This is a genomic window from Colwellia sp. BRX10-1 (genome assembly GCF_014077545.1).
GTDB lineage: Bacteria > Pseudomonadota > Gammaproteobacteria > Enterobacterales > Alteromonadaceae > Colwellia_A.
This window is the reverse complement of the sequence record NZ_JACGWC010000002.1, coordinates 57,672-173,014: the sequence shown is the minus strand read 5'-3', so window position 1 is coordinate 173,014 and position 115,343 is coordinate 57,672. Positions and strand designations below refer to the sequence as shown.

Annotated in this window: 96 protein-coding genes and 1 riboswitch (2 of these 97 cut by a window edge); of the genes, 56 read left to right on the top strand and 40 right to left on the bottom strand. The window is 37.4% G+C overall.

Going from position 1 to position 115,343, the window contains the following annotated elements; genetic code table 11:
* Positions 1 to 923 carry the 3' end of a hypothetical protein gene (locus H4J75_RS03225; RefSeq protein ID WP_182221328.1) on the top strand. It extends 1,330 nt beyond the left edge of the window, so the window shows 923 of its 2,253 coding nt (coding positions 1,331-2,253); the start codon falls outside the window, past its left edge; it ends in the stop codon at positions 921 to 923.
* Positions 924 to 1,096: 173 nt separating this feature from the next.
* Here H4J75_RS03225 and H4J75_RS03220 read toward each other — a convergent pair whose 3' ends face one another.
* The 4 genes from H4J75_RS03220 to H4J75_RS03205 all read right to left on the bottom strand — a co-directional run bounded on the left by H4J75_RS03220 (position 1,097) and on the right by H4J75_RS03205 (position 3,879).
* Positions 1,097 to 1,981 carry an MYG1 family protein gene (locus tag H4J75_RS03220; protein ID WP_182221327.1) on the bottom strand — a complete coding sequence of 295 codons (885 nt, stop codon included), beginning with the start codon at positions 1,979 to 1,981 and terminating at the stop codon, positions 1,097 to 1,099.
* 266 nt (positions 1,982 to 2,247) lie between these two features.
* Complete coding sequence (locus H4J75_RS03215) at positions 2,248 to 2,445, bottom strand: CPXCG motif-containing cysteine-rich protein (RefSeq protein ID WP_182221326.1); 198 nt, start codon at positions 2,443 to 2,445, stop codon at positions 2,248 to 2,250.
* Between the two features lie 133 nt (positions 2,446 to 2,578).
* Positions 2,579 to 2,950, bottom strand: a complete 372-nt coding sequence (locus H4J75_RS03210) for a VOC family protein (RefSeq protein WP_070375467.1) — start codon at positions 2,948 to 2,950, stop codon at positions 2,579 to 2,581.
* A gap of 170 nt (positions 2,951 to 3,120) precedes the next feature.
* Positions 3,121 to 3,879, bottom strand: coding sequence for an ABC transporter substrate-binding protein (locus tag H4J75_RS03205; protein WP_182221325.1), 759 nt, complete (start codon positions 3,877 to 3,879; stop codon positions 3,121 to 3,123).
* A 338-nt stretch (positions 3,880 to 4,217) separates the two neighbouring features.
* Here H4J75_RS03205 and H4J75_RS03200 point away from each other — a divergent pair, with 338 nt between their 5' ends.
* Positions 4,218 to 4,481, top strand: coding sequence for a hypothetical protein (locus H4J75_RS03200; RefSeq protein ID WP_070375469.1), 264 nt, complete (start codon positions 4,218 to 4,220; stop codon positions 4,479 to 4,481).
* Positions 4,482 to 4,735: 254 nt separating this feature from the next.
* On the opposite strand, the gene H4J75_RS03195 is transcribed toward H4J75_RS03200, so the two are convergent.
* Positions 4,736 to 4,924 (bottom strand): DUF2892 domain-containing protein, encoded by a 189-nt coding sequence (locus H4J75_RS03195; RefSeq protein WP_070375470.1) that lies wholly within the window; start codon positions 4,922 to 4,924, stop codon positions 4,736 to 4,738.
* Positions 4,925 to 5,002: 78 nt separating this feature from the next.
* Here H4J75_RS03195 and H4J75_RS03190 point away from each other — a divergent pair, with 78 nt between their 5' ends.
* The 3 genes from H4J75_RS03190 to H4J75_RS03180 are packed head-to-tail and all read left to right on the top strand — an operon-like array spanning position 5,003 to position 6,286.
* Positions 5,003 to 5,191 (top strand): prolyl oligopeptidase family serine peptidase, encoded by a 189-nt coding sequence (locus tag H4J75_RS03190; RefSeq protein WP_182221324.1) that lies wholly within the window; start codon positions 5,003 to 5,005, stop codon positions 5,189 to 5,191.
* On the top strand, positions 5,191 to 5,442 hold the full coding sequence (locus H4J75_RS03185) for a prolyl oligopeptidase family serine peptidase (RefSeq protein ID WP_310733760.1): 252 nt from the start codon (positions 5,191 to 5,193) through the stop codon (positions 5,440 to 5,442). Before H4J75_RS03190 ends, H4J75_RS03185 begins: the two co-directional genes overlap by 1 nt.
* A gap of 40 nt (positions 5,443 to 5,482) precedes the next feature.
* A complete protein-coding gene (locus H4J75_RS03180; protein WP_182221322.1) occupies positions 5,483 to 6,286 on the top strand; it encodes a formyl transferase in 804 nt (267 codons plus the stop codon).
* 110 nt (positions 6,287 to 6,396) lie between these two features.
* Here the strand turns inward: H4J75_RS03180 and H4J75_RS03175 are convergent, their stop codons facing one another.
* Positions 6,397 to 8,772: a S8 family serine peptidase gene (locus H4J75_RS03175; protein WP_182221321.1), complete on the bottom strand. Its 2,376-nt coding sequence runs from the start codon at positions 8,770 to 8,772 to the stop codon at positions 6,397 to 6,399.
* 440 nt (positions 8,773 to 9,212) lie between these two features.
* On the opposite strand from H4J75_RS03175, the gene H4J75_RS03170 reads away from it, so the two are divergent.
* The 3 genes from H4J75_RS03170 (at position 9,213) to H4J75_RS03160 (ending at position 16,303) form a co-directional block, all read left to right on the top strand.
* On the top strand, positions 9,213 to 11,051 hold the full coding sequence (locus tag H4J75_RS03170; protein ID WP_182221320.1) for a S8 family serine peptidase: 1,839 nt from the start codon (positions 9,213 to 9,215) through the stop codon (positions 11,049 to 11,051).
* A 294-nt stretch (positions 11,052 to 11,345) separates the two neighbouring features.
* Entirely contained in the window at positions 11,346 to 13,040 is a 1,695-nt protein-coding gene (locus H4J75_RS03165) for a S8 family peptidase (protein WP_220465217.1), read from the top strand.
* 98 nt (positions 13,041 to 13,138) lie between these two features.
* A complete protein-coding gene (locus H4J75_RS03160; protein ID WP_310733588.1) occupies positions 13,139 to 16,303 on the top strand; it encodes a two-component regulator propeller domain-containing protein in 3,165 nt (1,054 codons plus the stop codon).
* A gap of 17 nt (positions 16,304 to 16,320) precedes the next feature.
* Here H4J75_RS03160 and H4J75_RS03155 read toward each other — a convergent pair whose 3' ends face one another.
* On the bottom strand, positions 16,321 to 19,320 hold the full coding sequence (locus tag H4J75_RS03155) for an ATP-binding protein (protein WP_259366370.1): 3,000 nt from the start codon (positions 19,318 to 19,320) through the stop codon (positions 16,321 to 16,323).
* 120 nt (positions 19,321 to 19,440) lie between these two features.
* Positions 19,441 to 19,971: a DUF6942 family protein gene (locus H4J75_RS03150; RefSeq protein ID WP_182214469.1), complete on the bottom strand. Its 531-nt coding sequence runs from the start codon at positions 19,969 to 19,971 to the stop codon at positions 19,441 to 19,443.
* A gap of 375 nt (positions 19,972 to 20,346) precedes the next feature.
* Here H4J75_RS03150 and H4J75_RS03145 point away from each other — a divergent pair, with 375 nt between their 5' ends.
* The 6 genes from H4J75_RS03145 to H4J75_RS03120 all read left to right on the top strand — a co-directional run bounded on the left by H4J75_RS03145 (position 20,347) and on the right by H4J75_RS03120 (position 27,133).
* Positions 20,347 to 21,165, top strand: coding sequence for an alpha/beta fold hydrolase (locus H4J75_RS03145; protein WP_310733553.1), 819 nt, complete (start codon positions 20,347 to 20,349; stop codon positions 21,163 to 21,165).
* A 76-nt stretch (positions 21,166 to 21,241) separates the two neighbouring features.
* Positions 21,242 to 21,877, top strand: a complete 636-nt coding sequence (lexA, locus tag H4J75_RS03140; protein ID WP_182175283.1) for a transcriptional repressor LexA — start codon at positions 21,242 to 21,244, stop codon at positions 21,875 to 21,877.
* Between the two features lie 565 nt (positions 21,878 to 22,442).
* The gene (gene coxB, locus H4J75_RS03135) at positions 22,443 to 23,999 is read left to right on the top strand and encodes a cytochrome c oxidase subunit II (RefSeq protein ID WP_404842493.1); all 1,557 of its coding nucleotides are present in this window, start codon (positions 22,443 to 22,445) and stop codon (positions 23,997 to 23,999) included.
* 11 nt (positions 24,000 to 24,010) lie between these two features.
* The gene (gene ctaD, locus H4J75_RS03130) at positions 24,011 to 25,603 is read left to right on the top strand and encodes a cytochrome c oxidase subunit I (protein WP_182214468.1); all 1,593 of its coding nucleotides are present in this window, start codon (positions 24,011 to 24,013) and stop codon (positions 25,601 to 25,603) included.
* 11 nt (positions 25,604 to 25,614) lie between these two features.
* Positions 25,615 to 26,196: a cytochrome c oxidase assembly protein gene (locus tag H4J75_RS03125; RefSeq protein WP_182214466.1), complete on the top strand. Its 582-nt coding sequence runs from the start codon at positions 25,615 to 25,617 to the stop codon at positions 26,194 to 26,196.
* A gap of 52 nt (positions 26,197 to 26,248) precedes the next feature.
* On the top strand, positions 26,249 to 27,133 hold the full coding sequence (locus tag H4J75_RS03120) for a cytochrome c oxidase subunit 3 (RefSeq protein WP_182214464.1): 885 nt from the start codon (positions 26,249 to 26,251) through the stop codon (positions 27,131 to 27,133).
* Between the two features lie 78 nt (positions 27,134 to 27,211).
* Here H4J75_RS03120 and H4J75_RS03115 read toward each other — a convergent pair whose 3' ends face one another.
* A complete protein-coding gene (locus tag H4J75_RS03115) occupies positions 27,212 to 27,427 on the bottom strand; it encodes a DUF2909 domain-containing protein (protein ID WP_070375487.1) in 216 nt (71 codons plus the stop codon).
* A 56-nt stretch (positions 27,428 to 27,483) separates the two neighbouring features.
* Between H4J75_RS03115 and H4J75_RS03110 the strand changes: the two genes are divergently transcribed.
* The 5 genes from H4J75_RS03110 to H4J75_RS03090 all read left to right on the top strand — a co-directional run bounded on the left by H4J75_RS03110 (position 27,484) and on the right by H4J75_RS03090 (position 31,582).
* A complete protein-coding gene (locus H4J75_RS03110) occupies positions 27,484 to 28,215 on the top strand; it encodes an SURF1 family protein (protein WP_182221319.1) in 732 nt (243 codons plus the stop codon).
* 26 nt (positions 28,216 to 28,241) lie between these two features.
* A complete protein-coding gene (locus H4J75_RS03105; RefSeq protein WP_182214460.1) occupies positions 28,242 to 28,802 on the top strand; it encodes a hypothetical protein in 561 nt (186 codons plus the stop codon).
* A gap of 1 nt (position 28,803) precedes the next feature.
* Positions 28,804 to 29,811 carry a heme A synthase gene (locus H4J75_RS03100; protein WP_182221318.1) on the top strand — a complete coding sequence of 336 codons (1,008 nt, stop codon included), beginning with the start codon at positions 28,804 to 28,806 and terminating at the stop codon, positions 29,809 to 29,811.
* A 9-nt stretch (positions 29,812 to 29,820) separates the two neighbouring features.
* Positions 29,821 to 30,765, top strand: a complete 945-nt coding sequence (gene cyoE, locus H4J75_RS03095; RefSeq protein ID WP_182214456.1) for a heme o synthase — start codon at positions 29,821 to 29,823, stop codon at positions 30,763 to 30,765.
* A 175-nt stretch (positions 30,766 to 30,940) separates the two neighbouring features.
* Positions 30,941 to 31,582: an SCO family protein gene (locus tag H4J75_RS03090; RefSeq protein ID WP_182214454.1), complete on the top strand. Its 642-nt coding sequence runs from the start codon at positions 30,941 to 30,943 to the stop codon at positions 31,580 to 31,582.
* A gap of 58 nt (positions 31,583 to 31,640) precedes the next feature.
* On the opposite strand, the gene H4J75_RS03085 is transcribed toward H4J75_RS03090, so the two are convergent.
* A complete protein-coding gene (locus tag H4J75_RS03085) occupies positions 31,641 to 32,690 on the bottom strand; it encodes a polysaccharide deacetylase family protein (RefSeq protein WP_182221317.1) in 1,050 nt (349 codons plus the stop codon).
* Between the two features lie 93 nt (positions 32,691 to 32,783).
* Between H4J75_RS03085 and H4J75_RS03080 the strand changes: the two genes are divergently transcribed.
* Complete coding sequence (locus H4J75_RS03080; protein WP_310733589.1) at positions 32,784 to 34,151, top strand: MATE family efflux transporter; 1,368 nt, start codon at positions 32,784 to 32,786, stop codon at positions 34,149 to 34,151.
* Here the strand turns inward: H4J75_RS03080 and H4J75_RS03075 are convergent.
* Positions 34,141 to 34,395 (bottom strand): hypothetical protein, encoded by a 255-nt coding sequence (locus tag H4J75_RS03075; RefSeq protein ID WP_182221316.1) that lies wholly within the window; start codon positions 34,393 to 34,395, stop codon positions 34,141 to 34,143. The genes H4J75_RS03080 and H4J75_RS03075 overlap by 11 nt on opposite strands.
* 58 nt (positions 34,396 to 34,453) lie before the next feature.
* The gene (nfuA, locus tag H4J75_RS03070; RefSeq protein WP_070375496.1) at positions 34,454 to 35,032 is read right to left on the bottom strand and encodes a Fe-S biogenesis protein NfuA; all 579 of its coding nucleotides are present in this window, start codon (positions 35,030 to 35,032) and stop codon (positions 34,454 to 34,456) included.
* Positions 35,033 to 35,276: 244 nt separating this feature from the next.
* Between nfuA and H4J75_RS03065 the strand changes: the two genes are divergently transcribed.
* Complete coding sequence (locus tag H4J75_RS03065) at positions 35,277 to 37,853, top strand: M14 family zinc carboxypeptidase (RefSeq protein ID WP_182221315.1); 2,577 nt, start codon at positions 35,277 to 35,279, stop codon at positions 37,851 to 37,853.
* 61 nt (positions 37,854 to 37,914) lie between these two features.
* Here H4J75_RS03065 and H4J75_RS03060 read toward each other — a convergent pair whose 3' ends face one another.
* On the bottom strand, positions 37,915 to 38,721 hold the full coding sequence (locus H4J75_RS03060) for a ComF family protein (protein WP_182221314.1): 807 nt from the start codon (positions 38,719 to 38,721) through the stop codon (positions 37,915 to 37,917).
* Positions 38,722 to 38,789: 68 nt separating this feature from the next.
* Between H4J75_RS03060 and bioH the strand changes: the two genes are divergently transcribed.
* The 3 genes from bioH (at position 38,790) to H4J75_RS03045 (ending at position 41,086) form a co-directional block, all read left to right on the top strand.
* Positions 38,790 to 39,590: a pimeloyl-ACP methyl ester esterase BioH gene (gene bioH, locus H4J75_RS03055; protein ID WP_220465216.1), complete on the top strand. Its 801-nt coding sequence runs from the start codon at positions 38,790 to 38,792 to the stop codon at positions 39,588 to 39,590.
* A gap of 194 nt (positions 39,591 to 39,784) precedes the next feature.
* Positions 39,785 to 40,099, top strand: a complete 315-nt coding sequence (locus H4J75_RS03050) for a hypothetical protein (protein ID WP_182221313.1) — start codon at positions 39,785 to 39,787, stop codon at positions 40,097 to 40,099.
* 3 nt (positions 40,100 to 40,102) lie between these two features.
* Entirely contained in the window at positions 40,103 to 41,086 is a 984-nt protein-coding gene (locus H4J75_RS03045) for a putative metalloprotease CJM1_0395 family protein (RefSeq protein ID WP_182221312.1), read from the top strand.
* Between the two features lie 139 nt (positions 41,087 to 41,225).
* On the opposite strand, the gene pyrE is transcribed toward H4J75_RS03045, so the two are convergent.
* Entirely contained in the window at positions 41,226 to 41,879 is a 654-nt protein-coding gene (gene pyrE / locus H4J75_RS03040; RefSeq protein WP_182214442.1) for an orotate phosphoribosyltransferase, read from the bottom strand.
* A gap of 26 nt (positions 41,880 to 41,905) precedes the next feature.
* Positions 41,906 to 42,619 carry a ribonuclease PH gene (rph, locus tag H4J75_RS03035; protein WP_070375502.1) on the bottom strand — a complete coding sequence of 238 codons (714 nt, stop codon included), beginning with the start codon at positions 42,617 to 42,619 and terminating at the stop codon, positions 41,906 to 41,908.
* 154 nt (positions 42,620 to 42,773) lie between these two features.
* Here rph and H4J75_RS03030 point away from each other — a divergent pair, with 154 nt between their 5' ends.
* From H4J75_RS03030 to H4J75_RS03015, 4 genes are all read left to right on the top strand, one after another.
* The gene (locus H4J75_RS03030; RefSeq protein ID WP_083277985.1) at positions 42,774 to 43,271 is read left to right on the top strand and encodes a thioredoxin family protein; all 498 of its coding nucleotides are present in this window, start codon (positions 42,774 to 42,776) and stop codon (positions 43,269 to 43,271) included.
* A gap of 4 nt (positions 43,272 to 43,275) precedes the next feature.
* Positions 43,276 to 43,995 (top strand): gluconate 2-dehydrogenase subunit 3 family protein, encoded by a 720-nt coding sequence (locus tag H4J75_RS03025; RefSeq protein WP_182214440.1) that lies wholly within the window; start codon positions 43,276 to 43,278, stop codon positions 43,993 to 43,995.
* A complete protein-coding gene (locus tag H4J75_RS03020) occupies positions 43,992 to 45,701 on the top strand; it encodes a GMC family oxidoreductase (protein ID WP_182221311.1) in 1,710 nt (569 codons plus the stop codon). The genes H4J75_RS03025 and H4J75_RS03020 overlap by 4 nt, the downstream gene beginning before the upstream one ends.
* Positions 45,702 to 45,939: 238 nt before the next feature.
* A complete protein-coding gene (locus tag H4J75_RS03015) occupies positions 45,940 to 46,545 on the top strand; it encodes an HAD family hydrolase (RefSeq protein WP_182221310.1) in 606 nt (201 codons plus the stop codon).
* Positions 46,546 to 46,604: 59 nt separating this feature from the next.
* On the opposite strand, the gene H4J75_RS03010 is transcribed toward H4J75_RS03015, so the two are convergent.
* The 6 genes from H4J75_RS03010 to folE2 all read right to left on the bottom strand — a co-directional run bounded on the left by H4J75_RS03010 (position 46,605) and on the right by folE2 (position 56,635).
* Positions 46,605 to 47,270 carry a YceH family protein gene (locus H4J75_RS03010; protein WP_182221309.1) on the bottom strand — a complete coding sequence of 222 codons (666 nt, stop codon included), beginning with the start codon at positions 47,268 to 47,270 and terminating at the stop codon, positions 46,605 to 46,607.
* A gap of 138 nt (positions 47,271 to 47,408) precedes the next feature.
* A complete protein-coding gene (locus H4J75_RS03005) occupies positions 47,409 to 48,272 on the bottom strand; it encodes a YicC/YloC family endoribonuclease (RefSeq protein WP_182221308.1) in 864 nt (287 codons plus the stop codon).
* 110 nt (positions 48,273 to 48,382) lie between these two features.
* A complete protein-coding gene (locus tag H4J75_RS03000) occupies positions 48,383 to 49,141 on the bottom strand; it encodes an ABC transporter substrate-binding protein (protein ID WP_182221307.1) in 759 nt (252 codons plus the stop codon).
* A 173-nt stretch (positions 49,142 to 49,314) separates the two neighbouring features.
* Positions 49,315 to 50,730 (bottom strand): FAD-dependent oxidoreductase, encoded by a 1,416-nt coding sequence (locus tag H4J75_RS02995; protein WP_182214432.1) that lies wholly within the window; start codon positions 50,728 to 50,730, stop codon positions 49,315 to 49,317.
* A gap of 33 nt (positions 50,731 to 50,763) precedes the next feature.
* The gene (gene gltB, locus H4J75_RS02990) at positions 50,764 to 55,224 is read right to left on the bottom strand and encodes a glutamate synthase large subunit (protein WP_182214605.1); all 4,461 of its coding nucleotides are present in this window, start codon (positions 55,222 to 55,224) and stop codon (positions 50,764 to 50,766) included.
* Between the two features lie 487 nt (positions 55,225 to 55,711).
* Complete coding sequence (gene folE2, locus H4J75_RS02985; RefSeq protein ID WP_182221306.1) at positions 55,712 to 56,635, bottom strand: GTP cyclohydrolase FolE2; 924 nt, start codon at positions 56,633 to 56,635, stop codon at positions 55,712 to 55,714.
* A 295-nt stretch (positions 56,636 to 56,930) separates the two neighbouring features.
* On the opposite strand from folE2, the gene H4J75_RS02980 reads away from it, so the two are divergent.
* Positions 56,931 to 57,278, top strand: a complete 348-nt coding sequence (locus tag H4J75_RS02980) for an Hpt domain-containing protein (RefSeq protein ID WP_070375513.1) — start codon at positions 56,931 to 56,933, stop codon at positions 57,276 to 57,278.
* Positions 57,279 to 57,354: 76 nt separating this feature from the next.
* Here H4J75_RS02980 and arcA read toward each other — a convergent pair whose 3' ends face one another.
* From arcA to H4J75_RS02965, 3 genes are all read right to left on the bottom strand, one after another.
* A complete protein-coding gene (gene arcA, locus H4J75_RS02975) occupies positions 57,355 to 58,056 on the bottom strand; it encodes a two-component system response regulator ArcA (protein WP_070375514.1) in 702 nt (233 codons plus the stop codon).
* A gap of 201 nt (positions 58,057 to 58,257) precedes the next feature.
* Positions 58,258 to 59,874, bottom strand: a complete 1,617-nt coding sequence (locus H4J75_RS02970; protein ID WP_182221305.1) for a sensor histidine kinase — start codon at positions 59,872 to 59,874, stop codon at positions 58,258 to 58,260.
* 43 nt (positions 59,875 to 59,917) lie between these two features.
* Positions 59,918 to 60,952, bottom strand: a complete 1,035-nt coding sequence (locus tag H4J75_RS02965) for a methyltransferase (RefSeq protein WP_259366371.1) — start codon at positions 60,950 to 60,952, stop codon at positions 59,918 to 59,920.
* Between the two features lie 93 nt (positions 60,953 to 61,045).
* Here H4J75_RS02965 and H4J75_RS02960 point away from each other — a divergent pair, with 93 nt between their 5' ends.
* The 5 genes from H4J75_RS02960 to H4J75_RS02940 all read left to right on the top strand — a co-directional run bounded on the left by H4J75_RS02960 (position 61,046) and on the right by H4J75_RS02940 (position 66,976).
* Positions 61,046 to 62,434, top strand: coding sequence for a DsbA family protein (locus tag H4J75_RS02960; protein ID WP_182221303.1), 1,389 nt, complete (start codon positions 61,046 to 61,048; stop codon positions 62,432 to 62,434).
* 126 nt (positions 62,435 to 62,560) lie between these two features.
* Positions 62,561 to 62,732, top strand: a riboswitch (Lysine riboswitch).
* Positions 62,733 to 62,822: 90 nt separating this feature from the next.
* On the top strand, positions 62,823 to 63,755 hold the full coding sequence (gene dapA / locus H4J75_RS02955) for a 4-hydroxy-tetrahydrodipicolinate synthase (protein ID WP_182221302.1): 933 nt from the start codon (positions 62,823 to 62,825) through the stop codon (positions 63,753 to 63,755).
* Between the two features lie 30 nt (positions 63,756 to 63,785).
* Positions 63,786 to 64,535, top strand: a complete 750-nt coding sequence (locus H4J75_RS02950; protein ID WP_182215618.1) for a 2,3,4,5-tetrahydropyridine-2,6-dicarboxylate N-succinyltransferase — start codon at positions 63,786 to 63,788, stop codon at positions 64,533 to 64,535.
* Positions 64,536 to 64,561: 26 nt separating this feature from the next.
* The gene (locus H4J75_RS02945) at positions 64,562 to 65,806 is read left to right on the top strand and encodes a PLP-dependent decarboxylase (RefSeq protein WP_182221301.1); all 1,245 of its coding nucleotides are present in this window, start codon (positions 64,562 to 64,564) and stop codon (positions 65,804 to 65,806) included.
* 33 nt (positions 65,807 to 65,839) lie between these two features.
* Complete coding sequence (locus H4J75_RS02940) at positions 65,840 to 66,976, top strand: succinylglutamate desuccinylase/aspartoacylase family protein (protein WP_404842710.1); 1,137 nt, start codon at positions 65,840 to 65,842, stop codon at positions 66,974 to 66,976.
* 68 nt (positions 66,977 to 67,044) lie between these two features.
* Here H4J75_RS02940 and H4J75_RS02935 read toward each other — a convergent pair whose 3' ends face one another.
* Positions 67,045 to 67,554 (bottom strand): DUF2059 domain-containing protein, encoded by a 510-nt coding sequence (locus tag H4J75_RS02935; RefSeq protein ID WP_182215612.1) that lies wholly within the window; start codon positions 67,552 to 67,554, stop codon positions 67,045 to 67,047.
* A 313-nt stretch (positions 67,555 to 67,867) separates the two neighbouring features.
* On the opposite strand from H4J75_RS02935, the gene H4J75_RS02930 reads away from it, so the two are divergent.
* Together H4J75_RS02930 and H4J75_RS02925 are read left to right on the top strand one after the other, a co-directional pair.
* Positions 67,868 to 69,490 carry a FecR domain-containing protein gene (locus tag H4J75_RS02930; RefSeq protein WP_182221299.1) on the top strand — a complete coding sequence of 541 codons (1,623 nt, stop codon included), beginning with the start codon at positions 67,868 to 67,870 and terminating at the stop codon, positions 69,488 to 69,490.
* A gap of 51 nt (positions 69,491 to 69,541) precedes the next feature.
* Entirely contained in the window at positions 69,542 to 71,923 is a 2,382-nt protein-coding gene (locus H4J75_RS02925) for an EAL domain-containing protein (RefSeq protein WP_182221298.1), read from the top strand.
* Positions 71,924 to 72,080: 157 nt separating this feature from the next.
* Here the strand turns inward: H4J75_RS02925 and H4J75_RS02920 are convergent, their stop codons facing one another.
* Complete coding sequence (locus tag H4J75_RS02920; RefSeq protein ID WP_182221297.1) at positions 72,081 to 74,408, bottom strand: S9 family peptidase; 2,328 nt, start codon at positions 74,406 to 74,408, stop codon at positions 72,081 to 72,083.
* Between the two features lie 167 nt (positions 74,409 to 74,575).
* On the opposite strand from H4J75_RS02920, the gene H4J75_RS02915 reads away from it, so the two are divergent.
* From H4J75_RS02915 to H4J75_RS02895, 5 genes are all read left to right on the top strand, one after another.
* A complete protein-coding gene (locus H4J75_RS02915; protein ID WP_182215606.1) occupies positions 74,576 to 75,511 on the top strand; it encodes an ABC transporter ATP-binding protein in 936 nt (311 codons plus the stop codon).
* 1 nt (position 75,512) lies between these two features.
* Positions 75,513 to 76,286 (top strand): ABC transporter permease, encoded by a 774-nt coding sequence (locus tag H4J75_RS02910; RefSeq protein ID WP_070375522.1) that lies wholly within the window; start codon positions 75,513 to 75,515, stop codon positions 76,284 to 76,286.
* Positions 76,286 to 77,008, top strand: a complete 723-nt coding sequence (locus H4J75_RS02905; protein ID WP_182221296.1) for a tRNA (guanosine(46)-N(7))-methyltransferase TrmB — start codon at positions 76,286 to 76,288, stop codon at positions 77,006 to 77,008. Before H4J75_RS02910 ends, H4J75_RS02905 begins: the two co-directional genes overlap by 1 nt.
* 407 nt (positions 77,009 to 77,415) lie before the next feature.
* A complete protein-coding gene (gene panP / locus H4J75_RS02900; RefSeq protein WP_182221295.1) occupies positions 77,416 to 79,044 on the top strand; it encodes a pyridoxal-dependent aspartate 1-decarboxylase PanP in 1,629 nt (542 codons plus the stop codon).
* A gap of 254 nt (positions 79,045 to 79,298) precedes the next feature.
* The gene (locus H4J75_RS02895; protein ID WP_157470960.1) at positions 79,299 to 79,436 is read left to right on the top strand and encodes a hypothetical protein; all 138 of its coding nucleotides are present in this window, start codon (positions 79,299 to 79,301) and stop codon (positions 79,434 to 79,436) included.
* Between the two features lie 105 nt (positions 79,437 to 79,541).
* On the opposite strand, the gene panC is transcribed toward H4J75_RS02895, so the two are convergent.
* The 7 genes from panC to sfsA form a co-directional block, all read right to left on the bottom strand.
* Positions 79,542 to 80,387, bottom strand: a complete 846-nt coding sequence (gene panC / locus H4J75_RS02890) for a pantoate--beta-alanine ligase (protein WP_182221294.1) — start codon at positions 80,385 to 80,387, stop codon at positions 79,542 to 79,544.
* A 17-nt stretch (positions 80,388 to 80,404) separates the two neighbouring features.
* The gene (gene panB, locus H4J75_RS02885; RefSeq protein ID WP_182215597.1) at positions 80,405 to 81,202 is read right to left on the bottom strand and encodes a 3-methyl-2-oxobutanoate hydroxymethyltransferase; all 798 of its coding nucleotides are present in this window, start codon (positions 81,200 to 81,202) and stop codon (positions 80,405 to 80,407) included.
* Between the two features lie 80 nt (positions 81,203 to 81,282).
* A complete protein-coding gene (gene folK, locus H4J75_RS02880; RefSeq protein ID WP_182221293.1) occupies positions 81,283 to 81,774 on the bottom strand; it encodes a 2-amino-4-hydroxy-6-hydroxymethyldihydropteridine diphosphokinase in 492 nt (163 codons plus the stop codon).
* Positions 81,774 to 83,156: a polynucleotide adenylyltransferase PcnB gene (pcnB, locus tag H4J75_RS02875; protein WP_182215628.1), complete on the bottom strand. Its 1,383-nt coding sequence runs from the start codon at positions 83,154 to 83,156 to the stop codon at positions 81,774 to 81,776. Before pcnB ends, folK begins: the two co-directional genes overlap by 1 nt.
* Before the next feature lie 204 nt (positions 83,157 to 83,360).
* A complete protein-coding gene (gene gluQRS, locus H4J75_RS02870; protein WP_182215593.1) occupies positions 83,361 to 84,287 on the bottom strand; it encodes a tRNA glutamyl-Q(34) synthetase GluQRS in 927 nt (308 codons plus the stop codon).
* A gap of 39 nt (positions 84,288 to 84,326) precedes the next feature.
* Positions 84,327 to 84,767, bottom strand: coding sequence for an RNA polymerase-binding protein DksA (gene dksA / locus H4J75_RS02865; protein WP_182175389.1), 441 nt, complete (start codon positions 84,765 to 84,767; stop codon positions 84,327 to 84,329).
* A gap of 319 nt (positions 84,768 to 85,086) precedes the next feature.
* A complete protein-coding gene (gene sfsA, locus H4J75_RS02860; protein WP_182221292.1) occupies positions 85,087 to 85,827 on the bottom strand; it encodes a DNA/RNA nuclease SfsA in 741 nt (246 codons plus the stop codon).
* Between the two features lie 348 nt (positions 85,828 to 86,175).
* Here sfsA and pepB point away from each other — a divergent pair, with 348 nt between their 5' ends.
* The 10 genes from pepB (at position 86,176) to H4J75_RS02810 (ending at position 100,433) form a co-directional block, all read left to right on the top strand.
* Positions 86,176 to 87,465, top strand: coding sequence for an aminopeptidase PepB (gene pepB / locus H4J75_RS02855; RefSeq protein WP_182175393.1), 1,290 nt, complete (start codon positions 86,176 to 86,178; stop codon positions 87,463 to 87,465).
* Between the two features lie 198 nt (positions 87,466 to 87,663).
* Positions 87,664 to 90,288: an ATP-dependent helicase HrpB gene (hrpB, locus tag H4J75_RS02850; RefSeq protein WP_182221291.1), complete on the top strand. Its 2,625-nt coding sequence runs from the start codon at positions 87,664 to 87,666 to the stop codon at positions 90,286 to 90,288.
* Positions 90,251 to 91,753 carry a site-specific integrase gene (locus H4J75_RS02845; protein WP_182221290.1) on the top strand — a complete coding sequence of 501 codons (1,503 nt, stop codon included), beginning with the start codon at positions 90,251 to 90,253 and terminating at the stop codon, positions 91,751 to 91,753. Before hrpB ends, H4J75_RS02845 begins: the two co-directional genes overlap by 38 nt.
* Positions 91,753 to 92,013 carry a hypothetical protein gene (locus H4J75_RS02840; RefSeq protein WP_182221289.1) on the top strand — a complete coding sequence of 87 codons (261 nt, stop codon included), beginning with the start codon at positions 91,753 to 91,755 and terminating at the stop codon, positions 92,011 to 92,013. The genes H4J75_RS02845 and H4J75_RS02840 overlap by 1 nt, the downstream gene beginning before the upstream one ends.
* A 42-nt stretch (positions 92,014 to 92,055) precedes the next feature.
* The gene (locus tag H4J75_RS02835) at positions 92,056 to 93,708 is read left to right on the top strand and encodes a hypothetical protein (RefSeq protein WP_182221288.1); all 1,653 of its coding nucleotides are present in this window, start codon (positions 92,056 to 92,058) and stop codon (positions 93,706 to 93,708) included.
* 2 nt (positions 93,709 to 93,710) lie between these two features.
* On the top strand, positions 93,711 to 95,765 hold the full coding sequence (locus tag H4J75_RS02830) for an integrase (RefSeq protein ID WP_182221287.1): 2,055 nt from the start codon (positions 93,711 to 93,713) through the stop codon (positions 95,763 to 95,765).
* Positions 95,758 to 96,171 carry a hypothetical protein gene (locus H4J75_RS02825; protein ID WP_182221286.1) on the top strand — a complete coding sequence of 138 codons (414 nt, stop codon included), beginning with the start codon at positions 95,758 to 95,760 and terminating at the stop codon, positions 96,169 to 96,171. Before H4J75_RS02830 ends, H4J75_RS02825 begins: the two co-directional genes overlap by 8 nt.
* 278 nt (positions 96,172 to 96,449) lie before the next feature.
* On the top strand, positions 96,450 to 97,055 hold the full coding sequence (locus H4J75_RS20070) for a PEP-CTERM sorting domain-containing protein (protein WP_259366372.1): 606 nt from the start codon (positions 96,450 to 96,452) through the stop codon (positions 97,053 to 97,055).
* A 514-nt stretch (positions 97,056 to 97,569) separates the two neighbouring features.
* Positions 97,570 to 99,879 (top strand): penicillin-binding protein 1B, encoded by a 2,310-nt coding sequence (mrcB, locus tag H4J75_RS02815; RefSeq protein ID WP_310733766.1) that lies wholly within the window; start codon positions 97,570 to 97,572, stop codon positions 99,877 to 99,879.
* A gap of 158 nt (positions 99,880 to 100,037) precedes the next feature.
* Entirely contained in the window at positions 100,038 to 100,433 is a 396-nt protein-coding gene (locus H4J75_RS02810) for a hypothetical protein (RefSeq protein WP_182215586.1), read from the top strand.
* 129 nt (positions 100,434 to 100,562) lie between these two features.
* Here the strand turns inward: H4J75_RS02810 and hemL are convergent, their stop codons facing one another.
* The 4 genes from hemL to H4J75_RS02790 form a co-directional block, all read right to left on the bottom strand.
* Positions 100,563 to 101,846: a glutamate-1-semialdehyde 2,1-aminomutase gene (hemL, locus tag H4J75_RS02805; RefSeq protein WP_182215584.1), complete on the bottom strand. Its 1,284-nt coding sequence runs from the start codon at positions 101,844 to 101,846 to the stop codon at positions 100,563 to 100,565.
* Positions 101,847 to 101,920: 74 nt separating this feature from the next.
* Positions 101,921 to 102,928: an aspartate carbamoyltransferase gene (locus tag H4J75_RS02800; protein ID WP_197517584.1), complete on the bottom strand. Its 1,008-nt coding sequence runs from the start codon at positions 102,926 to 102,928 to the stop codon at positions 101,921 to 101,923.
* Positions 102,929 to 103,111: 183 nt separating this feature from the next.
* Positions 103,112 to 103,543, bottom strand: a complete 432-nt coding sequence (locus tag H4J75_RS02795) for a CopD family protein (RefSeq protein ID WP_182215583.1) — start codon at positions 103,541 to 103,543, stop codon at positions 103,112 to 103,114.
* On the bottom strand, positions 103,540 to 105,180 hold the full coding sequence (locus tag H4J75_RS02790) for a chloride channel protein (RefSeq protein WP_259366373.1): 1,641 nt from the start codon (positions 105,178 to 105,180) through the stop codon (positions 103,540 to 103,542). The genes H4J75_RS02795 and H4J75_RS02790 overlap by 4 nt, the downstream gene beginning before the upstream one ends.
* Before the next feature lie 141 nt (positions 105,181 to 105,321).
* Here H4J75_RS02790 and H4J75_RS02785 point away from each other — a divergent pair, with 141 nt between their 5' ends.
* Positions 105,322 to 106,053, top strand: a complete 732-nt coding sequence (locus H4J75_RS02785; protein WP_182221285.1) for a DUF6776 family protein — start codon at positions 105,322 to 105,324, stop codon at positions 106,051 to 106,053.
* A 26-nt stretch (positions 106,054 to 106,079) separates the two neighbouring features.
* Here the strand turns inward: H4J75_RS02785 and prsT are convergent, their stop codons facing one another.
* Positions 106,080 to 108,893 (bottom strand): XrtA/PEP-CTERM system TPR-repeat protein PrsT, encoded by a 2,814-nt coding sequence (gene prsT / locus H4J75_RS02780; protein WP_182221284.1) that lies wholly within the window; start codon positions 108,891 to 108,893, stop codon positions 106,080 to 106,082.
* 298 nt (positions 108,894 to 109,191) lie between these two features.
* On the opposite strand from prsT, the gene H4J75_RS02775 reads away from it, so the two are divergent.
* Both H4J75_RS02775 and erpA read left to right on the top strand, forming a co-directional pair.
* A complete protein-coding gene (locus H4J75_RS02775) occupies positions 109,192 to 110,064 on the top strand; it encodes a PEP-CTERM sorting domain-containing protein (protein WP_182221283.1) in 873 nt (290 codons plus the stop codon).
* Positions 110,065 to 110,265: 201 nt separating this feature from the next.
* On the top strand, positions 110,266 to 110,607 hold the full coding sequence (erpA, locus tag H4J75_RS02770) for an iron-sulfur cluster insertion protein ErpA (RefSeq protein WP_070375537.1): 342 nt from the start codon (positions 110,266 to 110,268) through the stop codon (positions 110,605 to 110,607).
* 43 nt (positions 110,608 to 110,650) lie between these two features.
* Here the strand turns inward: erpA and H4J75_RS02765 are convergent, their stop codons facing one another.
* On the bottom strand, positions 110,651 to 111,316 hold the full coding sequence (locus H4J75_RS02765; RefSeq protein ID WP_182221282.1) for a hypothetical protein: 666 nt from the start codon (positions 111,314 to 111,316) through the stop codon (positions 110,651 to 110,653).
* Positions 111,317 to 111,523: 207 nt separating this feature from the next.
* On the opposite strand from H4J75_RS02765, the gene H4J75_RS02760 reads away from it, so the two are divergent.
* Together H4J75_RS02760 and H4J75_RS02755 are read left to right on the top strand one after the other, a co-directional pair.
* Positions 111,524 to 112,933: a M20/M25/M40 family metallo-hydrolase gene (locus tag H4J75_RS02760; protein ID WP_220465214.1), complete on the top strand. Its 1,410-nt coding sequence runs from the start codon at positions 111,524 to 111,526 to the stop codon at positions 112,931 to 112,933.
* Between the two features lie 643 nt (positions 112,934 to 113,576).
* A complete protein-coding gene (locus tag H4J75_RS02755; protein WP_070375539.1) occupies positions 113,577 to 115,199 on the top strand; it encodes a methyl-accepting chemotaxis protein in 1,623 nt (540 codons plus the stop codon).
* A gap of 5 nt (positions 115,200 to 115,204) precedes the next feature.
* Here the strand turns inward: H4J75_RS02755 and H4J75_RS02750 are convergent, their stop codons facing one another.
* On the bottom strand, positions 115,205 to 115,343 hold the 3' end of the coding sequence (locus tag H4J75_RS02750; RefSeq protein ID WP_182221281.1) for an HD-GYP domain-containing protein. Its footprint extends 1,052 nt past the window's final position; the window shows 139 of its 1,191 coding nt (coding positions 1,053-1,191); its start codon lies beyond the right edge, outside the window; it ends in the stop codon at positions 115,205 to 115,207.

Here is a 115,343-nt window from a genome sequence, read left to right as displayed (position 1 = left end):
ATTTTTTTGCAGTATATTTAGTACAAACATTACAAAAATATTCAGAAGCGGAACAAACGCTTAAACAAGCTATTAAGGTTAACCCGAAGAATACTTTTTATCCTTTTTATTTAGGACAAATATATGCACAGCATATGGGGCAAATTGTTGATGCTATTAAGCTCGCTGAAAATGGTGCAAGGTTAGACCCTAACGACCCTTATTTTCCTCAAGCACTTTCGATCTACTATTTATCTTTGGGATCTGGTCTTAAGTCTCTTGAATATGCAGAAAAGGCAATGTCGATTAATGCCAATAACGCTGAAATTATCAATCAAAAAGTGAACAGTCTTATTTATCTTGGGCAAACCGCTAAAGCGTTAATACTCATTAACGATACCATAGCCGATGCTAATACGGTATATCCCAGTAAACAACTCAAAGAGCGCTTCATTACTGGTGCCATATACTTATTACTCAAGCAGCAAAAATTTGCCGATGCAGAGGCATTGATTAATCTACATATCCCGGGGATAAATGAATGGGTTAATCAACCACCCCCCGCAACATTGAATGCTATAGAAAATGTAAATGGTATTTTGCTACTTGCCTGTGTTTATAAAGCACAAGGTCAGTTAGCCAAAGTTGAAAAGCTTATTGAGGGAGTAAAGGGACGAGATGAGTCTTTTTATCTTACAGGTCAAGCACGCTTGTTGGGTATTGAATACATGAACCTTGCTATCAGTAGCTCACTCGAAAATAACGATGAGCAGACGATTAAGTACCTCGAAGCTGCCATTGATAATGGTTATTTATATAATTGGCGTGCTAACTTATTACAATCACCTTATTTTATCGATCTAGCGCAACAGCCAAGGTTTACGGCATTAATAGGACGATTAGAAACTGAAATGCTAAAACAAATAACGGTACTTAAGCAATAGTTAAGATTTTGATATAACGATATTTATACTCTTGTCTGTATAGCGTGAAGTATTTCTATAGTTAAATCAGAAATTTTTGTGGCAGAACGTTTGGTTTATGGCTGATATCACTAAGGCGAAATCAGCCATATAATCGCAATGTGATTGGTACAGTGCGAATAATGCGATTATTTTTATTCATCTTGCAATGCAATAGCAGCCATTTTCATAGTACTTTCAAAAGTTTCTGCTCCGGCTATGAAAAGGCCATTATGACAGAACATTGCATCGTCAATACCGGTTACGGCTTTTAGCGCATCATCAGATAAGCCAGCCCATGCTTGAGGTAGTGATTTTCTATCTTCGAATGAACCCGGTTCAACAGGCACTGTTTGAATTCTCCAAGGACCAGAGCCAGAAGGATAAACCATATATAAAGCTTGTGCAGACAGAGCATGAACGGTTCTTTTCCATGGCGTATATTTATCTAAAACAATCACTCTTGGATCTTCTGCATTCTCAATCGCTTTAGCGACAATTTCTTTTGCACTAATTCCGCCATTTTCAGAGGCAATAAACCGTGTCAAAATACGTGTCGCAAACTCAACCGCCTCATCAAAACAGCTATCAAAGTGACTATCTTCTTGCCAAGTAGGGTTGAACATTGAAATCGTTTGGCTAAGGCTAATACCTTGGTTTATACCTTTAGAAGAGCCTTCGGTATAGCCACAATCAATAGCGTCAATTGTTGAAACTAGCCCTGCATCAACAGCGTTAGCTACGTCTTGGTTACCCTGACATATTTCTAAGCCATATTTCAACCAAACCAAGCCAAATGAAGAATAAGGAATTCCATTTTCGCGCTCACCGGCACCACCACGCTGATGGTGATCGAATCGACCTGCATCTGCGTTATATTCACCACCAACATCAATAACAAGATCTGCTTTACCCATAACCTCTAAATTGCGTGTGCGTATGAGGTTAAAGTTAGGAAAAATGTGTTTAAGAGCAGCGATACTAAACACGTCATCTGCATGAAAATTACCGTTGTGAGTTGCTATAGTTATATCATTCATTTTTTATATCATTTTAGAAAGGAATAAGAAGATGTTGCTAGTTAACTTCACTATTTTGACTGGCCGATTTGGGACAACGTCAAGGTGTAGAAATTATAAGGCAGATTCTATACGAAGACAGCTCACAAAAATAGTGGGCTTTTAATAACACTAGTTTTCAATAGCGGTGCAAAAATCAATAAAGAACAATAATATCCTTGTTAATAATGTTGATTGAATCTGCGTTTAGCTAAGGGGAATGATAGGGGGTATTTTCTAAATTGGGCTTAAAACGCATCATCTTCGCTGTAAATATTAACATCAAGATCACCGTCCATGCTTTCTGAAACTAAAAAAATTATTGGTTTACAGCAAACTTGGCAATCTTCAATATACTGCTGGTCTACGTCGGCTGAATCAATGAGTACTTTAATTGTTTCGCCACAATAAGGACATCCTATGCGCTTTTTAGTCAATTGATTCAATTGTTACGGTTTCCTATAATTGTCAGTAATATAATCATTTATTATCGAGAGTTATTTTAAATGATAGGTGGGAAAGGTGTCATGATAAAGCCATATTCAAGCATAACTCAACGCTATGCCTGAATACTGGTAATTAACCAAAATGATTAAAAACGATTTTGTTACCATCTAAATCACGAAAGTAAGCACCATAAAATACGTCAGGTATACGCTGCCCTGGTTCTCCATCACAAGTCGCACCTAAGGCAATGGCTTTATGATACATTTCATCGCACTGCTCTTTTGAGCCCGGCGCAATAGCAAGCATATTGCCGTTACCACAGTTTTGAGGCGCTTCATTATAAGGTACACAAATAGCGAGCATGGGCTCTTTCATACTTTTACCAATAAATATAATGCGTTCCATTTTTATTAACGTTTTAGCGCCTATAGGTGCCAAGAGTTCATTATAAAAGGCTTCTGATTTTTCTAAATCGGTTACACCGATGGTGGCATAGCTAAGCATATCTATTCCTTTTTAATTATGATTAAGGTGATTCATTTTAAGTAGAATGTTAACTACAACAGGTTAACCAAATCATGTCAATAACGCTTGTTTATTCAGATATTATGGGATGAATTTATAACTCGTACAATATGATGAATATTAACTATTTTAACAACGTGGCTAACTATTTATTGGTATTTAGCAATGATTTTCTCAATGCTTTTATTATCAATCATTTGTTGTAATGCTTTATTTAATTTTGGTAAAAGTTCAAGTTTTGTTGGGTGTACACGCATCATAACTTCTACCGAGCTCACCACGTCTCCAACGACAATATCACTTAAAGTTGGAAGATGTCTTTTCATATATTGTATTGAGGATTTACTGATAAAAATTTGGTCAACGCGTTCAGCCAACAATTGCTTAATGAGCAAACTTTCTGATTTATTTAATACCTTGTTGATGTCATTATTGGTAAAGGATGCCTCAAACCTAGGATAAGTAAAGCCTCTAACTATGCCTACTTTGTGTCCAAATAAATCTCTTGGTCCTTTTACTTCAAATTCATCACCAGAGCGAAAAACAATCACTTCTTCAACACGTTCATAGGCAATGGAATACAAACCTATTTCTTTTGAATTACTGCGCCAAATAGGGTTGATTCCGGGTTCAATATCAACACGGCCAAGGTCAAATTCAAGCATAGCTCTAGCGGCTGGCATTTTAACCATTATAAAAGTATCGCCGGTAATTTCTCCTATTTGGTGAAACATGTCGGCAAATATGCCTGATATTGTAGCCTTGCCTTGTTGATCTATTGTAGAGATATTGTGTGGAGGATTGGCAGGATCGTAAGAAATCACCTTATAGGTATCAGCGATGAGTGGCCATGATGTGATAAGAAGGATATTAATAAAGCATAACTTTATTTTACAACTTAGAGTCATTTTACTTTCTTTTCAATCGGTGATCTTACAATAAACATAGCAGAATATGGGTAGTTAAGGGAATAAATCTCATGGTGAAATTATAAATATTTAATGGGTTTTAATCCTGCTAAGTTTGTGGTGCTATGGCAGACAGCTTAATCGTTATAAGGTGAACTGATTGAACTGTATCGCCAAAGTGATACTGCGAAATAATAGTAATCTTCGCTAAAGCTTAGCTAATATAGCCATATTTTCAAGTTGTCGTTTTTTAAGTGATTGAAATAATGATAAAATATATAAGGAATAAACTTTGCAAGATAGCATTTTTATTTAATGAATAATGAGACAACCTAACCATGAATATAAACCTTTGGGTATTTTTAAGTATCGCTGTGATTTTTTTAGTGAGTTTTTTAATTATTTTGGTATTAAGTACCAATAAAAAGAAAATAAAAGAATTAGAAGTAGAAGCGTTGAAATTAGAAAAAGCTAATTTAGAGACAGAAGTCGCGGCAGCGGTTAATAAAACACTGGGTGACCAATTAAGTCGAATAGAGGTATTGGAAGCTATCGTTACCGATAAAAACTACAACCTAAACGAAAAAATAACTCGATTATAAAGAGTAATCCTATTAATTTTTTCTAATACATTAATAGTATGAAATATTGATGTATTAGCGGTTAAGACAGACTACCAGCAGGTAAAAATATGCGATCAGCTAATCGCCATAGAAGGATGCAAAATTTCTGGCTGTCGGCACACTAAACTAAAGCATTAATGAATAAGTCCAAAGGGCAGTGATTACACTTTATACTCCTTAATACCGATGGTTCAGAATATTCGACGAGTTTGTTGCTAGAATAAGGTGTTTGGTTAATCTTTTAGGCCTATTTTTTTTAATAAGACCATCATTGGGCACCATTTAGTAAATGATGACTGTATTAAGTTGACCGCAATAAAAGCAGTAAACCATAACCAGTTTATTGATAATGTTACGGTTAAAATAAGTGAAATAAGTATCATTGTGCCTGCTATTAGTCTTAATGCATCGTTCTTAGTCATGGTAACTCCGTGATATTGGTATGGTTAAATTAGTATTACAGTAGATTATATTAGGTTTTATTAAATTAGCAAATACTAATGTATGTTGTTGGCGCAATTTATGGTGGTTATGCGGCGGCCATGGCGGCGTTAAAAACACCTGACTTATTTTGGTACGCAGTCAGTTTTGCCGGAGTGAGCGACCTTCGAAATATTTTTTTTAAGAGTCGTTACTACACTAATAAGAAATTTGTAGAACACCAAATGGGTAAAGATGTTGACACTTAATCGCCCGTTCACCGTTTTATCAGGCAAAGCGAATTAATATACCTATGTTATTATTCTATGGTGCCAGCGATACCTTGGTTAATGTTCGTCAAAGCCAAAGATTTTACCAGAAGCTATTAGACTTAAATAAGCCAGTTGAATATATTGAATTGGCAGACGGCGACCACTATTTGTCTATTCAGCGTAATCGACACAAAGCTTTTACAGCCATTGCCGAATTTTTTAAACAACATTTAGTCAGCCTAAAGTGATGATGTATTCTTAATATAAAATAGGCAAAAGAGCTTAATTATGAAAATTTTATTTTTGGCTAATAAAGATTTAGCGAGTAATTTTGCACTGAATAAACTGCTACCAGAGGTCTGTAAACACCATGAGGTTCATCTGTGGTTATCAGCAAAAGTAGGCAAAAGCAGTGTGATACCAACGCCATTAAAGACGCTAAAGTTTTTCGAGCAAGACTTGTTTAACCAACTGCTAAGTCCGCTAATTCCTAAGACTAAAAGTAATAACGATAGCTATAAAACTTTTGATGGCTTTAGCGTCTTTTTAAATTCAGCGATTCGAGACGTCAAGCAAATTAATTCGCCTGAGATGATTAATGATTTGAAAGAGTTGGCGCCCGAACTTATTGTTTCAATACGCTTTGGTGGCATCCTAAAAGAAAAGGTTATTAATATTCCTACCAAAGGCATTATTAATCTGCATTCTGGCATATTACCTAAGTATAAAGGTGTGATGGCGACGTTTTGGGCAATGAAAAATAACGACGATAAAATAGGTACGACACTGCACACCATTGACGATGGTTCGATAGATACAGGAAAAATAATCAAGACTTCTACCACACTAGTTAATAGAGAGAAATCTTATTTATGGCATGTGCTTGAGCTTTATAAGCAAGGTGCAACCGATATATTAGCGGCTATTGAAACACTTGAAAATGACGAGTTACTTTGTTCTCAGCCACAAGAAAAGAGTGCTAGCTATTTTACCTTTCCAAATAAAAATGAATGTCTAGACTTTGAACAAAGTGGTTTTAAAATCACCGATGAGCAAGAGTACATTGAATTTATACAACAACATTACCTGTAAGTATAAATTTTAGTTTAACTAATATGTTGTTGCAAATAAAAGGGGGGAGCATTAATAATGCTCCCCCCCTTTAGTCTTTACCATTAATATAATCGCTAATTTATGACGTTCTAAGGATTATAAACAACATCCAAGCTTACACCACTAGCAGCTGAATAGCCGTAAATACCGATATGCCAAGTGTCTGCTACAGGGCTGGTAAATGAACAAACTTCATTATTGCCACCTTTGTATGGGCGACAATCATAAGTTGATGATGTTGGCTGTGCGCCACGTCGAATATATAAATCAGCATCACCAGTACCACCACTCATCGTGAAGTCTAATGTTGCCATGCCGGCTGGTACGTTAATGGTGTAATAAGTCCATGCTTGACGAGCGACACTAATATCCGTTAAAGATGCACTGCCACCGGTTGCTCCGCCACCTGTTGTAGGTTCAGTAAAGCTACCTGTTAAGTTAACACCAGAGAAAGCTGAGTAGGCAACAACTTTCACATAATAAGTGCCCGCTTGTGCCGTACTAATAGGACAACTTTCACTATTACCACCAGCATAAGGACGACAGTCATAGCTAGTACTTGTAGGTGCTGAACCAAATTTAACATATAAATCAGCATCACCTGTTCCACCAGCCATATCAAAGGTTAGGTCTGTTGCACCCGCTGGAACTTCCATTGTAAAGCTAAGTTCAGTACTTGAAGCTAAACCAGTTTTGGTTGTGCCATTACTTAATACATCATCACCAGTTGGTGGCGGTGGTGGTGTTACGCTACCACCACAAGTTGCAGCTAATGCATCAGACGCTGCTTTTGCTTGTACTAAGCCAAAACCTGTCTTGTCATCGCGGCCAGCAACATCAAGATCAATAGCCGTTGATTTTAATGCACTTCGAACTTCGTCAGCGCTACAATCAATGTTATTACTCCAAACAATCGCTGCAACACCTGTAACATGAGGCGTAGCCATTGAAGTACCGTTGTAATAAGCATAGTTTTGCGAGCCGTTAACCGTTAACGTTGCCGCACTGCCTAACTGCGTCAATAATTGCTGACCCAACGCACGACTAACCGAAACACTGGGCACTGAAACAGCGTTAGTAGAATCAACTAAGAATGGATTTTGTAAACCAGGACGAGTACTGTCACTATAAACAATAACACCAGAGGCACCTGCATCAGCACAAGCTTTAGCTGGGTTTATTTCGGGGTAATTACTGCCTTTTTGGTTATCATTACGTTCTGCTAAACAAATATTACCAGCAACATTACTACAGCTGTAGTTACTTCCTGAAAGTGTACAACTTGCTAAAACACCGTTTGCACTGCTATCTACATTGCTTACGATGAAGCTACCACCACTTTCAATGTAATGAGTTTGTGGCACAATATCATTAGCATAAGTTGTTGAACCTAAGTTAATAAAACCTAAGCGACCATCGCCAGCAACGGTTGATAAAACAGCTTCACCAGGCGCAGAAATTTCAACTTGTGGTGTGTATTGAGAAAACTCAGCATGTTGATTGTTGCTATCAAGTGCGCCAACAGCCATAACAGCGTCATAAGAAGCAGGGTAAGATAATGTGGTATTGCCATCATTACCTGAAGCGGCAACTAATAATACGCCAGAATCAGCAGCGGCTTGTAATGCGTTTTTCTCAGTAACACTTGAACCTGCACCACCTAAACTCATGTTAATAACTTTTGCGCCATTATTTACACAAGTATCAACTGCATCACTTAACTCGCCAACATAACCCCAACCCGCTTCATTAAATACTTTAACAATATGCAGATTTACATTGGTGTTTGGCATAATACCAACAACACCTTCACTGTTATTAACACCAGCAATAGTACCGGCTACGTGAGTACCGTGAGACCCCCCGTTTTGATACCAATTTCCAGTACCTGAGTTATTGGTACCTGAAGCATTGTTAGCATTTAAATCAGGATTTGCCTGTTCATAACCAGAATCAATAATACACACGGTCATATTTGCGCCGTCGTTATCAGTTAATTGGTCTGATTGTGTTTGTGCGATACCCCAAGGTTGATTTTGCGCCATTAAAAAGCGTTTGTAATCAGGCTCAATGAACTCAATTGATGAGTCCTTTTTCATGCGGTTGATCATGGTTTTCACATCTTTAATGTTCTTTTCTTTACCAAAAGAAATAATGTGATGACCATTTTTCAAAATCTTTTCGTGTTTTAACGATAAGCCTGCTTTTTTCGCTAATCCTGGAGGGATTGCTTTTCCGTTTTTCTTGTTTTTATATTTAACAATTAAACGATCAGTAAAATCCTGCTTTTCGAGCATTTGTTGTGCACGCCAATCAGCAAAACTTAATGTTGTTGATTGGGCAGATTCCATTCCGCTTTTATTTACTTTATTAATTTTAGCTTGGCTCGCATAACTTGCCGCGCTAGTTACGGTTAGAATAGATAAGGCTACTGCACTGAGTGCAAGGCGTTTGTTATTTCTCATCTGATATAAACTCCATCGTTTATTTTTACGTTTAATTTGAACGTTTGCCTAGGCTACCTTCAACGTATTTTATTATGTATTGCTTTAGTGGGTGAAAACCCATTGCAAAAATAATGGCTTGTTTGCGATATTTTAACTAGCAAACCACAGACTGTTTTTCATAGTAAAGCGACAAGGTGGTTTTTGTTTTTGTAGTTATCTATATGAAACAATAGATTTTATTTTTATTTTGTCGTTTTTTTTCGAAAAGCTGTCGCTATTTTGCTAGGGAATATTTTCTGACTTGATATTATCGAATTATGCAAGATGCACGATACTGATTTAACCAAGATAAATAAGTCATCATCAAGATAGTAAGGACTGCTCAATAAAATAAAACATAACGTTGATCATAAAAATAATATAAACAACGTCCCTATATATAAGAGAGAGTAGAACATATGAAAGCTTCTAAATTTACGACATCAATTATTGCTTTAGCCGTTACCGCAGCATTTTCAGCACAAGCTGCCGATGATCGATACATTATTAAAGTAGACGAAAGTAAAAAAGGCCTTGTTAAAGCTCTCGCTAAAAAATTAGGCGGCGAATTAAAAGTTGACGGCAAAGGTTTTATCGCTGCTTCATTCGCTGGTAAAGACTTAAGCCAAGTTAAAGGTTTATTAAATAACCCACATATTCAAATGATCGAAGAAGATCAACGCCGTGTACCACTTTCTGTATATAGTGATACTGCAGGCAACCCTGCTACAACTGAACTTACTCCTTATGCGGTTGTTCAATCTCAAGCTGACCAAGTTAACTTTAACGCTGGCGCAGGTATGAAGGTATGTGTTATCGATTCAGGTTTAGATCGCTCTAACCAAGATTTTATTTGGAACAATATCACTGGTACTAATGATTCAGGCACAGGTAACTGGGATGAAAACGGTGGCCCACACGGTACTCACGTAGCCGGTACCATTGGTGCTGCAGATAATGGTTTTGGTGTTGTTGGTATGGCACCGGGCGTTGATATGCATATTGTTAAAGTATTTAACGAAGCAGGTTGGGGATACTCTTCTGATTTAGCTTATGCAGCAAATATTTGTTCTGGCGCTGGCGCGAACATTATCAGCATGAGTTTGGGTGGTGGTGGTGCAAACAGCACTGAAGAGAACGCATTTAAAGCATTTACAGATGCGGGCGGTTTAGTTGTAGCAGCAGCAGGTAACGATGGTAACAATGTTCGTTCATTCCCAGCGGGTTACTCTTCAGTAATGATGATTGGTGCAAACGACAATAACAACGCTATTGCAGACTTCTCACAATTTCCAAGCTGTACAGCTACTTCAGGTAAAGGCAAAAATGCAACGACTGTCACAGACGAAACTATTTGTGTTGAAGTAACAGCTGGTGGTGTCGATACATTATCTACTTACCCGGCGGGTATGGCAACTAGCGCTTCAATGAGTGCTGATGGCGTTGCTTTTGCTTCCTCTGCAATGGAAAACTCAGGGTCAGTTTCAGGTAATACTTACAACATGGGTACTGCAGAGTCTACTGATTCAGGTGCAAACGGTATGGTTTGTGTTATAGAGCGTGGCGTTATTTCTTTCCATGATAAAGTGAATAACTGTGAACTTTCAGGCGGTATCGGTGCGGTTCTATATAATAACGAACCTGGTATGCTATATGGTACTTTGGGAGACACTAACGCAACTAGCATTCCTGCAGTAGGGGCTTCTCAAGAAGATGGAGCAGCGTTATTAGCAGCAAATACAGTTGATATTAACATTGGAGCTAGCGATTACGGTTTCATGAGCGGTACTTCAATGGCAACACCAGCAGTATCTGGTATTGCTGCGCTAGTTTGGTCTAATCATAACGGTTGTACGGGTACAGAAATTCGTGATGCACTAAAATCAACAGCGGAAGATAACGGCGCTACAGGTCACGATGACTACTTTGGTCACGGTATCGTTAAAGCAAAAGCGGCTAGCGATTACTTAACCGCTAATGGTTGTGGTGGTGGCGTTGTTACTCCTCCTCCAGTAGAAGGTGGCGATATTACTGCTGACGCATCAGGATACAAGGCTAAAGGTAAAAACAAAGTTGACGTAACTTGGTCAGGTGCAGCTACTGCAAGTGTCGATATTATCCGTAATGGTTCTTTAAGAACAACAACGGCAAACGATGGTGCTTATACCGACAGCTTTAGAACTTCTGGTTCGTTTACATATAAAGTCTGTGACCAAGGAACTAGTAATTGTTCTACGGAAACGACAGTTAATTTCTAGATTTATACGTTATTAGTACAAGGAAGTAGTCTTATTAACTAGTTGATATCCAGTTCATTATTTGAGCTGGATATTTTTATTTTAGTAATATGTAATGATTTTTAGTTATATGTATATACTCATAAGTTATTACAGGTTGGGTCCGGTTTAGTTTATGTTCACAATCAATGTGTATTTTGTAACTAATTATTAAAAATTGTTTAAATGTACAATTGTTTAAATTTAAATTACAAACATTAAGTTAAATTACCCTGACGTTTTTAAAAGATGTAACGGGAAAAGGGGATAAAAATTTTGAATATTTCTGTAAAAAACATTATAAAACCACTCTCACTTTTAGGTCTTATCAGCGTAACTGTTTGGCTGATCCATACAACACTTAATAAAAATGTAGATGCACAAAAGCAATCGTACATTATTTCTTCAAATAACTATCAATTATTGCAAACAGAATTAGCAACGCTAAACGTTCAACCAACGCATAAATTAGCTATTATCAATGCTGTTGCCGTTTCTCTTAATATTGAACAGTTGGCTCAGTTACATGCACAGTTAGATATTCAAGTTACGCAAAATCATAATGTAGAAATGTCTGGTGGTAATGCTTGGGGCAAGCGCAAATGGCAGCCAAAGTCTGTCGTTAATGACTTAATTGAGGCCTCTGCTGCTCATTCGGCCTACAATTTTGGCGATGGTGTAACTATTGGTTTTTTAGATACAGGCCTTGATCAATTAGAAGGAACATCTTCAGGTTTATCTACTGATTTATATGGTCGGGATAAGTTCTGGGGAACTTATGATGCGGTTAATAACAATATCAGTAATTATAGTAATGAAGAAAGTGGCCACGGTACACATGTCGCCAGTATTGCTGGCAATGCAGATTACGACGCTTACGGTAAAGTGTATGGTGTTGCGCCGAATGCTGCATTAGTTGGGATTAAAGCCTTTGATGCCGAAGGCAAGGCGACCTATGCAGACGTTATTCGTGGCATAGATTGGGCGCTACAAGTTAAAGATCAAATCAATTTAAAAGTATTGAACATGTCGTTCAGTGGGCCAGCTCGTTCATACTATTGGGAAGACCCACTTAACCAAGCAGTAATGAAAGCATGGCAAGCTGGTATTGTTGTCGTTGCTTCTGCTGGTAACAGTGGTCCTGGCCCTATGACAATCGGCGTTCCAGGTAATGTACCTTATATAATTACCGTTGGTGCGATGACTGATAACTATACGCCTTCTTATTTAAGTGATGACATAGTCGCTAGTTTTAGTTCGGCCGGCCCGACAGTCGAAGGATTTGTTAAACCAGAAATTGTCGCACCAGGCGGCCATTTATCAGGATTAATGGCTTTTGATACTCAAATCGTTCAGGAACATCCAGAATTTCACGACGGCGGACGATATTTTGAAATGTCAGGTACATCGCAAGCTGCTGGCGTTGTTTCTGGTGTAGTGGCATTGATGTTGACCCAAGATCCAACGTTAACTCCTGACGAAGTTAAGTGTAGACTAATGGACAGTGCTCATACCGCATTCGATAATAACGGTGAACTTGCTTATAGCGTATTTCAACAAGGTTCAGGCGTGGTTAATGTGGCGGATGCATTAGCTAGTAACGCTTCAGCATGTGCGAATCAAGCATTAGATATTGCACAAGACATTGCTGGTAATGAACACTATTTTGGACCTGCCAATATTAATGATGATGGTAATTTTTATGTTGAAGGTTTAGGCGATGAATATGTGTGGAAATTGGATGAAAGCAACGTTGATGGTGATAGTGTCATTTGGCGAATGAATTTCATCGAAAATGCTATCGATTGGAGAAACACTGCCTCAACAGATAGTGTTATCTGGCGAATGAACATCGAAACGGACAGTGTCATTTGGAGAATGAATGTCGAATCTGACTCGGTGATTTGGAGAATGAGTGTTGCTGATAGTACAACCGGAATTGATGTTAATAATTGGGTAGCACCACAATAGTGTAACTCACTCTAAGCCACTGTTATTAAAGTGGCTTTTTATTTTTTTATTTCATAATAGAAGATTCTATATACCCTCATCTTAGTAAGAGCTATCTTGTGAAAAATATACTCCCCTTTTTCTTATCAATTATCCTTAGTTGCAATATATTTGCACAAGATGTTAAGCAATTTAAAAACTTTGGGATTGATAACCCAATGTCTTATAGCTTTGTTAGAACCATGGCTCAAGATGAAGATGGTTTTATGTGGTTCGGCTCATCGGAAGGCTTAGACCGTTTTGATGGGCATCAAACACTAAATTTTCAACATGATAGTACCCAGCCTAACTCACTAAGCTCTAGTGTGATCAGTAGTATTCTTTTTGATAAACAGCAAAGGCTTTGGGTCGGTACTTTTGGTGGAGGCTTAAATTTATATAGACCAGAAAGCCAAGATTTTATCCATTTTACTAGAAAAACAAAAAATGCCACACTGACCAATGATACCGTAAATGCTTTATTTGAAGACAGTGAAGGTAAAATTTGGATAGCTACCGAAAATGGTGTGAATGTTCTCAGTACAGATGAAGAAAAATGGTCAACTCAGCATATATTTCAAGAATCAGGTAACCCAAATAGCCTGACCCATAATACTGTACTTTCAATAATTGAAACTCGTAACCAAGAAATTTGGATTGGTACTAATGGCGGTGGGGTTTCGATATTTGATCTACAGGGAAATTTTATTAAATCGATTAAGTATGGCGATCAAAAAAGTGCGACTTATGTTAATAAATTTGTCAGTAGTTTATATCTAGCTATTAATGGTGATATTTGGATAGGCACAGTTGATAGTGGTTTATTAAAATATACACCAAGTACAGAGCAGTTTATTCACTATCAAGATAATGTGAATGTTCAGTCAACAATTAGCAGTAATGCAATTAGTAATATTTATCAGGATTCAGAACAAAATATTTGGATTGGCACCGATAGTGGCTTATCTATTTATAATAATGAAACCAAAGACTTCAGTCGCTATAACAACTCCCCAAATAACCCTTACAGTATAAGTAATGATTTTGTTATTACTTTTTTTGAAGACAACCATAAGATGATGTGGGTAGGGACTTTTTCAGGTGTGAATCGTTGGGATCCGAATATGGCAACCTTTCGACAATATAGTACGCAAACAAATCCTATTTTAAAAAATAACAATATCACTAGTTTTGCGCAATTTGAACAAGGAAAATTTTTTTTTAGTACCTATGGTGGTGGTATCTATCAGTTGTCAGAAGCTGATAATTCCATTACCACCGTCGATTTTAATGCTTCTTTTTCAGAATATAGAATTATGAATCTATTTGCCGATGGCAACACTTTATGGGTGGGAACGAGAGGCTCAGGCTTATATTCAGTCAATTTAACAACCAATAAAGTGACTGGATATATCCATGATGCTAAAGATGAACATTCTATTTCAGCTAATAGTATTACCGATATTATTAAAGATATTAATGGCAACCTTTGGATATCTACTTTTCAACAAGGACTAAATTTATATAATGAAAACGGTACTTTTACTCGTTTTATTAAAAATGAATTAAACACTAAAAATGGTCCTAGCACTAATAGCATATTACAATTGCTGGCTGATGAACAAGGAATCGTATGGTTGGCCACATTTGGTGCAGGGTTAAATCGTTTTGATCCGGCCCTTGGGACGTTTACTCATTTTAGACATGATGAAAATACCCCTAATAGTATTTCGGATGACTTTACCTGGATAATGCTATTAGATCATGACAAGAACCTATGGTTTGGCACTCAAAATGCTGGCTTAAGTATATTAAGCCAAGAAGATCGTTACAGTAATAACTTTTCATTTTCCCATCTTAATACTAAAGATGGCATGAAAAGTTTGACCGTATATGGCATCACCCAAGATGCTAATGAAGATATTTGGTTTAGTACCAGTAAAGGTATTTCTCGGTTTTCAATCAGTGATAAAAATTTTAAACACTTTAATCTGACTCATGGCTTAGTTGATTTAGAATACACTCATTCTTCAGTATTTCGCTCAAAAGGTAACACCTTATATTTTGGTGCAGGCAAAGGCATGAGCACTATTAATCCAGAAAAAATTAATACCAGCTTGTCCGTTCCAGAAGTACGATTAACGAGTATATTAAAGCTGAATGAACCTATGCCTCTTGGCAGTAAATTATCTAACTTAAGCCAATTGGAATTTGATTACAGTGATCAGCTGATTTCCTTTGAATATGTTGGTTTAAACTATGCCAATCCGGAGTCAACTCTTTATAAGTATCGCTTGTTAGGCTTTGATGAGGAGTGGATAGCTGCAGGTAAATCACGACGAGCCACTTATACAAATTTACCTGCAGGTAGTTATACACTGCAAATTATTGCTGGAAATAACGACAATGTTTGGAGTGAACCGGGTTATTCATTAGCTATTACGGTTAAACCAGCACCTTGGAATACTTGGTGGGCTTATTTATTGTATGCCATGGCAGTAGCTTTAACTTTATTAGTCTATTCACGCTTTTTGAATCGAAAACTATTGGTTGAACAACTACAAAAATCTTACCTTAAAGAGCAGGTCAAAGAGAAAACGCAAAAGTTACAATCGCAAAATAGCGAACTTGAACATGCCAATATTCTACTTGAAAAGTCGGCAACGGTAGATAAAGTAACTGGGGTACGAAGTCGCCGCTATCTTGATATTTATATTGAGCAAACTAGCCAGCTGATGAATCAAATTCATCAGAATATTTTACCAGTACAGCGGAGCACTTTACCCCGTCTTTACGTCTTAATGGTTCAGGTTAATGAGTTGACCAATATCAGTAATAGCCAGTTGATTAACATTACTGATTTATTACTGTTTAGCAGAAATACCGATGACCTAGTTGTTCGTTGGTCCGATGATACCTTTGCTGTTATTGGTTATGAAAAAGACAACAATGCTGGTGAGTTAGCAGCGCGGTTAGCAAGTAAATTTGAAAAACAATTCGACGATAAAATTTCGATGAATATTGCTTATTCTTTTTATCCGTTTAATAGAGAGCAACCTATGGAAATATCGTGGGATCAAGTCAGTGTGATGATTGAACTTGGCTTAACATTAACAAGCGAAGAGCCAGCGATTGCTTGGCTTGGCTTATGTGAACCTAAGATACAACCCTTTAGCTACTTAGCGGTGATTCAAGGCGCTGATCTAGCGACACTTAAGCATAACATCCAAGTTAAGCAAGGTTAGCCTGAGTAGCTTTGTGGTTAGCTTTTAATGAATTGTTGTTGATATTGTTTTGGGGTGCAGTTAAACGACTCTTTAAAGCATCGACCAAAATATGTTTGTGAAGAAAAACCAACATCTAAGGCTATTCTGCCAATTTTAGAACCATTTTGTAGCAATATCTGTGCTTTTGCTAGACGGAACTCTTTAATGAAGTTATTAGGTGTTGTGCCCAGTGTTACTTTCATTTTTCGCTGCAGTTGGCGTTCACTCATCGCCATATTACTGGCTAGATCTTGAATACCTAAATCAGTTTCCAAGTACATCTTAGCAACAATGGTTTCTAGCTTTTCTATAAACTTTTCATCAACGGATAAGATAGCACTTTCGCTTGGAGTTAACTGCGACACTTTTTTTACGCTACTTTCTTTTTGTTGTTCTTTTTGATGGTCACGAAATTTATGTAAATAGTTCTGCTGGAGTAATTTACGATTTTCAATCAAATTTTCAATACGTATTAATAATTCCTGTTGATTGAAAGGTTTACTTAAATACTCATCTGCTTGTAAATTTAGGCCGTGAAGTCGACTATCTAAGTCTGAACGGGCGGTAAGCAAAATAACGGGAATATGAGAAGTAAGTTCATTTTCTTTTAATTGTTTAAGTACTTCGAAGCCATCAATGCCCGTTAGCATTATATCGCATACGATAAGGTCTGGTATATATTCCTCGGCGATGAGCAGTCCTTGTTCGCCGCTCATTGCTAATAAACAATGATGTTGCTGTTCAACCACACGTTTTATGTGATTTTGCATATCGAGATTATCTTCAATAACTAACACGACATTATGTAAATGATTTTTTGCTTTAGTTTTATTATTATTTTGTTCTAACAGCAATGATGATACTTCGCTTTGAGATACACTCATTGGCACTTGAGTTTCTATTTCGACAGCGGTAGCTAAAGGGATTGATAGAGAAAACTTACTGCCTTTATTGTATTCACTGACTAAATTGATACGCCAGTTATGCGCTTTTACCAATTCATTAACTAAAGATAAACCAATACCCACACCAAAAACAGCATGATTTTTTTCATCATCAGCTCTTTGAAAGCGTTCAAAGATTTTACTTTGTGATGCTTGATTAATACCTATGCCGGTATCTGTAATCTCTAAAATAACATTATCTTGATCAACATAAGCACTGACCTTGATACTACCGCCAGCAGGTGTATATTTAATCGCATTAGCAAGTAAGTTGAAGATGATTTTCTCAAAACCTTGAGCGTCACATTCTAGCCAAAGGTCATCAGATATTTCAGCATCAAAACTTAAATCATTTTGTTTAGCTAAGCGTGAAAATGAATCAATTGGCATAGCCATTAACTGACTTAATCGATAAGTAGACAATGAAAGCTTAGGGTTGTCAGTAAGGCGAGAGAGTTCTAATAGTTGTTCAACCATACGAACTAAACGCAAACCATTACGCTTAGCGGTAGTAAGTTCCAACCCTTCTTCTTTACTGTGAGCTTTGAGTAGATATTGGTCTAAAATGCCATTAATAATTGTCAATGGCGTCCTAAACTCATGGGAAATGTTCGCAATAAACTTATCTTTTAAATCTAACATCTGCTTTTCAGCTAACTTTCGTGAAGTTAAATTAATAAAGGTAATAACAATAAGGGGTTGTTCTTCGCGATCTGCCCACTGCAATTCAACCTGAACTGGGAATTCAGTACCATCGGCACGTCGAGCAGCACACTCTACTGAAATACCGATATCTTTACGTTGTAAGGCGTATACATTACTTTTGAAGCCAAAAAAGTAATGCATAGTGTCTTCTGCAGAAAAAAGTGCGCTGACATTCGTGCCTTTCAATTCATGTTCTAAACTTTGGAACAATTGAACTGCGGCAGGGTTTGACGATAATATTTCGCCGCCCGTTGATGTCGTCAAAATAGCATTATTAGATGCTCGGACAATGGCTTTGTCTTCACTATTAAGAATTGAGCTGAGTAATTTATGGTTGGTCTGTATTAACTCTTTTTGTTCTTGTTGCTGAGTGAAAGCGTTTTCCTTGAATTCGAGCGTGTTTTTTCTTTTATTGTAAGCAATAAGAATGACTAAAATAAAAGCAATAACGCCCCAAATACCAATAACAAAAGACTGCCAGAAAGAATTTGTAATGTAGTGTGCCCCAACTTCTAAACCAACGATATGAATGCTAAAAATAATACTCACCAGCAATAAAATGTAAAATTCGGGAAAGGTATCTTTTGAAATAGGTTTGGTCGGTCTTTGAATGTTTAATGATGCACTTGCGGCAAAAATAAGACCACAGTATGGGATTAACGCTATTAAGCTGTTCGTATAATTGTCTTTATAAAGGGCTTGCTCTTGAAGAAGAAAATAACTATTAGTGTTATCAACTAACAAAGCTAATGAGGCAATGGCTAATGGCCAATAAATAGCGCGCCAAAATTTTTCATGACAAAAAATAACACAGCTGATTAGTCTAATAAAAATGAGGCCAGAAATGGTGATATGAAATAATAATGACGGTAATAACCTGTGATCTAACGCTTTTGAAAACTCTTCTGGCAGCAGTACGAAATAACAAAAACAGGTGACTGTAAAAAATAGTGCTGGCACTCGACCCGCAATGTATTTATTGAGTGGCGTTTCGCTGAGATGCGGGTTGGTTTCTATGGCCAGTAAGATAAAAAAGTAACTGAACAAAGAGAAAAAATCTTGCAGGATCGGGGGGGTGTTTATGTAGTTACCTGCGAAGATAACACCCGAAATAAGATCAATGATAATAGCGAGAGAGAAAAACTGCCAGAACAATTTTAATGAACGTGATCTGGTCTGTAAATAGCTATGAACAACAAAGAATACTGCGGTAGCCTGTAATAATATAGTAGGAAGTGATAGCAAAAGAGCAGAGGAAATATCAAGAGTGCTGGTGATCGTTGCATAGGGTAATAAGGTTAAAATTATTGTAATAAATAAAAGTGTTTTTTTATTAAAATATAGCAATGATGTGATCCAATATTAAAGTGACGTTTAGTATGTTGCCTAATCATGAGGCTAATTATTTTCTCCTTTAATAAATATAGTATACATTAATTTAACACTATATAAATGAATGAAAAGCTTTCACTGGCTATTTATATCGTTGAGTAAAAAGGCTAATTTTTCAATATTAGCATTCGACAATTGCCGATAATCAAAATAGGGACACACAATTAAATTTTTAGCTTTATCAATAGCAAATTGTTCATCTAGCCAAGTGAAATTAGCGTTTAGTTGATTTGTCGCTAACAAATTTTTGGCGTAGGTTTTTCCACAAATAATATGCAGAGTTTGCTTAGTGGTTGATAACTGAGGCGGAGAAAATAATAAAGCCGTTTGAGAGCCTTGCTGCAGCAAAAATCGCTCTCGATATTTTTGCCAAGTTGGCGCAAGTGTTGAGTAAGCGAATTTTTCTTTATCGAGTGCGTAAAGCAGCTTCGCATAAACATTGAAAACTTTCCGCCAACCATTGCCACAAGCTTGATTAACCATCTCTATTTCGCCCAAGGTTAGCGGCGATAGACAAGATAATTGCTGATATTCAAGCATACTCGGTTTATTGCCAATATAAACGGCGACGCTAAAGTTTGAGCAACCTAAACCAATAACATTCAATGGTACTTAACTCATTTTACGTGGGGGGTATGTTGAATTGTAAATTTATAATCGAGACAAGTAAAACGTCCTTAAAATTTTTTTGCTTGAATGTATGTAGTTACTGGTAAAGTTAGATCGATTGAAGATTATCAATGTCTAACAGATAACTAATATAAAATGTTAATATCGTATAGCTTTCTATGGCTATTTAAAGGTCCACGCGAGAAGTTTATCGAAAAAAATGACATTACAAGGGTAATGGCTTCAAATTTTGTTGGAGAAAACTGTTTTATATTTTATATTTGTGGCAGCTAAAAATATATTGCTTAGCTGCTGTTTAACATGACTACAGTATCAATAATGAATTCTAAAAAAAAATGATGGAGCGCAGCTATGAATGAAAAAATTGCAGCACTTAAGTCAGACCTAGCGCTACTTAAAGAACAATTTAGTAAAAAAATTACTGATGCAGAAACTCGTTTAAAAAATATGATTGAACAAGAAAGCTTAGATACTTCGGTTGAACGTGGCTATAAAATTCAAGCTTCTTTTGAAGAGCCAGCAGATTCTTTAGCTAATGGTGAATGTGTAATTTTACTGCATGGGCTTGCACGTTCGGCTAACTCCATGAAAGCTATTGAAAAACGATTGTTAGCAGAAGGATATTTTGTGATAAATATCAACTACCCTTCTAGAGATTATTCGATAGAAGAGTTGGCTGAAAAAGTGATTTCTAAAGCGCTATTAATTTGTGAAAATCGCCAAGTTAACTTTGTTACCCATTCAATGGGCGGTATATTAGTTCGCCAATATTTAAGTATGCATAAAATACCTAATTTACATAAAGTCGTGATGCTAGGTCCACCAAACAAAGGCAGTGAAGTTGTTGATAAACTAAAAAATACACCTGGTTTTAGTTTCATCAATGGTGATGCGGGTATGCAATTAGGTACCGGCGAATTCAGTGTCCCTAGTAACCTTGGCAATGCTAATTTTGATTTGGGTGTTATTGCCGGTAATCAAAGTATTAATTGGATATTATCAACACTTATTCCTGATAAAGATGATGGTAAAGTTTCGGTTGCTAGTACCAAACTTGATGGTATGAATGATCACATTGAAATGGAAACGACCCATCCATTTATGATGAAAAACGAAAAAGTTATCGAACAAGTTATCCATTATTTAAAATCAGGGAGTTTTCAAAAATAATTCGGCTAGAAAACTTGCCTTTACTAACGACCTGTATATACTCACAGTAACAACTGTGTAAATTTACAGGCTCCCTATGCTAAATGAAATCAGCGAATTACGCCCTCTAACGAACCGACAACAACAAGTTTTTGATCTGATCAAAGACAAAATAAGCGATACGGGCATGCCACCAACGCGTGCTGAAATAGCCAAGTTTTTTGGCTTTAAATCAGCAAATGCAGCAGAGGAACATTTAAAAGCTTTGGCTAAAAAAGGCTATATAGAAATGTTGCCAGGTACTTCTCGCGGCATTCGTTTGACTGAGAAGTTAATGGAAGAAGCCGGTTTACCTTTAATCGGCAGAGTGGCTGCAGGTGAACCTATTTTAGCTGCAGAGCATGTTGAAGATCATTACAAAGTTGATGGTAATTTGTTCCACCCAGCTGCTGATTACTTATTGAGAGTTAATGGCGAAAGCATGAAAAATATCGGCATACTTGATGGTGACTTGTTAGCGGTTCATCAAACGACCGATGTACAGAATGGCCAAGTAATTGTTGCTCGTGTCGAAGAAAATGTTACGGTTAAACGTTATAAACGAGAAGGTAACATCGTTTACTTACATGCAGAAAATGATGACTTCTCTCCTATAAAAGTCGATTTGTCTGATCAAGAGTTTAATATTGAAGGGTTGGCTGTTGGCGTTATTCGCTCGGCAGACTGGATGTAGTTAAGTTAACCTATCCAATAAACTTGGTGGTAACTAAATCAATTTATCTAACAAATATAGTATTAATTACGTCAAACTGCTCCGCAAACTTTAGTGTATAAAATAGGCTAAAGTTTGCTTTTCTAACCTTTCGTATTCTTTTCATGCAAACCTTTCTCTTTACTAAGAATAATTTTCATTCTAAAGCCCATTCAAACAACTTTATCTTTCTCTGATTAAAAAACAACCAAGATCAATTTTTGCAATACGCGTATTTATACTCAGCTGTTTATTTTTAATACTACGGCTACAGCCCTTTGTTATTAGGCCTTTGCTTGTATTAGAGTTGATACTCTATTGTTTTTATTGGTTTTTATTTTAAAATAGCTCGATTTTTAAATTGACCCAGATCAACTTTTAAGTAATTCTAGTTTGGAATGTGTACAAATATAAATATAAGGCGATGTTGTCGACGCTAACTGGTTGATAACAAAATCGCTAAGAAAATAATAAAAATCCGTACTAAAGGATGTGTTTTGTCCTAGGTATCAAGTTTTAAACTTTTATAGGGTGAAGGAGATGTCGTGTGAAAAGACGTAACCTAGGTTGGCTGTTGTTGGGGAGTGTTCTTTCCAGTTCAGCTTGGGCAGATATGCAATTAAATCTGACCAAGGGTGTAACAGAAGTAAGTAGAGATGTTTACGATCTACATATGCTCGCAATGTATATATGTGTAGCAATTGGTGTGGTCGTTTTTGGTGCTATGTTTTGGTCAATGGTTTTCCATCGAAAATCCAAAGGGGCTAAATCAGCAGATTTTCATGAAAGTACAAAAGTAGAAATCCTCTGGACAGCAATTCCCATTGTCATTCTTATCGCTATGGCTGTACCAGCAACAAAAACACTGATTGAAATGGAAAATAACGACGATTCTGACGTTACCATTCAAGTTACCGCCTCTCAGTGGAAATGGCATTACAAATATTTTGATCAAGATATTGAGTTCTACTCCGTTTTATCGACGCCAAGATCACAGTATGAAACACAAGAAGGTAAACACCTTAATGTTGATGCTGGCGATAAAGTCAAAGGTGAAAATTACCTACTCGAAGTTGATAAACACCTTGTCATTCCAGTTAATAAAAAAGTACGATTTTTAATCACTTCTGACGACGTTATTCATGCTTGGTGGGTACCTGCTTTTGCTGTAAAGCAAGATGCTAACCCAGGATTTATTAATGAAGCATGGACAAAAGTTGACAAGCCTGGGATATACCGAGGTCAGTGTGCTGAGCTTTGTGGCAAAGACCATGGTTTTATGCCAATTGTTGTCGAAGTAAAGTCTGAAGCAGACTATGCAAAATGGCTTGATGAACAACACCAACTCAACGCTCAAGCCGCTGCTGCTGAGAAAGCATCTCTTAACGCTTCCGCATCAATGGATGAATTGATGACCTTGGGTGAAACTACCTATATTGCCCACTGTGCTGCCTGTCATCAAGTTTCTGGTGCTGGTCTACCTCCTGCATTTCCTGCACTTAAAGGAAGTCCAGTTGCTACGGGTAGTATTGCCGCGCATATTGATATTGTACTCAATGGTAAAGCGGGTACAGGTATGCAAGCTTATGGTAAGCAGTTAAGTATGAAGCAAATTGCTGCAGTTGTGACCTACGAGCGTAATGCTTGGGGTAACAATACCGGTGATGCCGTACAAGCCGCTGATGTTAAAGGTGCTGCTAAGGGATCAGGCAATGACACAGAAACACCGGTAGCAGTTGCTGAAATGGTTGCTGAAGAAGCCCCAGTAGAAGATCTAACTAAAGTGTACAGCGAAGATGAACTGATGGTTATGGGTGAGCAAGTTTACATGAAAGCTTGTGCTGCTTGTCATCAAGTTTCTGGTGCGGGTTTACCTCCGGCATTTCCAGCACTAAAAGGTAGTGCAATTGCACTGGGTGATATTGCTGTGCATATAGATATGGTTATTAATGGCAGTAAGAAAAACCCTGCTATGGCTGCTTTTGGTAGCCAGTTAACTAAAACCGAAATAGCGGCAGTTGTTACTTATGAGCGTAATGCTTGGGGCAATAACACCGGTGATTTAGTACAACCTGCAGCTGTTGATGCTGCTAGTGCGAAGTAGGAGGATATAAAATGACTACAGACGTTATAGAACAAGAATCGCACGACGATCATCATGATGACCATAAAATGAAAGGCATCAAACGTTGGTTGTACACGACAAACCATAAAGATATAGGTACGTTATATCTATGGTTTGCTTTTATTATGCTATTAACCGGCGGCGCTTTAGCCATGGTTATTCGAGCCGAGTTATTCCAACCCGGTTTACAAATAGTGGAGCCTGATTTTTTCAATCAGCTAACAACCGTACATGGTTTGATCATGGTATTTGGTGCAATTATGCCGGCCTTTACCGGGTTTGCTAACTGGATGATACCTATGATGATTGGTGCTCCAGATATGGCCTTACCACGTATGAATAACTGGAGCTTCTGGATTCTACCTTTTGCTTTTGGGATTCTTTTGTCTACATTCTTTATGGAGTCAGGTGCGCCTAACTTTGGTTGGACATTCTACGCACCACTTTCTACAACCTATTCAAATGGTAGTACGGCATTTTTTGTTTTTGCTGTTCATATTATGGGTATCTCATCAATAATGGGCGCAATTAATATTGTTGTTACTATTATGAATATGCGTGCGCCTGGTATGACTTACATGAAAATGCCATTGTTTGTTTGGACATTTTTTATTACCGCGTACTTATTGATTGCGGTGATGCCCGTGCTCGCAGGTGTGGTAACTATGTTGTTAACCGACACTTATTTTGGTACTAGTTTCTTTGATGCCGCTGGTGGCGGTGATCCGGTATTGTTCCAGCATCTTTTCTGGTTCTTCGGGCATCCTGAAGTTTACATCATGATTTTACCTGCTTTTGGTATTGTTTCGACAATTATCCCAGCGTTTGCTCGTAAGAAGTTATTTGGCTACAGCTCAATGGTTTATGCAACGGCATCGATTGCTGTGTTGTCATTTATTGTTTGGGCGCATCACATGTTCACGACAGGTATGCCGTTATTTGGTGAACTGTTCTTCATGTATTGCACCATGTTAATTGCCGTACCTACGGGTGTTAAAGTGTTCAACTGGGTCGCAACTATGTGGCGTGGTTCAATGAGCTTTGAAACGCCGATGTTATTTTCTATCGCGTTTGTCATCTTATTTACTATAGGCGGATTCTCTGGTTTGATGTTGGCATTAACACCTGTTGATTTCCAATACCATGATACCTACTTTGTTGTTGCTCATTTTCATTATGTATTAGTTACCGGTTCATTATTCTCGATTTATGCTGGTGCATACTTCTGGTTGCCAAAATGGACAGGTCATATGTATAACGAGTCGTTAGCTAAATGGCATTTTTGGTGTTCACTGATTTCAGTTAATTTACTATTCTTCCCTATGCACTTTTTAGGATTAGCGGGCATGCCTCGTCGTATTCCAGATTATGCGTTGCAGTTTGCTGATTTCAACAAGTGGGTCAGTATTGGTGGTTTTGCCTTTGGTCTTTCGCAACTAATATTCTTAGCGGTAGTCATTAAGTGTATTAGAGGTGGAGAGAAAGCATCGGCTAAACCTTGGGATGGCGCTGAAGGTTTAGAGTGGACTGTTGCAAGTCCTGCTCCGTACCATACATTTTCAACACCACCAAAAATTGATTAAGTTAATAAAATATGAATAAAGGTGACGAATTGCAAAATTCAAATAACAAAGATAGCACTGCTATAACGAAAAACAATCAAGTGATAAAAAAGCTGGTTATGATTGTTTTTGGTATGTTTGGTTTTGGTTTTGCACTTGTCCCTTTATATGATGTGTTTTGTGATATTACTGGTTTGAATGGAAAAACGTCAACCACTGCCGCCGCTGTCTATAATGTTGAGCAGATTGACACAAAAAGAATTGTTACGGTGCAGTTTATTAGTCGAACCGCCCAAGGTATACCTTGGCAGTTTGAACCTATGGTCCGTGAAATAAAAGTTCATCCCGGTGAAATGAAACTTGTTAAATTTTATGCAAAAAATGAATCCACCCGCGATATTATTGGCCAAGCAGTTCCGTCAGTATCGCCCGGTTTAGCGGCAGCGTATTTTCAAAAAATTGAATGTTTTTGTTTTACGCAGCAACCGCTAAAAGCGAATGAAGAGGTAGAAATGGCGTTACAGTTTTATGTTGACCCAGAATTACCTGAAGATATTTCAACGCTAACTTTGTCTTACACTTTGTATGACGTGACCGGAAAAGTGGAATCGTAGCAATTTATACTGAGCACTTAGCGTGTAACAGTATTTGTTTAGGGGAATAATAATGACAACAAAAGAATATGAAAGTTATTACGTACCATCACAAAGTCATTGGCCAATTGTTGGCGCAGTGGCACTGTTTTTAATTGCTGTTGGCGCCGGGAACTATGTTTCTACGTTAAATAGTAGCGAAGGTGGCATTGGCGGTTACATATTGCTTGCCGGCATTTGTTTAGTTATATACATGCTCTATGGTTGGTTCAGTAACGTTATAAACGAATCGATGGCAGGTAAGTATAGCCATCAAATGGATAACTCATTTCGTCAAGGAATGAGCTGGTTTATCTTTTCTGAAGTGATGTTTTTTGCAGCATTCTTTGGTGCCTTATTTTATGCCCGCACGTTATCAGTACCTTGGTTGGGCGGCGCAGATAATAATGCCATGACTGGTGCTGTTTTATGGCCTGAGTTTGTCGCAAGTTGGCCGTTATTAGTCACACCAGATGGAACCGAAACAACTCAAATGGGCTGGTATGGCCTACCGTTAATTAATACTATTTTGTTATTAACGTCTTCAATTACTGCACATTTAGCACATTCAGCCTTAGAAAAAGATAATCGTAAAATGCTGAAAATATGGTTAGGTTTTACCATATTATTAGGTGTTGTCTTTTTATTCTTGCAAGTTGTCGAGTATATGCACGGCTATTCAGAAGAAATGAAATTGTACTTAACTAGTGGTATCTATGGTTCAACTTTCTACTTACTGACCGGTTTTCATGGTATGCACGTTACCTTAGGTACCGTCATGCTTATTGTGGTATTTTTAAGGGTGTTAAAAGGCCACTTTACCCCAACAAATGCTTTTGCTTTTGAAGCGGCAAGTTGGTATTGGCATTTTGTTGATGTGGTTTGGGTGATACTGTTTGTTTTTGTTTATATCGTATAAAAAATTACTGATATAAACGTTTAAGAAATATTGTAGGTGAAGCTAGCTTCACCTACTTTTTATTTTTAAGCGAGTTGATTAGAATGGTCGTGGGTGTGGCGTAATAACGCCTGTTAAAATAGCGACTAGCATAAGTATAATAATGAAGGCTGAAATCATCACGCGTCGGCCAATAAATTTTGACATTGACGGTTTACTTGGGTCATTTTTGTTTAAGACAAAGAGTGCCTGAAACAGGCTAAATACCATGAAGACTAAGCAGCCAATAATAATTATTTTTATCGCAAATGCCATTTAAAAATTTCCTATGTTGTTATGTTCGCTTTAAGCATATTTAAGGAATTAATTGTTTGAAAAATTTTATATCAAACATTCGCCTACCTTGGTTGATATTTACCCTACTTGTTTTTTCCGGATTAGTAAAACTCGGATTATGGCAAAGTGATCGTGCTTTACAAAAAGAGCAACGCATCGCAACCATTACACAATTGAGCCAAACACAAGCCTTGTCACTTTCTCAAGTGCTCTCAGAAAAAAATGAAATTAATGATCTACCGATCACTATGTTTGGGGAATTTGATAATAATACTATTTTTTTATTAGACAACCAAACGAATAAAGGACAATTAGGTTATCGTGTTTATCAAGTGTTTAATAGTGGTGAGCAGGCGGTCTTAGTTAATTTAGGTTGGGTAGTAGGTTCTATAAATCGTCAAGAAATTCCCGATGTGCAGGCTATTATTGGAAAGTATCAACTATCAGGTCACGTACGTAAAATCGAGCAAGGCATAATGTTAATGGAACAAGTCTTGGTTAAAGGTGAGTGGCCATTGCGTGTTCAGCAGATAGAATTAGATAAATTTTCAACATTAATTTCACGTCAACTCTTGCCCTTTGTTGTCTACTTAGATAAAACAGAGAGTGTGGGTTATGAAAAAAATTGGCAACCAATTGTTATGCCGCCTGAAAAACATCGTGCTTATGCCTTTCAATGGTTTAGTTTGGCGATAGCATGGTTATTGTTGATGATATGGGCGTCAATTAAATTGGGTAGAAATAGTGAACAAGCGTTAAATCACTAATAAAAAAAATAATAAGGTCTAAGTGTATGAATGATGTATCACAGAAAAAATCTCGTCGTAGTATGGTCATGGTGCTGGGCGCTTTTATCCTCCCTATCGTGTTAGCAAAACTCGCCTTAACTCAAAATTGGCTTGATTATGGTGTGACGAACAAGGGCACTTTAGTTGAGAATGAACTGACTTTAGAAAAGTTAGGCTTGAGTCAACCCGCTTTACAAAAAACTTGGTCAATTATTTATAGCTTGCCACAGCATTGTGATGATCACTGTGAACAAACGTTACTTAGTGTTAATAACTCTTACATAGCCCTGGGTAGAGAAATGCCCAGAGTAAAGCGCGTCGCACTTTCTCCTAATCCACTCTCACCTCAGCAAACGGAAAGGTTAACTGAAAACAGCTGGGTGATCATTTCTACTCCAAGTCTAGTTGATGACTTTTTATCAGATACCAAAGTCTTAGTTGTTGACCCTTTAGGTAATGTGGTTTTATCTCATAAACCACCGACAAATGATGATGCTCAAGCAATGTTTGGTAAAGAAATCTTAGCCGATATGAAGAAATTACTTAAGTATTCAAGGGTGGGTTAAGATGAAAAATCGTGTTAATCATCGTGTTCGTACCTTAGTCTTAATTAGTATTCTATTAGCACTAATCGTGGTTAGCTTAGGTGCTTATACGCGCTTAACGCATGCGGGTTTAGGTTGTCCAGATTGGCCAGGTTGTTATGGATTAATTGATGTACCTGCAACCGCAGAACAAATTATTAAAGCAGAGCAAGCATTTCCAGAAAGAAAAGTTGAAGCGCATAAAGCATGGAATGAAATGATCCATCGATATTTTGCTGGTGCGTTGGGTTTATTAATTCTAGCGATAGCATTTATGTCTTACCGACAACGCGATCAAGGTACGCCATTAAGGTTGCCGATGTTGATACTCGTGGTGGTCATTTTCCAAGCGGCCTTGGGCATGTGGACCGTAACCATGAAACTAATGCCGATTGTCGTTATGGGTCATTTACTTGGTGGTTTTACAACCTTGAGTTTGTTATTTTTATTATACTTACGCTTGGCTGACTTTAGGGTACCAGGTGGTGATTTCGCCATTAAGAAATATGGCAGATACGGCTTAATTGGTATTGTACTGTTAACCGCACAAATAGGTTTAGGGGGCTGGACATCGTCAAACTATGCTGCCTTGGTTTGTACTGAATTACCTATTTGCCAATCAGGCTGGCAAGAGCAAATGACCTTCGAAGATTCATTTGATTTGATCCCACCAGAAAAAGACAGTTACGAATTTGGTCATTTATCTCATGCTTCACGTGTAACGATTCATGTTGTTCATCGATTAGGAGCCATTGTCACTGGGCTTTATCTTTTTTGGTTAGCATTAATGGTATTTCGAAAATCTCAATCTGCATTTTTTAAGAATGCAGCTATTAGCTTAGCGTTTATTCTTAGTTGCCAAATATTATTGGGTATTAGCAATATCTGGTTCTCATTACCGTTAGCAGTTGCGGTGAGTCATAACGTGGTAGCAGCATGTCTAATGTTGTCTTTGATCACGTTAACCTACAGTTTACGACGGAAATTATAAGGAATACTTATGAGCGAATCAGTATCAACAGAAAGCCCAAACGGGCCAGCAACTACACCTGAAGTTATAGAGACTAAAACCGCTATTTGGCGAGATTATTATGAAATCACTAAGCCTCGTGTAGTGGCACTCTTAGTGTTAACCGCTCTGGTGGGGATGTGTCTTTCTGTACCGGGTACCATTCCATGGCAAGTACTTATTCCTTCAATGGTGGGTATTGGCTTTTTATCATCAGCCGCCGCCGCGATAAATCACATTGTTGATGAACGAATTGACAGTATTATGGGGCGAACTTATAACCGGCCCGTTGCTACGGGACGTTTAACGCCGAGAAATGCGACTTTGTTTGCTATGTTTTTAGCGGTCAGTGGTTTTGCCATTTTATATAGCTTGGTTAATCCCTTAACGGCATGGCTTACTTTTGCAGGTTTGGTGGGTTACAGTTTTGTTTATACTATGTATTTGAAACGTGCTACGCCTCAAAATATCACGATAGGTGGCTTAGCTGGAGCCATACCCCCACTGTTAGGTTGGACAGCAATGACCAATGAAATACACCCTAATGCTTTGTTATTAGTGTTATTGATTTTTACTTGGACACCTCCTCATTTTTGGGCTTTAGCGATACATCGTAAAGATGAATATGCAAAAGTAAATATTCCCATGTTGCCGGTAACCCATGGGGTAAACTTTACAAAAACCCAAATTTTACTTTATACCGTGTTACTTTTTGTTGTTGGCTTGTTACCTTATTTAGTGGGAATGAGTAATTGGTTATATTTAATTGGCGCAGTAACATTGAATCTGATGTTTTTTGCTTACGCCTGGAAACTTAAGTTTAATGCCGATGAGAATACGGCAATGGACACCTTTAAGTTTTCAATCGTACATTTAATGGGCTTGTTTATTATCCTATTACTTGACCATTATTTGTTACCTATGATACCAAGCTGATCAATTATCTGATCATTGTTAAGGGTAAGGACAAAGCTACTTCGATATAATATTTAGTAGTAGGATAACGACTTACTAAATTTTATATCGGGTATTTATCTATTTTTCCAAATGAAAAGTAGACCATTTAATCAGTCAAATGGTTATTGGATAAGACAAACGGAAATAATTAAATATGAACAAGTTGCTGTATGTCATTGTCGCCCTTGTTGCTGGTGCGGTAGGTTTTTTTGTCTTTCAAAAAGCGACAGTATTACCACAGCCTGAACACGCTTTATATTATCAGCAGGTTCGGGAAGTTAAGCCATTTCAATTAACGAATCATCATAACCAAGCCTTTACCAAAGAACAATTAGCCAATAAATGGTCGTGGGTATTTCTAGGGTATACTTCTTGTCCTGATGTTTGCCCGACTACATTACAAGAACTAAACTTTGTTTATGACGATTTAAAAGCGATCAGTAAAGATACACAAATTTTGTTGGTTTCTGTTGATCCTAGTAGAGATACGCCAGAAAAATTAGCTCAGTATATAGCTTATTTTAATGAGGAGTTTATTGCGCTTACGGGTGACCATGGTGTGTTATTTCCGTTTGCTCGTAACCTTGGCATGATGTACGCGATTAACGAGCCTGAAGGCGATGAAGCCGACAATAATGGTTACTTAGTCGATCACAGTGCTTCTTTAGTGTTAATTAATCCACAGGGAGATATCGCGGCTATTTTTAAGCCTAGACAAGCCTTGGGTGTATTACCTACCATTGATGGTGAGAAACTGGTTAGTGATTTTGCAAAAATTGTAAAATTAGCTGAATAAAGGAAACTTGTCATCCTTAACTTTATGGGCTGACAAGTTTATTAAATCGCTATATTTGTTAAAGCGGATACCACTGCATACCTTCTTTTAAGACAAACCAAGGCTTTGAGTACCAATAATAACGTCCTGGCTCACTAATACTTGGCGCGGTACAGTTACAGCGAACACGGCCAATGGGCAAGGGCGCGCTATAATTAATGGTAAAGCTATTTTCTTCTTGCCATTCTATTTTTTGTCGACCTAAACCCGAAATATAACAGTTCAATTGTGCGGGAAGAAAATCTTCAACGACAACATCAAAAGTCACTGATTTTGATTGGTTATACTCGACAATAGTACTTGCATTCTCATTACGTAAAGTCATGTTGAAAGGTAAAGATTTTAATTTATCACGCAGACTAGATATTTGATCATAGGGTTTTGACGCAGGAAAACGTGGCACGCTTGTTAAATCTGTCGCTAAGCCTACGGCTCCTGATTGTTGTGAAAAAGCAATGAAATCGTTTTGTGCTACCCATTGTTGTACTGCCGGAGTGTACTCACCATAAGGGTAGGCAAAATAGCGCCAACTTTGTCCGGTTTTTTCTTTAATAATACTTTCAGCCTCTAATAAAAGTTCAGTATGTTTTATTAGCCATTGCTGTTCGGTTAAACCTTCACTAATACGGGCCATAGAGTCATGTTCCATGCCATGGTTAGCTATAATAACGCCTTGATCAGCCATCGTTTTAAGTTGTTGCCAAGTAAGATAGTTACTCGAACCACGCTCAACAATGGCAGGGTTGATAAAAATCGTAAAAGGATAATTAAATTTGTCGAGAATAGGCTTACCATTGAGTAGAATATCAAGATAAGCATCATCAAAAGTTATTGCCACTGTTTTGTCAGTAATAGGTTGCTGTTTCTTGATAGAATTCATTAAATCTGAAAGCGCGATAACATTGAAATTGTTATCAGATAAATACTGCATATGAATTTGAAACTGTTCCGGTGAAATACTAGTACTTGCCGGTGTTTTGTCACTAACATGGTGATATTGTAAAATTACAGCGGCAAAGCTAGAAAAGTGAAAGCAAGATAGCAATAGTGCAGGTAATAAAAATTTCATGAGTGAAGCCCTTGTTTAGTCAGTCATAAAAATAGCGCGTTTTGCTTTCTTTTTATAGTAAATTTTCAGGTAATTTTTATATGGAATACTTTTTTGAACGTTAATACTATCAACCACCATAAACAACTATTCCTCATCGCCTTACCGATGATTTTTTCAAATATCACCATACCTCTTCTAGGCTTAGTTGATACTGCTGTTTTAGGACATTTAGACCAAGCCTATTACCTAGGTGGCAGTACAGTCGGGGCAATGATTATTACCTTTGTTACTTGGTTGTGTGGCTTTTTACGTATGTCGACTACAGGTCTTACCGCTCAGGCATTAGGTGAAGAAAACGCACAAAAAAGTTTATTGGTTCTGCTACGAGGTTTGTTAGTGGCTTGCTTAATTGGTGGTGCACTGATTTTGTTACAGTCTTTTTATCTTGATCTGAGCTTAGGTTTAGCCGGAGGATCTGAACAAATACAATTTTATGCTAAGCAATATTGTGATATCCGTATTTGGGGTTTGCCTGCTGCGTTATCAAATCTTGTTATATTAGGATGGTTGTTGGGCAATCATAAAGCTAAGGCTGTAATGTGGATATTGATCGTCACTAACCTAATTAACTTGTCGCTAGATCTATTGTTTGTCTTAGTGTTTGATTGGCAAGTGCAAGGGGTGGCGTCAGCAACGTTAATCGCTGAATATTCAGGTGTTATTATAGGGTTGGCTTATATTATTTTTGCGCAACAGACAGGTAATCGACACCCCCTAAAAAGTATATTAATAAAAATGGTGGGAAAATTTACAGCTATCAGAGATCAGTTATTTGAGAAGTCAGCGCTGACCAATTACTTTCAACTTAATCGAGATATTCTTATTCGAACACTGTGCTTAGAGATTTGTTTTGTCTTTATTACTTTTCAAGGGGCTAGGTTAGGCGATGATGTTATTGCAACTAATGCCATTTTAATGAACTTTGTTTTGTTAATCTCATTTGGATTAGACGGCATTGCCAATGCAGCAGAAGTGTTAGTGGGGAAAGCACAAGGGCAAAAGAATCTTAAACAGCGTAATTTTGTCGTTAAAATCGCTTTATTTTGGACGGGACTCTTTGCGCTCACTTATAGTGCACTCTTTGCCATAGCAGGTGATTTCTTGATTAGTTTACTAACCGATATTCCAGAGGTTGTTTTCTCGACCGAACAATATGTACATTGGATGATTATTTTACCGGTATTAGGCTGTTGGTGTTATTTATTTGATGGTGTTTTTGTCGGTCTAATGAAAGCCAAAGTGATGCGAAATAGCATGATAATTGCGACCTTTGGTTGCTTTTTTCCAATGTGGTGGCTATTACAAGGCTTTGGTAATCATGGGTTATGGGCTGCATTTAGTGTGTTTTTGCTGGTTCGAGGATTAAGCTTAGCTTGGCATTATTATCGCGTTATAGAAAAACAACCCATTAGTCTTTAATTTTTTTATTTGTCTGACGATCAAAAATATTGAGTAAACGATTAGCAAAGATCCCACTGTAACCCCAAGCAGAGGTTAACAGACCAATAGCTAAAAAAACAATGCCGGCGATTTGCCAATAATAATGGTAATAGTAACCGATAAAAATTAAGCAAGCGCCAATAGCAAAAAGACCAAGTCCGCGAGTAAAAAGCACTAAGCTTCTTTGCGGGGCTTGGCCTAATTTTTCAAGTATTGTCATCATTTTAAATTAATGAATAACTCAGCAGTCAGTATAGTTGTCAGGTTAACGAACAAATAACTTAATAGTAAGAATGATCACCACGTTCGTGTTCAGTCATATCACGAACACCTTTTATCTCGCCTGCCATTGTTTCGAGAAGTTGTTTTTCGATGCCATCTTTTACAGTGACATCAATTTGACTACAACCATTACAGCCACCACCAAATTGTAGAATAGCGAAACCGTCGTCAGTAATTTCCATTAACGTACACTCACCACCATGGCCAGCTAACTGTGGATTAACTTCTGCTTTTAAGAAGTAGTCAACACGTTCGAATAATGGCGCATCGTCATTTACTTTTCTTAATTTAGCATTTGGCGCTTTTAAGGTTAATTGTGAACCCATTTGATCTGTGGTGAAATCTATTTCAGCATCTTCTAAGTACAGCTTACTGTCACCGTCAATATAAGCAGAGAAGTGTTCGAATTTCATTTCAATATCTTCAGGTTCTATCGCGTCAGCTGGGCAGTAAGACACGCCACACTCTGCACTAGCAGTACCTGGATTAACAACAAATACACGGATACTTGTGCCTTCTGCTTGTTGTTCTAATAATTTAGCGAAATGCGATTGTGCTGTTTCGGAAATATTGATCATCACGGTTATTACTCTCTTACACTTGTTACCAAAATTTCTCTAAAGTTTCTCACGGACCTTAGAGATTGAAAATATTAATACCTGACTAATTTAGTCAGGTATTAATATTTTACGCTGTTATCTACCTATACGCTAGTGAAATTATAGTTAATTGAAATAACAATATGATAAAAAGAGACAGTTATTCTGGTGTGTTTCGATAGATTTTGGTATTTTATTGTTATTGAATTCAAGGATATATTTTATGTTACCACGATTGTTTTTAGCCGTGCTGGTCGGTTTTTTTATTTTTTCACCATTGAGTTATGCGGCAAAAGTTACCGACTATTTACCAACAGATCACACTTACAATCAAGCTATTCCAACCCCAGAAAGCTCATTAGGCTTTGGCATTGGCGAGCGACATATTCGTCATGATCAACTCCTCAACTACATCAAAGTATTAGCAAACAGCTCAGAGCGGATCACACTGACGGATATTGGACAGACCCAAGAACTACGCCAGCAAGTGCTATTGACGATTTCTTCTAAAGATAATTTAGCTAATTTGAGTAAAATATTGGCAAAAAGATCAGCCACGGGGAGCGCCGATGACATCAGTTCACCGTTAGTCATTTGGCTTGGCTACAGTGTACACGGTGATGAAATTAGTGGCGCTAATGCGGCAATGGCCGTGGCATATCATTTGGCGGCAAGTGAAAACACTGATATAAAACAAATGCTAGAAAATACCCTGATTGTTATTGAGCCAAGTATTAACCCTGATGGCATGGATAGATTTGTGCAATGGGCGAATATGCATCGCGGCAGCACACCTAATGCGGATCCTAATCATATCGAGCATCACCAAGGTTGGCTTACCGGTCGTACCAACCATTTTGGTTTTGATCTTAACCGAGACTGGTTATTACTCGCACAAAAAGAAAGTCAACATAGATTAGCGTATTTTCACCAATATCAGCCTCATGTATTAGGCGATTTTCATGAGATGAGTGCCAATGGCAGTTACTTTTTTCAGCCAGGCATTCCAACGCGTACTCACCCATTAACGCCAAGTGCCAATACAGAAATGACACAACTTTTAGCAACCTATCATGCGAAGGCACTTGATAAAAATGATCGCCTTTATTACAGCCAAGAAAATTTCGATGACTTTTATTACGGGAAAGGCTCTACTTACCCAGACATTAACGGTGGAGTCGGTGTTTTATTCGAACAAGCAAGTAGCCGAGGTATGCAACAAAACAGTGATAATGGCTTATTAACCTTTGAGTTTGGTATTCAAAATCACGTATTAACTTCACTCTCGACCATTGAGGGGGCATGGAAAAATAAGACCAAGCTATTGAGTTACCAGAAAAACTTTTATAAAGAGTCAGAAAAATTGGCTGATCAAGAAAGCTTTAGTGGCTACTTATTACATGAAACACATGATTCTTATCGCCTCAACGTCCTACTTGATAAATTAAAACAACATCAGATTAAGGTCTATCCGCTGACTGAAGATTTTCGTTTAGCTGGCGTTGTTTATGCTAAAGAACATAGCTTCTATGTGCCATTAGACCAGCGTCAGTATCGAGTTATTCAAGCGTTATTTTCGCAGCAAACTCAGTTCGAAGACAATACCTTTTATGATGTTTCGGGTTGGACAATGCCACTGGCAATGGATATAGACTTTTATCGGGTTGGTCGTACTTGGGGACTAAAACTGGCAGATAATGCTTGGGAGAAGCCAACAAATATAGCGGATAACAGTGGTATTGAGCAACAGGCGTATGCCTACGCATTTGAGTGGCATCATTTTTTAGCACCCAAATTACTCAATGACTTACTTAATAAAGGTATTAAAGCAAAGGTTGCTACAAAAACGTTTTCGTCACGATTTAAACTTGATGGAAAAATGGTTAATAAAGATTTTGCGCGAGGCAGTATTATTATTCCTGCGGGCATACAAACGCAATTAAATTGGCGTGATATTGTCACGCAAAGTAGTCAAAAAATTGATATACCTATTAATAGCTTGTCGACGGGATTAACCGTTAAAGGTATAGATATAGGTAGTGGCTCTTTCCGGTTATTATCGCCAGTAAAGGTTTTAATGCTTGGTGGTAAAGGCGTTTCTCAATACGAGAGTGCAGAGATGTTATTTTATCTTGACGATACCCTGTCAATCCCTGTAACGGTTGTAGAGCAGCAGCGTTTAGCAAAAATTGAGTTAAGTGGTTATAGTCATATTATTATGGTTGATGGCAAATACGATTCTCTTGGACAAGATGATGTCGATAAAATAGCGGCATGGACAAAAAGTGGTGGTGTTGTTTTTGGGCAGAAAAGAGCAGCTAAATTTTTATCAGAATATGAATTACTGGCGATGAACTTCGTTACTACTAATGAAATCAACCAGTTATTTGATACGGATAATGTACGCTACCAAGACAAAGAAAAACTGGCTGGGCGTAAACGTATTGCTGGCGCGATTTTTGAGTCAACACTCGATATCTCGCATCCGTTAGCTTATGGTTATACGGATAACCGTTTACCGTTATTTCGCAACAGTACATTAATTTTGCAACATAGTTCAAAGCCGTTTATCTCAGTGGCGAAATATAATGCACGGCCATTATTGAGCGGTTATGCTGATAAAAACATGGTCAATCGAGTGGCAAATTCTTCAGCTATAGTCGCCCATAATTATGGTAATGGGCGAGTGATTGCCAGTACTGACAATTTAGCTTTTCGTGGCTATTGGTTAGGCAGTTCAAAGCTAATAGCGAACAGCTTATTTTTTGCTAAAGCATTTAACGCTTCTACTACTCATTAATAATTTGTTGAAAGATGAAAAGATTTAAATTGTGTAAAGCTAACACCGTATAAGTTAACTTTTATTGAATTTTGTTATTAGGTAAAGATAAACAAAGGCTTAATACGGTAACTTTTTTAACGCCATTAGCTTTCAATAAACGACAAATTTCATTACACGTTGAGCCTGTTGTTACCACATCATCAAGGAGCAATACGTGTTCAGGTAAACGTGATTGTTGATCGCTTTTATTGACTAAATATTCGCTTGACAGTTTAAAGGCATGGCGTAAATTTTTACGGCGAATAACACCGGTTTGACCCGCTTGGCTTTTATCGTGACTAATACGCTGCAATGCATCTGGACAATAGGGCATTTGTGCAAGGCGGGCAAAATCTTCTGCCAATAAATGCGCTTGATTAAAGCCTCGCGTTTGCCATTTTTTCATGTGTATTGGTACGGACAATAGTAAGGGTTGATGGGGACAATGCGTATAAGGTTTATTTTCATACGGTAAGGCGTTTTTCCATTGTTTAAATAATAAAACACTCAGTAAAGGGACTAATTCAAAACGGCCGTGATACTTTAGTTGCCTGACCCATAAGTCTATGGGCCATTGGTAAGCTGATACTGAGATTAACTGATCAAAAATTCTTTTAGGTAATATAGTATTTATCGCTGGCCAGGTTAATAAATCACCGTGTAATTTTTTTAAATCAAAAAGTGGTAAATCAGCCAAGCAAAAATCACAAATAAGCGCTTGGCTTTGACAGCGACCACCACATAAGTCACAACAACTTAATTGTGTTTTAAACAACTTTAAACGATCAATAAAGTTAAATGATTTTTGTTTTAAATATTGAATAAATTTTACGTGGTTAAATTCCATTTAATACCTTCTTTAAGTAAACTGTCGTTAACTTCGTGTAATAAAAATTAACGGTAATACCCTCTATTATGAGCATGGCAGAAACTTTAAAAATATCGAGTCAAGGGTGCGGACTTCCGCTAGTTTTTATTCATGGCTGGGGATTAAACTCAGGCGTTTGGCAACCGAGTGTCGAGGTATTAAAAGAGCACTTTGAAGTGATCACTGTCGATTTACCTGGTTTTGGTGCCAATTTAGAACACTCAATATCTCCTTATACTTTAGCTGAAGTTGCATCATTAATAGCGCAATCTGTAGCAAAACCTGCGGTATATATAGGTTGGTCGTTAGGTGGTTTGATTGCCAGTGAAATAGCATTAAATTTTCCAAAGCAAGTGAAAGCATTAATCACGGTCGCTAGCTCGCCTTGTTTTGTTGAGCAAGAGAACTGGTTTGGCATTAAGCCAGATGTTTTAGCGATATTTCATCGACAACTAGCAGAAGATACCGCCAAGACGATTAATAACTTTTTAAAAGTTCAGGCGATGGGCAGCCCTCATTTACGTCATGATATTAAATTGCTACGAGAACTCGTTATGCAGTTTCCAATGCCAACCAAATCAACTTTAGATGAGTCGCTGCAATTATTGACAACCGTTGATCAGCGCGAAAGTCTCGCCCAAATATCGATACCCTACTTGCGGTTATACGGAAAGCTTGACGGCTTAGTGCCGCGCAAGGCAATTACAGCTATTACTGCATTATCACCTAACAGTGATGTTGTTATTTTTGAGCAGGCATCACATGCACCTTTTATTTCTCACCCGGAGGCGTTTATCGAAACACTAACGACTTGGCTAGCCCCTTTAGTTGAAGGTACTTATCGATAAATCGATCCTTTACTTTTTAGTCGTATTGTATGATAATTGAACAAAGATGTTGCAGGGTTAAATAGCAAAAATTGAGTACTTAAGCCGATTACTTAAGCTAAGTATTTAAATTAAATATGTAAATTAAGTCTGTAAATTTAGTATTTACTTATTTGTACATTGTTATTCTGTTAATAGGTATAGAGGAGTTTGTTATGGAAATACAATCAGCATTAGCAAGTGGTCTACAAGGCTTTCAAAAAGCGCAAGGCGATGTAACAGAAGCTGCAGCAGATATTGCGGCTAACTTAGCTGTTAGTCCTGAAGATTTTGGTATTGGCCAAGAAAACAATACTGATAATGCACCTAGCCCAGATACAGCTAGTAAGAATGCTAGTTCAGCAGAATTACCAGACCTTACCAAAGCCGTTGTCGATTTAAAAGTTGCAGAATTTCAAGCGAAAGCGTCCGCCGATGTTATTCAAACAGCTGATGAAACTTTAGGCACGCTATTAGACGTTCGAGCATAACCGATGAACATCACGCCGCAAACGCCTACTCTGTCTATTCCTACTGCGGTTAATCCGCAAACGGATAGCTTGCGTCGTGAAAATAATATCCGCGAAGTTATTGCAAAACCAGCGGCCTCAAACCAGTCTGCAGCAGAAAAAGGGGTAGCTTCTGACAGAGAAAGAGGCAGAACCCCTGCACAGAATAATGAAAACTTTGATTTTGAAAGCATCCGCAAGCAAGCGGAATCAGCAACAAAAACGATTAGCGGTGATAGTAATCGCGAGAGTGGTTCATCAGAGCAACAATCTGCAGCTGAGACTTTTCTAGCAAACGAAAATGCTATTGAAGATGATAGTGAAAATGGTCAAAATTCAGCAAGCTCCCCTGATGACAAACCGGCTCCTAACAGTCGAGAAGCTTTTACCGAACAAAGAATTATTAATGAGCTACAACTAAGAGATCAAGAAGTACGTGCTCATGAATTGGCACATGCTTCTGTCGGTGGCGCATCAACGGGCTCACCTTCATATACTTTTGAAATGGGTCCAGACGGAAAGAAATATGCTGTTGGTGGTGAAGTTTCAGTAGACCTTTCTACGGTTAATGGCGATCCAAGAGCAACCATAACGAAGATGCAAAAGGTCTATGCCGCCGCACTAGCACCTGCCGATCCATCAATTCAAGACACCCGTGTTGCAGCTTCAGCGTCGCGAGCTATTTTACAAGCGCAAACAGAGCTGGCCGCGATTAGTTCAGCAGACACCAGTGAAGCAAAAAATGTAACCGTCCAAGGTAAGTCTCGTGATGTCTTTTCAGCAGAAGAAAATCAAGAAACAGAAGATTTTGATACACTAGTTAATCGCACGTTAGCGTCTCAGGACGAAATTATAGCTAACCGTGATAGTTCTGTTGATGAGCGAGCTTTAAGAATTGAAAGCCTCTATGCTGGCATTACTCAAGCTTATGAAAAAGAACCCAGTTTTCATTTCCAATTAACGGCCTAAAACCTCTTAAGCCTAAAACCTCTTAAGCCTAAACCTCTTAAGTTATTGCGCTATAAAGAAAAAGCCTCATTATTAATAAATAATGAGGCTTTTTATTGTGCTTGTATCATTAAGCTAAAGTGATATTAATGATTGTCAGCTAAATACCGTAATTCTCACGGTATTTATTAATACTCGCTAAACTTGTCGCTAATGCAGGTTGCAAAGCAAGGTTCTCTTCAAGGTAAGTAACCACGTCAGCTAGGGTAACAATGGCGATAACTTCTGTACCAAAGTCACGTTCAACTTCTTGAATAGCAGATAATTCACCTTGGCCTTTTTCTTGGCGGTCAAGAGCAATTAATACACCTGACAATTGAGCGCCATGGGCTTTAATAATTTCCATTGATTCACGAATAGCAGTGCCGGCAGTAATAACGTCGTCCACTAACATTATCTTACCTTGTAAAGGAGAGCCAACTAAGCTGCCACCTTCACCGTGAGTTTTTGCTTCCTTACGGTTAAAACAATAAGGCATGTCCATACCGTGATGATCAGCTAATGCTACTGCAGTGGTGGTTGCAATTGGTATGCCCTTATAAGCTGGACCGAAAAGCAAATCAAACGCGATAGTAGAATCAACGAGTGCTTGTGCGTAAAAACGACCTAAGCGTGCTAAATCACCGCCGGTATTAAATAAACCCGCATTAAAAAAGTATGGACTTGTACGGCCTGACTTCAAAGTGAATTCACCAAAGCGAAGTACTTCTTTCGCTAGAGCAAATTCAATAAATTCACGTTGATAATCTTTCATCTTTATTCCCACTTTAATCAGAGTATTTAGCTAAGGGCTAACTTTTGTAAATCAAATAATTCGTTAATACTGTCTTTTGCTAACGCTAGCATATTGTGCATTTCATCAAAACTAAACGGCGCTTCTTCTGCTGTGCCTTGAATTTCAATCAATTTACCTGTGTCTGTCATAACGACATTCATATCGGTATCGGCAGCAGAATCTTCTGGGTAATCAAGATCCGAAACGGCTTCACCTTTATAAATACCAACAGAAACTGCTGCTATCATATGCTTTAATGGATTAGTTTTAATAATATCTTTAGCGCGCATATAATTTAAAGCATCGACTAATGCGACACAAGCACCGGTAATGGAAGCAGTACGTGTACCGCCATCAGCTTGTATAACATCGCAATCGACGCTAATGGTATTTTCACCTAGGGCTTTCAAATCGACAGCTGCGCGCAATGCACGAGCGATTAAACGAGATATTTCCAACGTACGACCACTTTGTTTGCCGTTAGCTGCTTCTCTGCGCATACGGGTGTGGGTAGAGCGAGGTAACATGCCATACTCTGCTGTGATCCAACCTTTACCTTGTCCTTTTAAAAAACGTGGTACACCGACTTCTACTGAGGCAGTACAAATAACTTTGGTGTCGCCAAATTCAATTAATACTGAACCTTCAGCATGAGTAGTAAATTGACGAGTAATGGTTACAGGACGTATTTGACCTGGAGTTCTGCCGCTTGGACGCATGTTAATATACCTATGGTGAAATAATTGTTGCGCATTATAATCGTTCAGCAACAAATTTGACATAATCACGTGAAAACAATTTGAAATATAGTTAATCTAATTAGGGTCTAGTTAGCAGTACTTTACAATATCCTAATTTATATTGAGCCTACTTATGAAAAGCTTTGTTGTGTTAATGCTTGTTACTTTCGCTTCTTTTTTGTTAATAACACCCGCCTCAGCCATTAACGCTGATGATTTACCTAAATACAGTAAAGTCTATGATGAAAAAAGTGATCCCTTTAAAGATGCGAATGCGGCAATAAAGCTAGCTCAAAAAACTCAGCGTAATGTGCTAATTGAAATTGGTGGCAACTGGTGCAGTTGGTGTAAAAAAATGGATGTTTTTTTGGCTGAAAACCCTGAGGTTTATCAGAAGCTCCATAGTGAGTTTGTCTTGTTAAAAATAAGCGTCAGTGACAGTAATGAAAATGAAGCGTTTATGAAATCGTTACCACCCGTTTTAGGCTATCCTCATATGTACGTATCAACAAGTAGCGGTAAAATGCTTTTATCAAAAGATACTGCCGAATTACTCGTTGGTGAACAATATTCTAAAGAGCAGTGGTTAGCCTTTCTTAATAAATGGCAAAGCAGTGAGACAAAAGGATAAATCAATGTCAGGTACAGCATTAAATAAAATCAACAGCTTCTTTGATAAAAATTATCAAACACCATCTTGGTTATCGCATAAGTTTTCTCGTCGTAAATTATTAAAATCAGCGGCGGGAGCAACGGCAATCTCTGCACTTCCTGCGGTAGCGTTCAGTCAACATGAAAAAGATAAAGTGTTTGAGACTTTGCAGGCAGAGCCTTGGTTAACCTTGAATGCCGTGCTTGATCATCTCTTACCAGAATCAAGTAGTGGTCCAAGCGCCAAAGAGTTACAAGTCGTTATTTATTTATATAACGTTGTTTATCAGCAACCCACTGAAAAAAGTGAAATTGACTTTATTTTTAAAGGTGTCGGTTGGTTAAATGGTTATACACAAAACCAATTACAAAAAAACTTTACTGAGTTAAGCAAAGTCGAAAAAGAAACTATGTTACGAGGGATCAGTGGCTCGAGAGCGGGCGAAAACTGGCTCAATAATCTACTGGGTTATATTTTTGAAGCTATGTTATCGCCACCTGCTTATGGCGGTAATCCAAAAGGTACTGGTTGGCAATGGCTAGAGCATCAAGCGGGCTTTCCATTACCTGAAGCGGGTCAACGTTATTTCGAGTTACCCAAACGTTCGGTGACCAGCGACAAAAGTGCCAACAACATTATTCAATCAAAAGACTTATTAGCAAATAAAAAGTGGTCGACAGTTAAAGGAAGTAACAAAGCATGAGTTTTGATATTTGCATAGTTGGTAGTGGTGCAGGGGCCTCACCTGTCGCTTATACATTAGCGAAAGCTGGCGCTAAAGTATTAATACTGGAAAAAGGTCCGTGGTTAACCGAGAAAGAATTTTTCAAAGATGAATTAGCGATTAGTTTACGTGATTCTTATAATCCCAAACTGGCTGATGAACAGCATGTTATTGAAGAAGAATATCAAACCGCTGACGGAGAAAACTATTGGCAAGGCGAGCCAACAAGTGAGTCGGGCTGGAGCTTCTGGAACGGTAATGTTGTCGGTGGTTCATCTAACTTTATGAGCGGTTATTTTCATCGATTAAAGCCGGTAGATTTTAAGTTAAAGTCAACCTTTGGTGATATTGAAGGCGCTAATATTGTCGATTGGCCGATCAGTTACCACGAGCTTGAACCTTTTTATGCACAAGTAGAACGAGATGTTGGTGTCTCGGGGAAAGTTGTTTCACACCCTCATCAAGAACCACGCTCAACCGATTTTCCATACCCGCCATTAGTTGATCATCAAGTATCAGACTGGATTGACAAAGCAGCAAAAAATATTGGCTATCACTCAATGCCAGTACCTCGTGCCATCTTATCGACTCCAGCCATGGGACGAAAAAGCTGCGAGTATTCAGGGTATTGTAGTAGCTATGGTTGTTCAACCGGTGCCAAAGGTAGTGGTCGAGCTGCTTTGTTAAACCATGCCGTGGCAACGGGAAATTTAACCATTAAAGCGAATGCTAAGGTTTATCATATAGCGAGTGATGATGAAGGTAAAATATCTGCCATCCATTATTACGACTCACAAGGTCGAGAACAAAAAGCCACAGCAAAAATTTATGTTGTTGCTTGTCAAGCGGTTGAAACATCACGTTTATTGCTGGCTTCCAAAGGGAAAAAATTCCCACAAGGGCTTGCGAACAATAGCGGACAAGTGGGTAAAAATTTAGTGTTTAGTGGTGGAGGTACAGGTAAAGGGGACTTTTTATTTGCTGATTTAACAACGCAAAAGCAAGCTCAATTAAAGCAAGTTGGCCCTTTTATAAATCGTGCTTTACAAGACTGGTATCAAATTGACGATAAAAGCTTCTCTGGTGCTAATCTACAAGGTCAAGCGAAAGGCGGCACCATAGACTTTCTCTTTTATCAAAACCCTATTGCTCGTGCACAAGGGCAACAATTCAATGATGCAAATGAGTTAGTGTGGGGCGAGCAATTACAGAAAAACTTAAAAGAAGAATTTACCACTTATAAAACCTTACGTTTTGAAGTCTTTAATGACTGGTTACCCACCGACGATTGTTTTGTTAGTTTAGACCCAGAAGTCACTGATAAATGGGGGCAAGCAGTCGCCAAGGTAAGAATTGGTGCACACCAACATGATAGGGTGGTTGGAGAGTATCTAGCGGAGAAAGGCAAGAAGTTGCTGGAAAGTATGGGCGCAAAAAATATTACTAGCTCTGTTAGCAGCTACCCGCCAACAAACTTAATGGCAGGAGGTTGCCGGTTCGGTAATGACCCCAAAACATCGGTATTGAATAAATACTGTCAAGCCCATGAAGTCAATAATTTATATGTTACCGATGGCTCATTTATGCCCACAGGCGGTAGTGTTCCCTACACGTTTACCATTTATGCCAATGCATTTCGAGTTGCAGAGCATATTAAACACCGTTGGCAAGAGTCTATCATTTAGCCATTGCTAGTGGGGGGAGTGTTGTGAGGAGATAAAAGCATTCCCTCACAACAGTTTATTGATTAGGTTCTAACGAGACATCAATTTTCTAAGGCTAATCGACGAGTCTGATCTGAATTCGCTATAGCCACGTATTACTGCACAGTTTAATTATAACTTGGTGTAATAAATTGCTAATCAAAGCGAATGTTATTATTACACTTAATTCGTTTGTCCGATAACGAGGAGTAATACAGTATTGTTAGCACATAAACCATTAGGGGTGATATTTGATCTCGACAACACCTTGGTCTCTTCATCTTTAGATTTTGACAGTATAAGAGCTTCCTTGGGGTGTCCAAAAGGCATCGATTTATTAGATTTTATTGATGCTTTACCAGAACATCATCAAGTTGAAGCTCATGAGGTGATAGTAGAATATGAAATAAATGATGCTATGACAGCAAATAAGTTGGCGGGAACCGACCAAATTTTAACTTTATTAGCTGAGTTGTCTCTACCTTGTGCGATTGTTACCAGAAATTGTCGACAAGCAGCGGCGATAAAAGTAAAAAACAATAATATCAATATTGAGATATTACTGACTCGAGAAGATCACAAAGCTAAACCAGCCCCTGATGCGTTACTACATTTAGCTGAGCTTTGGCAGATAGCCCCTGAAAACTTATTGTATGTTGGTGATTATTTATATGATTTGCAAGCGGCGCGAAATGCTAACACCATGTCTTGTCTTATCAATTATGGTATAACAGCAAGCTATGAAAATTTGGCAGATGTTGTCGTTCTCGACCTTAATGAATTAAGCGAGACAATTAAGCAAGTATCGATTGTAGAACATGCATAATGGAATTATCTGCAGTGTATGTTCTTTACTGCAGACTTTCATGCACATTAAATCGTTAATTACTTATTTTCAAGTAATGCTGTTAGGCATGATACTTGTTCGCTCAATACGGTAACTTGCCTTTCTAGATCTGCTACTCTTTGCTCCAGACAAGGCTGATTTTCAGATGAACTATCGTCTATATCGACAATGTTAGTATCAGCTAATTGATTTTCATGGGTATCAGAAAGTAAATGAACGTAGCGAGAATCACGTTTGCCAGGCTCTCGCGCTAGCTTTTTGACTAATATCTTACTGTTTAAATTTTGCAATTGATGCAAAGTCGTTTCAACTTCACTGACATCGGTAAAGTCAGCTAAACGATTGGTACGAGTTCTTAACTCTCCTGGGGTTTGCGGCCCTCTTAGTAATAACACACAAATAACGGCTTTTTGCTGGCGTGTAAATTTTAAATGACCAAACTCAGTATCACAAAAACGATGAAAATATTTATTTACCCTTACCGAAGCTTTTCTATCTACCATTAATTGATTCATTTCTACCAATTCATCGACTAAGTTTTGCACATCACTTTCAGAAAAATTCGTTACCGGCTCACGGTTACTTTTTTGATTACAGCCTAGGGTAATACCATTTAATGAGAGTGGATATTGCTCAGGTGTTGTGATTTCTTTCTCAAGCATTACACCAATAATGCGGCATTGGTTGGCGGATAGTGTGATCATTTTTAAAGTTTCCTGACAAAAGTCTTTGCTGATGTTATACCAAGCTATGTCTATATTTACTATGTTAAGTTGTTTTATCAGCCATAAAAAAAGCCATAGTTTGCTATGGCTTTTAAAAGAATCAAACCTACTTAATGCTTATTCTATATTTGCGATCTGCTCTCGCATTTGCTCGATAAGTACTTTTAGTTCGACAGCTGCATTGGTGATATCAACATTAATCGATTTAGATCCTAAGGTATTCGCTTCACGATTAAATTCTTGCATCATAAAATCTAGGCGACGACCTTGTGCACCACCTTTTGTTAGGATGCTTCTTGTCTCTTTTACATGGCTAAATAGGCGATCAATTTCTTCGTCAACATCCATTTTTTGCGCAAGTAACACTAGCTCTTGTTCAACTCGGCTTGAATCAAGCTCAATTTTGGCGTCGGTGAATTTATCGGTGATCCGCTTACGCTGCCATGCAATGATTTCAGGCATATATGCTTTTACTTTGTCTGACTGCTCAACAATACCTTCAAGGCGTTGTTCAATTAATACTTTTAAGTTTTCTCCCTCACTTGCCCGAGCATCAATAAAGTCTTTTAGCGCTTGTTCAAATCCTTCCAAAATTTCTTTTTGAATGTTGGTCATATCGGCTTCTTCAGCTTCCATGACACCAGGCCAGCGCATAATTTCTAAAGGATTTAATTGACTATTAAGTGTTTGTTCGTTTATCCAACCTGCGTGCTGTAACAGTTGTTCAGCTAAGCCTTTATTAAGTGATAAATTGTTTTTTGCTGATGGGTTAGCATTGAAACGCAAGCTGCACTCTACTTTGCCACGATTTAATTGTTTACGAAATCGCTCGCGCAATGCCGGTTCAATGCTACGAAATTGTTCTGGTAAACGGAAGTAAGTTTCCAAAAATCGTTGATTTACAGATCGAATTTCCCAAACTGCATTACCCCAATCACCTTTCACTTCAAAGCGAGAAAAAGCCGTCATACTATGGATCATATTGTTATCCGTTTACTGAATCTAAAAATTAAGGTAATTATGCCAAACGCGTAATCAGGTAGCTACTATATTTTATACGCTTAAAGAATGAATTTTTATTTATACTAGGGTTAATCTAATTTCCATTTTTCTTTAATTTTTGCAAGTTGACCTGTGGTTACTAGTTGTTGAAATGCCGTTTGGTATTTTTTTATCAATGTTGGTGACGTATTAAGACTAAAGGCAATACTGAGTTTGTTATTTAAAGCGGCTACTTCGTTTAACCTTTGTAACTCATTAAAATCATAGCCCAGATTTTTAGCTCTGGTTTCTATGGTGATTTGTGTGGCAAGTATTAGGTCAACTCTATCAATAAATAGCATATTCATGGTTTGTCGCTCGTTAGCAAGTTGGTAAATATTGGAGAAGTCTTGAGCGATTAAATATTGTGCTGAATTAGAATTTCTAGAAACAGCGATCTTACGGTTTTTTAATGCGGAGACTTTATAGTTAGTTTTAGGGTAATGTTTTTTTAATCCCCAAAAATATAAGCGCTCTTCTTTAAGGGCACCGATCCAATGAAATTTTTTATTTCTAAGCTTTGTATGTGCAATAGAGTAAATTAAAACATTAGGGTTATGAAGTGCAACGTCGTATGCCCTTGCCCAAGGCATTACCTGAATCTTAGGATGGTCTTCAGTTATTTTAAATAAAGCTTCAACGACATCGGTAGAAAAACCACCTAAGCTACCATCCGGGTTTTTAATTTGATAAGGCTCTAGAAGCTCGGTAACAACTTCAATGACTTCAGCTTTGCCATTAAACGGTAGCGATAAAAGGAAAAAAGTTATTATTAAAATGGTGAGATAATTGTTAAATAATTTGATCATATATATTTTAAGTATCCGTAATATACTCGGTAGCAATACTATTTATAAACCTTAACCAAGATTTTTATTTTTATTAATATAGCTCATTTTATTTGAATGGGTGGTTATATTATTAAATTTAGGCATAAAAAAAGCAGCCTAAGCTGCTTTTTAAAATAAACGCTAGATATAGGTTAACTTAGCACAAAGTCTAAAATACCTATTGCTGCTTTGCGGCCCTGATCAACAGCTGTAACAACAAGGTCTGAACCTAGCACCATATCACCACCGGCAAAAATATTTTGTTTAGTGGTTTGTAATGCAAATTCGCTATTATCAGCGGCTAACACCAGACCACGTTTATCTATTTCAACGCCGGCATCTTTCATCCATTGTGGTGGACTAGGTAAGAAACCAAAAGCAATAACGACGGCGTCAGCTTCCATAATAAACTCACTACCCGCTATCGGTTCAGGGCTTCTTCTGCCTTTCGCATCCGCAGCGCCTAGTTGAGTTTTTACAAATTTAACACCACAGGCATTACCTTCTTTATCAACAGCAATATCAAGAGGTTGTATGTTAAATTGAAAGTTAACACCTTCTTCTTTAGCATTTTGAACCTCACGTGGTGAACCCGGCATATTGGCTTCGTCACGACGATAAGCACAGGTTACTTCGGTAGCACTTTGACGAATTGAGGTACGTACACAATCCATTGCCGTATCACCACCACCGAGTACAATGACTTTCTTATTTTCAAAACTAATAAAAGGTTTAGCATTTTCAGTAATTTTCATTAAGTTTTGTGTATTACCGATTAAGAAATCGAGTGCGGTATAAACACCAGCAGCGCCTTCGTGTTCAAAGCCACCTGTCATATCTGTGTAGGTACCGAGCGCTAAAAATACCGCGTCGTACTCTTCACTTAATGAATCAATGGTAATATCAACACCGACATTGACATTTAATCTAAATTCAATGCCCATGCCTTCAAAGATTTCACGACGCGTTTGAATAACATCTTTTTCTAGTTTGAATGATGGAATACCAAAAGTGAGCAAGCCACCTATTTGAGCATGTTTGTCGTAAACAACAGCGTCGATACCATTACGTGTTAGTACGTCAGCACAAGATAAACCTGCAGGGCCAGCACCAATAACAGCAACACGTTTGTTCACTTTTACTACGTCTGATAAGTCAGGTTTCCACCCTTGTGCAAAGGCAGTGTCGGTAATATATTTTTCGATATTACCAATAGTAACAGCACCAAAATCTTCGTTTAATGTACAGGCAGACTCACAGAGTCTATCTTGTGGACAAACACGGCCACACATTTCTGGTAAGCTATTTGTTTGATGACATAAGTCAGCAGCTTCAAAGATCTTACCTTCGGTAACCAACTCTAACCATTGTGGAATATAATTGTGAACAGGGCATTGCCACTCACAATAAGGATTACCACAATCTAAACAACGATCTGCTTGGCCAGCACTTTGGTCAGTACTCAATGGCTGATAGATTTCAACAAAATTTATTTTACGTTGTTCAATCGCTTTTTTAGGCGGATCGATGCGTTTAACATCGATAAACTGATAAACATTTTTACTCATACTGTTTTCCCTTAATTCGCATTCTCGACACGACTACTGTGCTTGAACGCGAAGTTCAGCAGATGAACGACTACGATGACCTAATAAGGTTTTAACATCGGTTGCCGTAGGTTTAACTAATTTAAATCGTGGTGCGTAAGCATCAAAGTCAGCTAATATTTCTTGAGCGCGTGCACTACCTGTTTCATCAAAATGTTGGTTAATAATACCGCGTAAATGTTCTTGATGAATAGTCAGATCACTTATTGGTAATAATTCGATAGATTCGCTATTTAAGCGGACATCTAAATCACCTGATTCATCAAACACATAAGCAAAACCACCTGTCATACCGGCACCAAAGTTTACACCAACTTGCCCAAGAATGGTCACTATGCCACCCGTCATGTATTCACAAGCATGATCACCAGTGCCTTCAATTACAGCATGAGCACCCGAGTTACGCACCGCAAAGCGCTCACCCGCACGGCCACAGCCATAAAGTCTGCCACCGGTTGCGCCATATAAACAAGTATTACCCATAATCATGGTTTTATGACTTAAATACTCAACACCTTTAGGTGGCTTGATGGTTAGCTTACCGCCAGTCATTCCTTTACCAACGTAATCATTGGCATCACCGGTCAGGGTCATTTCTAAGCCACCGGCATTCCAAACACCAAAACTTTGGCCAGCTGTGCCATTAAGATAAATTTTAATAGGAGATGACGCCATCCCTTGGTCACCATGATGACGAGCAATTTCACCCGATAATGATGCACCGACAGAACGATCAGTGTTTTGTATAGAAAAACGGAACTCACCGCCTGCGCTATGCGAAACAGCATCAGTACAAGCCGCCAATATTTCTTTATTTAATACGCCTTTGTCAAAGGGCTCATTTCCTTCTGTTTGATAAAGAGCCGTATCAGCACCTGCTACAACAGGCGCAATAATAGGTGATAAATCTAATTTTTGCTGCTTAGCTGTTAAACCTGTCAATTGAACGAGTAGGTCGGTTCGACCAATTATCGCTGTTAAGCTTTCGACTCCTAAACGGGCTAAAATTTCACGTACCTCTTGGGCAATAAACTTAAAGTAGTTCATTACTTGCTCAGGTAAACCTTTAAAGAATTTTTCACGTAAAACATCGTCTTGTGTTGCAACACCTGTAGCACAATTATTTAAATGACAGATACGTAAGAATTTACAGCCCAGAGTGACCATAGGCGCGGTACCAAAACCAAAGCTTTCTGCGCCTAAAATTGCCGCTTTAACAATATCGATACCAGTTTTTAATCCGCCGTCAACTTGTAAACGTACTTTATGACGCAAACCGTTAGTCACTAATGACTGGTGTGCTTCGGCTAAACCTAACTCCCATGGGCAACCGGCATACTTAACCGAACTCAATGGACTAGCTGCAGTACCGCCGTCGTAACCTGAAATGGTAATAAAATCGGCGTAAGCTTTAGCAACACCAGAAGCAATAGTGCCAACACCAGGTCCTGAAACCAGTTTTACTGAAATAACCGCTTTAGGGTTAACTTGTTTTAAATCGAAAATAAGCTGAGCTAAATCTTCAATTGAATAAATATCATGATGTGGTGGCGGAGAAATCAAGGTCACACCGGGTACTGAAAAGCGCAACTTAGCAATTAACGGTGAAACCTTATCACCGGGTAATTGACCACCTTCGCCGGGTTTTGCACCTTGAGCGACTTTTATTTGTAGTACATCGGCATTAACTAAGTAATGCGGTGTCACCCCAAATCGGCCAGAAGCAATTTGTTTGATACGTGAATTTTTTACGGTACCAAAGCGGCGTTCGTCTTCACCCCCTTCACCTGAATTTGAATAACCGCCTAAACGATTCATGGCAATTGCCAATGCTTCATGAGCTTCAGGGCTTAATGCACCAATAGACATAGCGGCACTATCAAAGCGTTTAAACATTTCAGTATCAGGTTCTACTTTGCTAATATCTATGGCTTGGGTATCTTCTTTAAAGCCCAATAAATCACGTAACGTTGCCACTGGGCGATTATTTACTTGATCGGCAAACAGGCGGTAATCTGCATAATCGCCAGATTGAACTGCTTTTTGTAAGTAAGTTACGACATCAGGGTTATAAGCGTGGTATTCACCGCCATGTACATACTTAAGTAAGCCGCCGTGATTGACTTTTTGATGAGCTAAAAAGGCTTTACGAGCAAGATTAATATTGTCTTGTTCTATGTCTGAAAAATCAGCGCCTTGAATACGACTTGGTAGATCAGGGAAGCATATTTGCATGATATTTTGATGCAAACCAATCACTTCAAACAAACCTGCACAACGGTAGCTGGCGATTGTTGAAATACCCATCTTAGATAATATTTTCAACAAGCCTTTATTAATGCCATCACGATAGTTCATTACAGCTTGACGCGCCGTTAACTCAATTTGTCCTTGTTCAACTAATTGCTCAATTGTCTCAAAAGCAAGGTAAGGATAAACAGCGGTAGCGCCTAAACCTAGTAACACAGCAAAGTGATGTGAATCTCTTGCCGATGCCGTTTCAACAATTATATTTGAGTCACAACGTAATTGTGTTTCAACTAAGCGTTGTTGTACTGCGCCAACTGCCATCGCTGCAGGTATAGGTAAAAACCCTTTATCAATTTGACGGTCTGAAAGTATTAAAATAACGGTGTTTTTATCACGAACTAATGTTTCGGCTTCATCACATAAACGAATAATAGCCGCTTCTAAACCTTCTTCTGTGCGGTAATTTAAGTTCAGTGTGTCGCTGCGGTAATGCTCAGGGGCAAGTTCACGTAGCTGCTTTAATCCGGTATACATTAAGATAGGTGTTGCAAACAAAATTCTGTCGGCATGGCCTGTTGTTTCGTTAAAAACATTATGTTCACGACCAATGCAGGTACCCAGCGACATAACATAGCGTTCACGTAATGGATCTATGGGGGGATTTGTTACCTGAGCAAATTGCTGGCGGAAATAATCATAAATTGTACGAGGTTGGCTTGAAAGTACTGCCATAGGCGTGTCATCGCCCATAGAACCCGTTGCTTCCATGCCATTTTCAGCCAATGTTTTCACAATTTGATGAATTTCTTCGTAACTGTAATTAAACATTTTATGGTATTGCGATAGGCCTTTATCATCAAAAATACGCTTACCAATAAGTTCGGCATCGAGTTGATGAAAGGGCACTAAACGACGGATGTTTTTATCCAACCATTCACGGTAAGGGTGGCGAACTTTTAGTTCTTCATCAATATCGGTAGAAGTGAATATTTTACCGGTGTAAGTATCAATGGCAAGCATTTCACCTGGGCCAACACGACCTTTTTCGACCACTTCATCTTCACCGTAATCCCAAATACCTACTTCAGAGGCAAGGGTGATAAAACCATCACGAGTAATAACATAACGAGCAGGACGCAAGCCGTTTCTGTCTAAATTACAGGCAACATGGCGACCGTTGGTAACCACAACGCCGGCTGGGCCGTCCCATGGTTCCATATGCATAGAATTAAATTCGTAAAACGCTTTTAAGTCTTCATCCATTAACGGACTATTTTGCCAAGCAGGTGGCATTAATAAACGCATACCTCGGTATAAATCCATACCGCCAGCAAGGAATAATTCAAGCATGTTATCTAGTGATGATGAGTCAGAACCACTTTCATTAACAAAGGGCGCAGCATCTTGAAGATCGGGTAATAAAGGTGATTTAAAGATGTGGGTACGAGCACGACTCCACTGTCGGTTACCTTTAATTGTATTAATTTCACCGTTATGAGCCAAATAACGAAAAGGCTGTGCTAAATGCCATTGTGGAGAAGTATTGGTTGAAAAACGTTGATGAAAAACACAAATGGCCGTTTGCATGCGAATATCAGCAAGGTCTAAATAAAAGTTAGGTAAGTCTACCGGCATCATTAAGCCTTTATAGATAGTTACCAAGCACGACAAACTTGCCACATAAAAAACGCTATCTTCAATGCGTTTTTCTGCACGACGACGTGCCATAAATAAACGGCGTTCTAAATCTCGATTTCTCCAGCCCGGAGGAGCATCAACAAAAACCTGCTCTATTTGCGGCATGTTATTGACAGCGGTCTCACCTAGCATAGAAGTATCAGTAGGCACTATGCGCCAGCCAATAAGTGTTAGGGTTTCACGCGCTAACTCTTCTTCAAGAATCTTTTTACTTAAAGCGGCTTGAATAGGGTCAGGATTGAGGAAAATCATACCTACAGCGTATTTTTTGCCAAGCTTCCAGTTGTTTTCTTCGGCAATAGCTCGAAAGAAGGTATCAGGTTTTTGCATCAACAAGCCACAACCGTCACCTGTTTTACCATCAGCAGCAATACCGCCACGATGTTGCATGCGATCAAGGGCATGAATTGCCGTTTTTACTAGTTTATGACTTGCTTCACCTTGTTGGTGAGCAATTAAGCCGAATCCGCAGTTGTCTTTTTGAACGCTGTGATCGTAAAGCATGATGTTATTTTCTCCTCAGGAAATAACCACTTGAGCACAGAGAACATGTTAAAGGAATAAAGTTATACAAATAATGCATAAATACTCTGTTTTCACTCAGGTGGAACCCTTCACATTAAACACTTATCGATAAAAGGTCAATCAAAATAGAGTATTTGCTCGTAGTTTTTGTACATTAGTGTAACTATATGTTTTTATTGGTTATTGCTTGTGTAGGTTGGTTTTGTTGATTTAATCGCCTATTTTTTAAGCTGTTATCAATAGCTTTTAGCGAGTTGAGAATGATTTTTGTTTACTTTGTTGTAATTTAATTACATTTTTATTTTTATGACGAGATATGACGAGATATGCTAATTTTAGCTGTTATTCATCTTTTATTCATTGATGTATGGATAAGATGGTGCAGAATACGGTGAAAATTCATCAATAAAAAAGCCAGTAATTACTGGCTTTAATATTAGCTTACTTTTTGTGATTGAATATCAATAGCTTAGGGTTGGTAGCCACCCTCAATGCCTTTAGTCGTAATACTTACCGCATCGTGGGCATGTAAAGATTCAAGGTGGTTGATACGTAGCCAAAAGTCGTCATATCCAGCAGTATTATTCATTGCGTGTTGTAAACGACGAGCGGCGTCTTCACAAAACATTAAGTTTTGACCATTCAGTAGCGCAAATTCTTGTTCATCTTCTCTTTTTACTGCGGCTTGAACGGGTGTCTTTAAACAGCCTTCAATAATATCGACTAATGCAGTAATAGGGAATTCACTAATGTTGGCATTTAACTTTACTTTTAATTCAGCAACTGAGCGTTGACTATGAGGTGTAGCAACAATACCTTCAGTTGTACCCAGCCACTCATGAATTGAGTCTAAATCGGCTTCTTGGCTATTAAACTTCTCTTTAAAAGCTTTTTGGATTAACTGTCGAGCAAGGGCGGCAGAACAAGGACAAGTTGATGAATATCTAACATCAACTGCTAGCTCTATATCGAGTTTACCTTTATTTAAACGACCGGTTAATGTTACTGGGTATGCTTTCCAGCCTTGCTTACCACTAATTAATGATTTTCTTCTTAAATGATAGTCGAAGCGGAACTGCACTTTAGCATTATCGCTAAGATCGTGGTGACTACTTATAAAACCACTGAGTAAAGTGACCAAGCTTTGAAAGTCTAAAGTATTACTGGTTGAAAGTTCATCAAGCAGTAAATACAAGCGAGACATATGAATGCCTTTTGCTTGTGGTTCTTTTAAGTTTACAAACGCGTCAATAAAAGTAGAAACCATTCGCTCATTCTCACCTTGCGAAGCAACCATCATCGGCATTTCTATATTACTCATTCCAACCCAATCGAGGGTACCTTCGGTTTGAGCTGTGGTGTGGTTGGCGATATCAGGCATTAATGTGGACATTTCTACTCCAGTATTTCTAACACGCTATGTAAAGGGCTTTTTGAAACTTCAGTACATAACAAACTTATTAAGGGCGCGTATTCTAACGTATATTTCCTTGTAGATATAGCGACAGTTCTTTTTTAAGTTACTGAGCAAGATAACTTATTGAAACGCTCTGTATTCATATGGTTTTATGCTTTTCAAATGACTTTGAAGTAATCTAGATGAAAGGCATTTGTTTAATGACATCGGCGTTGATATTGTTACAATGAAGAAAATTACGCCACGATAATTATAATTTAAGGTAGGTTTTGTGAATTATACCGAACAGTTAGATGTTAATTTATTAGATGGATACTTGGATAGCTTAGGACAAGATATTGTGCAACAGATGTTGGACTTATATATTGAGCAATCAAAGACCTATATTGAAGACATTATCGATTCGATTGCACAAGAGTCACAAGTATTATGGCAAGAACGTTGCCATAAAATGAAAGGTGCAACTGGCAGTGTTGGTTTGTTAACCGCTCATGCTAAGTTGGTGGCAATTGAAAAATTACCCGGGCAATGGCCAGAAAAATCAGCCTTTATCTCTGAGTTGAATGAGATAAATAAAAATGCCGTTACTGCTTTTAAAGTATGGTTAGACTCAAAATAACCATGATTTAAGACAATTAAAAAAGGGGAAGCAATTATTGCTTCCCCTTTTTTAATTATTTATTGTTAAAGCGCGCTTAATCTACAGAGCCAATAAAACGATATCCTTCACCGTGAATGGTATTAATTAATTCAGCAGCGTCAGGTACCGATTCAAAATGTTTGCGTAAACGCCTAATCGTTACATCAACGGTACGGTCATTTGAGCGAAGGTCACGCCCGGTCATTTCTTTAATCAATTGCTGGCGAGTAACAATTTGGCCCGTGTTTTCAATTAATAAACGTAGAGCGCGATATTCGCCGCGAGGTATAGATAAAACTTGCCCGTCAGGTGCGGTCATTTTTCTTGAATTACCATCGAGTGACCATTTATTGAAAGTGATCACTGCTTTTTCAATTTCATTCTTTGTCTGACCAATTCGGTTAAGAATGTTTCGAGCTCGAATTGTTAATTCACGTGGATTAAATGGTTTTGTTAAATAGTCATCAGCACCAATTTCTAAACCAAGTATCTTATCTATATCACTATCACGACCGGTAAGAAATATTAACCCTAGCTCGTTGTTGCTGGTTAATTCTCTTGCCAATAATAAGCCATTTTTACCCGGAAGGTTAATATCCATGATGACTAAATTAATGGTGTTTTTTTGTAATTGAGTATCCATGCTCTCACCGTCTGTAGCCTCTGATACTTGATAGCCTTCTGCTTCAAACAAGTTACGTAGGTTAAAGCGTGTAACATCTTCGTCTTCTACGATAAGTATGTGAGGTTTTTGCATGTTTTTTTTTCCATTCTTTATGTATTTAGCAATAATGTTTACGGTATGTTAGTTATAGCTGAAAATTATATTAACGCTATGTTACTAATGCTTATTTTGTTAATTATTTATACAATTATTAGTATGGTATAGAACCACTAACTAAAAAACAATCAAGTTTGTTAGTTTCTTCTTATTCAACAAATATTTATCAGCACAGCTTTAATCTTCTTTAATGACTTGTGTTGGGATAATAATTTTGAAATTAACCCCTTTTTCAATTTCACTAATAAAGGATATTTTTCCACCTAGTGCTTGTGTGACTAAATTATACACCAGATGTAAGCCCAAGCCACTGCCACCCGAACCCCTTTTTGTGGTGGTGAAAGGCTCAAAAATTTTATTCATAATAGAAGGCTCAATACCCCTACCATCGTCCTGATAGTCAATAGTAAGCATATCGCTAGAAATACTAGTCTGTATGGTAATTACACCATGGTCTCTGTCATCAAAGCCATGATTAATAGAATTTTGTATTAAATTAATAATTATTTGATTGATAGGACCGGGTTTGCTTTTTATGACGAGTTCGCTTGGACAGTCCACATTAATAATAAAAGGTAACTTTTTAATTTGTGGGGCTAACGTTAATAATATGTCGTCAAACAAATTTTTGATATTGAATGTTCTTGCTTCTTCACTTGATTGGTCAACGGCAACTTTTTTGAAACTGGCAATTAATTCTGCAGCGCGCTTCAAGTTACGGTAAATAATTGCGGTATTTTCTTCACCTTCAACAAGAAACTTTTTCAATTGACTTGATTTTAAGGTTTTATCATCAAAAGCTTTTTTTATTTCTAATAAGCGATCCGATAATAATGTTGAAGCTGTAACGCCTAAACCTATCGGTGTATTTACTTCATGAGCAACACCGGCAACCATATCGCCTAACGAAGCCATTTTCTCACTTTCAACAAGTTGCCCTTGAAACTGATGCAATTTTTCTAATGTTGAAAGTAATTCATTATTGGAATCCTTCAAGGCTTGGGTACGTTTATTGACTTTATTTTCAAGATCTTTGTTTTGCTGATAAGTGAGTTGCTTGGCATCTGAGAGTTTAGCAAGTTGTGTTTCAGCTCTATTGAGTACGATGTTTATGTTGCGCGCTAGAATATCGAGCTCTTTAAAAGGCATTTGTTCAATGCGTAAATTGAACTGTTTATGTTTCGAAATATCTTGTACTTTATTTGCCATATCTGACATAGGAATGGTGATAAAGCGGTTGAGTATTATTGTTATTAAAAGCGTCACTAAAATAAGCATGAAAATAATGACGCTATAACGCAAGAACATGTTGTTTGTTATACGTTTAATATAGTCAGTACCAACTTGTATATAAACGTAGCCAACTTTTTTATCTTGCTGGGTAATGGGTACCATAAGCTCTATAATATAAGTACTTATCTTTACCGAAGATAACTCCATTATTCTATCTGTTTTTTCAAGTATAGGTGAGCTCATACTTTTATTATAGTTCGCAAAAAACACTATGCCTTCAGGCTCAGGGGATACTTTATAAATATGAACGTGGTTAATATAAGGGACAGACTTAAGCATGGATAAATAATGATCAGTTAACAGCATTTTATCATTAACAAGATTGGTGCTGCTGGCATTAGCGATAAGCTCGGCCCAATATTTTGTATTAGTCGCTGCGTCTTCTTTTGTATCTTCAATAAATGAATTAGCGATGATAAAAGAAGAAAGAGTAACAAACAATACAATGAAACCGATGATCATAATCATCAGTTTTTTCTTTAATGAGTGAATGCGTTTCATTTTTTCCATATATTTATAGTAACTTAAATTTTATATTGAGCAATTAAATTGAACAATGATAAAGAGAAAAGCCCTTTTGCTTAGCCAAAACTTGTGTTCTTCCAATCGCCTCTTCCATTATGGGTTGATAACGGAGAAAACTATTTGCCACCACAGTGACTTGTCCTTTCGGTTTTAAATGGGGTTTTATTTTTGAAAGGAATGTCTCTGTTGCTTGATAATTGGTTTTAAGGCCCTGATGAAAGGGTGGATTTGAAATAACGTAATCGTACTTACCTTTTAGATCTGACAAGCTATCTGATGGAAAAACGTGACCAGTTAAATTATTTAATTTCAATGTTGCTTGCGCTGAATATAATGCTAAGGCACTGACATCAAGTAAGTGTAACTTAATCTCAGGAAAAACTTTACCCAAGTAACTGGCTATGACTCCGGCACCACAGCCAAAATCGAGTAGCTCGCCGGTAATTTTCTTTGGTAAATTTTCCAACAATACCTGAGTGCCAATGTCGAGGCCGTTTTGACTGAATACACCAGGCAAGGCAACCACATCTACACTTGTGTCTTTAATCATAAAAGAATATGGCTTTAGCCAGTTGTCTAAGATAAAAGACTCTTGCGTCGCAAGTATATTGCTTGCGAATAATAAGCAATGGCGAGCAGCATCAATTTTTGCACAATCGCCAAGCTGTTGTTCGGTCAACTTTGCTAATGACTTAATACCGCTTTTATTCTCACCGACAACCAAAACTAAACATTCATTTGCTATCGAGTCTTTTATCATCGCGAGCATAAAAGTTAACTCGGCCTTACTTTTAGGAAACTGAATAATCACTAAGTCGTGGGCAGTCTTACTTTGATAATAGACATTAAATACCGCAGTCATTTGAGTGAGGTCTAATCGTTTGGCTTGTAAATGTGATTGATAATTCGTGTTATAACATGTCATCACTGCTTGAGGGTGAAGTGCATGGTATTCTTCAAAAAAATCGTCAATAGGTAAGTTGATAAATAATGGCGCTTTTGCTTTTAGTAAATCGGGATTACGCAGCAATAATTGATTGATGTTATCTAACAAAGTTATTCTCAAATAATTGGGTTATGGCATTCATAAATATATAACTTATACCCTAAATTAATTAACGGTATTTTATACGCTTAACGAAAAGATATGTTTATAATAGCCGCTATTCTACGTGAATATTATTATCATGTCAGAAAGGCGAATAATAAATTTGCAAATCACCATATAAAATTCAGGGAGTGGGTTATTTTTACTAAATTTTTTACTTGGTTTAAAGTGAAACTAATACGCAGTGATAAGCGTGCATGGTTATTAAAATTTCGCTATTTTACCGTCCCTAACTGGTTTAGAAAAACACCTGTCGCTGAAGTTTACTTAGCACTTAATGACCCTTATAGCTTTATGCTGATTCAAGTGTTACCAGAGCTAGAGCAACGTTTCAATATTCAATTTAAATTGTTCTTAGTCTATGAAAGTGTTCCAGGGGTAACTATCGATCCCAAATTAATGCGCACTTGGGCAATAAAAGATGCCAACTTTATTGCTGATCAATATCAATTGAAAAAAATAACGCAACGACCGACTCAAGAATCACTCTTTACTGGTCAGCAAATGTGGCAGTTGCGACCTAAAACACTCGATAATGCTTGGCAACTCTTTCAACAGACTTGGTCGAATGATTTTGATTACTACTATCATGCTTCTACACCGGTAATAAATTATCAAATTAAAAATTTAATACGTTTAGTTAAACAAGGGCATTACTTACCTTCGTCTATTTTTATTGCGGGGCAATGGTTTGTTGGTATTGATAGGCTTGAGCATCTAGAAAAACGTTTGGCTGACTTTGGTTTAGCAAAAGATGACAGTGTTGCTGTTTATCAAAAAAATAAATTAGTCTTTGCTGAGCAACAAGTGAAAGATAATGCAGCTGACATCGCTGACATCGCTGACATCGCTGACACGAAAATATTAGAAGCCTTTATTTCATTACGAAGCCCTTATTCTTACATTGGTTTATTACAAGCAGAAAAGTTAAGTCAGCATTATCAGATCCCTTTAAAGATAAAGCCGTTATTACCTTTGATTATGCGGGGGTTAACCACGACAGAAAATAAAGAACGTTATGCTGTTTTTGATGCCAGTCGTGAAGCTAAAAAACTTAATATTCCTTTTACCGGTATTGCAGATCCTTTAGGGCAAGGTATTTTTAATGCTTTTCAAATTTTTTCGTATGCAGAACAACAAAATAAAGAACTCGATTTTATTAAGTCTGCGTTTAAGGCCATTTATGTTGACGGTTTAGACTTATCAAATAAATCGGTAATCGAATCTTTATGTCAGCAGCATAAAATCAATTATCTACAAGCGTTAGAATATAATAATGAACATGACTGGCAACAATGGTCTGATACCAACCAAAGTACTTTAGATGGTATGGGGTTATGGGGAGCGCCTTGTTTTCGATTTCAAAATGTTATTTGTTGGGGGCAAGACCGCTTGGCACAAATTGAACAAGCGATTATTGTTTCATAAGATATAATATATCCGTATTATCTTCATTTAGAGCACTATTGACTCAACATTAGAATAAATGTTCTAATGTTGTTGTCCTGAATTCAATAAAGTTTTGTTTTTTCAAACAAGCGAAACTTATGATAAAGGGCCAGAAGAGGAGCATTAACCAGGTAGTTATCATAAAGAGATCAAGCTCTAATGATTGGTAACGAGGGGGATTAATGCCGAGGTAAGTAATTTTTTGATAATTTACTTATCGGTTGTTTGGGTTGAATCCTAACAATTGTCACCAACTTGGTGGGGAGCTTCTGGCCTTTGTAAAGCCTAATGCTCTTCACATAAGTGATTGTTATCTTGGTTATTACAAACGCCTAAAAGTTCTCCGAACGAACAGAGTTCGAGAGAAATGAATCAAATAAAACTATCAAAAAAAATTAGCTTAACAGCTAACCCAACGCTTCATCATACTATTTTATGGACCGCATTAATTACGCCATTACTTGATGATGGTCAAATCGATTTTCCAAGCCTCAAACAATTAGCTATTAGTCAGTCTGACGCCGGTAATGGTATTGTCTTGCTAGGTAGTACAGGAGAGGGCCTGGCCTTAACATCGCAAGAGCAAGTTAAGATTGTTGAATTCGTTTGCCAATTATCACTAAGCGCACCTTTAATGGTTGCTGTTGGCGGTTATCAGTTAACCGAGCAAATTAATTGGATAACAGCTTGTAATAAATTACCTATTTCAGCCTACTTACTTGGTAGTCCCATTTACGCAAAGCCGGGTGTGATAGGTCAAACGCAATGGTTTAGTGCTTTACTTGATGCCGCCAACTTCCCCTGTATGTTATATAACGTCCCCTCTCGTAGCGGTGTTTCTATTGCTATTGAAACTTTACAGGCGGTGCAAAATCATCAGCATTGTTGGGCGTTAAAAGAAGCCAGTGGCGATTTAAATCAGGTACTCGCCTATCGCCAGTATTGTCCAGATATTGCCCTATATAGTGGTGAAGACGCCATGATGCCTTACTTAGCACAAGCAGGTGTAAAAGGGTTAGTTTCGGTTTGTAGTAATGTCTGGCCGGCAGCGACTCATCAATACGTCGAGCTATCACTAGCTGGCGATACTCAAGGTTTATTTCCACTTTGGCAAAATGCGGTCGATGAGCTTTTTCAGGTGGCAAGTCCCATACCCGTAAAAGTATTAATGCACCAAAATAAAATGATCAACACTCCCTTTTTACGTGCGCCGTTAACCCATTTAGAACTTAACGACTGCAACTCGCTGTTAGCATCAGATAAATTAATTAATCAATGGCTTGAAACTCAAGCTAAGTGATCCCTTTAAGTATTAACATGAGAATTTAAAATGAATTGGCAAGAAACATTAACACAATTAGAAGCAGGTACTGTTCGTGCGGCAAATCAAGATGAAGCAGGAAATTGGCAGGCCAATGTAGCCGTAAAAGAAGCTATATTATCAGCATTTAAAGCGGGCGAAAACATTGCTTTTGATGGCATTTATAAGGGGTTTGTCGATAAACATAATTTACCTGCGCGTGAGTTTACCGCTGACGATAAAGTGCGATTAGTACCGGGTGGTTCTTCAGTTCGCCGTGGTGCGCATGTTGCTCCTGGTGTCATTATTATGCCACCCGCTTACATTAATGTTGGGGCTTTTGTTGATACAGGTACTATGATTGATAGCCATGCATTAATTGGCTCGTGCGCCCAAATAGGTAAAAATGTTCATGTTTCTGCCGCTGTTCAAATTGGTGGTGTTTTAGAACCGGTTGGTGCAAGCCCTGTTATTATCGAAGATGGTGCCTTTCTAAGTGCTGGTGTGGTCATTGTCGAAGGTATTGTTGTTAAAAAAGGGGCTGTTTTAGCGCCAGGTGTCTCACTTTCAGCGTCAGTGCCTGTTTACGATTGTGTGAATGAAGTGATGCTTGAAAAAGGTGCTGATATTCCTGAACGTGCTGTAGTGGTGCCAGGAACACGTCCGGTTTCAGGGGCGTGGGCGAAAACGCACGGTTTAAATATGGCTTGTGCATTAATCGTTAAATATCGCGATGAAAAAAGTAATGCCTCGTTAGAGCTCGAGTCTATTTTACGTTAAGCCCTCTAAGGTAAAGCAGGAATATCATGTCTGAGTTAGTAAATACTACCTATTGTTTTGATTCTCCTTCGGCGCTTGAATTAAGCGCTGAGTTAACAAAGCAACAACCTGAAAGTAGCCAGCAAGAAGGTTACTTTGTTTATCATCTTGATGCGCTTAAAGCCCATTTAGCCGAACTACAACGCCAAGACGTCATTAAGTTATGGTTTGCGGTAAAAGCGAACCCGTTATCTAACATCATTAAAACCTTAGACGATGCGGGTTTTAATTTTGATGTGGCGAGCAGTGGCGAATTAAATCAAGTCTTAAAGCAAGGTATTACACCCGAACGTATCTTAAATACCGGTCCGGCAAAATCAAAAGCACAAATAACGTCGTTCATTAAACAAGGGGTTAATATTTTTGTTGCTGAAAGTTTGAATCAACTAACTTGGTTAAATGAAGCAGCTATTGAGCATGATGTTAAGCCAAGAGTGCTGTTGCGGGTTCAGTTGCAATGGCCAGAGGGTGAAAAAAACCCTTTAGGGGGAAATTGCCTAACACCATTTGGTTTGTCGATAGAGCAGTGGCAAAGCATTAAAGTCGTTAACTTTCCTGGTATTGAGTTGTGTGGTTTACATATTTTTCAATGGGGCAATATGCTCAGTAATGAAAAAATGTTCTCGCTGTGGTCACAAATGGTTGCACCATTAAAAGGTTTAGCTGATGACATAGGTATGCCATTAAAAATCTTAGATTTAGGTGGCGGTTTAGGTATTGATTATTTACAGCAAGGCAAAACACTTTCTTGGCAGAAAATTATTGCTGATCTGGCGATCATAAAGCAGCAGGCAGGTGCCGAAGAGTTATGGTTAGAATTGGGCCGTTTTGCGGTTGCTGAGTGTGGTTATTATGTGGTCCCGGTTGTTGATAGAAAAATGAATTATGGTCAAGAGCAGTTAGTCTTAGCCGCAGGTATTAATCATTTGTTAAGACCGGCGATAACAGAACAGCCTTTTCCGGTAAATTTACTACGAGAGTCTGCACGCGAAAAACAGTTGTTTGATATTCATGGTCCGCTATGTACCAGTATGGACAAATTGGGTAAGTTGCCTTTGCCTGATGACGTATCTGTTGGCGATCAACTGGTATTTGGCTATTGCGGTGCTTACGGTTTTACTGAAAGTATGCCGTTCTTTCTTTGTCACCATATCGCTGCTGAATACGTGTTTAGTCAAGGGACGTTGGTTGAAGTCAGAGCAGCACAACCAGCGGATTGGTATTTAAGATAGCGATAAATACTTCAGCTTAATGTTTAAGATAAAGTGAACAAAATGAATGAAATAAAAAAAGAAGTTATGCATGTTGGTGAAATGGCGAGCGGCGCAGCACTTACCGTTCCTGTTTATCGTATAAAAGGACGTACTGATGCACCCAGTGTTTATATTCAAGCGAATATGCATGGCGCTGAAGTGCAAGGTAATGCGGTTATTTTTCAACTATTAGAATTATTGAAAAACACAAAAATAAATGGCGATATTACCTTAGTACCTTATGCCAACCCTGTGGGGTGTAATCATAAAAATGGTGAATATACCCTTGGCAGATTTGATCCTATCACCGGAGTGAATTGGAATCGGATGTATCACTTTGATGAAAGCATCATCAAGCCGTTTGTTCGTGAATGTATTGGCAAAAAAAATCAAGTTATTGAAGCCAATTTTAAAAAGCTAATGATTGAAAGTATTGAAGAAAAACTTAACCATAATATTTATGGGCTAACGACCGGACAACGCATTGCTTATCAATTACAGCGCTTGGCTCATCAAGCTGACTACGTTTTAGACTTACATACCGGGCCTATTTCAAGTAAACATTTATACTGCCCTGAATATGCGCAAGAAAGCGCTCAGTACTTTGATATTCCACATACATTATTAATTCCTAATGACTTTGATGGTGCCTTAGATGAAGCAACCTTCTGCCCTTGGTGGTCATTACAAGACGCTTTTGCTGAATTAGGTATCGAGTTTTCGATTAGTTCAGCGTCTATTAACAAAGAAAGCTTTACCGTTGAATTAGGCTCGCAAGAACAGATTGATCTTGATGTAGCCTTAGAAGATGCTAAAAGTATTATGAATTATTTACAGCATAAAAACGTCATCAACACCACTGAATACCGACCTAAAACGATGACACGTTATGGATGTTATTTAAAAAACTACAAAGCCTTTTATTCGCCAATGGGAGGGATGGTCGATTACTTGGCTGAATTTGGTCAACCATTAGCTGCAGGTGAACCGCTGGCGAGAATTTTACGCATGGATAATTATGGTGACGGCGATCCATTGCACTATATTTCACTGGATAAAAAAGTCATTCCTATTTTACATTTTGCCTCAGCGAGTGTGAATCAAGGTACAGAATTATATAAAGTGATTAGTGAGTATTTTGAGTTTTAATACTGTGTGAATTAGCCTTGATTTATAAATAAGGTATTGACAATACTACTGTTGCCAATACCTTTGAACTACTTGTTTGTTTGCTCTTTTTGGCGAGATTGTTCGATACTCGCGCTAAGTTCTTTGGCTAAAGATTGGACTTCGGGTATAAAATCTTGCATTAACTGTTGTGAAAGTATGATTGAGTCTTGAATAATTAAAGGCATTTTTTTCGTCATACTTCTGCCAATATCTGAACGATAAAATGTTATTAACCCTTGTATTTCTGCTTCGGTAAAATTGCGGCTGTAAATGTCTATCATTGGCTCTTTAAAGCTATGCCAATTCATTTTCTCATGAAGAAGGGCATTTACTTTATCCATATATTTATCAAAATGAACTTTCTCTTTGTTCGAAATATTCATTTTTTTCGACATACCTTCAAACATTAGCGTAACTTGACTTTGCATACTCTCTATCATTTTTGAAACTTCAGTTAATTCCATTAATTTTTCAATCGATGCCCTTGATGATAAGTCGTTAGCTTTACTAGTAAAACTAAGCATAAGTACCAATAGCAGCATGGTGATTCTTCTCATTATTATTCCTTTAATTTTTAATAGAGTGAGTATTGATCATAATACTTGTTGATTATATTGCAACATTTTCATTACATTTGTAGCAACAAAATGATGAGTCGTAGAGTGACTGAAAATCATCACTAGATTACCATCGACTTTTGATTATGGTTAAAATTGGAAGGTAATAAATTTGATTTAACGCATTTATGAAGCATAGGCATCAAATTAGTCATTAAATCGTCACTTAGTAAGCCATAAGCATATTTATTAAAGACAATTTTGTGGTATAAATAATGCTCTTAATAAATTCTAAACGATTAATAAAGGACTAATGGTGAATTTTAAACGGATGTTTTTCTACTATATTATACTCGTTGTTTTTTTGCCTCTTACTATACAAGCGGCTGAAAAAAAATGGGTTTATACCGTTGTAGAAGGCGATAGCTTATGGAGTATCAGCCAAGAATACCTTGAAGAAACAGCTTTTTATCAAAAACTTCAAAAACTTAATGGAATCACATATCCTAAAAAATTACAGCCCAATACCTTAATAGAAGTACCTATGTCGTGGATAAAAAGCTATCCAACCTATGCGACAATAACGGCTATTTCGGGCAAAAGTACCTTTTTTAAACAAGGTGAAACGCAAGTCACTAAACTCGGCTCAATATTGAGCTTTGGTGATATATTAACTGTTGATGCTAATTCTAGTGTCAGCCTCACGCTTGTTGATGGCTCTGTGCTTACTCTTCTTGAAAAAAGTAAATTGTCTTTTGAGTCTTTAATAAGTTATGGCAAAACAGGAATGGCGGATACGCAACTAAAACTTCACCAAGGTAAAGTTGAAACACAGGCAAAAAAATCAAAGGGACCAGGGTCTCGTTTAGATATATCTACAGCTTCAGCCATAAGCTCAGTGCGAGGCACGGTTTATAGAGTTGCACATTCCTCGCAAGATCATAATTCACTTATTGAGGTATTAGAGGGCGAGGTCGAAGTTAACGCACAAATGCAAAGTGAATATATAGCGAAAGGGTTTGCCAGTAAAGTAGCGAAAGGACAGGTTCCTAGTAAACCGATAATGCTATTGAATGCCCCACGTTTTATCAGCACAAAAAACCGCTTTGAAGGTGAGGAGGTAAATTTTGACTGGGAAAATGTTAAGGATGCAATAACATACAAAGTGCAAATTTCATCTAATAATACTTTTACAGATATTGTTTGGCAGCAACATCAACCTCAAACAGTTGCCACGCTCGCAAAAATCGTAGATGGCGATTACTTTATTAGAGTTAGTGCGCTTAGTCTTTCAAATATAGAAGGGTTCGCTCGAAGTACTTCATTTTCTGTTAATAATAAGCCATTACCTCCAGCCATTAGTGAAGTAGATAGCTTTTTTGATGCTGGTACTCGTGAACTTACTTGGGCTTATGCGAAAGAATTATCAGGCTCGCTTTTACAAATCGCCTCGGATAGTAATTTTGACAATGTTATTATTTTAACAAATTTGTCTGAAAGCTCATTTATTATTCCTAATACACTTCCTTTTGGGAAATACTATTGGCGGGTGGCTGGCGTTGATCATAAAGGTCGAGGACCTTTTTCGAAGGGCAATGATTTTTTATGGCAGGCATTATTATCTCCTGTGCAATGGAATTATCAGCATAAAACTGATCAGTTAGTCGTTGATTGGTCAGCACTTAAGGTCGATGAGTCAGTACAGATACAGGCTGCTGATGAGTCTGATTTTATGACTAATACCCAGGTTTTTGAATCGGTAGTAAAAACGCTTTCAATACCTATACCTAACGACAGAGATATCTATATACGTTCGCGTGTTATCAATAAAAAATTAAATGTTCATGGAGAGTGGAGCGACGTGAAGACTATCAGTAATAATGATGATAACGCGCTTATATCGTTTGCTTTTTTAGCGCTTTTTATTCTTTTGTAATGGGTCATGATTAGCATTATGTTTAGGCTACTATTTAAAGACAAAAATTTAATGGCAATGCTGCTCATTAGCTTCCTTTTCATATTTTTTTATACGCCAGAAAATGTGTTAAACACCTTGTTTTATGATGTTGTGCTTAAGCAAAAGGAAGTTAAAGAAAATCATGCTGTTATTATTGCTATCGATGATAAAAGTATTCAAACAATAGGCCGTTGGCCTTGGCCACGTAAAGTTCACGCTCAACTAGTCGATAAATTAGCGTCTGCAAAACCTGTCGCTATTGGTTTTGATATCTTATTTGTCGATCCGGACCTAGCCGAGCCAACATCAGATGTCACATTTGCTAAAGCTATCGCCAATACGGCTAATATTGTTTTGCCTTTATCCCCTAATTTTGAAGAAAATGCTAGCGCTCATGAGCTTTTGCCATCGACGATTTTTTTAACAAACAAGGTAGTATTAGGTCACAATGATTTTGAATTAGACACTGATGGTGTTATGCGCAAAGTCTATTTATATGCCGGTTGGCAGCAGGCTAAATGGCCTAGTTTTGCATTATCTCTTGCTCAAATTATGCAGCCTAATAAATTTATTGCTCCCGATAAAGTTTCAAAAGGAAACTTTTGGACAAGACAAAAACCAATAAATATCGCTTTTAATAGCATAGATATCCCCACTTTATCTTATAGCGATGTGCTCAGTGGTGATGTTGACAACACTATATTTAACCATAAAGTTATATTGATTGGAGTTACCGCATCAGGACTTGGAGAGCGCTTTACTACACCGACATCTATGTCTCACCAACGACTTTCTGGTGTTGAAATTAATGGACATATTGTTAATGCTCTACTCTCAGATGCAACGATTACTTTAATACCAAACCTTGGTCAGTATGCTTTTGCAGCGATAATCGTTTTACTCGCGATTCTCTGTTTATCTTTATTGAACTCTGCTTTTGTCTTAATAAGTCTAGCCGGACTAATTATTGCTACCTTTGTTATCGCAACAGGGAGCTTGCTCGTCTATAACCTATGGCTAGATCCGCTGTTGCCCATTGGCTTACTTTTGTTAATTATTTTGTATTTATTGTTTTTTAAAGTGAAATTTTATAAAAATAATTTGCTACAACTCAATCAAAAAATATATACGGATAATGCAACACAACTACCTAACGCTGAAAAAGTAAATTTAATTATAAATGAGCTGATTTTATCAGCACAGCTTGAAAAGAAGCCTTTCCCGGTCATTATTATCAATATAGGTAAATTTAACGCAGTAAATGATCTGGTTGGCTTTAGTGAAGGCAATAACTTATTAAAACTAATCACCAAACGAATACAGTACTTTATTGATGAGCAGCAGGTGATAGCTCGACACACAGGAACAGAATTTATTGTTACTGGGTTAGGTCGTCATAAAGAAGACGATATTAAGCTTATGTGTAATAACATTAATGTTAATTTATCTAAAATATTATCTATTAAAAATGAATCGTTTACTTTGCCGATCAGTATTGGTGTTAGTACTTACCCACACGATGGCTTATCCGCAGAAACCCTGATTAATTGTGCAACTTCAGCAATGCAAAGGGCTAAAGAAAGATCTGGCAGAGGCGTTTGCTTTTATCATAAACACATTAATCAAGAAACTTTAGAGCGACATCATTTTGAAAATGACTTAGCACACGCGTTAGAGAAAAACGAAATTGAAGTTTATTATCAACCACAAGTTAATGCTCAAACAAGTGAGATAGTTGGTGTAGAGGCCCTTGCTCGTTGGCTTCACCCCGTAAAAGGTTATATACCGCCAACTGAATTTATACCCATTGCCGAATCAACGGGGCTGATTAATGAAATAGGAGAGTGGATATTAAGAACGGCCTGTCAGCAAATTAAAATATGTCAATTAACCTATGGTATACCAATAAAGTTGGGCGTTAATGTCTCTGCGATTCAATTTAATGAGGAGTTATTAATAAAAAACATTGAAAAAATTCTTAATGATACTGGCTTTAATGCGCAGTATTTAGAATTAGAATTAACGGAGAGCTGTCTCATCGACAATATGGGGAATACCGAAAATATATTGTCTCAATTAAAAAAATTGAATATTAACTTGTCGATTGATGATTTTGGTACCGGTTATTCGTCTTTAAGTTACTTAAAAAGCTTTCCTATTGATCGCATTAAAATCGATCGCTCATTCATTAAAGATATTAATGACAGTGATGATGCAAATAAAATTGTTTTAGCGATTATATCTATGGCTCAGAGTTTAAATATGTCGACTATTGCAGAAGGTATAGAATTAATAGAACAGCAAAAATTCTTGCAAAAACATCATTGTGATGAGCTACAAGGCTATTTATTTAGTAAGCCTTTATCTTATAAAGATCTTGAATCATTACTTAAAAAAGGTAGGTTTTTGTAACTTTATTTGCTGTGGTTTTACTATTTATTATCACATTATTTGTTGTATAACACCGCTAATGCTTATATTTTTTTTAGCAAGGCTTACCTATATTAAGGCCTCTTAACATTCATTAAGAGGCCTTATTTTTTATCAGATAATTTTTTTATTTTAACCGCTACAGCTTCAAGTGTGTATTGAAGTAATTAGTCATCATGGTTTTAATGTGTAACGTTGTGCCACTGCCTTCGTACAAGCCATGGCTTCGATTCGGGTAAGACATGAAGTCAAACTGACGGTTGTGCTTAACTAATTCATTAATTAGGCGTTCAGAGCCTTGGTAATGAACATTATCGTCGCCTGTGCCATGAATAAGCAGTAACTTACCTTGCAAGTTTTTAGCATGGGTAATAGGTGAACCTTGCTTGTAACCTTCGGCAAAGTCAGCTAATAAACCCGAATAGCGTTCTTGGTAAATAGAATCGTATAAACGTTGATCAGGCACAGGTGCTAAAGAAATACCTACATGATATTGCTCAGGGTAACGGAACATCATATTTAAGGTCATCGAACCACCGCCAGAATGCCCCCAAATAGCAACATGGTCAGTATCAATATAGTCCCAACGATTTGCCATTGCTGTTAATGCATCAGATTGGTCACGTGAAGAAAGTACACCGACTGCGCCGTAAATTGATTTGCGCCACTCTCTGCCTTTTGGTGTGCGTGTACCGCGATTATCAATAGAGGCTATTATGTAACCCTGTTCAGTTAACATTTGATCCCACATAGCTGCACTGCCACGCCAGCTATCAGTAACCGTTTGTCCCCAAGACTCTCCATAAACATAAAAAATGATAGGATATTTTTTCTTAGGATCAAAATCTGCAGGGCGAATAATATAACCGTCTAAAACGACACCATCTTGTGCTTTTACTTGAAAAAACTCATGATCTGTTTTTGGCAACTCAGCTAATTTATCGATTAATACCTTGTTGTCCATCATCATGTGTTTGGTTTGATGACCTTCAATTTTCACTAAACGTTTCTGTGTTGGTTGGCTAAATGTCGAGTGTGAATGAATCGCCCATTGCCCGTCTGCCGACATTTGGTAACTGTTAGTACCAGCAAATTCTTCAGGAGTGACCCGTTGATTACTTAAACTTCCATCAAGCTTGCTGCGATATAAGTAACGCTGTGCAACATTTTCAGGTGAAGCTATGTAGTACAACCAACCATTTTCTTCGTCGATGGTTTGAATGCTTATTACATCAAAGTCACCTTCCGTTAAGTTTAAAGCGGTTTTTCCGTCACGTGTTATGTTGAAAACATGGCGCCAACCACTGCGTTCACTAGTCCATAAAAAGCTGTTGCCTTGGTTTAACCAGCGAGCATCGTCAAAGAAATCAAGAAAGGTCTCTTCTTGCTCTGTCATCACAGTTGTGACATCACCGGTATTAGCGTTAGCTAAATAAAGAATATTAGTGTCTTGTTTGCGGTTGACATGCTGTACCAATATTTGTTGACTGTTACCTGACCAATTCATGCGTGGAATATACATGTTGCGTGAGTTGTTGGGTAGATTGGCCCAGATAGTTTTTGTTGTCGCTAAATTTACTACGCCAACTTTTGGTAATGCATTTGTTTCACCCACTTTAGGGTAAGGGAATTTTGTGATGGTCGGGTAAAGTTCGTCAGTATTATTAATCATAATGAAGTCTTTACTACCACTGGTGTCTAACTGCCAGTAGGCAATTTTTTCACCGTCAGGGCTCCATCGAAAACCATCCTTAATGGTAAACTCTTCTTCGTAAACCCAGTCAAACAAACCATTGATTTTTCCATCGCCAGCGTCAAATGTTAATTGAGACACCTTATTATTTGCTAAGTTTTCTACATAAATATTGTCTGCAACCACGTAAGCGACTTTACTTGCATTAGGTGAAAATTTTGCAAACATTAATGAGCTTGCTAAGGGATTTTTGCCACCAAGTTGCATTAATTTATTGGTTTTTATATCTAATAACCAATAATCACCTCGACTGTTTGAACGCCATACTTTTTTACTATTAGTATAAATAAGCAATTTTTGACGGTCGTCTGACCAAGTGTAATTATCTATATCTAATGGCTTTTCAGTGCCTTTAGGTGTCAGTTGTTGTGCCGAAATCAATACCGAACGCTGTAAGGTTTCAGGGTTATAAACAACGATGTCACGACCTATGCTGACTTCTTTGCCTTTTTCATCTGTTTTTGTTTTTGCTGATTTTTCAACGATGGTGTAACCACTACCGTCGGCTAACCAACGTAGGCGAGAAATATAATCTGAGCTAAATTCACCCTCTTTGTAAATACGTTCAACGGTTAACGGCGTTGATTTTTTAAGGTTAATGTTAGTATTTGTGGTATTTTCTGTGGTGATGTTTTGACAAGCAGCTAATGATACTGCAATAGCAGTGGTCAATGCGGTTGAGCATAGCCAACGAGTTATTTTTATTTTAGGCATAATATTTCCTTAATTTGCGTACAATCACTTTAAATTGTATACAATTAATTGGCAATGCTGTTGGTCGACTATTTTGTCACTTTTACCGTATTTAAATGATCGCTTAGCGGTTGAAAAAAGTAAATTTGACCTCACCTATTGCACATCAAAAAACAAAAGGTTGAACCATGGATAACGCACTAGAAATTTCTGGCTTAAAAAAAGTTTATAAAGGTGGTTTTACTGCACTTAAAGGTATCGATCTTACGGTTAAACAAGGTGATTTTTTTGCTTTACTTGGTCCTAATGGCGCAGGTAAGTCGACAACCATAGGTATCATCACCTCTTTGGTTAATAAAACCGCAGGTAGTGTTAAGGTTTTTGGCCATGATATCGATAAAGAACTTGAACAAGCCAAGAGCTATTTAGGTCTAGTCCCACAAGAGTTTAACTTTAATCAATTCGAAACCTTGTTAACTATTTTAGTTAATCAAGCCGGTTACTATGGTGTTGAACGTTCTTTAGCATTTAAACGCGCTGAAAAGTACCTGAAAAAACTCGATTTATGGGACAAGCGTAACGATGCAGGTCGTATGCTTTCAGGAGGAATGAAACGTCGTCTGATGATTGCAAGAGCGCTAATGCATGAACCGCAGGTACTTATTCTTGATGAACCTACTGCTGGTGTTGATATTGAACTTCGTCGCTCAATGTGGATTTTCTTACGTGAATTAAACAAGCAGGGTATTACGATCATTTTAACGACCCATTATTTGGAAGAAGCTGAAATGCTTTGTCGAAATATTGCCATTATTGACTCAGGTGTGATCGTTGAAGATACTGATATGAAATCTTTGCTGTCAAAATTAGACCAAGAAACAATCGTCTTTGATATTGACTCCGTAACTAATGCGCCAGAGCTTGATGCCTTCACTTGTCGGTTGATTGACGACCACACCTTAGAAGTTGATGTGAAAAAGTCGCAACTTATTAATGATATTTTTAGCCAGCTTAACGGACAAAATATTAATGTTCGTAGTATGCGCAATAAAAGTAATCGCCTAGAAGAGTTATTCGTCAGTCTCGTGGGTAGTGGGCAAAAAGTTAAACAGGAGAATAAATAGTATGTCATCAAAAAGTAATTTTATTGCTCTGAAAAGCATCTTATATAAAGAAATAAATCGTTTTATGCGTATATGGGTACAAACATTGGTCCCTCCGGCTATTACCATTAGCTTATACTTTGTTATTTTTGGTGAACTTATTGGTTCGCGCATTGGACAAATGGGCGGGTTTGATTATATGTCGTTCATTGTGCCTGGCTTAATCATGATGAGTGTCATTACCAATTCATACTCCAATGTCGCCTCGTCATTTTTTAGTGCTAAATGGCAACGCAATGTTGAAGAAATGCTGGTTGCACCGGTACCAAATTGGGTGATTGTTGCCGGTTATGTCGGTGGCGGTATGGCACGTGGTATGTTGGTGGGTACGATAGTGACTTTAGTCTCTTTATTGTTTGTTGATATTCAAATTCATAATATTTGGGTGATTATTGCCACGGTTAGTTTAACGTCAGCCACGTTTGCCTTAGGCGGTTTGATTAACGCTATTTTCGCTGGTAGTTTCGATGATATATCCATTATACCAACGTTTATTTTAACGCCATTAACGTATCTTGGTGGTGTCTTTTATTCGATCAGTTTACTCCCTGACTTTTGGCAAGGTGTTTCACAATTAAATCCTATCGTTTATATGGTCAATGCTTTTAGGTACGGATTTTTAGGCATCAGTGATGTGAGTCTAACATTAGCATTCTCTGTATTAGGGGCATTTATTATTACCTTATATGCGATTGCCATGACACTTATCACCAAAGGAATAGGGCTACGTAGCTAATGACTATCAATATCGATAAAGAGGATGTCAGCGTGACGGGTGATTCAAGAGTTATCATCACTAATCAACCTGGCATTCATGAAAAACTTGAAGAAATTGTTGAAAAACATTTACAGCACCGCTCACAAAAGCCTTTTCAAGCACATACCGAGCAAGCGTTTGCCGAAATGGATGCTTTAGTGAAAGCCCATCAAGGGGATATTATTTTAGACTCGTGCTGTGGTGTTGGGCAAAGTACACGTATTCTAGCCAAACAAAATCCGCAGGCTTTAGTGATTGGTGTAGATAAGTCAGCGCATCGCATTAATCGTAATGTTGATGAACTTCTCCATGACGATGGCTCTAAAATTGAGAATTTCCATTTAGTTAGAGCAAATTTGAATGATTTTTATCGTTTAGTTGACCAAGCGAATTGGCCAGTAAATAAACATTATATTTTGTATCCCAATCCTTGGCCTAAATCTAAACATATTCAAAGGCGTTGGCATGGTAGTGCGGTATTCCCACAAATTATTAATATTGGTGAACAAATTATTCTGCGCAGTAACTGGCGATTATACTTAGAAGAGTTTCAATTTGCTGCCGATGTAGCGGGTATTTTAGGTGATATTAGTGCGATTACTAATGAAGAGCCTTTAACGCCATTTGAAGCAAAATATAAAGCGAGTGGTCAACCTTGCTGGCAGTTATTGCTCAATCGTGAATATCTACCTTTTATTTAATTTTATTAACTATGCTGCTTAGCAAAATTGACAATAAGTTAGTGAAACTCGCTAATTTATTTAATGAGCAGTAAATAATGATTTGAAATTAAATTTGATTTTCATTAAAAATCAACTCTTTAACGTATATGGCTTAGATCTTGATTACTTTTTGATTAATGAGTAATAATACTCAATCAAAAAGGATATTGAAGATGAATAATTTAATTAAAAAGAATGTATTAATGATGGCGTTGAGTACTTTAGCACTTGTAGAATTAGCGCTAGTTTACGCAGCAACCATTATGTAGTGACTTTATTGCTGGACTTTTCTCTGGTAGATAAAAATAAAGTACAAGACATTTCAGTCATTTTTTATTAAAGTGCCGTTTTATGTTTACTTACCAACATGGTTACAGCGGCAAGGTATGACGACGAATAAGCGCACAGCAAAAGCGACTCAAGAGTCTTTACACAGTATTTTTACAATTCCGGAAGCACCTGATTCGACGTTGGGGCTGATCGAAAAAGAAATATCAGAAAATCTTGCTGGTTTTTTAGGTAATCATATTGCTGCTAAAGAACGTGCCTTAAGCGAAATTGAAAAAGATTTCGCTAGCTCGGCTATTCCCGAAGAACCTAGTTTTGTCTCTGATCATACTCGTCATATTTTAGATAAAGTTGTTGCACAATCAGTGCATACATCAAGCCCAAGTTTTATTGGTCATATGACTTCAGCTTTACCTTACTTTATTTTACCGCTTTCTAAATTGATGGTGGGTTTAAATCAGAATTTAGTCAAAATTGAAACATCAAAAGCATTTACCCCACTTGAACGTCAAGTGTTAGGTATGATGCATCGTTTGGTTTATAAAGATAATGACCATTTTTATGAGCAATGGATGCACAGTGCTAACCATTCATTAGGTGCCTTCTGTTCTGGTGGCACTGTCGCCAATTTAACGGCCTTTTGGGTCGCGCGTAATAATTTGTTGAAAGCTAATGGTGATTTCAAAGGTATTGCACGAGAAGGCTTATTTAACGCATTAAAACATTATAAATATGATGGCTTAGTGATTTTAGTGTCTGACCGTGGCCATTATTCATTAAAGAAGTCTGCTGATATCCTAGGGATTGGTCAGGACAGCGTGATATCAATTCCTACCGATGGCCATAACCGCATTGATTGCCAGAAATTGCGTGAAAAATGCCTTGAGTTGAAACAAAGAAACATCCGCGTATTAAGTATTGTTGGCGTTGCTGGTACGACAGAAACAGGTAACATTGATCCATTAGATAAAATGGCTGATATTGCTGAAGAGTTTCAAACACACTTTCATGTCGATGCTGCATGGGGTGGTGCGACGTTATTATCAAATAAATATCGTCCACTGCTTAAGGGTATCGAACGCGCTGATTCAGTAACTATCGATGCTCACAAGCAAATGTATGTGCCTATGGGGGCAGGCCTGGTGGTGTTTAAAAATCCGGCTTCTGTGGCTTCTATTGAACACCATGCAGAATATATTTTACGTAAAGGTTCAAAAGATTTAGGCTCACATACCTTGGAGGGTTCAAGACCCGGTATGGCGATGTTGGTTTATGCAAGCTTACATATTATCAGTCGACCTGGTTATGAAATGTTGATTAACCAAGGAATTGACAGAGCACGGTATTTTGCAGAACGCATTAATCAGCATGCTGACTTTGAGTTAATAACTGAACCAGAGTTATGTTTATTAACCTATCGCTACAATCCAAAAACGGTGCAAAACTTATTAGCAAATAGTTCAGCAGAACAACAAGATAAGATTAATTATTTACTCGATGACCTGACTAAATTTATTCAAAAACGTCAACGTGAAAATGGTAAATCATTTGTTTCACGCACGCGTATTGAAGTGCAGCGTTATCAAGGTCGTAAAACTGTGGTTTTTCGTGTTGTATTGGCGAATCCATTAACCTCCAATGAAATTCTTAATGATGTGCTAGTCGAGCAACTTGAATTGGCTCAAGAAAGTGAAACCTTTCTACCTGATTTGTTGTCTTTAACTTAGCTTATATTTTGTAATTCTGCTTAAAATGTTTTACTTATACTTTCGTTGTGTAAGTTATTTCTTTCGTTTTATTATTTATCTTCCTAAAAAAAATTATCTAACTCACTGTTAAGTAAAGTTATATATATTTTTAATGAATTTTTGTTCTATAAAGTTTCATTTAGATCTATAAATGTTATTTTCTTTATGAAAGTTGTTGTGTAATAATTCATACACGATTACATTTTGTGGTGGTAATAATTATGGAATACGACATGAGAAAAACTCCAGTAGAAGTATCTGAACACAATCACGCTGACATTTCATCGGTTCAACAAGCCTTAATTGAAGCGCAAAAAGAAATTTTAGAATTGCAATCGCAAATTCAATGGTTAGAACGCTCATACGAATAAATTTTTGTCGCGTTTTAGCACAGTAAATACTAAAAAGCCGAACGTTATGAAAATAACATTCGGCTTTTTTGATCTTTATTGATTAATACGAGCAGTAAATAATTATTACAGGAAAACTTGTAAATTATCGATTAACCTTGCTTTACCACAATGGGCAGCGGCGAGGATCACTAATTCTTTATCATCTTTATTGGCGGGTTGCAGTGTTCTTGCATGACAAATATCAATATAGTCAGTCTTCATACCGGCATTATTAATCAAATGTGTGGCTTGTTTGATCAGACCACTAAAGTCGTGATCAGACTTTATTTGCTGTGCTAGCCATTGAATGCTTTTTGCAAGTGCTGGTGCGATTGCAAGTTGTTCCGGCGTTAAATAACCGTTTCTCGAACTCATTGCTAAGCCACTTTTTTCGCGAACCGTATCGACAGCAATTATATCAATAGCCATTGAAAGGTCTTCAACCATAGTTTTTATCACTTGGACTTGCTGATAGTCTTTTAAACCAAAACACGCGATGTCTGGTTGTACTAAATTAAACAGTTTACACACAACCGTCGCAACACCACGAAAGTGTCCTGGGCGGCTTTCTCCACAGTAACCAACAGATACATTGGGTACATCAACATAAGTCTGCTTATCTAGCCCTTTAGGATAAATCATTTGAGCTGATGGAATAAAGAGTAAATCAGTATTAGCAGAGACTAATTGCTGTTGATCGTTGTCGAGCGTGCGCGGGTAATTGTCAATATCTTCATTGGCGCCAAATTGCATAGGATTAACAAATATACTGGCAACCACTTTGTCGGCGTGACGATGAGCCTCTGTTACTAAAGCTATATGCCCAGCGTGTAAATTGCCCATGGTAGGGACAAACGCTATTTTTAAACCTTGTTTACGCCATTCAGTGACTTGTTGGCGTAATTCGATAATCTCATTTACTATTTTCATATAGGGTATTTTACAATCTATTTAACAAAAATATGTTCGTCACCAGGGAAATTTCCATCGGAGACTTCGCTAATGTATAACTCAATGGCTTTTTTAATGTCACCAGTATCGATCAAAAAATTACGTGAAAACTTCGGCATATAGCTACAGGAAATACCCAAAGCATCGTGCATCACCAAGATTTGACCATCGGTATCTTTACCTGCACCAATACCAATAGTTGGGATTGAAACAGCAGTAGAAATCGCTTTACCTAAATCACAAGGTATACATTCTAAAACTAACAATTGCGCGCCAGCCGCTTCAAGTAACTTAGCGTCGGCGATCATTTTATCTGCTTGTGATTTTTCACGGCCTTGTACTTTAAACCCACCAAATACATTAACAGATTGTGGTGTTAAGCCCAAGTGAGCACAGACTGGGATACCGCGCTCTACTAGGCCTTTAATTGTATCAACTAGCCATTCACCACCTTCCATCTTTACCATGCTTGCACCGGCTTGCATAAGTTTTGCCGCGTTAGTGAAAGCTTGCTCTTTAGTGGCATATGTCATAAAAGGCATATCACTAATGATGAGGGTGTCAGTAACACCACGCTTTACCGATTGTGTATGATAAGCCATATGGTCTATATCAACAGGTAATGTGTCATCTTGGCCTTGTAAAACCATACCCAATGAGTCGCCAATTAAAATAGCGTGAATACCCGCTTGATCGAATAGTTTTGCAAAACTTGCATCATATGCGGTGATGGTAGAAATTTTTTCACCTTGCTGTTTCATTTTTAGCAAAGTTGATGTGGTTATCTTAGCCATATTTAGTCCAAAATTTTTAAGGTTTGAGTAAATACTCAGAGAGCGTATTTGAGTGGGCGTACTTTCGCATAATTGTTAAATTAGCGCAACTTGCTATGAATTTTTAACCCGTTTGTCGCAATTGCTTGGCTTAATGCTAAAACAGGCTTGCCATTGGGGAGTGTTAGCTTAGGTGATAACTCTGCAAGTGGTAGCAAGACAAACTCACGAAGCTCTAAGCCATAATGAGGCACGGTTAAGCGTTCGTGGTTAATGGTTTCATTATCGAATAAAAGCATATCTAAATCGAGAATACGTGCTCCCCAGCGATTATCTTTTCGAACACGACCGGCATTATTTTCGATGGCTTGTAATTCGTTGAGTAAATCTAAAGGATTTAGGTCAGTTCTTAACAAGGCAACAGCATTCATATAATCAGGTTGGTCTTGTGGTCCCATTGGGCGGCTAAAATACAGCGAAGAAACACCGTCGAGTGTGGTGTTTTTTATTTGTGTTAAGGACGCAACTGCAAGTTCTATTTGTTTTTGAGGATCAGACAAGTTACTGCCTAATCCTACATAGACTAACGCCATTAATCAGTACTGCTCGATTTGTCTTCGCGAACAACCCGACGTTTTCTAGGACTTCTTCGGCTGCTAGTTCGTGATTGGGCAATACTTTTTATCATCAATTCTTGCGTGTTGTGGTCATTCACTTGAAAGTCAGTCCACCACTTTGCTAACTCTTCTAATGCTGGGTTTTCAGGTGTTGCTTCTATTTGGGCTCTCAGTAAAAGAAAATCATATCCCGCACGGAATTTCTGATGTTCTAACGCCTTATAAGCACGTTTACCATCTCTACGACTTAGCTTATCTTGCAGGATCCATATGTCTTTCATTACTGCCTGAAAACGTTTCGGGATACCTATACTGCGCTGTTGTTCAGACATTATTTCGCTTAAAGCAGCAAAAAATACATCTTGGGGTGACAGCTGTGGTTGTGCACTACGTAAACGTTCAACATGACTTTGCAGTGGATACCAAAGCATAGCGGCAAATAAGAATGCTGGGGTGACGCGTTGTTCATTATTAATGCGGCTATCGGTATTTTCCAGTGCTTGAACGATAAAACGTTCAATATGTGGATGATTGCCTTTACTTAGCATTTGGTCAGTTGCTGGGAAAAAATAGCGAAATAAATCATACTTTCTTAACTGCTGAAAAGTAAGTTGCGCTTTGCCGGCAATAAATAACTTTAAAAATTCTTCGAACATTCTTGCCGGAGGTATGTTTGCCATTAAAGGAGCTAATTCAGCAATTGGCGCTTCTGTTTCTGGGCTAATGGTCATATCTAGCTTAGTGGCAAATCTAATTGCACGTAGCATACGAACCGGATCTTCACGATATCGTGTTTCAGGATCACCAATCAAACGGATTAATTTAGCGTTAATGTCGCCAATACCGTTAGCAAAATCATGAACTTTAAAATCTTTTGCACTGTAGTAAAGTGCGTTAATGGTAAAGTCACGACGTTCAGCATCTTCTTCGATAGAGCCATAAATATTATCACGCAGTAACATGCCGTCTTCACTTTGTTTTGAAGTCTTTTGGCAACTTTGCTCTTTCTCTGGCGCATTTTCATGGTGGCCACGGAATGTTGCTACTTCAATAATTTCACGGCCAAAAACAATATGAGCTAACCGGAAACGGCGACCTATTAATCGACAATTGCGAAATAAATCTTTAATTTGTTCAGGAGTCGCATTGGTCGCTATATCAAAGTCTTTTGGCTCTAAACCCAATAATAAATCACGTACACCACCACCGACTAAATAGGCGTCATAGCCACCACTATTTAAGCGGTAAAGCACTTTTAAAGCGTTGTTGCTCATTTTCTTACGAGAAACATTATGCTGGTCGCGTGTTAAAACAGTAGAGCCTGAGGTCGGCTGAATTTTAGTTGAGCTTTTAGCCATTTTTTTTGAGGCTTTACCTAATACTCTTTTACACAAGTTGATAACACTTTTGATAATACTGGCCTTGATTGGATAATGTGGGAAGTTGAAACATCTTGTAATGCTAGGTTTCACTTTTTTATTGGCTACAATAATATATCACGGGGCAATAAAAGAGAATATAAAACGTTTGAAAATTCAACAAACACCCGTTTTACTTGAATATTACTGACAAAATGCTATTTCTTGCTGCTTAGGGATCGCATCTGTAGACCAGTTTTCTATCGCCCACTCTATTATTTGCGTGGCAGAATAAGCATAAAGGTCTTTGGGTGGATGTTGCCCTAGAAAATTAAGGGCTGCGATTAAGGAGGGGGTTGGATTGTTATTATCAATGGCAGGAGCTTTGTTTTGTTTACTGAGTTTAAAACCAGTAGCATCAACGGCTAATGGAATATGGCCAAACTGTGGCGCTTGATAACCTAATTGTTGATAAAAACTTAACTGCCTTACTGTCGGATCAAGTAAATCACAGCCTCGAATAACATGGCTAATATTTTGATAAATATCATCGACCACAACAGCAAGTTGATAAGCAAATAGCCCATCTTTTCTGGCTAAAATAAAGTCTTCTTTGGCAAGCTGTTGCGGACAAAAATAATCACCTTGTATTAAATCATGATAGTGATAAATACCGTGGAGATTACATAACCGCGTAGCACTATTTGTTTGCGGATGATTTTTATTTCTGCACTGACCTTGATAAACCCCACCCTGGGCCTTGATTTCAGCGCGTGTACATTGGCAGTGGTAAGTGAGTTTTTGCTCTGCTAATTGTTTTAAAACGTCACGATATAAATCGCTTTGCTGACTTTGATATAAAACAGGTTCGTCCCAGTGGAGTCCATAAGCATCCAGTGTTGTTAAAATTGCAGCACTGGCGCCGAGCATTTCACGGGGTGGGTCTATATCTTCAATACGAACTAACCATAAACCTTGCTGATTTTTTGCATGTAAATAGCTGGCGAGTGCGGCGATTAAAGAACCAAAATGAAGGAAACCCGAAGGGGATGGAGCAAAACGGCCACGATATTGAGTCGTAGATTTACTCAAATATTGTGGCCGCGTAATATTAATTTTGTCGTGATTCATATAATGAATACGTTAACGTAATATCATTTAATCAAGCAACTAACCTGCTAATTGGCGTTCTTTAATCTCAGCAAGTGTTTTACATTCAATACATAAATCAGCAGTTGGGCGCGCTTCTAAACGACGAATGCCAATTTCAATACCACATGAATCACAGAAGCCAAATTCATCTTCTTCAATCAATTGTAATGTTTTTTCAATTTTTTTAATGAGTTTACGTTCACGATCTCGTGTGCGTAGCTCTAAACTGAACTCTTCTTCTTGAGCTGCTCGGTCAACCGGATCAGGGAAGTTTGCTGCTTCGTCTTGCATATGCATAACTGTGCGGTCAACTTCTTCGCGAAGCTGCACTCGCCAAGCATCAAGAATTTTCTTGAAATGCTCTAATTGAGCAGCGTTCATGTACTCTTCGTTGGCTTTCTCTGCGTACGGCGATACGCCCGCTAATGCTAAAATACCTAGTACTTTTTTGGCTGGCATGCTTATTCTCCTAAATGCTACATCGACCTACATGGCGAAGTTGTTGCTCTTTCATTAAAAGCTACACCCGTGGTTGCAATTGCCAATAATAAATAGACCTGAAATACCCAGTCTATATTGCGTTGCACGAATCATAATTCAAGGCTTTCGTTACAATTAACTTAAAAAATAATTATTTTTCTTTTAAATCAAACGGTTGTGGGTTCGTTCGGAAAAGTGGAAATATTTTTGTATACTATTTTTTAACAATTTATTTTTGAGCAAGCTTTTTTAACAATTTTTGTTAGGGTGAGTCAATGTATTTAACTCTTTTTTTTGGTTAATCCGTTACATTTTCCGCTAATTTTACCGGCAAGGCGTCGACCAAAGTCATTTGAATGTTGCTGATATCTTGCTTAAAGCTTACTTTGTAAGCAATAACCTCAACACCCTGCTCCTTAGCCTGTGATAGAAGTTCTGCATATTTAGCGTCAATATGCTGTGCGGCCATAACGCTTTCAATCCCACTATGAAGTACAGCAAATAACAAAATAGCTCGATGACCTTGTTGTTTCATTTGCATGAGTTCACGTAAATGCTTCTGGCCACGAAGCGTGACTGCATCAGGAAAGTAGCCTTGCTTACTTATAGAGCCATCACCTAGCAGGGTAACACTTTTAACTTCTATATAAGTTAACACATCGTTTTCGTCAGTAAGTAAGAAGTCGATTTTACTATTTTCATCACCGTATTTTACTTCTCGTTTTAACGTTTTATAGTTGTGCAGTTCATTAATTGTTCTATTAGTCAGTGCTTCTTCAACTAATTGGTTGGCACGTAGGGTATTTACACATATAAAATGATCATTCTGTGTTTGAGTGATTTCCCAACTGTAAGGATATTTACGTTTTTTATTATCGGAAGTACTATACCAGACAGTATCTTTTTCTGTAGCACAACCGGTCATAGCACCTGTATTGGCGACATGAAGTGTTGTTTCAGTGCCGTCTTCTAATATGATATCTGCAAGGAAACGTTTATAACGTTTGATTAAAATCGCTTTTTTAAGATTTATGTTCATTGGAAAAATAAATGATAAGTTTTATTAATGTTACGTTATGTACTGACAAACCGCTAACTTTTGTTAGTGGTACTTAATTGGCCAACAATACTCGCTAAAATTATTGCAAAGTTAACCGTTTTGATAAAATATTTCTTAGATGTTTTGGTGCTGTCGTTAAAAAGTACAACAAGAAAATCGAAGTATTATACCGTTAAATAATCCATTTTCCCTGCTGAACGCCCTCGTTTAAAGCTGAGGTTTGGCTAGGTTTACATTAATTAAATAACTACTTTTCAAAAAATATCGGCTTTGCTTGATGATGAGTATAAACTAAGTCGTATTAATTTATGATCTTCAGGATAGTTTATGACCCAAGTAACAAATATTCATTTATCAAAGCAAAGTAGTAGTAATAATTGGCAAAGTGACAACCTTGTTCAGTATGTTGATAACGAACTTCATATCTGTTTGAAAGATTCAAGTGGTAGCCCCTTAAGACAGATTCAAAAAGCAGCACGTAGCATTGAGAAACTTGGCGTTAAGCATGCACGTTTATCTGGTGATAACTGGCAAGCTAATACTCAATGGAGTTTTGCACTCGGTTTTACTTGTGTCGGAAAATTAACTAACGTTGAATTTACCGGTAGCAGCGAATGTATCAACAGTTTGAACGACAAATTAGCTGTTTTTGCCTGGAGCCGTGATTTAATTAATCAAACACCTTCTGAGCTATATCCGCTTAAATTGGCTGAGTTAGCAGCAGACTATATTAATGCTCAAGCACCTGCTTATGTCACCAGCAATATTATCTCTGGCGATGAATTGCAACAGCAAGGCTGGGTGGGCATTTATAATGTTGGTAAAGGCAGTATTAATCCGCCGTGTTTATTAGAAGTTGATTTTAACCCAACAGGCGATCCTGATGCGGCTGTATCTGCTTGTTTAGTCGGTAAAGGTATCACTTTTGACAGTGGCGGTTACAGCTTAAAGTCAAACGCAGGAATGTTTGACATGAAATGTGATATGGGCGGTGCTGCAGTGGTTGCGGGAGCTATGGCATTAGCCATTAGACAAGGTCTAAATAAACGCGTTAAGTTATTTTTATGTTGTGCTGAAAATATGGTCAGTAACGATGCTTATAAGTTGGGCGATATTTTAACTTATAAAAACGGTGTAACGATGGAAGTCGCTAACACCGACGCTGAAGGTCGCATAGTACTGGCTGACGGTTTATTAGCAGCAAGCGAAACTAAGGCGCCTCTTATTATTGATGCAGCAACACTAACAGGTGCGGCGGTAATGGCTACTGGTGGTGAATACAATGCTTTATTTACTTTAGACAACCAAGCTGCAGAGCAAGCGAAAAAAGCCGCAGAGCAAGTGAATGAGCCAATATGGCAATTTCCTTTAGCCGTTTGGCATCAAGATAAATGTCCATCTGAATTTGCAGATACGGCAAACAGTCGACCTGTACCGGGTGGCGGTGCTGGCGGTGCAAGTAATGCTGCGGGATTTTTATCTAGATTTGTCGACAATGAAGGAGCAGGTTGGTTACATTTCGATTTAGCGACGGCTTATAATGGCAGTAGCACTAGCCTGTTTAGTGCCGGAGGGACTGGCTTAGGTATTGCCACGATCGCTGAGTTAATTAAGTAATTTTTAATGTGACGTGTTAATCGATATAAAGCACAATAATGAACATTATTGTGCTTTTTTTTAGGCATTTATATATTTACATTCTTAGCGGTTATTTACCTGTTTTAGGCTGGCGAACGAAATATAACAATATGGCTTTAAATGTTTGTGATAGAGTGACCATCAGCTTGTTACCCGACCCTATTTCATAAAATTAAAATGTCTGTTTCTCCATTACCCATAGAAAACATCAAAGCGGAATTTCTTGATGCATTAACTCAGCATCAAACTCTTGTACTATCTGCTCCGCCAGGCGCGGGTAAATCAACAGGCCTACCGTTATGGCTATTAGCACTTGGCCAATTTAAAGGTAAAAAAATATACTTACTTCAACCTCGTCGTTTAGCGGCTAAAACAGTTGCTTGTTTTTTAGCGAAACAGATAGGTCAGCCGGTCGGGAAAACAGTCGGTTATCGGTTGAAAAATGAAAGTAGGGTATCTGAAAATACTCAATTGGAGGTCATCACTGAAGGTATATTCACCCAAATTATTCAGCATGACCCTGAGCTTGAAAATTGTGCTTTAGTGATCTTTGATGAGTTTCATGAAAGGTCACTTCATGCAGATTTAGCTTTTGCATTAGCACGAGATACACAACAAGGGTTACGAGACGATTTAAAAATATTATTAATGTCAGCAACGTTAGCGACTGCTGAATTACTCAAGCAATTACCCGACGCCGTTTCTCTTGCTAGTGAAGGTCGAAGTTTCCCTATTGATGTTAGTTATTCGCCAGTAAAAAATAGCCGATTATGGCGTGAACACGCGGTTAATATTTGTAAGAATGCAATAAACTCGCACCAAGGTTCAATATTGGTTTTTTTACCCGGTATCGCTGACATTCGTTTTCTTGCTGAAAAGTTAGGTGAGTTATTACCCAAGCATTTTTTATTATGTCCATTATATGGCAACTTAACGCTTGCGGAGCAACAACAGGCAATTTCGCCTACCGAGCAAGGGCTTCATAAAATTGTTCTAGCAACTAATATTGCAGAAACGAGTTTAACTATTGAAGGAATTGATTTAGTTATAGACTGTGGTTTAGAAAAAGTCGCCATCTACGACAGGCAAACGCTGACAAATCAGTTACAGCAGCGTAATATTTCTAAGGCCTCTGCAATACAGCGTATGGGACGTGCGGGTCGAATGATGGCAGGTAAATGTATTCGACTTTACAGCGACGAAGATTTTCAGCGCAGGAACGAACAAAGTGCCAGTGAAATTCAACAAGCTGACTTACTTCCTATGGTTATAGAGGTTGCACGCTGGGGTGTTAAGCAATTTAATGAACTACCTCTGATAGAACTTCCGGCAAAACTACTCGAAACTCAAGCATGGCAAGAATTACAAAAGCTGCAGATACTTGACGATAAAAGAAACTTAACCCCACTTGGCAAAAATGTTGCTGGTTTTGCTTGTCATCCACGTTTTGCTAAAATGATTGTGAGAGCCTCAGCATTAGAAAAAAAACATCAATACTTAGGATTAACAAACCTCGCCGCATTGTTAGCGTCATTGCTTGAAGACCGAGATATATTTCGTGGTGAACGTGCATTTACCGATTGTGACTTACGTCACCGTTTGAGTGAGTTAATTCAGCAATCAAACAGCAAAAAATATCAGTCATTTTTCCTACAAACAAAAAAACACTTACAAAGAATTAATGAAGTTTCAGTATCGAATTTATCAAGCTTACCAGTGGAATTAACCGGATTATTACTTGCTTTAGCTTATCCCGAGCGTATTGCTAAACAACGGGCACAATACGGCCATTTTTTAGCTGAAAATGGTAAAGGTCTTATGATCAATCAGCAAGATGCGCTGGCGAGTGAAGATTATATTGTGGCTGCTAATTTAGCTGAATACCAACAAAAATTACAAGTAAGACTTGCTGCACCGGTTGATATTAAACAGCTTATTAATTTGGGAATTATCACTGAAAAACAAATAAAACAACTTAATTACGATTCGAAAACCCAACGTATAAGTGCTAAGCAGCAAACAGTATTTGGTGCTATTGTCTTGTCAGAAAAGCCCAGTAATGAACAAATAAGTGATGAAGCACTAGCTACTTTATGGCAACAACAAATTGAGCGAAATGGTCTGTCCTATCTTCATTGGCGCGAAGCTGATCAAAAATTACTCAGTCGTTGGCGTTGGGTTAATCAAACTCAGCCGCATTTAAATTTTCCTAATGTTGAGGAAAGTGATTTATTACAACACTTAGCGTTATGGTTAGTTCCTTTTATTGGTGCGATTAAAAATAAAAACCAGCTAGATAAAGTAAATTTATCATCGGCATTACTATCGTTACTTGATTATAACCAGCAAAAAACCTTCGCTCGTATTGCCCCTGAGTATTTTGTTGGCCCAACAGGAAGACGTTGCCCAATTCGATATAGTGTCGAGCAAGCGCCAATTGTTTCAATGCCTATGCAAGAGCTTTATGGCGTGAGTGTTACCCCTAAGGTTGGCGATGATCAACATAACAGCGATGTTTCCTTGATTATTGAGCTGCTATCGCCGGCAAAGAGACCTATTCAAGTGACACAAGATCTCATTGCTTTTTGGCAAGGAAGCTACAAGGAAGTACAAAAAGAGATGAAAGCAAAATACCCTAAGCATACATGGCTCTCTCCAGAAGAAGCCGCTTCGGGTGACTTTATGGTCATTGACATAAAGAGGAAAATATGTACAATAGATTACAAAAGTAAAACCACTAAAACAGATGGTAATAAGGTAGCTAATGGTCGAAACGAAAAGAAAAATAATCGTCAAAACTAAAGAGCAAAGAATTATCATCATACCTAGTGTTGATAATGCAACGGCAGATATTGCATTCAATCAACAGAAGAGTGGGGTATTAAGAACAACTGAAAAAACCGACCCGATCACCAATATACCAACTGAAGGTGATTCTTATTACATCATTCCTGAACCAATTTATAACTCTCGTGGTGAGGATTATGTTTATAACTTCCCGTTTTTGCTAAATAAGGGCGGCTCTTCTTGGCAAGAAGCTAATGATTACCTGTTTCAAAAAGCGATAGCTGATGAGCATATAGGGAAAAATACTGCGGCTTTGCGGAGAGTTGCTAGTCAACTTTTGGATTTCAAAATATATTGTGAAGATAATCAAATAAATTATCTAGATTTGTCAGCACGTAGATCTACAGGTAGACCTCACCAAAAATATTATAATGAACTACGTAATAGTGGTCTTGGTAACGATAATATCAACACGCGCACTGGTCATGTTTATAACTTCTACAAGTATTTATCTAAGCAAGATAAATATAACATTGATTTAGATCGTGTAGACACAACAAGACCAGTAAATATTACGATGGAAGGTCGGAGTGGGATATTTTCAAAAACTGTTGAAAAAAGAAGCATGACTTTACGCACAAGTAAGGAAGTAAGTCCTGTAGATATAGGCTACGTAAGAGATGAAGGAGAGGATTTAAGACCACTTTCTAATCAACAGTTTGATAGTTTTGTTGAGTTGCTACATGATGATAAATTTGATGTTGATGAGCGATTAATGTGCCGAATTGCTCTTTTTACAGGAGCAAGAAAACAAACAATACTTACAATACGAATGAAGCATGTAGAAATATTTAAAGAAGAAAGTAATTTATCACCTGATGGTACATATAAGATTTTTGCTGGTAATAGCTCTGATATAGATACCAAATTTAATAAAAAACAAACTTTATATTTTCCAAAAGGATTAGCCGAACAAATAGTTATATATGCAGATAGCAAATTAGCTAAAAAGCGAAGAGATAAATTTAGAAAAAACATCGAAAAATCCAACAGTGAAGATACTATATCTGATGATGACATATATCTATTTTTATCCAATCAAGGTAATTGCCATTATATGGCAAGAAATGATTATCGCCACGCTAAAACCAAATCAAATGCTACAGGGCAACGAACTGATAGCTTGTGTAAAAAACTACTTAAATATTTACCTGATGACTTTCCACAAGGATTTACATTTCATTGGCTTAGGGCAACGTTTGGTCATAAATATTATCAATATTTAATGCCACTTGTAGAAAAAGGCATCATAAATGATAGTGAAGTAATCTCAAGAGTTCAAGCACGTATGCATCACTCAAAACGTGAAACAACAGAAAATTATCTAAAGTTATTTCTCAATATAAATGACCGAATAAAAATTCAAGAGATGTATGAAAATCAGTTGTTTGCAGAATACCAAAACACTTGGGAAGACTAATGGATATGGTACAGGATGATCAAAAAATAATACGGGGAGTATTTATTGTTACCGTTGGTGAATTACATCAAGATTTCCTTCATCCAGAAAAAATTTGTATTAAAAACCCAAAAGATGGTCTTGCTCCATTAGATGTAGGATCTTTTGCATATACCGATAGGGAAGAGTGCCTAAAGGGTATTGCACAATCTTATAAATCGGAAGAATATCAGAAAACTATTAAAGTAAAAGAATCTAGCTTAAGCACAGATAGAAGATAATTTATATTAAAATTTATTGATCACATTTGTTTATCAAGTGGATTGTTTAGCACAATTCAAGATAAAGTAAAAAAGACTAGAAAAATACTAAATTGGTGCGATAAAAATAACCACAGTCATTTATTTGATTCTCCTGAAAAAGCCAGAGAAGCTTATGTCTCATACATCAGGCACTTAAATCACTTAATCAGCTTAAATGAGTCCACTAATAAACCGAATACAGCAAAAGCCTCACAGAATCACTTTAAGTTACTATTTAAAATTCATTTTGGTACGAAAACACTACAAAATATAGTTAGTGAAGTACCAATGATTAAAGGTAAAAAAGAAGAGCTAGATGCACCTGAACAAAAAAATGTTCAAACTATCTTGGATACAGCAATACATCTAGCCAGAGGGTTTAAAGAGTTTGCCTTAAAAAACAAACCATTCCCTTATTTGTTGAAAATGCAGGATTATGAGTGCTACGTTTTCCCCAACAACGGGTATGCGTATGTAACACCTTATTTTAAAAACGAGTTGGCAATCTACAATTACCAAGAAGGTAGGGTTTCTACAGTTAGTGAATATTTGTTAAAACGCAAAAATTCACTGCCGAGGCATGTTGCTGAACGAGCTGTTAGAGACTCACAAAACAAGTTAGATGAAATTAACGCTGATAGCCGAAGTTATAAAAGGTTGTCATATGTGTCACTAGCCTTGCAGTCATATACGCAATTATTCATGATGATAACAGGTGCAAATTCATCAGATATACTGAATTTTGAATATGAAAATGAATTCGGATATGGGCGCGACTTATTTAAAAATGATTTTAAAAATATAAAATTAAGAGCGTCTGGTAGAAGAGTAGCTTATTCTATAGGTGGTCAATATGGTTATAAAATATTCAAAGAATATTTGGAACTAAGAAGTTGGGCTTTAAATGGTGCTGAGTGTAAATATTTATTTTTCATTATGTCTAAAAAAGGTAATTTTACAGAAGATTATAATCAATTAAACTCACAGGACTTGAGCCGATTCTACAGAAAAACAAAAGGAAAGTTTTTTAATAAAAACGTAAACAGCATAGCGTCAACAAAAATTCGTAAATATAAAGACCTTGTATTAAACGAACTAAAGCGAAGCCAACAAGAAGTCGCTGACGCTTTAAATCATACCCAATCAACCGCTGACACTGCTTACAGCGCAACATCACCTGATAGACAGCAAAAAGAGTTATCAAACTATTGGTCTGCGACAAGAAAAGCTAGAGAATTAATTAAAATAAAACAACCCGAAAAAATTGTGACGGATAAATCGATCACTGTTGGTCATTGTGACAGTATTGGGAACCCTGTTGTATCAGAAATAAATGATAATGTTCCTGTACAAGTTAACTGTAAGAGTCAATATGGATGTTTATATTGTGAGCATTACTCTTGTCATGCAGATGAAGAAGATGTTCATAAGTTACTCAGCCTAGCTTATGTGGTTGATGAAGTGAGAAATTACGGCACTGACATTGCCCATGTCGAGTCACTTTTTAAAGACTTAGCAATACGGATTGAATATATTATTAGTGAAATAAAGAGAAAGTCAGGTGTACATATAGAGCTTGTTAATACTGTTGAAAAGAGAGTGTTTGACCTTGGCGAGTTAACACCATTTTGGGAAAAACGATTGCAGCAATATGACAGCATGGGAATTATATAGATATGATTGATAATGTATTTTCAAGCAAGGTGTTTAGTGAATTTGAGCATAAAAATCATTGTTCACCTGATAACTATATTTACCCTCAAAAGGGAACATACTCGCCTGATGATGACTTTATCCTCTGCCGTGAAAGTGATGGTACACCAACGGCTATGTATGGAAAAAATGAATGGGATTTGAATCCGTATAGTCTATCGGCAAGAAAAATAACAGTAATGCACTTTTCTGGCGGTCTTGATAAAGCCTCAGCAAAAGAAAAGGAAAAATTAATTTCAGAAATGAAATACTTAATGTTTTGTCTTATGTATTTTGTTAACTCAGGTCATAAAGGGTTATTGACACCAGCAACTTTAATTAACTATTTTAATATGATTCGCAAAGCAGCTCAGTTTTGTATCCAGATGAAAGAAAATCCACTGGTGGGAATATTATCTTTAAAAGAAGTGTTTTCAAATAGAACATACTTATCAGCAGTTTGTAAAGATAATGATTCAGTGACATTTAATAAAAAAATGCCAGCATTCCTAAATCATTTAACATCCCTTAGTGTAGATAAAGTAGGTTTTACTGCGGTACAATCATCCGAATTAAAATTTGGTGGTGTAGAATCAGAACAACATCCGATTATCCCAATCAGAATTTATCTAGAATACATGGATGAATTTGAGGACAAAATCAATAAGATTTATAACAATGCTGAAAACCTTACAGACTTCCTCTTGGAGTTTAAAGACCCATTGTTTGGGTGCTCTAAAGCTACACAAAAAAGTTATGGTGTTAAAAAGAAATCTTTAAGACCAACTTTTCATGAGGCAATAGAAGCGTATGATTTAGCAAGTCTTTTTAATGATATCTATAAAACCAATAAAAAAAAGAGCTTAACTTCAGTATTAACTAAGATATATTTTTTAGTTAAAAATATCATTCACTTGTACACAGGAATGAGAAGTGAAGAAGTTCTTAGGCTGCCTTACGATTGTTTAATGGATTATGAATTAACGGATAATACGCTTGATGACAACGGTAATGTTGTTGATAAAGCAAGAATGATTAATATGATATCTTCGACTACAAAATTTGAAGGTTATAAAAAACCTGCTTCATGGTTAGCTACAGAAGAAGTAATAAAGGCGGTGGTAGTAGCTAAACGAATAAGTAAGGCTGTTAGCATAATAAAAGGGATTGAATCATCACAAAGGTTATTGTTTGAATCTCCTTCAGCGATAACCCATAAAAAAGATGCATCTTCAGCAGTAGTATTATTTGATCGAGTAGCGGATAGTTTCAATTCTTATTATATTAATAAAGATGATTTTGACATAGTAGTAGCTAGTGACCCTGACAGGAATTTTCAAGACAATCCAAAATTTCAAATTGGTAATTCTTGGCACTTAACAAGTCACCAATTCAGGCGGTCTTTAGCCTATTATGCAAGCGGTAGTGGTCTTGTCTCAATGCCCACCATAAAACGTCAGTTCAAACATACATCACTCGCTATGGCTCGTTATTACAGCCGTAACTTTGAGCAAATAAAAACGATATTTGGATTTTATGATGAAGAAAAAGGCGAGTACGTTTTACCTGATGGTCACATGGCTTATAAATTTCAAATGGCTATGCCAGTTAACATAGCAGACCAAATTCTAGGTGATGTGACTGGTGATGATAATCAATTGTTTGGTAAAACGGGTAGCTTTATTGAGCGTCAAAAAGAAAAGCTAGATAAAGGTGATATTCATATTATGGAAGTCCGTCAAGAAACCATAAAACGTGTAGATCGAGGAGAATTATCTTACAGAAGCACATTACTTGGTGGTTGCACTAAAATCGGCTCTTGTGATACTGCAATGTTGGGTGAATTTACCGAATGTCTAACTTGTGAAGGTTCCATAATCAAAATGAATTTAGTTGAAAAAAAAATTGCCGAATCTGAATCTGAGCTTGCCATATATGAACAAGATTCTTGCGAATACCATCTTGTAAATCAAGACTTGAAAAAGTTAAAAAATTTCATGCACAATAAGTTAAATGTTCAGGAGGTAGAAGATGTCTAAGTTTACAAGAAATGGTTTAGATGACTGTATCGAAGCTTTTGAGCGATTAAAGTTAGGAAACCCAATAAAAACAGAACATATTGGCTTAAAAAGGTCTGACTTCACCGCTGGAAAAGTCAGTTGGGAAGCTGGTAGAGATAGAGGGTACTTAAAAAAAGGCAGACCGAAACATGCTGAACTTAGACGTAAAATTTACGCCTATGCAGAAGGTGTATCTTCAGCAGAAGAAGAATTAAATTTAGTCACAAAAAAATCGGATAAAAAGGTTGATGAAGCGAGAAGAGAGGCTGACCTATCAGAAGAACTTCTTCATCTAGCACTTTCTAGGGAGTTACTGTTGGTATCCAAAATCAAAGAACTTGAGCAAGAGATTAAAATGCTAAAGACACCATTAGGAAGAATATAATTATTTTGATAATTAGTATTATCATAAGTAATGATTTTAACGTCCACTTCCTGAGTCGATAGCAAAAATTTATTAGTTATACTAAGTGATTACACGTTATTTGGTGTCAGTTTTTTTTACAATATTATCTAGTTAAGATATGTGTGTATTTTATTGTATTGAATTTTATAGGTATTTTTTTTTGGCATGATTTCTGCTTTAAAGTTCAATATTACAATTATTACAATTATTACAATTACCTACCGAGCTAAATCGAAAGGGATTAAAAAGGAAATACTATGAAATTTAAATTTTTAAATGTGACTTTGGCTGTATTAATAATATCTATATGCTCTAGTGCCAACGCTGGATTAATCCAACTAGCTGATTTCGATGTTTCGGCTACAACAATAGATTTTAGCGATGCGACCTTAAACTCTTCTACTTACACTAACGGGATTTTTTCAATAACTGGTGGTAATATCACGAATAATACAATTAATACTTCTATATTCGGTTTGAATTATTCAACTCAAACCAACTCTAACCCTGGTGTATTTCGATTGGATTTTTCTAGTTTTATCTCTGCTATAGGGATGAATGTTCATTACAACAGCTCAGATGTATCACTGCGACTTTTTGATATTAATGATGTTTTGTTAGAATCGTCACTTAGTAGCCCTACTCAATATAGTACCATTTCTGGATTCGTAGGTCTTAATACTGGAGCAAACAACATAGCATATGCGCTGATAGACGTACCAGGACGAGTAAATATACATGACCTATATATGGATAATGTTGTTTATCAAAGAGTCACTGATGTTCCAGAGCCATCAACACTTGCTATTTTTGCATTAGGTATGATGGGTTTAGCATCACGTAGATTTAAGAAACAATCTTAATATAGATTTAATTTCCTGATTCTAGAAAAACATCAATTGTCATGATTGGTGTTTTTTTGTTTCTGGTGATTGATAATTATTAAATTTCTTCAGTAATCCATCACTATAGGGTTAAGTATCCTTTACTAATCTTAATGGCTTTTTCAGTGACTCACTCAGCCGAAATAGTATATTTTAAGAGCTGATACGGATGATATGTTTGATAACTATTATTATCATAGTAAACTGTGCTTTATATAGTGATTTAAAGTGTCAATCTTCATTCTGATAACATTCAAAAGAGTCAATCTTTTGGTCAATGATTGACTGTCAATGTGTTATTGTCCAATATGCGCTTAACGCCAATAAAATAAAGACTTAATGTGATTGTCAATCTATCAAAAATATTTGTAACGAATCACTTTTGGCCGAATGATCCCGCTAATGCAAAGGCGACTAACCGCGTTAAAAAATATATGTAATGAAGCATTAGCTTTATTAACGGATGAAAATACTATTTAAAATGACTAATAATGTGAAAAAAGAAACCAAAGAAAAGAGTGCTACCAGAGCCTCTCGGGTAAGTTGGTGCTGGCATACTGCTTTGAAATTGCTCATTACCTTTATATTTTTATTTAGCTTTTATGCGGTTTACCTCGACAGTAAAGTGAAAGATAAATTTGAGGGGCAACGGTGGAACATTCCCGTGCAAGTTTATGGCAAAGTTGACAGTTTCAAAGTTGGCGATAATGCTTCACTTGCTCAACTAAAGCAAAATTTACTTTTGTCTGGTTATCAGAGAAAGCAACAGGCGCTCAACCCGGGAGAATTTGCTTTATCAAAGACGACGCTGATTGTTTATCGTCGCGCTTTTGATTTTGGCAACGGTAATACGCACGTAGAGCGCTTCACTATTAATATTGCCGGTAACAAAATACTTTCTTTGTTTAATGAGCAAGGAGCTATTGAAAGTTTTTCATTTGAACCTTACTCACTGGGGCGATTAGTTCCTGAAAACAAAGAAGATAGGGTGATAGTCTCACTACAAAGAGTACCAGAGCAACTTATTGATACCTTACTATTAGTTGAAGACCGTGATTTCTATTTTCATGCGGGTGTTTCCCCATTAGGAATTTTTCGAGCTTTAGTGGCTAATATTCAAGCAGGGAGAACGGTTCAGGGAGGGAGTACCTTAACACAGCAACTGGTTAAAAATATGTTTTTAACCCGTGATAAAACACTCTGGCGTAAAGTTAACGAAGCGGTTATGTCGATTATTCTGGAGCTTAGATATAGCAAAGATCAGCTACTTGAAGCCTATATAAATGAAGTCTATTTAGGACAACACTATGCTAATGGTATTTATGGTTTTGGCTTAGCGGCTAAATTTTATTTTGGTCAGCCGATCCAATCTTTAACGATTGAACAAATGGCCATGCTTGTTGGGCAGGTCAAGGGGCCTAGTTATTATGATCCTTGGCGTCACCCTAAAAATGCTAAAAAGCGACGAGATCTTGTTTTACGGTTGATGTATCAAAATGAACTGATCTCACAAAAAAACTATCAAGCGGCAGTCGTATCACCGTTATCTATTCGTAAAACTCGCCGTTTAGCCAATAAAAAGTTTCCTGCTTATTTACAATTGGTCAAAAAAGAACTTTCTGAAAAGCTTTCAGCGTTCCAACAACAAGCGGGTGTTCGAGTTTTTACAGGCTTTTCAATAACAGCACAAATGAATGCCGAACAAACGATAGCTAAGCATATCCCTGAGTTAACAATACTAAACAAAGGCGAGTCCTTACAACTTGCCATGGTGGTTACCGATATCAAGTCAGGTGAAGTAAAAGCCTTAGTTGGCGATAAAAAAGCGGGTTATGCCGGATTTAACCGAGCATTAGATGCTAAACGTCCCATCGGTTCATTAGTAAAACCCGCAATATACTTGGCCGCTCTAGAGCGTTATCAACAATATAACTTTGCAACCTTATTGAACGACGAACCTATTGTACTTATCAGCGATGGGGGCAAAGAATGGCGTCCAAATAATTATAATGGAAAATTTGAAGGCAAGGTAAGCCTACATGATGCTTTAGTTAGGTCGTTAAACGTGCCAACAGTGAATTTAGGTATGCAACTCGGCTTAGAAAATATTGCCAATATCTTTCACTTGCTAGGTTATCCCGAAGATATCGTCACTCGCCCTAGTATGTTATTGGGCTCTTTAAGTTTATCACCATATGAAATTAATCAGCTTTATTTATCTATAGCCAATCAAGGATTTAAGAGTAATAGTCATGCGATTGACCGTATTATCTCGGCACAGGGCGAAACTTTATGGCAATTTGAAGCGCCAGACGAGCAGTTGTTCTCAACTCAAGCTATGTATTTACTTGACCATGCTTTATCACAAGTAACCGAAGTGGGAACGGCTAAGTCGCTTACTTGGCGTTTAGATGGGGCAGCAGTAGCAGGGAAAACGGGTACCACCAATGATCAAAGAGACAGTTGGTTTATTGGTTATGATAACCAAAACTTAGTGACGACTTGGCTAGGTCGTGACGACAACAAACCGACCAACCTAACAGGCAGTAGCGGCGCTTTAGTGCTATTTGCACAGTTTATGAATAAAAACGGTGTGGTTAACAAAAGTCGTTTAATGCCTGAAAATATTGCATTAACTAATTTTGAATCTTCCAGTGGTATCGCCGTCAGTATCGAGTGTGCTGAAATGATTAGTTATCCGGCAATAACGACAGGTCTTTTAATAGAGCCGCATTGTTTAGGAAAAAAGCTGACAGAAAAGAAGAAAAAGTTATCTTGGTTCGAACAACTTTTTACTGATTAGCATGACAGGTTTACTAATGTATCTTGTTTTTTTATCATGCCTTTTCTTGCATGTTTATTATACAGATACTATTGTATAAAAAATTAGCTGGCTCATAGGATTGCTTGTTAATCATAAGGGATTGATATCACGTATAAAATTAATACGCTGGATCTGATATGAAGCATCGTTTAAGTTTTGGCTTTTATAATATATTTGCAAATAATATTATTGAAGTAACCGCTGATGAAGGCGTCGAAATGACACTTGAAATGGTTGAGGAATGCCATGAATTTGTGCATGAGAACGTAGAAGGGGATTTTGCCCTGTTAATCAACCGCATTAATAACTACACCTATACTTATGAGGCGAAACTTTCAGTCGCATCTTATGAAGGTTTGAAAGCGCTTGCCTTTGTTTGCTATTCTGAAAAAAGTGTCTTAGTGACTAAGAAACTGCAGGCAAGTCGTTCATTTGATCAATGGAAATATCCGGTATTTTCAGGTTTAGAATTAGGTTGGCAACAAGCTTATCATTGGCTTGAAAATGAATTACTGGCCGTTAAAGTAAATTAGCGTCACCGTTAATAAAAAGGGATAGCCATCGGCTATCCCTTTTTATTTTAAGGATGGTCTTGTTAAAAAATTAACATCCTTGTGCGTCAACGAGCGTGGTTTAGTCGCTAAACCACGCTAATTTTTACATTATAGTTGAGCAAAGCACTTATCAGCAGCGGCTAACGTTAATTCAATCTCTTTATCGGTATGAGCCATAGATAAAAAGCCAGCTTCATAAGCTGAAGGTGCCAAGTAGATGCCGTTTTCTAGCATTAAGTGGAAGAAACGTCTGAACTTATCTGTATCGCAAGCGGTTGCTTGTTCAAAAGTAGTGACAGGCTCTGGTGAATCAGTAAAGAAAAAACCAAACATTGCACCAGCATAGTTAATGCTTAATGACACGCCATTGCGCTCGGCTGCTGCTTTTAAACCCATAGCAAGCTTTTCAGTTGATGCACTCAATTGCTCGTGTTTATCACCGATGCTTAATTCATTTAATGCCGCTAAACCGGCAGCCATAGCGATAGGGTTACCCGATAAGGTACCTGCGTGGTAAACAGGGCCAATAGGTGCAATATAATCCATAATCTCTTTTTTACCGCCAAACGCACCGACAGGCATACCACCACCAATAACTTTACCTAACGTCGTTAAATCAGGAACAATATTGTAATGTGCTTGAGCCCCACCTAATGCAATACGAAAGCCGGTCATTACTTCATCAAAAATCAATACACTTTTATGTTCATCACAAACGTCACGTAGACCTTCAAGGAAACCTTCTACCGGAAGAACACAGTTCATGTTTCCAGCAACAGGTTCGACAATAATACAGGCGATTTCATCTTTATATTTAGCAAAGATTTGTCTAACTTCGTCAATATTATTAAAACTAACGGTTAATGTGTGCTTGGCAACATCAGCAGGAATACCAGGTGAATTTGGCACCCCCATGGTTAGTGCACCTGAGCCTGCTTTTACTAATAGCGAATCAGCATGACCATGGTAGCAACCTTCAAACTTTAAGATTTTATCACGTCCAGTGTAGCCACGAGCTAACCGAATTGCGCTCATGGTAGCTTCTGTACCTGAGCTGGTCATTCGAATGCGTTCCATTGACGGTACTAGTTCACGTACCTTCTCTGCCATAGTGATTTCTAGCTCGGTAGGTGCGCCAAAACTTAAGCCATTTTGAGCAGTTTCAATAACTGCTGCTAAAATAGCCGGGTGGTTATGGCCTAAAATCATTGGTCCCCAAGAACCGACATAATCAATATAAGCTTTATCATCGGCGTCATAAATATATGCACCTTCAGCGCGTTTAATAAAACAAGGCGTACCGCCAACACCATTAAATGCACGAACAGGCGAGTTTACGCCACCGGGAATAATTTGTTTTGCGCTGTTAAAAAGTTGTTCTGAATGGTTCATAAATTGCCTACTTTGTTAATTATAATACGACTAACATTAAATAAACTGTTGTCGCTTATATACTTAAGAATTATTTATTTGTTGGTGTACCAAGTCACTGGTTTTTCAAATTGGCTGAGCTTATTTTCAACACCCAGTGTTAAGGCAAATAATGCCATACGTACCAGTACACCATTTTGGGCTTGTCTAAAAATAGCTAGGTTGTCTAAATCATTTAAATCACTATCAAGCTCGTTTGCTTCAGGGCGAGAATCGCGTGGTAAGGGATGCATTATTACAGTATGTTGCTGGCAAAACTGCTGATAAACTTCTCTATTTAAGCTGAAATGACCACGGTACAAATTAGCTTCGTCTTTACTGGCAAAGCGCTCTTGCTGAATGCGCGTTTGATAGATGATATCGCACGATAAATTATGGTCAATTTTATCGGTAACCACAACTTGATGTCCGGCGTTGGTTAAAGATGAGATTATACTGTCGGGCATGTTAAGTGCGTCAGGAGATATCATCGTTACTTTCATGTTTTTATATAAGCTGAGTAATTTTGATAATGAATGTACGGTTCTCCCGTGTTTGAGATCACCCATTAAGACAATATTTAAACCGTCTAAAGTTTTGTTATGTGGCGCCATTTCAGATTGCATGGTAAACAAATCAAGTAAGGCTTGTGTTGGGTGTTCATTAGCTCCATCTCCGCCGTTAATAACCGGTACACTACTGCCTTTTGAAAACTCTTCAACTGAATACATCGTGGGATGTCGCATCGCAATAATATCAGAGTAGCCGCTAATAACACGTGCCGTGTCAAAGAGAGATTCACCTTTACTCAACGATGAATTTTCTTGTCCAACGGTCTCACGAACAGCACCACCGAGAAGGTTAAAAGCCGCACCAAAACTGACCCGAGTACGGGTACTGGGCTCGAAGAAAAGATTGTTGAGAATTGCGCCATCCAACACATGACAACGCTTCTTACGCATAGCATAAGGGGCCATTAGTGATGAAACTTCTAAAATACGAGAGATAGCATCGCGATTAAGCTGCGAGACAGAAAGGATATGACTTCCTTCAAACTTCATCATAAAAAGTTACCTAAAATTATAAGACTGCGACTATTTTTGATGCAGGAATATAGCACAATTCAGAAATGTTGAGAATAGATTATCGCTGTTATTCAATTTCTGTGTGTCTAAATCAAAGCGTTCAAATTAATTAATGAAAGCTTCTTATGGGCTATAAACCAGAATATGAGCAAAGATAAGCCATTAAAAAGGTTTTAAATACACCAAATATAATATGGCGAGCAATATAAGGACGGGAAATTCATTAAAAATTCGATAAAATTTTCCTGAACGTACATTTTTATCTTCTTTAAAATCTTTAACTAACTTAAAACAATAACCATGGTAAGCGAGCAGTAAAATCACTAAAGTTATTTTTAAGTGCAACCATTTTGAAGCAATAAACCAAGCGTACCCGTAATAATAAATCAAGGCTATGCCTAAAGACACGGTTAACACAGCGAAAGGTGTTACAAAATATAACAAACGTTTTTCCATACCCTTTAAATGCTCGGCGACTTCAATACTAGAGGTTTCAGCATGATTAACAAACAGGCGTGGTAAATAAAAAACACCAGCAAACCAAGCGACCATAAAAAAAACATGGCAAGCTTTTAACCATAAAAGAGTTGTCATACTGTTGTTTTTCCTTCTAATAAATAACTTCTGATCTGTTCAAAAGTAATAATACCTAAGATCTCATTAGGATCATTATCATAAATATAAACACCACCATCTCGCTGTTCAATCAGGGCTAAATAGGCTTCAGCTAAAGTTGATTGGCTTTGCAAAGGTAGTAGCTGTAATTGTACTATTTCAACGCGCTTAGTGCCTGGCTCGTGTTTTATTTTTAACCATGAAAATGTTGAGTAAGGACTAAGACTTTCTGTTTCAGGTGCTACTTCAATAATAACATGATTTAACAATTCAACATTCTTCAATGCCCTGAAAACTTCCAAAGAACATTCTTGTTGATAAACGCTAATATTTTCCTGTAAAACACCTAATACACCGATACGTTGTAATGATTTCTCGATGGGAGATTTTCGATATTTGAGACCCTGCTGCTCAAGTTGCATAACAAATACCGATCGGTTGTTGAAAAACTGCCCTGAAAAGACACAGGCAGTGGTGATAACTATCATTGCTGGCACAACAACCTCTAACTGATTTGACAACTCGACTACCGTTAATAATGCGGCAAGGGGAGCGTTTAGTGTTGCTGCTAAGAACCCCGCCATACCCATTAAGGCATAATCACCAGCAAAATTTTCTCCGGGTAGATAACCCGTAGCTAATACTGAAACACAGGTGCCTACAATAGCACCAATACCAATAATAGGACCGATAATACCACCAGGAATACCTAGGCCTAAAGCGGTAATGGTCATCAAAATTTTAGCGAATAAAACCCCAAGTAATAATTGTAAAGGGATATTATTTTCTAAGGCAAACGTTATTACACTTAAGTCTGTGCCCATAGCAAAGGGTACAAAGAAGCCAAGTATGCCAGTAATTAATGCTGCTAACATAATGCGTGGCACAATATGAATCGAGCTCGAATATTTTATAATAAGGACTAAGTATCGGTTAAAGCCATAGGCTAATAACCCAAGTATTAACCCTAATATAATCAAAACAGGGTAATGATGAAAACTTAGGGATATTTTACTAAAATATCCAAATTCATGGGCAGGCCCCAAAAGGCTTCGGGTGATCATTGACCCCGTAATAGAAGCTATCATTACAGGAATAAAAATATGCACTTTGTATTCGCGTAAAATAACTTCCATAACAAATATAACAGCGGCAATGGGGGTATTAAAACAAGCGGAAATACCTGCGGCAATACCACATGCACAAAGTGTGCGTATGGTATTAAAAGGTAGATTTAACTTGTTACCTAAATAACTGCTACAAGCGGCTCCTAAATGTATAGCAGGTCCTTCTTTTCCAACTGAGAAGCCTGAGGCTAATGCAATCACACTGCCGAAAAATTGATTTAACGTATTGCGAAATGGAATAATGCCATTAGCTACTTTTAGGCGATGTAATACAAAAGGAATGCCGGTACGTAAATACTGGTAGCCGGTTAGCCAAGCAAAAAATAAAATGACTAATCCGCCTACGATAGGCAAATGGAAACGACTTAAAGCATCTAAGCTGGTATAATTATCTTTTTGGACTAAATAAAAGCTTTGAACTGTCTCAATGCTGTAGGAGAATAGCACAACTAAAAGTGCTGATGCAGTGCCACCTAAAGCGGCTAACAAACAAAGTTGCCAGGAAGTTCTCGGTAAGGCTAAACGTTTTCTAAGTAAAGAGAGCGATATCATAATAATGAAAGGGTGCACCTTTTATTGTTTGAGCCTAAAAATATTTATTAACTCGTTGGATATCATAATACTTTTCAAATGAATTGGTTAGCAAAAATAAATCTAAATACGGTTGTTGTGCGTTTAGGCGCATTCCGTTCCGCCCTTTTACTTCTTCTCGTGATTGTTATCTGTCTTTACAGTGGCTATCGTGTTGGGAATTTTTATCATGGTTATCAAGTTAAAACGTTAGCACAACAGCAAACGCGATTGAGTAAACTCTATGAAAAAAATGTTCAGCAAAATAGTCAGATTAATACCCTTGAAGTAGAGCTAGAAGTTGAACGTATGGCTAATCAGCACTCCCAAGAGCTTTTAAAAAGCATGGAGTCTGAGCATTATGAAGTAAAAAAAGAATTAGCTTTTTATGAAAAAGTGATGGCACCAGAAAAAACCGCTGATGGATTGGCGATTGATCGAATGATGATCCACCCAACAGCCAGTCCACATCATTTTCGTTTTCAAATTGTTTTAATGCAACAGCAAGTACGTAAACGTTTTGCTAAAGGCTATGTCGATTTTACTTTATTGGGAAGTTTAGATAATAAGCCAAGCGAATTAAAGTTAAGTAATATATCGGTATCTACAAAGAAAGATTTATCCTTTAGTTTTCAATATTTTCAAATTGTTGAAGGTGAGTTCACTCTTCCTGAAAACTTTTTACCCGAAAAATTAGCGTTAGCTGCTATTTTGCCAAAAAATAGATGGCAAAAATATCAGCGAATAGATCAGAGCTATATCTGGAATGATTTATTAAAAAACACTCAATAATGACAAGTGTTTTTTAATTATTCACGCTATTCCTCAGTAAGCTTTTCCATAAGTGCTATAGCAGCAGCTCTGTTAGGAAGTGTACTTTCATTTTCTAACGCAGCCTTTAGATATTTCTTTGCTTCACCCTTGCGATCTAATTGATATAAAGTAACAGCTAAGTGATACTTTATTTCAGCATTGTTGAAATCTTTAACAATAACTTGTCTAAATATAGGTAGTGCCAAATCTGCTTGTTTATTTAGGGTATAAGACCAAGCAAGTGTATCCATTATTGCGACATTATCAGGTAATATCTTGTCTGCTTTTTTTGCATACGTTAATGCCTGAGGGAACTGCTCCAGTTTAATGAATACTTGTGCGGCATTATTCAACAAAATTGGCAGTTCAGAAAACACCTCAATTAAATCTTGGTATTTTTTAGCAGCACTCTGCAGTTGATTTGTTGCGACTAGTGTATCCGCGATTGCTATTTGAGAGGTAATGTCTCTTGGATTTTCTTTAACCCAAAGGGTCAATAAATCAAGCGCCTTTGAAAATTGTTCTTGTTGTTTGTATACACGATATAAACCATAAACGGCGGGTCGGTTTTGACTTTTTTTCAAGGAAGCTAGAAATGTTTTTTCTGCTTCGGCTAGTTTTCCTAATTGTAAGTATAAGTTACCCTCAAGGTTGTTTAAAAATATAATATTAGTACTTTTTTTGGCTATACGCTTTAAAATATCGAGCGCTAACGTTTCGTTTTTTTGTTGCAGATAAATATCAAACAACTTTAAATGGGAGTCAAGATTTTCAGCATTCCATGAAATAGATCGTTTTAAGCTGAGTGTAGCGCCTTCAAAATCTGATCGTGACAATTGTGCATCAGCAAAAATATTATAAACATTTGATTTATCATTACTATTTTTAACCGCCAATTCGAAAGTACTAAACGCTTTTTGGTATTCTTTATCTGCCATGTATAAATTAGCCAGTGCTAGATAAATACTTCCTGCTTTGTTGTTTTTGTTTAAAAACTCACTGGTTAAGGTTATCGCTTCTTTCAATTGGCCAAGCATGACTTGTATTTCAATAATATTTATTAATGCATTGGGGTTAGTATTATCAACACTGTAGGCTTTTTTGTAGGCTGATAACGCTTCATTATTATTGTTGGTTAGGCGATGTATATTACCTAGCTCAATCAGTAAAAATGAATTGGGTTCTGTTAGTTCAACGATTTTCTTATTTATTTTTGCTATCGCTTTTTCTGGCTGTTGTTCTATAACATCGATTCTTGATAAATGGACAAGTGTCCTAAGGTTGTTAGGGTTTAACTTTAGTGATTGTTCTAGTGATTCTTTTGCTAGTAGGTGCTGTTCTAATTGACCTAATAAAATACCTTTTTTTAAGTGCAAAACGCTATCATCACTTTGTAAAATTAACGCAAGGTCTAATTGCTCTAGTGCCTGTTCAAACTGATTGTTTTGTTGGAAGGCCTCTGCGAGCAGCACAATAAAACTTATATTAGCATCTATTGATTTTGCTAATTGAAGGTGAGTAATAGCTTGTGGGAACTTTCCTGTTAAAATTTCTAACTTTGCTAACTCAAATAAAGGTTGGGGATTTTCTTTATCACTGTCAATAACATCTTTGAGGTAATCTTCAGCAAGTTGTAGTTCTCCTAATACGGTATAGGTCTGACCAAGAAGCGACCATGTTTCAACGTCGTCAGGGGCTACTAGCTTAGATTTTACTAATAATGTTTTTGCACGAAAGGGATTATTTAATGCGAGTTCAATTTGAGCGGCTAACTTTAACGCTCTTATATCGTCACTAATAATAGCGATATATTTTTGCAAAAAATCTTGAGCCTTTAAATTTTCTTGTTGCTGAAAACTAATCACACCCGCTAAATAAAGATACACGGGATTCTGTTTCATTATATCTTCGGGTAATCCCATTAATACGGTATTGATATGAGCGGTTGTTTTATTAACTTCTTCAGTATTACCTAAGGCACTGTTTGCAATTATCTTTAAATAATTTGCTTTCGGCTCATTGGGGATTTCTGTGATGATTATACCAAGGTCGTTTAAAGCAAGTTGAAAATCACCCAGTTCAATATATAAACTGGCTCGCGTAAGTAACGCAGGAAAATCTTTATTGTTTAGCTCAATAACTTGTGAAATTATTTTTAACGATTCAATCCGATTGCCAGCTTGCTGTTCTATATTAGCAAGCATTGTCAAAGCGATACTGTTTGTTGGCGATGAAGAGAGTGCTTTATCAATATAGGCTCTTGCTTGGAGCATATTTCCATTAAGCAGCTCTACTTGTGCTATGCCTAATTGGGCTTTGATACTACTAGGCATATACTCTAAAGCTTCTTGGAATAAAACTTTTGCTTGCGCTAAGTTATTCATCGCTATAAAAGCACGTCCTTGCAATACGGCAACTTTACTCAGTTGTTGTTTTTGAGTTATAGAAGCCATTGGCGCATTAATTACTTTTTTATATTTTTGCTGTAAAAGATAAGCTTCAAGCATTAACGGCAGTATTTTACTTTCATCGGCATTCTTTTCTTGGGCGTTTTCTAGTTGATTTTCTGCCGAAGCGCCATCACCCATAGCAATATATACTTCGGCGAGTAACACCATAGAAGGTAAATGTTCAGGATCATTTTTTAAGGCATTCTTTAAATGAATAATTGCCGCGTTGAGTTCAGAAAGGTAAAAGCTTGCTAGGGCATCTTCATAAGGTTTATCTGCGTTTTGATCGGGCAAAGCCAGAGCATGCGAACTCAGCAATAAAATTGTGCCGGAGAGTAAGGCTAAAGTCGTTTTTACCAAAGAGGCCATTTAATTATTTCTCTTATGAAAATCAATTGCTAAGGATACTAGGAGTCATTATGAATATCTAGCAGATCTTTAATTGTTTAAGTTGTACATTTAATAGTTGTCGATATTTTTTACACTTTTAGGTAAAATAACCGATATATCAAATAATATAATCCTATGCACTTAAAAATAAAGGGCTTTTTAATCTTGGCTTGAATATTGAATTGGGTGGGGTCAATAAGTAAATAAAATTTATACATAGTCTTGTGTTTTTATTACACATGTTATTTATGCCAGTATTTAGAAGTAGGTTTAAAATATGAAATGTTTAAAATGGATTGCAATCGCTGCACTTTCAGTATCAAGTATTAACGGGTTTGCTACAACACTTACCGCCGAAAACATAATGAATCAGTACACTGATAAAGGTTATTCTGATATTCAAGATAATTATATAGGTAAAGGTCATAGTAATGACATCAATGGTAAATCTTATCTATATGACGTTGACCAAATGTTTGTTTCTCGTGTCGGTACCACACTATCTGTTGATATCTTTACTGCATTTTACAACGATATAAATAGAGACGGCATCAGGCTTGGTGATTTGTTTATGGCTGCTGATAATAGTTTTAACAGTACTGGAGAATCGCCTTGGGATCCCCAAGGAAATACCTCAGATGACAGCTTTACTAGCGCTGCAGCTAATTCAAATACCGGCACAAATTGGAACTACGTTTACGATTTAAGTGGTGCACGTAATTCTAATTCAGGAACTGGGCAATTAAAGTCGAATTTTGGTGCTAATCAAGTTGTTTCTTCAACGACTCTTCATGGTAACAGTGCCCGTGCTGATCAAGCGGTTATGCTTGCTGATAATAATCATACTGATAAGATTCATGATTCATCTTCATGGTATGCAGATACTTCTTATAGCTATGCTAAGACCGTTGGTGGAACATGGAATGGCTACGGTAAGGTGAGTTTTACCTTTGACGTTACTGGAACTGCATTAGCGACAGCTAATCAAATTGCCTTTCGCTGGGCAATGACCTGTGCTAACGATATTATTGAAGGTGTAGTTTCTTTTGCTCCACCTACAGATACTATTGCAGTGCCGGAGCCACAAACATTTGTATTAATGTTACTTGCTATGTTTGGTCTTATTTACCGTAGAAAAATAACTCACTAATTTACTATTAGCTACTGACCCGTTAGTGGTTTAATTAATGCGCTATATTTAATTATATAGCGCATTTTTTGTATATATTTCAGATTAAATTCTTCTTCTTGCTGATAAATTTTACTATCTCAGACAATACTTGACTAAATTAGTCAAGTTTAAGATAATACACGCGAGACACTCCCGTAACATCTTTGTAAGTAGAGCAATATGTCAACTCCCGAATTACCAATAAAATTTTCCGATGCCGCCGCAAATAAAGTATTATCTTTGATCACAGAAGAAGAGAATCCGGAATTGAAATTACGTGTTTATGTAACAGGTGGTGGTTGCTCAGGGTTTTCATATGGATTTACTTTTGATGAAAAAGTAAATGACGGTGACATGACTATTGTGAAAAAAGGCGTCACTATGGTTATTGATCCTATGAGTTTACAATATTTAGTTGACGGCGAAGTTGACTATATTGAAGGTTTAGAAGGTAGTAGATTTTTAGTACATAACCCAAACGCTTCATCAACCTGTGGTTGTGGATCTTCTTTCTCAATCTAATTCTCTTTAGTTACATTGCGATTAACAAAAAGCCAGCGAAATATCACTGGCTTTTTTGTGCTTTTTTTTCAGCTACGGCCATTCTTTTATTTAAAAAGTTTTTTAAATTAGGCATGCTATTACACCTGATACTGCCGCCAAGCAAGGTTGACATCGCTTTTAGCGCACTATTAAATTTACTGCTATTACAATCTACCTCTTTAATTTTTGCTTTCGCTGGGGCTAACTGATCATACGTTGTGATGGATTGGCCAACGGTACTCTTCTTGGTTAGGTATTTAGTTAAGCTGTCGTTTGCAGCGTTTTCACGGGCTTGGTTATCTAAACGTTGCTTAAGCTTCTCCAGTGACGTTTGACTCATTTTTTTACTTGATGTTTTACTCTCCAACACGTTTTTATCAATTGGCTGTTTAGATAACTTTGCAGGCTGTATCTTCCTATTATTGGTTTTTTCTAACCATTCATTACTTCTTTTTTTTTCATCTGTTGGCATGGTTTCTTTAATGGCTAGCGGTTCCTTGCTGGAAGTAAGAATCGCTTTTTTCCTTAACCGTAAAGGAACATATAGGCGAGCTTGAATAATAGGGTTAACCGAATCGTTATTTTTTACTGCGCTAAGTGGAACTGTTGATAACCCTTGTGTAAAAATGATCAGTACAGCTATATGCAAGATAATCGAGAAGGTCAGTCCTTTGCTTAATTTATTCAAATGTAATCCTCCTTGTTTACTTTATATTTAGCGCTGTAGTATTGAGCTATAAATCTTTTAAAAGTTCAGTATTCGCTTAATTAGGGCTCAATGGTTTTAATAAAGATAGTTTGCCACTTTTTTAAGGCGAACCTATTTGCATGTCGGCGCAAGATTCTTGATACTGAATTAATTCTACAATCAATAATATCTATAAAAGGGAATATAATGCTTAAAGTGCCTTTTCAATCTGTAATAAAAACGCTTGTTTTCAGTAGTACTTTGTTAGCTTTATCAAGTTCAGCGGCAACACTGACTGAATCAGAAACTAAGCAACTGACACAATTAAAAAATACCGCTCTGCAATCTAATTTGTCCTATCAAGTCTTAGAATCTTTAACCACGGAAGTGGGGCATCGATTAATGGGTTCAGAAGGTGATAGAAAAGCTGTCATTTGGGCGCAAGCTAAAATGAACGCTTTAGGCTTTGATAAAGTGTGGACAGAAGAAGTCACGGGTACTTTTTGGCAACGTGGTGAAGCACAAGCGAAAATAATCTCGCCTTATCCTCATAAGGTCGTCGCCATTGCTCTTGGTGGCAGTATTGCTACCAGTGAAGAAGGGTTGATTGGAGATGTTGCACATTTTGAAACCTTAGCTGACTTAATCGCGGCACCAGATAACAGTTTAGATGGAAAAATTGCATTTGTTTCTTATCAAATGGAAGAGCATATCGACGGTAACGGCTATGGTCCAGCCGTAGGTACGCGTGTGGGTGGGGCAGTTGTAGCGGCTAAAAAAGGGGCATCAGCATTAATTATGCGTTCTGTAGGTACAGACAATAACCGTATAGCTCATACCGGCATTATGCGTTATGAGGCTGGCGTGAAAAAAATTCCTGCAGCTGCGCTTTCAAATCCTGACGCAGACTTACTTGTTAATCAATTAAAGCGTAATAAACCGGTTAGCTTTTATCTAAAATTAACCAGCCATACTGATGCTAAAATAACAGCTGTTTCTGCCAATGTCATTGGTGAAATAACCGGTAGCGAATTTCCTGATGAAATTGTCTCAATTGGAGCCCACCTTGACAGCTGGGATGTCGGTACGGGTGCATTAGATGATGGTATGGGTGTTGCTATGATGCTTGCCTCTGCTCACCATATTGCTCAATTACCTATACGTCCAAAGCGCACTATACGCGTCATTCTTTTTGCAGCTGAAGAAGTGGGTTTATTAGGTGCAAAAAAATATATGGAGGTCCATGAAAAAAATATGGATAATCATATCATTGGCGCTGAATGGGACTTTGGTGTTGGTCAAATTTATAAAATGACTTCGGGTGTTGGTAAAGAGTCATTAACGGCAATTAACGACCTTGCTAAGCATCTTGCGCCATTAGGCGTTGAATTATCAAACGATAATAATGCACAAGCACAATCAGATATGAGTGTGATGAGCGCTGCGGGTATGCCAAGCATGAATTTTGCACCTGATGGTACCAAGTACTTTGATTATCACCACACAGAGAACGATACCTTGGACAAGGTGAACCCTGAAGACTTAAAGCAAGCAACAGCGGTTTACACCCTATTTGCTTATTTTTCAGCCCAGTCAGGAATTAACTTTAGAAAATAATATGAGGAGTCGTGAAAAGTTAAGGCTGATTTTTCGCGACTCATTATTCATCACTTCGTAAATATAATCCCTTATTCTTTTTATTTAGCTCACCGACACCTGCTCTTCTATTCGTACAAGTATAAGAAACATTTATTGTTTTCTTGATTTTATTAGAACTATAAACTTAACTTTTAATAAATATACTTACTCATAGTCAACAGAAGAAGTTCTTTAAAGTGCTCCACGAGAGTAAATGAATAGTACCTTCACTGTACCTACTTTCAGTTTTATTAAAAAAGGTGAATTAATCTTTGGTGTTTACTCGCGTTAATGCTGGTAAAGTAATAGGTGGCTACAGCCATTTATCATGAGATTACTAAAAACGTATCCAGCTAATCACCTTATGATTTATAATAAGTTGAACTTAGCCTAGTGATTGAATAACAACAGACTTTCTTGTGGAGTGTATGCTTGATAAGCACTTCTAGCAGATTTAGAGCATTGTGTAGAACGGAGTCTAGTCATTGAGTTTCATGTAAGCTCAACTTAAGAAAATGCTAATGTAAAAGTAGTTAAAAATTTTTGAAGGCCCGAAGGGCTTATTATTTGAGTATTTTAACAATGTACGGTGCATCGTACGCCATTTACGATTAGGATAAATATGAAGTTTTTTAAAGAATTACCTATATTTCATAAAATATTAGCAATACTAGCGATTGCAATTTTGAGCTTTGTTATTAATTTACTTATTAACATTACTGCCATCTCTAAAAACCAAATATTATTACAAAAAATTCAAAATACTACGATTCATTTGGTTAACTTAACCAGTGAAAATGTCAGTACTTGGCAACGTGTAGATGAGCTCTACAACCAGAGTGTCTCTTTTGGTGATGAAGAGTTAGTTGATCAAGCTAGTCAGTTAGTTACGGTGTTAACCGGTAATTTAACGCGTATTGATTCACTTGAACCCTCATTTTCCGATACTTCTACTCTGGTCTCATTAAGCAACGAGTATAATGACATCGCGCGAAATATTTCAGTAGGATTTATCAAGGAAGAAATCGATTTTCAATTGGCCTCAACAAAGACTAGTATTGATAATAAAGCAGATATTTACCAAAAGGTTACTGACCGCTTAGCCCAGGAAAAAGAAAAGGCGGCTAAAGTATTTAATACCTTGGTTGAAGAAACAGTGGCTAACTCTAGTGACTCAAGAGATTTAAGTATTTTAGTGGGTATTTTACTTTTGGTTATGATGTCACTATTGAGTATCGTCATCGCACGTTCAATTAGTCATTCAGTATTAAATATTGATGCTTCTTTAAAAGAACTGGCAGAAGGTGATGGTGATTTAACCAACCAGATTGAAGTCATGAGTCAGGATGAGTTAGGCAGTGTTGTTAAGAACTTTAATGCTTTTACTCAGTTACTAAGAGGTATTGTTTCAGATGTCATTGATGTTGTGCCACCCCTTACCAAAAGTGCTGAACAATTGGCTGAAAAGGTACGTGATGTTGATGCTAATGTACAAAGCCAAGCAGAAGTGGCTGAAATAACAAAACAATCTATGGTTGAAATGCAATTTAGTGTTACTGATATTGCTAAGTCTGCGGCAGAAGCCGCAAATGCTGCAGGTTCTGGAGAAGCAGAAGTTAATCGAGGCATGGAGAATGTTCAGCGTTCTTTACTTATCTCAGGTGAATTAGTCCATGAAATTGGTAATGCCGCGGATGTGGTTGATAGGCTCGCTAAAGACTCACAGAACATGAATAAAATTCTTGATGTTATTAATGGTATCGCCGAACAGACAAATTTATTAGCGTTAAATGCTGCCATTGAAGCGGCTCGAGCGGGCGAGCAAGGCCGAGGCTTTGCTGTAGTTGCCGATGAAGTTAGAAGTTTAGCTTCGAGAACAGCGTTATCTACTACTGAGATTCGTGGTTTACTAGATAAGCTCATTTCAGCGGCTGACCAGTCGGTAAGTACCATGGGATTAGCGCGAGAAAAAGCAAATACCAATGAGGAAATATCACTTGCAGTTGATAAATCTTTAACAAATATAAAAGAACAAATCGGTCATATTAGTTCAATGAACAGCCAAATTGCTACGGCAACAGAAGAGCAATCTTGCGTTGCTGAGACCGTTGTTAATAATATAGAGCAGATGTATAACAGTTTTGGAGCGACTCAAACGGCGATCGAAGAGATTGGTAATGTGGCTCATTTAGTTGATAAAAATGCCATTCAATTACAGAAGGCAACATCGAAGTTTAAGGTTTAAGACCTTTACCCTTCCATTAAAAGAAATTCGATGATTTTGTTCATATCTAGATCAAAATCATCGGCTCTTACCCCTCGAACAATAAAGTCTTCATTGTCGGATAAATTTATATCTTCAGCCATTACGTAACGGCCATCTAGAGAA

What these genes read in the sequence shown, in the direction of transcription:
- H4J75_RS03020 (WP_182221311.1), top strand. Translation starts at nt 43,992, where the DNA reads ATGAGTTTTGATATTTGCATAGTTGGTAGTGGTGCAGGGGCCTCACCT.
- H4J75_RS02800 (WP_197517584.1), bottom strand. Translation starts at nt 102,928, where the DNA reads ATGATGAAGTTTGAAGGAAGTCATATCCTTTCTGTCTCGCAGCTTAAT.
- sfsA (WP_182221292.1), bottom strand. Translation starts at nt 85,827, where the DNA reads ATGAACATAAATCTTAAAAAAGCGATTTTAATCAAACGTTATAAACGT.
- H4J75_RS03205 (WP_182221325.1), bottom strand. Translation starts at nt 3,879, where the DNA reads ATGACTCTAAGTTGTAAAATAAAGTTATGCTTTATTAATATCCTTCTT.
- H4J75_RS02895 (WP_157470960.1), top strand. Translation starts at nt 79,299, where the DNA reads ATGAGAAAAACTCCAGTAGAAGTATCTGAACACAATCACGCTGACATT.
- panB (WP_182215597.1), bottom strand. Translation starts at nt 81,202, where the DNA reads ATGGCTAAGATAACCACATCAACTTTGCTAAAAATGAAACAGCAAGGT.
- H4J75_RS03075 (WP_182221316.1), bottom strand. Translation starts at nt 34,395, where the DNA reads ATGATGACAATACTTGAAAAATTAGGCCAAGCCCCGCAAAGAAGCTTA.
- arcA (WP_070375514.1), bottom strand. Translation starts at nt 58,056, where the DNA reads ATGCAAAAACCTCACATACTTATCGTAGAAGACGAAGATGTTACACGC.
- hemL (WP_182215584.1), bottom strand. Translation starts at nt 101,846, where the DNA reads ATGAACCATTCAGAACAACTTTTTAACAGCGCAAAACAAATTATTCCC.
- H4J75_RS03060 (WP_182221314.1), bottom strand. Translation starts at nt 38,721, where the DNA reads ATGGAATTTAACCACGTAAAATTTATTCAATATTTAAAACAAAAATCA.
- H4J75_RS03090 (WP_182214454.1), top strand. Translation starts at nt 30,941, where the DNA reads ATGAACAAGTTGCTGTATGTCATTGTCGCCCTTGTTGCTGGTGCGGTA.
- H4J75_RS03000 (WP_182221307.1), bottom strand. Translation starts at nt 49,141, where the DNA reads ATGATCAAATTATTTAACAATTATCTCACCATTTTAATAATAACTTTT.
- H4J75_RS02995 (WP_182214432.1), bottom strand. Translation starts at nt 50,730, where the DNA reads ATGAGTAAAAATGTTTATCAGTTTATCGATGTTAAACGCATCGATCCG.
- H4J75_RS02760 (WP_220465214.1), top strand. Translation starts at nt 111,524, where the DNA reads ATGCTTAAAGTGCCTTTTCAATCTGTAATAAAAACGCTTGTTTTCAGT.
- H4J75_RS03010 (WP_182221309.1), bottom strand. Translation starts at nt 47,270, where the DNA reads ATGATCACACTATCCGCCAACCAATGCCGCATTATTGGTGTAATGCTT.
- H4J75_RS02775 (WP_182221283.1), top strand. Translation starts at nt 109,192, where the DNA reads ATGAAATGTTTAAAATGGATTGCAATCGCTGCACTTTCAGTATCAAGT.
- cyoE (WP_182214456.1), top strand. Translation starts at nt 29,821, where the DNA reads ATGAGCGAATCAGTATCAACAGAAAGCCCAAACGGGCCAGCAACTACA.
- H4J75_RS03190 (WP_182221324.1), top strand. Translation starts at nt 5,003, where the DNA reads ATGTATGTTGTTGGCGCAATTTATGGTGGTTATGCGGCGGCCATGGCG.
- folK (WP_182221293.1), bottom strand. Translation starts at nt 81,774, where the DNA reads ATGGCGTTAGTCTATGTAGGATTAGGCAGTAACTTGTCTGATCCTCAA.
- H4J75_RS02825 (WP_182221286.1), top strand. Translation starts at nt 95,758, where the DNA reads ATGTCTAAGTTTACAAGAAATGGTTTAGATGACTGTATCGAAGCTTTT.
- H4J75_RS03125 (WP_182214466.1), top strand. Translation starts at nt 25,615, where the DNA reads ATGAATAAAGGTGACGAATTGCAAAATTCAAATAACAAAGATAGCACT.
- H4J75_RS03170 (WP_182221320.1), top strand. Translation starts at nt 9,213, where the DNA reads ATGAAAGCTTCTAAATTTACGACATCAATTATTGCTTTAGCCGTTACC.
- H4J75_RS03220 (WP_182221327.1), bottom strand. Translation starts at nt 1,981, where the DNA reads ATGAATGATATAACTATAGCAACTCACAACGGTAATTTTCATGCAGAT.
- H4J75_RS03120 (WP_182214464.1), top strand. Translation starts at nt 26,249, where the DNA reads ATGACAACAAAAGAATATGAAAGTTATTACGTACCATCACAAAGTCAT.
- H4J75_RS02795 (WP_182215583.1), bottom strand. Translation starts at nt 103,543, where the DNA reads ATGACAACTCTTTTATGGTTAAAAGCTTGCCATGTTTTTTTTATGGTC.
- bioH (WP_220465216.1), top strand. Translation starts at nt 38,790, where the DNA reads ATGAGCATGGCAGAAACTTTAAAAATATCGAGTCAAGGGTGCGGACTT.
- H4J75_RS03200 (WP_070375469.1), top strand. Translation starts at nt 4,218, where the DNA reads ATGAATATAAACCTTTGGGTATTTTTAAGTATCGCTGTGATTTTTTTA.
- H4J75_RS03175 (WP_182221321.1), bottom strand. Translation starts at nt 8,772, where the DNA reads ATGAGAAATAACAAACGCCTTGCACTCAGTGCAGTAGCCTTATCTATT.
- H4J75_RS02920 (WP_182221297.1), bottom strand. Translation starts at nt 74,408, where the DNA reads ATGCCTAAAATAAAAATAACTCGTTGGCTATGCTCAACCGCATTGACC.
- H4J75_RS02840 (WP_182221289.1), top strand. Translation starts at nt 91,753, where the DNA reads ATGGATATGGTACAGGATGATCAAAAAATAATACGGGGAGTATTTATT.
- H4J75_RS03105 (WP_182214460.1), top strand. Translation starts at nt 28,242, where the DNA reads ATGAATGATGTATCACAGAAAAAATCTCGTCGTAGTATGGTCATGGTG.
- H4J75_RS02935 (WP_182215612.1), bottom strand. Translation starts at nt 67,554, where the DNA reads ATGAGAAGAATCACCATGCTGCTATTGGTACTTATGCTTAGTTTTACT.
- H4J75_RS02960 (WP_182221303.1), top strand. Translation starts at nt 61,046, where the DNA reads ATGTTTATAATAGCCGCTATTCTACGTGAATATTATTATCATGTCAGA.
- prsT (WP_182221284.1), bottom strand. Translation starts at nt 108,893, where the DNA reads ATGGCCTCTTTGGTAAAAACGACTTTAGCCTTACTCTCCGGCACAATT.
- H4J75_RS02785 (WP_182221285.1), top strand. Translation starts at nt 105,322, where the DNA reads ATGAATTGGTTAGCAAAAATAAATCTAAATACGGTTGTTGTGCGTTTA.
- folE2 (WP_182221306.1), bottom strand. Translation starts at nt 56,635, where the DNA reads ATGTCCACATTAATGCCTGATATCGCCAACCACACCACAGCTCAAACC.
- gluQRS (WP_182215593.1), bottom strand. Translation starts at nt 84,287, where the DNA reads ATGAATCACGACAAAATTAATATTACGCGGCCACAATATTTGAGTAAA.
- panP (WP_182221295.1), top strand. Translation starts at nt 77,416, where the DNA reads ATGACGACGAATAAGCGCACAGCAAAAGCGACTCAAGAGTCTTTACAC.
- H4J75_RS02810 (WP_182215586.1), top strand. Translation starts at nt 100,038, where the DNA reads ATGAAGCATCGTTTAAGTTTTGGCTTTTATAATATATTTGCAAATAAT.
- H4J75_RS02970 (WP_182221305.1), bottom strand. Translation starts at nt 59,874, where the DNA reads ATGAAACGCATTCACTCATTAAAGAAAAAACTGATGATTATGATCATC.
- H4J75_RS03195 (WP_070375470.1), bottom strand. Translation starts at nt 4,924, where the DNA reads ATGACTAAGAACGATGCATTAAGACTAATAGCAGGCACAATGATACTT.
- H4J75_RS02950 (WP_182215618.1), top strand. Translation starts at nt 63,786, where the DNA reads ATGAATTGGCAAGAAACATTAACACAATTAGAAGCAGGTACTGTTCGT.
- ctaD (WP_182214468.1), top strand. Translation starts at nt 24,011, where the DNA reads ATGACTACAGACGTTATAGAACAAGAATCGCACGACGATCATCATGAT.
- H4J75_RS03050 (WP_182221313.1), top strand. Translation starts at nt 39,785, where the DNA reads ATGGAAATACAATCAGCATTAGCAAGTGGTCTACAAGGCTTTCAAAAA.
- H4J75_RS03145 (WP_310733553.1), top strand. Translation starts at nt 20,347, where the DNA reads ATGAATGAAAAAATTGCAGCACTTAAGTCAGACCTAGCGCTACTTAAA.
- H4J75_RS02755 (WP_070375539.1), top strand. Translation starts at nt 113,577, where the DNA reads ATGAAGTTTTTTAAAGAATTACCTATATTTCATAAAATATTAGCAATA.
- H4J75_RS02915 (WP_182215606.1), top strand. Translation starts at nt 74,576, where the DNA reads ATGGATAACGCACTAGAAATTTCTGGCTTAAAAAAAGTTTATAAAGGT.
- nfuA (WP_070375496.1), bottom strand. Translation starts at nt 35,032, where the DNA reads ATGATCAATATTTCCGAAACAGCACAATCGCATTTCGCTAAATTATTA.
- hrpB (WP_182221291.1), top strand. Translation starts at nt 87,664, where the DNA reads ATGTCTGTTTCTCCATTACCCATAGAAAACATCAAAGCGGAATTTCTT.
- H4J75_RS03045 (WP_182221312.1), top strand. Translation starts at nt 40,103, where the DNA reads ATGAACATCACGCCGCAAACGCCTACTCTGTCTATTCCTACTGCGGTT.
- erpA (WP_070375537.1), top strand. Translation starts at nt 110,266, where the DNA reads ATGTCAACTCCCGAATTACCAATAAAATTTTCCGATGCCGCCGCAAAT.
- H4J75_RS03210 (WP_070375467.1), bottom strand. Translation starts at nt 2,950, where the DNA reads ATGCTTAGCTATGCCACCATCGGTGTAACCGATTTAGAAAAATCAGAA.
- H4J75_RS02945 (WP_182221301.1), top strand. Translation starts at nt 64,562, where the DNA reads ATGTCTGAGTTAGTAAATACTACCTATTGTTTTGATTCTCCTTCGGCG.
- H4J75_RS03065 (WP_182221315.1), top strand. Translation starts at nt 35,277, where the DNA reads ATGTTACCACGATTGTTTTTAGCCGTGCTGGTCGGTTTTTTTATTTTT.
- dapA (WP_182221302.1), top strand. Translation starts at nt 62,823, where the DNA reads ATGAATCAAATAAAACTATCAAAAAAAATTAGCTTAACAGCTAACCCA.
- H4J75_RS02910 (WP_070375522.1), top strand. Translation starts at nt 75,513, where the DNA reads ATGTCATCAAAAAGTAATTTTATTGCTCTGAAAAGCATCTTATATAAA.
- H4J75_RS03100 (WP_182221318.1), top strand. Translation starts at nt 28,804, where the DNA reads ATGAAAAATCGTGTTAATCATCGTGTTCGTACCTTAGTCTTAATTAGT.
- H4J75_RS03025 (WP_182214440.1), top strand. Translation starts at nt 43,276, where the DNA reads ATGTCAGGTACAGCATTAAATAAAATCAACAGCTTCTTTGATAAAAAT.
- H4J75_RS02845 (WP_182221290.1), top strand. Translation starts at nt 90,251, where the DNA reads ATGGTCGAAACGAAAAGAAAAATAATCGTCAAAACTAAAGAGCAAAGA.
- H4J75_RS02925 (WP_182221298.1), top strand. Translation starts at nt 69,542, where the DNA reads ATGGCAATGCTGCTCATTAGCTTCCTTTTCATATTTTTTTATACGCCA.
- H4J75_RS03115 (WP_070375487.1), bottom strand. Translation starts at nt 27,427, where the DNA reads ATGGCATTTGCGATAAAAATAATTATTATTGGCTGCTTAGTCTTCATG.
- lexA (WP_182175283.1), top strand. Translation starts at nt 21,242, where the DNA reads ATGCTAAATGAAATCAGCGAATTACGCCCTCTAACGAACCGACAACAA.
- H4J75_RS03005 (WP_182221308.1), bottom strand. Translation starts at nt 48,272, where the DNA reads ATGATCCATAGTATGACGGCTTTTTCTCGCTTTGAAGTGAAAGGTGAT.
- H4J75_RS02930 (WP_182221299.1), top strand. Translation starts at nt 67,868, where the DNA reads ATGGTGAATTTTAAACGGATGTTTTTCTACTATATTATACTCGTTGTT.
- H4J75_RS20070 (WP_259366372.1), top strand. Translation starts at nt 96,450, where the DNA reads ATGAAATTTAAATTTTTAAATGTGACTTTGGCTGTATTAATAATATCT.
- pepB (WP_182175393.1), top strand. Translation starts at nt 86,176, where the DNA reads ATGACCCAAGTAACAAATATTCATTTATCAAAGCAAAGTAGTAGTAAT.
- H4J75_RS03085 (WP_182221317.1), bottom strand. Translation starts at nt 32,690, where the DNA reads ATGAAATTTTTATTACCTGCACTATTGCTATCTTGCTTTCACTTTTCT.
- H4J75_RS03030 (WP_083277985.1), top strand. Translation starts at nt 42,774, where the DNA reads ATGAAAAGCTTTGTTGTGTTAATGCTTGTTACTTTCGCTTCTTTTTTG.
- dksA (WP_182175389.1), bottom strand. Translation starts at nt 84,767, where the DNA reads ATGCCAGCCAAAAAAGTACTAGGTATTTTAGCATTAGCGGGCGTATCG.
- H4J75_RS03180 (WP_182221322.1), top strand. Translation starts at nt 5,483, where the DNA reads ATGAAAATTTTATTTTTGGCTAATAAAGATTTAGCGAGTAATTTTGCA.
- H4J75_RS02905 (WP_182221296.1), top strand. Translation starts at nt 76,286, where the DNA reads ATGACTATCAATATCGATAAAGAGGATGTCAGCGTGACGGGTGATTCA.
- rph (WP_070375502.1), bottom strand. Translation starts at nt 42,619, where the DNA reads ATGCGTCCAAGCGGCAGAACTCCAGGTCAAATACGTCCTGTAACCATT.
- pcnB (WP_182215628.1), bottom strand. Translation starts at nt 83,156, where the DNA reads ATGGCTAAAAGCTCAACTAAAATTCAGCCGACCTCAGGCTCTACTGTT.
- pyrE (WP_182214442.1), bottom strand. Translation starts at nt 41,879, where the DNA reads ATGAAAGATTATCAACGTGAATTTATTGAATTTGCTCTAGCGAAAGAA.
- H4J75_RS02830 (WP_182221287.1), top strand. Translation starts at nt 93,711, where the DNA reads ATGATTGATAATGTATTTTCAAGCAAGGTGTTTAGTGAATTTGAGCAT.
- panC (WP_182221294.1), bottom strand. Translation starts at nt 80,387, where the DNA reads ATGAAAATAGTAAATGAGATTATCGAATTACGCCAACAAGTCACTGAA.